104 protein-coding genes, 1 tRNA gene, 1 other RNA gene and 3 pseudogenes (2 of these 109 cut by a window edge) are annotated in these 115343 nt (G+C 68.2%); 39 read left to right on the forward strand and 70 right to left on the reverse strand.

The features are described from left to right. Nucleotides 1-747 carry the 5' end (the start) of an Asp-tRNA(Asn)/Glu-tRNA(Gln) amidotransferase subunit GatB gene (gene gatB / locus G6N14_RS10780; protein ID WP_085137602.1) on the reverse strand. It extends 756 nt beyond the left edge of the window, so only the first 747 of its 1503 coding nucleotides appear in the window; the start codon lies at nucleotides 745-747; its stop codon lies off the left edge, out of view. Between the two features lie 37 nt (nucleotides 748-784). After that, nucleotides 785-1450, reverse strand: a complete 666-nt coding sequence (locus G6N14_RS10785; RefSeq protein ID WP_085137600.1) for a TenA family protein — start codon at nucleotides 1448-1450, stop codon at nucleotides 785-787. 37 nt (nucleotides 1451-1487) lie between these two features. Here G6N14_RS10785 and G6N14_RS10790 point away from each other — a divergent pair, with 37 nt between their 5' ends. Beyond that, nucleotides 1488-1874, forward strand: coding sequence for a DUF2237 family protein (locus G6N14_RS10790; protein WP_085137599.1), 387 nt, complete (start codon nucleotides 1488-1490; stop codon nucleotides 1872-1874). A gap of 25 nt (nucleotides 1875-1899) precedes the next feature. Here G6N14_RS10790 and G6N14_RS10795 read toward each other — a convergent pair whose 3' ends face one another. From G6N14_RS10795 to gatC, 4 genes are all read right to left on the reverse strand, one after another. Further along, complete coding sequence (locus tag G6N14_RS10795) at nucleotides 1900-2229, reverse strand: hypothetical protein (protein ID WP_234809036.1); 330 nt, start codon at nucleotides 2227-2229, stop codon at nucleotides 1900-1902. Nucleotides 2230-2346: 117 nt separating this feature from the next. Continuing rightward, nucleotides 2347-3378 (reverse strand): ATP-dependent 6-phosphofructokinase, encoded by a 1032-nt coding sequence (locus tag G6N14_RS10800; protein WP_085137595.1) that lies wholly within the window; start codon nucleotides 3376-3378, stop codon nucleotides 2347-2349. A 76-nt stretch (nucleotides 3379-3454) separates the two neighbouring features. Continuing rightward, nucleotides 3455-4936, reverse strand: coding sequence for an Asp-tRNA(Asn)/Glu-tRNA(Gln) amidotransferase subunit GatA (gene gatA / locus G6N14_RS10805; protein WP_085137593.1), 1482 nt, complete (start codon nucleotides 4934-4936; stop codon nucleotides 3455-3457). Continuing rightward, nucleotides 4933-5232, reverse strand: coding sequence for an Asp-tRNA(Asn)/Glu-tRNA(Gln) amidotransferase subunit GatC (gene gatC, locus G6N14_RS10810; RefSeq protein ID WP_085137591.1), 300 nt, complete (start codon nucleotides 5230-5232; stop codon nucleotides 4933-4935). Before gatC ends, gatA begins: the two co-directional genes overlap by 4 nt. Before the next feature lie 87 nt (nucleotides 5233-5319). Between gatC and G6N14_RS10815 the strand changes: the two genes are divergently transcribed. Continuing rightward, the gene (locus G6N14_RS10815; RefSeq protein ID WP_085137869.1) at nucleotides 5320-5985 is read left to right on the forward strand and encodes an ACT domain-containing protein; all 666 of its coding nucleotides are present in this window, start codon (nucleotides 5320-5322) and stop codon (nucleotides 5983-5985) included. Between the two features lie 52 nt (nucleotides 5986-6037). Here G6N14_RS10815 and G6N14_RS10820 read toward each other — a convergent pair whose 3' ends face one another. Continuing rightward, nucleotides 6038-6634: a TetR/AcrR family transcriptional regulator gene (locus tag G6N14_RS10820; protein ID WP_085137589.1), complete on the reverse strand. Its 597-nt coding sequence runs from the start codon at nucleotides 6632-6634 to the stop codon at nucleotides 6038-6040. 126 nt (nucleotides 6635-6760) lie between these two features. Between G6N14_RS10820 and G6N14_RS10825 the strand changes: the two genes are divergently transcribed. After that, nucleotides 6761-8377 carry a flavin-containing monooxygenase gene (locus tag G6N14_RS10825; protein ID WP_085137587.1) on the forward strand — a complete coding sequence of 539 codons (1617 nt, stop codon included), beginning with the start codon at nucleotides 6761-6763 and terminating at the stop codon, nucleotides 8375-8377. A 50-nt stretch (nucleotides 8378-8427) separates the two neighbouring features. After that, nucleotides 8428-9573: a zinc-binding dehydrogenase gene (locus G6N14_RS10830; protein ID WP_085137585.1), complete on the forward strand. Its 1146-nt coding sequence runs from the start codon at nucleotides 8428-8430 to the stop codon at nucleotides 9571-9573. 32 nt (nucleotides 9574-9605) lie between these two features. Here G6N14_RS10830 and G6N14_RS21210 read toward each other — a convergent pair whose 3' ends face one another. The 3 genes from G6N14_RS21210 to ligA form a co-directional block, all read right to left on the reverse strand. Beyond that, nucleotides 9606-11957 (reverse strand): glycoside hydrolase family 5 protein, encoded by a 2352-nt coding sequence (locus G6N14_RS21210; RefSeq protein WP_085137583.1) that lies wholly within the window; start codon nucleotides 11955-11957, stop codon nucleotides 9606-9608. A gap of 42 nt (nucleotides 11958-11999) precedes the next feature. Beyond that, nucleotides 12000-14426, reverse strand: a complete 2427-nt coding sequence (locus G6N14_RS21215; protein WP_264079979.1) for a PGRS repeat-containing protein — start codon at nucleotides 14424-14426, stop codon at nucleotides 12000-12002. A 144-nt stretch (nucleotides 14427-14570) separates the two neighbouring features. After that, nucleotides 14571-16646, reverse strand: a complete 2076-nt coding sequence (gene ligA, locus G6N14_RS10845; protein ID WP_109559942.1) for an NAD-dependent DNA ligase LigA — start codon at nucleotides 16644-16646, stop codon at nucleotides 14571-14573. Between the two features lie 33 nt (nucleotides 16647-16679). Between ligA and G6N14_RS10850 the strand changes: the two genes are divergently transcribed. Further along, entirely contained in the window at nucleotides 16680-17075 is a 396-nt protein-coding gene (locus tag G6N14_RS10850) for an MmcQ/YjbR family DNA-binding protein (RefSeq protein WP_085137579.1), read from the forward strand. 36 nt (nucleotides 17076-17111) lie between these two features. Here the strand turns inward: G6N14_RS10850 and G6N14_RS10855 are convergent, their stop codons facing one another. Beyond that, a complete protein-coding gene (locus tag G6N14_RS10855) occupies nucleotides 17112-18125 on the reverse strand; it encodes a uroporphyrinogen decarboxylase/cobalamine-independent methonine synthase family protein (protein ID WP_085137577.1) in 1014 nt (337 codons plus the stop codon). 56 nt (nucleotides 18126-18181) lie between these two features. Between G6N14_RS10855 and G6N14_RS10860 the strand changes: the two genes are divergently transcribed. Beyond that, complete coding sequence (locus G6N14_RS10860) at nucleotides 18182-18811, forward strand: sensor domain-containing protein (RefSeq protein ID WP_085137575.1); 630 nt, start codon at nucleotides 18182-18184, stop codon at nucleotides 18809-18811. 34 nt (nucleotides 18812-18845) lie between these two features. Here the strand turns inward: G6N14_RS10860 and mnmA are convergent, their stop codons facing one another. The 9 genes from mnmA to G6N14_RS10905 form a co-directional block, all read right to left on the reverse strand. Further along, nucleotides 18846-19922 (reverse strand): tRNA 2-thiouridine(34) synthase MnmA, encoded by a 1077-nt coding sequence (gene mnmA / locus G6N14_RS10865; RefSeq protein WP_085137573.1) that lies wholly within the window; start codon nucleotides 19920-19922, stop codon nucleotides 18846-18848. Next, entirely contained in the window at nucleotides 19919-21103 is a 1185-nt protein-coding gene (locus G6N14_RS10870; protein WP_085137865.1) for a cysteine desulfurase family protein, read from the reverse strand. The genes mnmA and G6N14_RS10870 overlap by 4 nt, the downstream gene beginning before the upstream one ends. Before the next feature lie 62 nt (nucleotides 21104-21165). Next, nucleotides 21166-21981 carry a lysophospholipid acyltransferase family protein gene (locus tag G6N14_RS10875; RefSeq protein ID WP_085137571.1) on the reverse strand — a complete coding sequence of 272 codons (816 nt, stop codon included), beginning with the start codon at nucleotides 21979-21981 and terminating at the stop codon, nucleotides 21166-21168. Continuing rightward, the gene (locus G6N14_RS10880; protein WP_085137569.1) at nucleotides 21978-22844 is read right to left on the reverse strand and encodes a GNAT family N-acetyltransferase; all 867 of its coding nucleotides are present in this window, start codon (nucleotides 22842-22844) and stop codon (nucleotides 21978-21980) included. The genes G6N14_RS10875 and G6N14_RS10880 overlap by 4 nt, the downstream gene beginning before the upstream one ends. Nucleotides 22845-22926: 82 nt before the next feature. Continuing rightward, on the reverse strand, nucleotides 22927-23655 hold the full coding sequence (locus tag G6N14_RS10885; protein WP_235674200.1) for an SDR family NAD(P)-dependent oxidoreductase: 729 nt from the start codon (nucleotides 23653-23655) through the stop codon (nucleotides 22927-22929). Beyond that, nucleotides 23652-24395, reverse strand: a complete 744-nt coding sequence (locus tag G6N14_RS10890) for an SDR family oxidoreductase (RefSeq protein ID WP_085137565.1) — start codon at nucleotides 24393-24395, stop codon at nucleotides 23652-23654. The genes G6N14_RS10885 and G6N14_RS10890 overlap by 4 nt, the downstream gene beginning before the upstream one ends. 91 nt (nucleotides 24396-24486) lie before the next feature. Further along, a complete protein-coding gene (locus G6N14_RS10895; protein ID WP_264079980.1) occupies nucleotides 24487-27267 on the reverse strand; it encodes a helix-turn-helix transcriptional regulator in 2781 nt (926 codons plus the stop codon). A gap of 11 nt (nucleotides 27268-27278) precedes the next feature. Next, entirely contained in the window at nucleotides 27279-28235 is a 957-nt protein-coding gene (locus G6N14_RS10900) for an electron transfer flavoprotein subunit alpha/FixB family protein (RefSeq protein ID WP_085137563.1), read from the reverse strand. 38 nt (nucleotides 28236-28273) lie between these two features. Further along, nucleotides 28274-29065, reverse strand: a complete 792-nt coding sequence (locus tag G6N14_RS10905; protein ID WP_085130404.1) for an electron transfer flavoprotein subunit beta/FixA family protein — start codon at nucleotides 29063-29065, stop codon at nucleotides 28274-28276. A gap of 195 nt (nucleotides 29066-29260) precedes the next feature. Between G6N14_RS10905 and G6N14_RS10910 the strand changes: the two genes are divergently transcribed. From G6N14_RS10910 to G6N14_RS10920, 3 genes are all read left to right on the forward strand, one after another. Beyond that, nucleotides 29261-30058 carry a class I SAM-dependent methyltransferase gene (locus G6N14_RS10910; RefSeq protein ID WP_085137561.1) on the forward strand — a complete coding sequence of 266 codons (798 nt, stop codon included), beginning with the start codon at nucleotides 29261-29263 and terminating at the stop codon, nucleotides 30056-30058. 29 nt (nucleotides 30059-30087) lie between these two features. After that, nucleotides 30088-31590, forward strand: a complete 1503-nt coding sequence (locus tag G6N14_RS10915; protein ID WP_163787309.1) for a 1,4-alpha-glucan branching protein domain-containing protein — start codon at nucleotides 30088-30090, stop codon at nucleotides 31588-31590. A 100-nt stretch (nucleotides 31591-31690) separates the two neighbouring features. Then, nucleotides 31691-32935, forward strand: coding sequence for a glycosyltransferase family 4 protein (locus tag G6N14_RS10920; protein ID WP_085137557.1), 1245 nt, complete (start codon nucleotides 31691-31693; stop codon nucleotides 32933-32935). Between the two features lie 45 nt (nucleotides 32936-32980). Here the strand turns inward: G6N14_RS10920 and G6N14_RS10925 are convergent, their stop codons facing one another. Continuing rightward, a complete protein-coding gene (locus tag G6N14_RS10925; RefSeq protein WP_308214876.1) occupies nucleotides 32981-34018 on the reverse strand; it encodes an alpha/beta hydrolase in 1038 nt (345 codons plus the stop codon). 87 nt (nucleotides 34019-34105) lie between these two features. On the opposite strand from G6N14_RS10925, the gene G6N14_RS10930 reads away from it, so the two are divergent. Next, the gene (locus tag G6N14_RS10930) at nucleotides 34106-35083 is read left to right on the forward strand and encodes an LLM class flavin-dependent oxidoreductase (protein WP_085137861.1); all 978 of its coding nucleotides are present in this window, start codon (nucleotides 34106-34108) and stop codon (nucleotides 35081-35083) included. 36 nt (nucleotides 35084-35119) lie between these two features. Beyond that, nucleotides 35120-35962, forward strand: a complete 843-nt coding sequence (locus tag G6N14_RS10935) for a class I SAM-dependent methyltransferase (RefSeq protein WP_085137553.1) — start codon at nucleotides 35120-35122, stop codon at nucleotides 35960-35962. Nucleotides 35963-35977: 15 nt separating this feature from the next. Here G6N14_RS10935 and G6N14_RS10940 read toward each other — a convergent pair whose 3' ends face one another. Beyond that, complete coding sequence (locus G6N14_RS10940; protein WP_085137551.1) at nucleotides 35978-36376, reverse strand: PPOX class F420-dependent oxidoreductase; 399 nt, start codon at nucleotides 36374-36376, stop codon at nucleotides 35978-35980. Between the two features lie 52 nt (nucleotides 36377-36428). Next, nucleotides 36429-37169, reverse strand: coding sequence for an acyltransferase (locus G6N14_RS10945; RefSeq protein WP_085137549.1), 741 nt, complete (start codon nucleotides 37167-37169; stop codon nucleotides 36429-36431). A gap of 129 nt (nucleotides 37170-37298) precedes the next feature. Here G6N14_RS10945 and G6N14_RS10950 point away from each other — a divergent pair, with 129 nt between their 5' ends. After that, nucleotides 37299-38558, forward strand: a complete 1260-nt coding sequence (locus G6N14_RS10950; RefSeq protein WP_085137859.1) for an outer membrane protein assembly factor BamB — start codon at nucleotides 37299-37301, stop codon at nucleotides 38556-38558. Here G6N14_RS10950 and G6N14_RS10955 read toward each other — a convergent pair. From G6N14_RS10955 to G6N14_RS10990, 8 genes are all read right to left on the reverse strand, one after another. Beyond that, entirely contained in the window at nucleotides 38555-39253 is a 699-nt protein-coding gene (locus tag G6N14_RS10955; protein WP_085137547.1) for an esterase, read from the reverse strand. The genes G6N14_RS10950 and G6N14_RS10955 overlap by 4 nt on opposite strands. Nucleotides 39254-39330: 77 nt before the next feature. Beyond that, complete coding sequence (locus G6N14_RS10960; protein ID WP_163787311.1) at nucleotides 39331-40536, reverse strand: THUMP-like domain-containing protein; 1206 nt, start codon at nucleotides 40534-40536, stop codon at nucleotides 39331-39333. Then, a complete protein-coding gene (locus tag G6N14_RS10965; protein ID WP_085137545.1) occupies nucleotides 40533-41501 on the reverse strand; it encodes a class I SAM-dependent methyltransferase in 969 nt (322 codons plus the stop codon). Before G6N14_RS10965 ends, G6N14_RS10960 begins: the two co-directional genes overlap by 4 nt. A 34-nt stretch (nucleotides 41502-41535) precedes the next feature. After that, a complete protein-coding gene (locus tag G6N14_RS10970) occupies nucleotides 41536-42609 on the reverse strand; it encodes a histidine phosphatase family protein (RefSeq protein ID WP_085137543.1) in 1074 nt (357 codons plus the stop codon). A gap of 127 nt (nucleotides 42610-42736) precedes the next feature. After that, nucleotides 42737-43768, reverse strand: a complete 1032-nt coding sequence (locus tag G6N14_RS10975) for a histidine phosphatase family protein (protein ID WP_085137541.1) — start codon at nucleotides 43766-43768, stop codon at nucleotides 42737-42739. Between the two features lie 97 nt (nucleotides 43769-43865). Next, nucleotides 43866-44636, reverse strand: a complete 771-nt coding sequence (locus tag G6N14_RS10980) for an enoyl-CoA hydratase (protein WP_234809035.1) — start codon at nucleotides 44634-44636, stop codon at nucleotides 43866-43868. After that, nucleotides 44624-45448 carry an NUDIX hydrolase gene (locus tag G6N14_RS10985; RefSeq protein ID WP_085137539.1) on the reverse strand — a complete coding sequence of 275 codons (825 nt, stop codon included), beginning with the start codon at nucleotides 45446-45448 and terminating at the stop codon, nucleotides 44624-44626. Before G6N14_RS10985 ends, G6N14_RS10980 begins: the two co-directional genes overlap by 13 nt. Continuing rightward, entirely contained in the window at nucleotides 45445-46317 is an 873-nt protein-coding gene (locus tag G6N14_RS10990; RefSeq protein WP_109559940.1) for an ABC transporter ATP-binding protein, read from the reverse strand. Before G6N14_RS10990 ends, G6N14_RS10985 begins: the two co-directional genes overlap by 4 nt. A gap of 144 nt (nucleotides 46318-46461) precedes the next feature. On the opposite strand from G6N14_RS10990, the gene G6N14_RS10995 reads away from it, so the two are divergent. Then, nucleotides 46462-47847, forward strand: coding sequence for a PE-PPE domain-containing protein (locus tag G6N14_RS10995; protein WP_085137535.1), 1386 nt, complete (start codon nucleotides 46462-46464; stop codon nucleotides 47845-47847). Between the two features lie 4 nt (nucleotides 47848-47851). On the opposite strand, the gene serB is transcribed toward G6N14_RS10995, so the two are convergent. Then, on the reverse strand, nucleotides 47852-49084 hold the full coding sequence (gene serB, locus G6N14_RS11000) for a phosphoserine phosphatase SerB (RefSeq protein ID WP_085137533.1): 1233 nt from the start codon (nucleotides 49082-49084) through the stop codon (nucleotides 47852-47854). 49 nt (nucleotides 49085-49133) lie between these two features. Continuing rightward, the gene (ctaD, locus tag G6N14_RS11005; protein WP_085137853.1) at nucleotides 49134-50858 is read right to left on the reverse strand and encodes an aa3-type cytochrome oxidase subunit I; all 1725 of its coding nucleotides are present in this window, start codon (nucleotides 50856-50858) and stop codon (nucleotides 49134-49136) included. A gap of 138 nt (nucleotides 50859-50996) precedes the next feature. Here ctaD and G6N14_RS11010 point away from each other — a divergent pair, with 138 nt between their 5' ends. Together G6N14_RS11010 and G6N14_RS11015 are read left to right on the forward strand one after the other, a co-directional pair. Continuing rightward, complete coding sequence (locus G6N14_RS11010) at nucleotides 50997-52082, forward strand: ABC transporter substrate-binding protein (RefSeq protein ID WP_085137531.1); 1086 nt, start codon at nucleotides 50997-50999, stop codon at nucleotides 52080-52082. Nucleotides 52083-52220: 138 nt separating this feature from the next. Further along, on the forward strand, nucleotides 52221-53273 hold the full coding sequence (locus G6N14_RS11015) for an NAD(P)-dependent alcohol dehydrogenase (RefSeq protein WP_085137529.1): 1053 nt from the start codon (nucleotides 52221-52223) through the stop codon (nucleotides 53271-53273). An 85-nt stretch (nucleotides 53274-53358) separates the two neighbouring features. On the opposite strand, the gene G6N14_RS11020 is transcribed toward G6N14_RS11015, so the two are convergent. Then, on the reverse strand, nucleotides 53359-54519 hold the full coding sequence (locus G6N14_RS11020) for a CynX/NimT family MFS transporter (protein ID WP_308214878.1): 1161 nt from the start codon (nucleotides 54517-54519) through the stop codon (nucleotides 53359-53361). Between the two features lie 141 nt (nucleotides 54520-54660). Between G6N14_RS11020 and G6N14_RS11025 the strand changes: the two genes are divergently transcribed. Then, nucleotides 54661-55335: a FadR/GntR family transcriptional regulator gene (locus tag G6N14_RS11025; RefSeq protein ID WP_085137525.1), complete on the forward strand. Its 675-nt coding sequence runs from the start codon at nucleotides 54661-54663 to the stop codon at nucleotides 55333-55335. A 5-nt stretch (nucleotides 55336-55340) separates the two neighbouring features. Here G6N14_RS11025 and G6N14_RS11030 read toward each other — a convergent pair whose 3' ends face one another. Continuing rightward, on the reverse strand, nucleotides 55341-55748 hold the full coding sequence (locus tag G6N14_RS11030) for a DoxX family protein (protein WP_085137523.1): 408 nt from the start codon (nucleotides 55746-55748) through the stop codon (nucleotides 55341-55343). Between the two features lie 216 nt (nucleotides 55749-55964). Here G6N14_RS11030 and G6N14_RS11035 point away from each other — a divergent pair, with 216 nt between their 5' ends. Genes G6N14_RS11035 through G6N14_RS11045 form a run of 3 tightly spaced genes read left to right on the forward strand, consistent with a single transcriptional unit; the run spans nucleotide 55965 to nucleotide 58257 of the window. Beyond that, nucleotides 55965-56615: an HD domain-containing protein gene (locus G6N14_RS11035; RefSeq protein ID WP_085137521.1), complete on the forward strand. Its 651-nt coding sequence runs from the start codon at nucleotides 55965-55967 to the stop codon at nucleotides 56613-56615. Between the two features lie 17 nt (nucleotides 56616-56632). Continuing rightward, nucleotides 56633-57334 (forward strand): nitroreductase family protein, encoded by a 702-nt coding sequence (locus G6N14_RS11040; protein ID WP_085137520.1) that lies wholly within the window; start codon nucleotides 56633-56635, stop codon nucleotides 57332-57334. 8 nt (nucleotides 57335-57342) lie between these two features. Further along, on the forward strand, nucleotides 57343-58257 hold the full coding sequence (locus G6N14_RS11045) for an NADP-dependent oxidoreductase (protein WP_085137518.1): 915 nt from the start codon (nucleotides 57343-57345) through the stop codon (nucleotides 58255-58257). A 65-nt stretch (nucleotides 58258-58322) separates the two neighbouring features. Here G6N14_RS11045 and nrdF read toward each other — a convergent pair whose 3' ends face one another. Both nrdF and G6N14_RS11055 read right to left on the reverse strand, forming a co-directional pair. Further along, nucleotides 58323-59297, reverse strand: a complete 975-nt coding sequence (nrdF, locus tag G6N14_RS11050; protein ID WP_179960828.1) for a class 1b ribonucleoside-diphosphate reductase subunit beta — start codon at nucleotides 59295-59297, stop codon at nucleotides 58323-58325. 161 nt (nucleotides 59298-59458) lie between these two features. Continuing rightward, on the reverse strand, nucleotides 59459-60196 hold the full coding sequence (locus tag G6N14_RS11055) for a TetR/AcrR family transcriptional regulator (RefSeq protein WP_085137849.1): 738 nt from the start codon (nucleotides 60194-60196) through the stop codon (nucleotides 59459-59461). A 65-nt stretch (nucleotides 60197-60261) separates the two neighbouring features. On the opposite strand from G6N14_RS11055, the gene G6N14_RS11060 reads away from it, so the two are divergent. Then, nucleotides 60262-61443 carry an NAD(P)/FAD-dependent oxidoreductase gene (locus G6N14_RS11060; protein ID WP_085137516.1) on the forward strand — a complete coding sequence of 394 codons (1182 nt, stop codon included), beginning with the start codon at nucleotides 60262-60264 and terminating at the stop codon, nucleotides 61441-61443. Between the two features lie 25 nt (nucleotides 61444-61468). On the opposite strand, the gene G6N14_RS11065 is transcribed toward G6N14_RS11060, so the two are convergent. Continuing rightward, entirely contained in the window at nucleotides 61469-62182 is a 714-nt protein-coding gene (locus G6N14_RS11065; RefSeq protein ID WP_085137514.1) for a LysR family substrate-binding domain-containing protein, read from the reverse strand. 38 nt (nucleotides 62183-62220) lie between these two features. Here G6N14_RS11065 and G6N14_RS11070 point away from each other — a divergent pair. Both G6N14_RS11070 and G6N14_RS11075 read left to right on the forward strand, forming a co-directional pair. Beyond that, nucleotides 62221-62598: pseudogene (locus G6N14_RS11070) on the forward strand (DUF5997 family protein); the annotation flags it as partial. A 154-nt stretch (nucleotides 62599-62752) separates the two neighbouring features. Continuing rightward, complete coding sequence (locus tag G6N14_RS11075) at nucleotides 62753-66097, forward strand: ATP-binding protein (RefSeq protein WP_163787132.1); 3345 nt, start codon at nucleotides 62753-62755, stop codon at nucleotides 66095-66097. 66 nt (nucleotides 66098-66163) lie between these two features. On the opposite strand, the gene G6N14_RS11080 is transcribed toward G6N14_RS11075, so the two are convergent. Further along, complete coding sequence (locus G6N14_RS11080; RefSeq protein WP_133054959.1) at nucleotides 66164-66898, reverse strand: hemerythrin domain-containing protein; 735 nt, start codon at nucleotides 66896-66898, stop codon at nucleotides 66164-66166. A gap of 93 nt (nucleotides 66899-66991) precedes the next feature. Here G6N14_RS11080 and G6N14_RS21525 point away from each other — a divergent pair. Then, nucleotides 66992-67087: pseudogene (locus G6N14_RS21525) on the forward strand (DUF5997 family protein); the annotation flags it as partial. A gap of 33 nt (nucleotides 67088-67120) precedes the next feature. On the opposite strand, the gene G6N14_RS11085 reads toward G6N14_RS21525, so the two are convergent. Beyond that, a complete protein-coding gene (locus G6N14_RS11085; protein ID WP_085137506.1) occupies nucleotides 67121-67930 on the reverse strand; it encodes a class I SAM-dependent methyltransferase in 810 nt (269 codons plus the stop codon). Between the two features lie 153 nt (nucleotides 67931-68083). On the opposite strand from G6N14_RS11085, the gene G6N14_RS11090 reads away from it, so the two are divergent. Next, nucleotides 68084-68758 carry a winged helix-turn-helix transcriptional regulator gene (locus tag G6N14_RS11090; protein ID WP_085137504.1) on the forward strand — a complete coding sequence of 225 codons (675 nt, stop codon included), beginning with the start codon at nucleotides 68084-68086 and terminating at the stop codon, nucleotides 68756-68758. A 7-nt stretch (nucleotides 68759-68765) separates the two neighbouring features. Here the strand turns inward: G6N14_RS11090 and G6N14_RS11095 are convergent, their stop codons facing one another. The 4 genes from G6N14_RS11095 to G6N14_RS11110 all read right to left on the reverse strand — a co-directional run bounded on the left by G6N14_RS11095 (nucleotide 68766) and on the right by G6N14_RS11110 (nucleotide 72137). Further along, on the reverse strand, nucleotides 68766-69149 hold the full coding sequence (locus G6N14_RS11095; RefSeq protein ID WP_085137502.1) for a VOC family protein: 384 nt from the start codon (nucleotides 69147-69149) through the stop codon (nucleotides 68766-68768). A gap of 95 nt (nucleotides 69150-69244) precedes the next feature. Beyond that, on the reverse strand, nucleotides 69245-71416 hold the full coding sequence (gene nrdE / locus G6N14_RS11100; protein ID WP_085137500.1) for a class 1b ribonucleoside-diphosphate reductase subunit alpha: 2172 nt from the start codon (nucleotides 71414-71416) through the stop codon (nucleotides 69245-69247). After that, nucleotides 71383-71841 carry a class Ib ribonucleoside-diphosphate reductase assembly flavoprotein NrdI gene (gene nrdI, locus G6N14_RS11105; RefSeq protein WP_085137498.1) on the reverse strand — a complete coding sequence of 153 codons (459 nt, stop codon included), beginning with the start codon at nucleotides 71839-71841 and terminating at the stop codon, nucleotides 71383-71385. The genes nrdE and nrdI overlap by 34 nt, the downstream gene beginning before the upstream one ends. 56 nt (nucleotides 71842-71897) lie before the next feature. Continuing rightward, nucleotides 71898-72137: a redoxin NrdH gene (locus G6N14_RS11110; RefSeq protein WP_085130350.1), complete on the reverse strand. Its 240-nt coding sequence runs from the start codon at nucleotides 72135-72137 to the stop codon at nucleotides 71898-71900. Between the two features lie 402 nt (nucleotides 72138-72539). Here G6N14_RS11110 and G6N14_RS11115 point away from each other — a divergent pair, with 402 nt between their 5' ends. Then, nucleotides 72540-73715, forward strand: coding sequence for an AAA family ATPase (locus G6N14_RS11115; protein ID WP_085137496.1), 1176 nt, complete (start codon nucleotides 72540-72542; stop codon nucleotides 73713-73715). Between the two features lie 23 nt (nucleotides 73716-73738). Here G6N14_RS11115 and G6N14_RS11120 read toward each other — a convergent pair whose 3' ends face one another. Together G6N14_RS11120 and G6N14_RS11125 are read right to left on the reverse strand one after the other, a co-directional pair. Then, the gene (locus tag G6N14_RS11120) at nucleotides 73739-74614 is read right to left on the reverse strand and encodes an SDR family oxidoreductase (protein ID WP_085137494.1); all 876 of its coding nucleotides are present in this window, start codon (nucleotides 74612-74614) and stop codon (nucleotides 73739-73741) included. 80 nt (nucleotides 74615-74694) lie between these two features. Further along, the gene (locus G6N14_RS11125; RefSeq protein ID WP_234809042.1) at nucleotides 74695-75297 is read right to left on the reverse strand and encodes a TetR/AcrR family transcriptional regulator; all 603 of its coding nucleotides are present in this window, start codon (nucleotides 75295-75297) and stop codon (nucleotides 74695-74697) included. A 165-nt stretch (nucleotides 75298-75462) separates the two neighbouring features. Between G6N14_RS11125 and G6N14_RS11130 the strand changes: the two genes are divergently transcribed. Both G6N14_RS11130 and G6N14_RS11135 read left to right on the forward strand, forming a co-directional pair. Continuing rightward, a complete protein-coding gene (locus G6N14_RS11130) occupies nucleotides 75463-76938 on the forward strand; it encodes a cytochrome P450 (protein WP_085137490.1) in 1476 nt (491 codons plus the stop codon). Between the two features lie 164 nt (nucleotides 76939-77102). Then, nucleotides 77103-78581 carry a cytochrome P450 gene (locus tag G6N14_RS11135; RefSeq protein WP_085137489.1) on the forward strand — a complete coding sequence of 493 codons (1479 nt, stop codon included), beginning with the start codon at nucleotides 77103-77105 and terminating at the stop codon, nucleotides 78579-78581. Between the two features lie 31 nt (nucleotides 78582-78612). On the opposite strand, the gene G6N14_RS11140 is transcribed toward G6N14_RS11135, so the two are convergent. From G6N14_RS11140 to G6N14_RS11155, 4 genes are all read right to left on the reverse strand, one after another. Beyond that, nucleotides 78613-79080, reverse strand: coding sequence for a 2-isopropylmalate synthase (locus G6N14_RS11140; protein ID WP_085137487.1), 468 nt, complete (start codon nucleotides 79078-79080; stop codon nucleotides 78613-78615). A gap of 186 nt (nucleotides 79081-79266) precedes the next feature. After that, a complete protein-coding gene (gene poxB, locus G6N14_RS11145; RefSeq protein ID WP_085137485.1) occupies nucleotides 79267-81003 on the reverse strand; it encodes a ubiquinone-dependent pyruvate dehydrogenase in 1737 nt (578 codons plus the stop codon). A gap of 76 nt (nucleotides 81004-81079) precedes the next feature. Further along, nucleotides 81080-83245 (reverse strand): acyl-CoA dehydrogenase family protein, encoded by a 2166-nt coding sequence (locus G6N14_RS11150; RefSeq protein WP_085137483.1) that lies wholly within the window; start codon nucleotides 83243-83245, stop codon nucleotides 81080-81082. A gap of 21 nt (nucleotides 83246-83266) precedes the next feature. Further along, nucleotides 83267-84025: an SDR family NAD(P)-dependent oxidoreductase gene (locus tag G6N14_RS11155; protein ID WP_085137481.1), complete on the reverse strand. Its 759-nt coding sequence runs from the start codon at nucleotides 84023-84025 to the stop codon at nucleotides 83267-83269. A gap of 118 nt (nucleotides 84026-84143) precedes the next feature. Between G6N14_RS11155 and G6N14_RS11160 the strand changes: the two genes are divergently transcribed. The 3 genes from G6N14_RS11160 (at nucleotide 84144) to G6N14_RS11170 (ending at nucleotide 87505) form a co-directional block, all read left to right on the forward strand. Further along, entirely contained in the window at nucleotides 84144-86411 is a 2268-nt protein-coding gene (locus G6N14_RS11160; RefSeq protein WP_085137479.1) for a carbon starvation CstA family protein, read from the forward strand. Continuing rightward, nucleotides 86387-86581, forward strand: coding sequence for a CstA-like transporter-associated (seleno)protein (locus G6N14_RS11165; protein ID WP_085137477.1), 195 nt, complete (start codon nucleotides 86387-86389; stop codon nucleotides 86579-86581). The genes G6N14_RS11160 and G6N14_RS11165 overlap by 25 nt, the downstream gene beginning before the upstream one ends. A 129-nt stretch (nucleotides 86582-86710) precedes the next feature. After that, a complete protein-coding gene (locus tag G6N14_RS11170; RefSeq protein ID WP_109559939.1) occupies nucleotides 86711-87505 on the forward strand; it encodes a L,D-transpeptidase in 795 nt (264 codons plus the stop codon). A gap of 16 nt (nucleotides 87506-87521) precedes the next feature. Here the strand turns inward: G6N14_RS11170 and G6N14_RS11175 are convergent, their stop codons facing one another. Next, nucleotides 87522-88778: a cytochrome P450 gene (locus tag G6N14_RS11175; RefSeq protein ID WP_085137473.1), complete on the reverse strand. Its 1257-nt coding sequence runs from the start codon at nucleotides 88776-88778 to the stop codon at nucleotides 87522-87524. Between the two features lie 362 nt (nucleotides 88779-89140). Here G6N14_RS11175 and G6N14_RS11180 point away from each other — a divergent pair, with 362 nt between their 5' ends. Continuing rightward, nucleotides 89141-90121, forward strand: coding sequence for a D-2-hydroxyacid dehydrogenase family protein (locus G6N14_RS11180; protein ID WP_179960829.1), 981 nt, complete (start codon nucleotides 89141-89143; stop codon nucleotides 90119-90121). Between the two features lie 874 nt (nucleotides 90122-90995). Here the strand turns inward: G6N14_RS11180 and G6N14_RS11185 are convergent. The 9 genes from G6N14_RS11185 to ssrA form a co-directional block, all read right to left on the reverse strand. Next, nucleotides 90996-91068, reverse strand: a tRNA-Ala gene (locus tag G6N14_RS11185). A 72-nt stretch (nucleotides 91069-91140) separates the two neighbouring features. After that, on the reverse strand, nucleotides 91141-91590 hold the full coding sequence (locus G6N14_RS11190) for a GreA/GreB family elongation factor (protein WP_085137469.1): 450 nt from the start codon (nucleotides 91588-91590) through the stop codon (nucleotides 91141-91143). A 56-nt stretch (nucleotides 91591-91646) separates the two neighbouring features. Further along, complete coding sequence (locus G6N14_RS11195) at nucleotides 91647-92903, reverse strand: NAD(P)/FAD-dependent oxidoreductase (RefSeq protein WP_085137467.1); 1257 nt, start codon at nucleotides 92901-92903, stop codon at nucleotides 91647-91649. Nucleotides 92904-92962: 59 nt separating this feature from the next. Then, complete coding sequence (locus G6N14_RS11200; RefSeq protein WP_133054958.1) at nucleotides 92963-94513, reverse strand: PucR family transcriptional regulator; 1551 nt, start codon at nucleotides 94511-94513, stop codon at nucleotides 92963-92965. After that, nucleotides 94395-95747, reverse strand: coding sequence for an MFS transporter (locus G6N14_RS11205; protein ID WP_085137465.1), 1353 nt, complete (start codon nucleotides 95745-95747; stop codon nucleotides 94395-94397). Before G6N14_RS11205 ends, G6N14_RS11200 begins: the two co-directional genes overlap by 119 nt. Nucleotides 95748-95842: 95 nt before the next feature. Then, a complete protein-coding gene (locus G6N14_RS11210) occupies nucleotides 95843-96211 on the reverse strand; it encodes a DUF488 domain-containing protein (protein WP_085137463.1) in 369 nt (122 codons plus the stop codon). Between the two features lie 39 nt (nucleotides 96212-96250). Further along, on the reverse strand, nucleotides 96251-97774 hold the full coding sequence (locus G6N14_RS11215; RefSeq protein ID WP_085137461.1) for an aldehyde dehydrogenase family protein: 1524 nt from the start codon (nucleotides 97772-97774) through the stop codon (nucleotides 96251-96253). A gap of 127 nt (nucleotides 97775-97901) precedes the next feature. Beyond that, a complete protein-coding gene (locus G6N14_RS11220) occupies nucleotides 97902-98699 on the reverse strand; it encodes an SDR family NAD(P)-dependent oxidoreductase (RefSeq protein ID WP_085137459.1) in 798 nt (265 codons plus the stop codon). A gap of 239 nt (nucleotides 98700-98938) precedes the next feature. Next, nucleotides 98939-99326, reverse strand: a transfer-messenger RNA (tmRNA) gene (gene ssrA, locus G6N14_RS11225). 400 nt (nucleotides 99327-99726) lie between these two features. Between ssrA and G6N14_RS11230 the strand changes: the two genes are divergently transcribed. Then, nucleotides 99727-100428: a LuxR C-terminal-related transcriptional regulator gene (locus G6N14_RS11230; protein ID WP_234809033.1), complete on the forward strand. Its 702-nt coding sequence runs from the start codon at nucleotides 99727-99729 to the stop codon at nucleotides 100426-100428. Nucleotides 100429-100438: 10 nt separating this feature from the next. On the opposite strand, the gene G6N14_RS11235 is transcribed toward G6N14_RS11230, so the two are convergent. The 9 genes from G6N14_RS11235 to prfB form a co-directional block, all read right to left on the reverse strand. Continuing rightward, nucleotides 100439-101017 (reverse strand): hypothetical protein, encoded by a 579-nt coding sequence (locus tag G6N14_RS11235; protein WP_234809032.1) that lies wholly within the window; start codon nucleotides 101015-101017, stop codon nucleotides 100439-100441. A gap of 17 nt (nucleotides 101018-101034) precedes the next feature. After that, nucleotides 101035-101487, reverse strand: a complete 453-nt coding sequence (locus G6N14_RS11240; RefSeq protein ID WP_085137455.1) for a hypothetical protein — start codon at nucleotides 101485-101487, stop codon at nucleotides 101035-101037. Nucleotides 101488-101602: 115 nt separating this feature from the next. After that, on the reverse strand, nucleotides 101603-102448 hold the full coding sequence (locus tag G6N14_RS11245) for an EamA family transporter (protein WP_109559931.1): 846 nt from the start codon (nucleotides 102446-102448) through the stop codon (nucleotides 101603-101605). Continuing rightward, the gene (smpB, locus tag G6N14_RS11250) at nucleotides 102445-102945 is read right to left on the reverse strand and encodes an SsrA-binding protein SmpB (RefSeq protein WP_085137453.1); all 501 of its coding nucleotides are present in this window, start codon (nucleotides 102943-102945) and stop codon (nucleotides 102445-102447) included. The genes G6N14_RS11245 and smpB overlap by 4 nt, the downstream gene beginning before the upstream one ends. Before the next feature lie 2 nt (nucleotides 102946-102947). Continuing rightward, nucleotides 102948-103841: a permease-like cell division protein FtsX gene (gene ftsX, locus G6N14_RS11255; RefSeq protein ID WP_085137451.1), complete on the reverse strand. Its 894-nt coding sequence runs from the start codon at nucleotides 103839-103841 to the stop codon at nucleotides 102948-102950. Nucleotide 103842: 1 nt separating this feature from the next. Next, entirely contained in the window at nucleotides 103843-104532 is a 690-nt protein-coding gene (ftsE, locus tag G6N14_RS11260; protein ID WP_085137449.1) for a cell division ATP-binding protein FtsE, read from the reverse strand. Between the two features lie 13 nt (nucleotides 104533-104545). Then, nucleotides 104546-105088, reverse strand: coding sequence for an Rv3103c family proline-rich protein (locus G6N14_RS11265; RefSeq protein ID WP_163787134.1), 543 nt, complete (start codon nucleotides 105086-105088; stop codon nucleotides 104546-104548). Further along, on the reverse strand, nucleotides 105088-105990 hold the full coding sequence (locus G6N14_RS11270; protein WP_085133898.1) for a mechanosensitive ion channel family protein: 903 nt from the start codon (nucleotides 105988-105990) through the stop codon (nucleotides 105088-105090). The genes G6N14_RS11265 and G6N14_RS11270 overlap by 1 nt, the downstream gene beginning before the upstream one ends. Nucleotides 105991-105994: 4 nt before the next feature. Then, nucleotides 105995-107110, reverse strand: a complete 1116-nt coding sequence (gene prfB, locus G6N14_RS11275; RefSeq protein ID WP_046318236.1) for a peptide chain release factor 2 — start codon at nucleotides 107108-107110, stop codon at nucleotides 105995-105997. A gap of 97 nt (nucleotides 107111-107207) precedes the next feature. Here prfB and G6N14_RS11280 point away from each other — a divergent pair. Next, a pseudogene (locus G6N14_RS11280) lies at nucleotides 107208-108581 on the forward strand (FAD-dependent oxidoreductase); the annotation flags it as partial. 102 nt (nucleotides 108582-108683) lie between these two features. Here G6N14_RS11280 and G6N14_RS11285 read toward each other — a convergent pair. After that, entirely contained in the window at nucleotides 108684-109007 is a 324-nt protein-coding gene (locus tag G6N14_RS11285; protein ID WP_085133900.1) for a hypothetical protein, read from the reverse strand. A 23-nt stretch (nucleotides 109008-109030) separates the two neighbouring features. On the opposite strand from G6N14_RS11285, the gene hisN reads away from it, so the two are divergent. From hisN to G6N14_RS11315, 6 genes are all read left to right on the forward strand, one after another. Next, complete coding sequence (gene hisN, locus G6N14_RS11290) at nucleotides 109031-109831, forward strand: histidinol-phosphatase (RefSeq protein WP_085133901.1); 801 nt, start codon at nucleotides 109031-109033, stop codon at nucleotides 109829-109831. Between the two features lie 113 nt (nucleotides 109832-109944). After that, entirely contained in the window at nucleotides 109945-111360 is a 1416-nt protein-coding gene (locus G6N14_RS11295) for an acyl-CoA dehydrogenase family protein (protein ID WP_085133902.1), read from the forward strand. A 49-nt stretch (nucleotides 111361-111409) separates the two neighbouring features. Then, a complete protein-coding gene (locus tag G6N14_RS11300; RefSeq protein WP_085133903.1) occupies nucleotides 111410-112618 on the forward strand; it encodes an acyl-CoA dehydrogenase family protein in 1209 nt (402 codons plus the stop codon). A gap of 157 nt (nucleotides 112619-112775) precedes the next feature. Beyond that, a complete protein-coding gene (locus G6N14_RS11305) occupies nucleotides 112776-113870 on the forward strand; it encodes a homogentisate 1,2-dioxygenase (protein WP_085133904.1) in 1095 nt (364 codons plus the stop codon). Further along, complete coding sequence (locus tag G6N14_RS11310) at nucleotides 113867-115048, forward strand: alpha/beta hydrolase family protein (protein ID WP_046322190.1); 1182 nt, start codon at nucleotides 113867-113869, stop codon at nucleotides 115046-115048. Before G6N14_RS11305 ends, G6N14_RS11310 begins: the two co-directional genes overlap by 4 nt. A gap of 40 nt (nucleotides 115049-115088) precedes the next feature. Next, nucleotides 115089-115343, forward strand: partial view of a CaiB/BaiF CoA transferase family protein gene (locus G6N14_RS11315; protein ID WP_085133905.1) — the beginning only. The gene runs 972 nt beyond the window's last position; only the first 255 of its 1227 coding nucleotides appear in the window; it begins with the start codon at nucleotides 115089-115091; its stop codon lies beyond the right edge, outside the window.

Genomic DNA, 115343 nt, shown 5'->3' on the forward strand with positions numbered 1-115343 from the left:
GACGCTCTTGAGCGAGTTGACGTTCTTGGTCTCGGTGCGGGTCCCGAATTCGGCTGCGCCGCTGGGCTTGAGAGACACGTTCGCGTCGCAGCGCATCGAACCCTGGTCCATCCGCACGTCGGAGACATCCAACGCGCGCAGCAGATCCCGCAGCGCGGTCACATAGGCCCGGGCGATCTGCGGGGCACGCTCTCCGGCGCCGACTATCGGCTTGGTGACGATCTCGATCAGCGGCACTCCGGCCCGGTTGTAGTCGACCAGCGATTCGCTGGCGCCCTCGATGCGTCCGGTGTCGCTGCCCACGTGGGTGAGCTTGCCGGTGTCTTCCTCCATGTGGGCGCGCTCGATGTCCACCCGCCACACCGAGCCGTCCTCGAGCGGCACGTCGAGGTAGCCGTTGAAGGCGATCGGCTCGTCGTACTGGGAGATCTGGTAGTTCTTCGGCTGGTCGGGATAGAAGTAGTTCTTCCGGGCGAACCGGCACCACGAGGCGATTTCGCAGTTGAGCGCCAGCCCGATCCGAATCGCCGATTCGACGGCGGCGCCGTTGAGCACCGGCAGCGAACCGGGCAACCCCAGACACACCGGACACACCTGGGTGTTCGGTTCGGCACCGAACGCTGTCGCGCATCCGCAGAACATCTTGGTGGCCGTGGACAGCTCGACGTGCACTTCCAGGCCAAGAACCGGGTCGAAGCGGGAAATGACGTCGGCGTAGTCGAGCAGTTCGGCGACAGCAGCGGTCATGGCGCAAAGTCTAGGTGACCCGGCCTGGCCCGCCTCGTCACACCGGCCAGTCCTCCAAGCGGTAGGCGGCGTCGAAGAACATCCATTCATAGCGCGCGGCGGTCCGCAGATGCCGGCACATCAGATTCCACTCCGGACCCTGCGCTTGGGCGCCGATCCGTTCGGCAACGGCCAGCACCGCTTCGACCACCGCCGCGAAGTCCTGGCCCGCGTAGGTATCGATCCAGCGCTGGAACAGCGGCTCCGGTGACCCGTGACGCTGTAGGTGCTCACCCACCCGGGCGTAGATCCAGTAGCAGGGCAGCACGGCGGCGACGGCTTCGGCATAGGAGCCCGCCGCGGTGACGGCCAACAGGTAGCTGGCGTAGGCCTGCGTGGTGGGAGTGACCGGCAGCGCGGCAGCGGTCTCGATGTCGAGTCCAAGCTCCGCCAGCAGTCCCGCATGCAGCTCGGCTTCGGCCAACGCCGCGCCGGCGTGCTCGGCGAACATCGCCAGCTCCGCTTCGATCGGTGCCTTGGCCGCGCAGGCCGCCAAAGCCCGCGCATAGCTATGCAGGTAGTGCGCGTCCTGGACGAGGTAGTGGCGAAACCGGCTCGGCTCCAAGGAACCTTCGGTCAACCCGGTGACGAAGGGATGCTCGCAGATCCGCCGGTAGATGCCGTCGATATTGGCCCACAACCGCTCCCGGTTCCGCTCGGTCATACCTCACGGTAGGCGACGCCGCCCTAGACTGTCCCCCATGCCCGACCGCAACGTACTCGGCGGCCCGCTGGAGCCGTGCGGCAGCGACCCGATCACCGGCTTCTACCGCGACGGCTGTTGTTCCTCGGGCCCGGAGGACATTGGGCTGCACACGATTTGCGCCGTCGTCACCGGCGAGTTCCTGGACCACCAGCGCTCGATCGGCAACGATCTGACCACTCCGATTCCGGCTTACCGGTTTCCGGGCCTGACGCCCGGCGATCGCTGGTGTGTGACCGCGCCGAACTGGCTACGGGCCCACCGCGACGGCTGTGCCGCTCCGGTGGTGCTCGCCGCCACCGATGAACGCACCCTGGAAGTGGTCAGCCTGGAGATACTGGCCGACTACGCCGTCGACGTACCCGATGATCCGGGTGACCTGTGACCGCTGGCGGCGCCGACCGCGTGAATCAGGATCCGATCGCCCCGACACCGCCGCTGCTGTGCTGCCGGCGCTTCTCGTAATAGACGAATTCCTGGACCAGCAGCCCGTCTTCGGGGCAGTCCGCCATCACCGACCCGGCGAGCAGCCGACCGGTCTGGTCGGCGGGCAGGCCGCTGGTGGCCAGAATGTGCCCCACCGCGTTGCGGACACCGACCAGACTCGGCTGGTCCTGGATGAGCGCGCAGACATCGTGGCCGTGATCGGTGACGTAATCGCTGATCAGATCACCGGTAGCGTAGGCCGGAGCGGACAAGACCAGCCCCATCGGCAGTCCACACAGCACTGCGGCAGACACCGCTAACTTCCCCATACCCCACCCCCAGCCATAGACCGTCCGGTAACACAAGCCGCAACCTCACCATTGTGCGGCAACACACCTGCTGCTGTCACCTCAGCCCGGAGTAGCCCGGAGTTACCCGAAGAACGCCGCCGCGTCGTCGTAGCGGCTCTGCGGCACCACTTTGAGCTGTCGCACCGCGTCGGCCAAGGCCACCCGGCCGATCTCCTGACCCCGCAGCGACACCATCATGCCGTATTCGCCGGCGTGGGCCGCGTCGGCGGCATTGACGCCGAACCGGGTCGCGAGCACCCGGTCATAGGCGGTCGGGGTGCCGCCGCGCTGCACATGGCCCAACACGGTGGTCCGGACTTCCTTTTTGACGCGCCTTTCGATTTCCACGGCCAGCTGGGCGGCGACGCCGGTGAATCTCTCGTGGCCGAACTCGTCGACGCCGCCCGCCCGCAACTCCATCGAACCGGCCGCGGGCTTGGCCCCTTCGGCGACCACACAGATGAAATGCGAGGAACCATGCTGGAAGCGCTGCTTGACCAACCGGCACACCTCTTCGACGTCGAAGGGCTGCTCGGGGATCAGCGTCATGTGCGCCCCGGTGGCCAAGCCCGCGTTGAGCGCGATCCAGCCGGCGTGGCGGCCCATCACCTCCACCAGCATCACTCGCTGGTGAGATTCCGCGGTGGAGTGCAGCCGATCGATCGCGTCGGTGGCGACCTGCAAGGCGGTGTCGTGGCCGAAGGTGACATCCGTGCAGTCGATGTCGTTGTCGATGGTCTTGGGCACCCCGACCACCGGAACGTTCTCCTGCGACAGCCAGTGCGCCGCAGTCAAAGTGCCCTCCCCGCCGATGGGAATGAGCACGTCGATGCCGTTGTCGTCGAGAGTCTGCTTCACCTGATCCAGGCCGGCGCGCAGCTTGTCCGGATTCACCCGGGCGGTGCCGAGCATGGTTCCGCCCTTGCCGAGCAGGCGGTCGTTGCGGTCGTCGTTGGCCAACTGGACGCGCCGGTTCTCCAGCAGCCCCCGCCAGCCGTCCTGAAACCCGACCACCGTCGAGCCGTAGCGCGAGTCGCAGGTGCGCACCACCGCCCTGATCACCGCGTTCAATCCGGGGCAGTCACCGCCACCGGTCAGGAGTCCGATCCGCATGCGTCCATCTTGCCGGGTGCCGCGGGCCGTGGGGGCGCGGACGCCGAATCATGGCCGCCCGCCGGCTCGGCGCCGGCTAGATCGCGCTGGCCAGTTTCCCGCGGGCGGCTTCGTAGGCGGCACCCACCCGGTAGAGCCGGTCATCGGCCAGCGCGGGAGCCATGATCTGCAGGCCCACCGGCAGCCCGTCGTCGCCGGAAAGCCCGCAGGGCACCGACATGCCGCAGTGCCCGGCCAGGTTCAGCGGCAGCGTGCACAAGTCGAACAGATACATCGCCAGCGGGTCATCGACCTTCTCCCCCAACCGGAACGCCGTGGTGGGTGTCGTCGGCGAGATCAGTACGTCGACGGAGGTGTATGCCTCGTCCAGGTCGCGGGCGATCAGCGTGCGGACCTTCTGCGCCTGGTTGTAGTAGGCGTCGTAGTAGCCCGCCGACAGCGCGTAGGTGCCGAGCATGATGCGCCGCTTGACCTCCGGACCGAACCCGGCAGCGCGGCTGAGCGCCATCACCTCTTCGGCACTGTGGGTGCCGTCGTCGCCGACCCGCAATCCGAACCGCATCGCATCGAAGCGGGCCAGGTTGGACGAGACCTCGGACGGCAGAATCAGGTAGTAGGCGCTCAGCGAGTAGTCGAAGTGTGGACAGTCCACCTCGGAGATCTGCGCGCCCAGAGATTTCAACTGTTCGACCGCGGCGTTGAACGACGCCAGCACACCGGCCTGGTAGCCCTCCCCGCTGTGCAGCTGGCGCACCACGCCGATGCGCACGCCCGACAGGTCGCCGTCGTCGCCGGCGCGTGCGGCGCCGACCACGTCCGGCACCGGCACATCCAGCGAGGTGGAGTCGCGCGGGTCATGCCCGGCGATCACCGAGTGCAGCAGCGCGGTGTCGAGCACCGTGCGGGCGCACGGCCCGCCCTGGTCCAGCGACGACGCGCAGGCGACCAGCCCGTAGCGGCTCACCGTGCCGTAGGTGGGCTTGACGCCGACCGTGGCGGTCAGCGCGGCCGGCTGACGGATCGAGCCGCCGGTGTCGGTACCGATGGCCAGGGGCGCCTGGAACGCCGCCAGGGCTGCGGCGCTCCCCCCGCCGGAGCCGCCCGGAACCCGCTCGACATCCCAGGGATTGCGGGTCGGCCCGAAGGCGGAATTCTCCGTCGACGAGCCCATCGCGAACTCGTCCATGTTGGTCTTGCCCAGGATCGGGATGCCCGCCGCGCGGAGCCGTGCGGTGACCGTCGCATCGTAGGGCGCCCGCCACCCTTCCAGGATCTTGGATCCGCAGGTGGTGGGCGCATCGACGGTGGTGAACACGTCCTTGAGCGCCAGCGGCACACCGGCCAGGGCCGAGGGTGCGTCGCCGGCGGCGATGGCCTTGTCGGCGGCCTCCGCCGCGGCCAGCGCCGCGTCGGCGCCCACGTGCAGGAACGCCCCGTACCGGTCGTCGGTCGCCGCGATCTGCTCGAGGTGGGCACGGGTGACCTCGACCGAGGACACCTCGCGCGCGGCGATCTGGGCCGCCAGTGTGGCCGCGTCGGACCGGATGAGCTCGCTCACTGGCTCTCCCCCAGGATCTGCGGGACCGCGAAGCGGTTCTCGGCGGCGCGTGGGGCGGCGGCCAGGGCCTCGCCCTGGGACAGCCCGGCGACCACCGTGTCGGACCGCGTGACGTTGACGTCCTTGAGCGGGTTGTCGGTCGCCTCGACTCCGGTGACGTCAACCGCCTGAATCGCGCTGACATGGCTGAGGATCGCGTCGAGCTGGCCTGCGAAGCCGTCCAGTTCGGCGTCGGTGAGCGCCAACCGGGCCAGCCGCGCCAGGTGGGCTACGTCGTCACGGGAGATCTGGGACACGACTCGAAAGCCTAGTCGGCCCCTCGCGCCGACGGTAAAGGCAGCATCGCCTGCGGCAGCCCGGCAGGCACTGTGGGAAAGTTGCCCATGCCTTCCTATCTGCTGCGCGTCGAACTCGACGACCGCCCCGGCAGCCTGGGTTCGCTGGCCGTGGGTCTGGGCTCGGTGGGTGCTGACATCTTGTCGCTGGACGTCGTGGAACGCGGCAGCGGCTCGGCGATCGACGACTTGGTGGTCGAGCTGCCGCAGGGTTCGATGCCCGACGTGCTGATCACCGCCGCCGAGCGGCTACCCGGGGTGCGGGTGCACAGCGTCCGTCCGCACACCGGACTGCTGGACGCGCACCGCGAACTCGAACTCATCGATCACGTCGCAGCAGCCGGGGACCGCAGCGCCAAGTTGCAGAAGCTGGCCGACGAAGCGCCGCGGGTGCTTCGGGTGAGCTGGTGCACCGTGCTGCGCAGCGAGGGGTCCGATGGGGCGTTCCGCCGGCTCGCGGGCAGCCGTGGAACCCCGGAGACCGAGGTCGGGACGGTGCCGTGGTTGCCGATCGAGCGGGCCACCGCGTTGGACAACACCGCCGCCTGGGTGCCCGCGGTGTGGCGGGAGATGGACGTCGCGTTGGCGGCGGCACCGCTGGGCAGCCCGGACACCGCGGTTGTCCTGGGCCGGACCGGGGGTCCGGCGTTCCTGCCCGCCGAGGTGGTCCGGCTGGGTTATCTGGCCGGCATCGTGGCGACCCTGCTGCGTTGATCCATTAGCCGGGGGTGGCGACGTTCACCGCCACCGGCACGCCCGGCTCCATTCAATCGTTGGTCTCCGGCGCGGCCGTCAGCGCTTTGCGCAAGACGAGCCTGGTCTGCGCAATGGCGTCGGCAGGCGCGACACCGCCGCGGGCGATCAAGGTGGCAGCGGCAAGAATCTGGCTGCCGAAGGTGGTTGCCGCGACGATCGGCGATATCCGCCGGTCGACTTCGCCGGCCCGCTGCGCCCGGTGCACCGCCGCGGCGAGCACCTCCATCGACTGCGCCTCGGCGACCAACCGGCTGGGATCGGCGATCGGAGCCAAAATCAGCACCCGGTAGCGACTGGCGACTTCGACGGCGGGACCGACCAGTTCTATGAGGCTCGGCAACACCGGACCGGACTTCGGCAGTGATAGGTAGAGCTCGCGCATATTCGCCACCGCTGCCGCGTGAATGGCGACCACCAGTTGCTCCCGGTTCGGGAAGTGCCGGTAGAGGGTGCCTCGGTTGAGCGCCGCGGCGTCGGCGATCTCCTGCATCGAGGCGTTCGGGTCTCCTGCGAGGACGTCGGTTGCCGCCTCCAGGATTCGTTGCCGGTTCTCGATCACGTCGGATCGCATCCGGCTCGTGTCGACCGACGAAGTCCCACGCGCCATGGTTGACAGCGTAATCGACGCGTGCCAGACTTCGAGCACCTAAATGCGACATACTGTTGCACTTCAGCGTTCCCGGGGCCGCACGTCGGTCGTGCGTCATTCCCGAGCCGACACAGCGAGGAACTCATGGCCACAAGCGATCACGCCTTGTCAGCGCCGGGCAACGAGGCCGACGGCGCCGGGCCGGAGCAGCGCGGGATCCCCGACCACGAGATCGTGATCGTCGGCGCGGGCTTCTCGGGAATCGGCTCGGCGATCAAGCTCGTCGAGGCGGGGTTCAACGATTTCGTGATCCTCGACGATGGGGATGGCGTGGGCGGCACCTGGCATTGGAACCGCTACCCCGGGGTGGCGGTCGACATCCCGTCGTACAGCTATCAGTTCTCATTCGAGAAGCGGGCCACCTGGTCGCGCACCTACGCCAACGGTGCGGAACTGGCGGACTACGCCAGTCACTGCGTGGACAAGTACGGCCTTCGCGGCCGGCTGCGGCTGAACACGAACGTGCAGTCGGCCCGGTTCGACGAAGCCCATGCGCTGTGGCGCCTGAGCACCCAACAGGGCGACATCAGCGCCCGCTTTGTCATCAACGCGTCCGGGGCGCTGACAACACCCAAGATGCCCGACATCGAGGGCATCGAACTCTTCGCCGGATCGGTCATGCACAGCGCCCGCTGGGATGACTCGGTCGACTTCTCCGACGCCCGGGTCGGGATCATCGGAACGGGGGCCTCCGCCGTCCAAATCATTCCGGCCATTGCCCCGCGAACCCGGCACCTGACGGTATTCCAGCGCACCCCGATCTGGTGCATGCCGAAACTCGACCTCAAGATTCCCGGTGCCGTGCAGACCCTGATCGGCAGAATTCCCGCCCTGGAACTTGCGCTACGGGTCGCCAGTGAGGCGTTTGTCGAGATCACCTTCCCCATCGTGGCCCACTATCACAAGTTTTTCCCGGTCGGAAAGCTCGCGCAGCAGCAGGCGAAGCTCTATCTGTACAGCCAGGTGAAGGATCCCGCGCTGCGCGAAAAGCTGCTGCCCACCTACACGCTGGGCTGCAAACGCCCGAGTTTCCACAACAGCTACTACGCGGCCTACAACAGAGCGAACGTGCACCTGGAGACCAACGCCATCTCCCGCATCGATGAGCGCGGTGTCGTCACGGCCGACGGTGCGACCCACGAACTGGATGTCCTCATCCTGGCCACCGGTTTCAAAATCGCGGACCCCGATGCGAATCCGACCTACGAGCTGATCGGCAACTCCGGACAACGGTTGGCCGACTGGTGGGATGCGAACAGGCTGCAGGCCTACGAGGGAGTCAGCGTTCCCGGTTTCCCCAACCACTTCTCCGTATACGGGCCCTACGGCTATAACGGCTCCTCGTATTTCAACCTCATCGAAACGCAGGCCGGGCATATCGTGCGCTGCTTGAACCACGCGCGAGCCACCGCCAGCACGCTCGTCGAGATCAAACCCGAGGCCAATTCCCGCTTTTTCGAAGCCATGCTGTCTCGCCGTTACCGTCAGATCTTTTGGCAGAAGGGCTGCTGCTCCTCGAACAGCTACTACTTCGACAAGCACGGCGATGTCCCCATCCGGCCCACCACGACGTGGAATACCGCCCGCCGCGCCAAGCGTTTCCCGCTGGACGACTACCGGTTCACCACCGCTCACGCGTCCGGCAATGACCGGGCGGCCAGCCCGGACACCGCCGCTGCCGGGTCCGCCCGGCAAGGCTGACCGCCCTAGACTCTCCGACATCGACAAACCCGAGACAGGCTGGATACACCGTGAGAGCAGTTGTTTGCCACGACGGCACTTTGTCGGTTTCCGAACTTCCCACACCGCGTCCAGGCCGCGGTCAAGTCCGCCTGAAGGTGCTTCGGTGCGGCATCTGCGGTTCTGACCTGCACGCACGCCACCACAGCGACGATCTGGCCGACGTGGCCGCCGACATGGGATACCTGGAGGCGATGCGATCGACCGACTGCACCGTGTTCGGGCACGAGTTCTGCGGCGAGATCCTCGAATACGGTCCACGGTGCAAGAAGCGGGCTCCGATCGGAAGCCGCGTCGTGGCTTTTCCGTTGCGGCGCGCGGGCGAGGGCATACATCCGATCGGGCTTTCGGCGTCTGCGCCGGGCGGCTACGCCGAGGAACTGCTCGTCGAAGAATCCTTGATGGTGCCCGTCCCCGACGAACTCAGCACCGACATCGCCGCGCTGACCGAGCCCATGGCGGTCGGACTGCACACCGTGCGGCGGTCAAAGATCCGGCGAGGCCAGATCGCCGTCGTCATCGGCGCGGGCCCCATCGGGCTCGCGGTCGTGCTCATGCTCAAGGCGCGGGGTGTTCGCACGGTGATCGCCAGCGACTACAGCGCGGCACGACGCGCGTTGGCCAAGAAATGCGGGGCCGACATCGTCGTCGATCCGGCGACCGAATCTCCCATCGACTACGTCGAGAAACGGCCCGGGTACTTCACCAGCTCAGTAGCCGCGATGCGCCTGCTGCTACGCGCCACCGAAGCGGCGAACACCCTGCCGATCCCGCTGTGGCAGACCTGGAGGGCGCTCGAATCTGTGGGGGTTGGCCCCAAAGCCCCGGTGATCTTCGAATGCGTCGGCGTCCCTGGAGTCCTGAATTCGGTGATCACCTCCGCGCCGATCATGTCGCGCATCATCGTCGCCGGGGTGTGCATGGGCGAGGACCGGCTGCGGCTCGCGATGGCGATCAACAAAGAACTCGACATCCGTTTCGTCCTGGGATACACCCCGATTGAGTTCCGCCAGACCGTCAGAATGCTCGCCAAGAAGAAGATAGACCCGACACCGCTGATCACCGCCACCGTCTCACTGGCCGGGGTCGACGGGGCGTTCGAGGCGCTGGCCAGTCCCGACGACCACGCGAAGATTCTCATCGACCCTACTGTGTAGCGAGGCCCCCGGGTCGGGATCGGGCGCAGCGGTTATGCCCCGACTCGGGTGACCGTGACGTTGATGGTGGTGGCTCCGGGGTCGGAGGCGATGACCAGCACGGTGGCGTTGGGCGCCGAGATCACGTGGCCGCCGGTGACACTCACGTCGTAGCCGTTCGGGTAGATGACGGCCGGCACAGCGATGTTGGTCTGCGCACCGGCGGCGAAGACGCCCTGGCCGTCGGCCATCTGCGTGGAGTAGCTGAGCTGGAACGTGCCGTTGTCGAACGACCAGTTGTTCGGAATACCCGCGACCGCCTGCGGGTAGGGCTCGGCGAGCACCTCCAGCTTCGCGGCGTCGATATTGTCGCCGGTCGGCGGCAGGCTGGTGTTGTACACCAACGACGCCGCACGGGCTGGGACGGGGATGTCCATATTGTTGTTCTGGCCGGTGTAGGTCCACGTCGCCCAGCCGTACCGGTGCCCGACGGCGGCATCTGTAAATGCGGTGTGTACGCCAGGAATGTTGCTGTTGCCGAACCCACCGATGTGGGCCGGGATGTCGTGCTCGTCGGCGTACCGCGCGGCGGTGGCGAGTGCCATATCGGCGAAGACGTCGCAGAACAGGTTGATACCCAACAGGTCTGAAGTCGGGCAGAAGTTCTGGAACGAGTAGATGGCCTTGTCGTCGTCGATCGCGCCCAGCTGGGTGGGGACGCCCAGATTGAACAGCACGTTGGGCTGCACGAACACCGGGGTGTCCGGATCCACCGAGCGGATCGCCGCGATCGCTTGGTTGTAGAACGGAGTCAGTTGCTGCGAGTCGAAGTAGGGGTTGCCCAACAGAGTCGAGAGCCAGTGCGATCCTGAGTGCGGTTCGGCGATCACCCCGAAGGCGGCCACGCCCGGGTTGTCTTTGAAGTAGTGCGCCACCACCTGCAGCATCTGCGCGTAGTGATTCTCCAGCCCGATACCGTCCGGCGCCTTGGCGTTGTTCCAGAACGCATCCCAGGCGTGGTTCCCAGCGGGGTTGACGAAGTAGTTCCAGGGGAAGCCGAAGTCGGGGTTGGGCAGCCCGCCGGTCTGCACCGCCCACTCCGGCGCCCCCACCCCGCCGAACGCGGTGCCGTAGAGGTCCTGGTGCATGTAGATGTTGCTGGTGACGCCGTGATTGGCCAGCGTCTGCACGGTCTGGGCAACCGAGGCCAGATAGTCATAGTCGTAGACCCCGGGCTGCGGCTCGACCGCAGACCAGATCAGGCCCAGCTGAATATTGTTGAAGCCGTTGGTGGCCAGGAACGCCGCATCGTCGTCGCCGAATCCGTCGGCTGACAACTCGTAGGGCGCCACCTTGTTCACGTGGTCGAAGCCGTGCAGGATCACCACGCGACCGTCACTGTCGATCAGCCAGGAACCGGCCGTCGAGTACCCACCGGTCCCGCCCCCGCTCAGCGCAACACCGGTACCGAACTGGCCGACGTCACCATGGGATCCGAACATGAACAGGCTGCCGTCGCCGCCGGTACCGCCCAGTGCAGGCAACCGGGTGGCAACCCCACCCACACCACTGTTACCGGCATCGCCACCGTCACCACCGCTGCCGAACAGGCCGATAGCACTACCGCCGTCACCACCGTGCCCGCCGTCGACGCCATCACCACCGGCACCGCCGGCACCACCGATGCCGAACACCCAGCCACCGGCACCACCGGAGCCACCGATCCCGCCGATCTCTCCATCACCACCGGCACCACCGGCACCACCGATGCCCAGCAACCAACCACCGGCGCCACCAGCGCCTCCGGCGGCGCCCTCGCCCCCGGCCCCGCCGGCACCACCGTTGCCGAACCACCCCGCCGCGCCACCGGCGCCACCGGCCACACTGTCGACAGTGCTGGAATAACCGGCACCACCATCACCGAACAACCACCCACCGGCACCACCATCAGGATTCTCCGCAGTGCCGTCCGCGCCGTCGCCAATCGCATACGAACCCAACAGCTGGTTGACCCAACCGCCGACCTGAAGACCCAGATCGCTGTTGATGAAGTTGTCGACGCCGGTGTGGATCGGGGTGTAGAACCACTCATCGAACAACGCGGTCAAACCCACCGGCGACGCCAACGCCGCCAGCGGCTCGCCCACGCCGTCCAAATTGGCCCACGCGGCATCCCAATGCGCCGGGTCCAAAAACGTCTCCCACGCCGCCGAATCCAACAACGCACCCCAGTCGACGCCGCTGGTCGCCGCGTCCACAAACGGCGAGAACAACTCATCGAACACATCATCAAGATCCGCCCGCGCCGGCACCGCGGGAAGCAGCACCGCAATACCCACTCCGGTGCAGGCCGCGGCGGCGAGCCGCGCCTGGCCGTTGGTCCTCGTGCCGGGCCGCGCGCCCATGAAACCTCCTGCGAAAACAGCGAATCGGGTCTGGCGCAGCGGTTATGCCCCGACCCGGGTGACCGTGACGTTGATGGTGGTGGCTCCGGGGTCGGAGGCGATGACCAGCACGGTGGCGTTGGGCGCCGAGACCACTTGGCCGCCGGTGACATTGACCTCATAGCCGTTCGGGTAGATGACCGGCGGCACCGAGATGTTGGTCTGCGCACCGGCGGCGAAGACGCCCTGACCGTCGGCCATCTGCGTGGAGTAGCTGAGCTGGAACGTGCCGTTGTCGAACGACCACGCGTTGGGAATGCCCGACACCGCCTGCGGATACGGCTCGGCGAGCACCTCCAGCTTCGCGGCATCGACATTGTCGCCTGTCGGCGGCAGGTTGGTGTCATAGACCAGCGACTCGGCCTCGCGAGACGTGGCGGTGGTGGTGATGTCGTTCATACCGGTGTAGACCCACGTCGCCCAGCCGTATTGGTGCCGGGCGGCCGCATCCACTACCGCGGTGTGGGCGCCGAGAACGTTGCTGGCCCCGAAGCCGCCGATGTGTGCCGGGATGTTGTGCGCGTCTGGGTAAGTCGCCGCGTTATCGATCGCGATATCGGCGAACAGGTTGCAGAAGAAGTCGACGCCGAACAGGTCGACCGACGGGCAGAAGTGCTGGAACGAGTAGATGACCTTCTCGTCGTTCACCGTGCCCAATTGGGTCTGGACGCCCAAATTGAAGAGCACATTCGGCTGTACGAACACCGGTGTGTAAGGGTCGACCGACCGGATCGCCGCGACCGATTGGTTGTAGAAGGGGGTTAGCTGCTGAGAGTCGAAGTACGGGCTGCCCAACAGGCTGGAGAGCCATTGCGATCCGGAGTGCGGTTCGGCCACGATACCGAAGGCGGCCACGCCGGGGTTGTCCTTGAAGTAGTTGGCCACGACCTGCAGCATCTGCGCGTGGTGGGTCTCCAGTCCGACCCCGTCGGGCGCCTTGGCGTTGCCCCAGAACGCATCCCATGCGTGGTTCTGCGCCGGGTTGACGAAGTAACTCCAGGGGAAGCCGATGTCGATGTTAGGCAGTCCGCCGGTCTGTACCGCCCACTCCGGCGCCCCTTCGCCCCCGAACGGGGTGCTGTAGAGGTCCTGGTGCATGTAGATGTTGCTGGAAATGCCGTGCGCGGACAGCGTCTGTACCGTCTGGGCGACCGAGGCCAGATAGTCATAATCGAAGACCCCGGGCTCGGGTTCCACCGCGGCCCAGATCAGGCCCAGCTGAACGTTGTTGAAGCCGTTGGCGGCCAGGAATTCCGCGTCGTCGGCGCCGAACCCGTCGACCGACAGCTCATAGGGCGCCACCTTGTTCACGTGGTCCAAACCGTGCAGGATCACCACGCGACCGTCGGCGTCGATCAGCCAGGAACCCGCTGTCGAGAATCCGCCGGTGCCACCGCTCAGTGGAACACCGGTACCGAACTGGCCGACATCGCCGTGGGTTCCGAGCAACAGCAGGCTACCGTTGCCGCCGGTGCCGCCCAGGGCGGGCAACCGGGTGGCAACGCCACCGACGCCGCTGTTGCCGGCATCACCACCATCACCACCACTGCCGAACAGGCCGATAGCACTACCGCCGTCACCACCGTGCCCACCGTCGACGCCATCACCACCGGAACCACCGGCACCACCGATGCCGAACAGCCAACCCCCGGCACCACCTTCACCGCCGACGCCACCCAGCTCGCCATCACCGCCGGCACCACCGGCACCACCGACACCCAGCAGCCAGCCACCGGCGCCACCCGCGCCACCGGCGCCACCCGCGCCTCCGGCCCCACCGGCGCCACCGTCGCCGAACCACCCCGCCGCACCGCCGGCACCGCCGGCCACACCCTCGGCAGTGCTGGAATAACCGGCACCACCATCACCGAACAACCACCCACCTGCACCGCCGTCAGGGTTGTCGACGGTACCGTCCGCGCCGTCCCCGATCGCATATGAACCCAACAGCTGGTTGACCAGCCCACCGACCTGCAGACCCAGATCGCTGTTGATGAAGTTGTCGACGCCGGTGTGGATCGGGGTGTAGAACCACTCATCGAACAACGTGGTCAAACCGACCGGCGACGCCAACGCCGCCAACGGCTCACCCACACCATCCAGATTGGCCCACGCGGCTTCCCAATGCGCCGAATCGAAGAACGTCTCCCACGCCGCCGAATCCGACAACGCATCCCAGTCAACGGTGCTCGACGCCGCATCCACAAACGGCGAGAACAGCTGATCGAACACGTCCTCGAGGTCTGCGTGCGCTGCAGGCGCGGTGGCCAGCGGGAGCATACCGAAGCTCAGGAACGCCCCAATCGCGACATTGGCACCGAGCACCCGCTTGCGGGTGTCTCGCGCGATTCCGCGCGAACGGTGCGTGACGGAGGGCTGCGTGTCGGCGCTGCTTCCGGCGCCCCAGAAGGCGTTCTCACCAGTGGTCATCGTGTCCCCGCTCTTCCCGATCCGAGAAAGCTGACGGGTTCGCGTCAGCAGGCCCTCACCCAACCAACGAACTGCAACATCATGTCGCACTTCGATTTGGAGGCTGCCACACTTCGATGACGCTGTCAATAAGCTGAGAGTAGGCTAATTCGATCCGGGTGGCGGGCCCTCAGCCAGCAAGTTGACGAAACCGGCCTCGTCCAAGACCGGCACCCCGAGTTCGACGGCCTTGTCGTACTTCGAGCCCGGTGCATCACCCGCCACCAGGTAAGCGGTCTTCTTCGACACCGAACCGGCCGCGCGGCCCCCGCGGGCGATGATCGCCTCCTTGGCCTGGTCACGGGAGAACCCGGCCAGCGAGCCCGTCACCACGATGCTCACACCCTCCAGGGTGCGCGCAATGCTCTCGTCGCGTTCGTCGGCCATCCGCACCCCGGCCGCCCGCCACTTGTCGACGATCGCGCGATGCCAGTCGACGTCGAACCATTCCGTGACGGCGGCTGCGATGGTGGGTCCCACTCCCTCGACGGCGGCCAACTGATCGGTAGAGGCCGCGGTGATCGCGTCCAGGCTGCCGAACTCGGTGGCCAGGGCCCGGGCCGCGGTCGGCCCGACGTGCCGAATCGACAACGCCACCAACACCCGCCACAGGGGCTGGGATTTGGCCTTGTCCAGGTTGGCCAGCAGCTGCCGGCCGTTCTTGGACAGTGCCCCCCCTTTGGTGGTGAACAATGCGGTACGCAGCAGGTCGTCTTCGGTGAGGGTGAACAGATCGCCCTCGTCGGTGATGACACCGGCGCTCAACAACGCGGTCGCCGCTTCATACCCCAAGGCCTCGATGTCAAAAGCTCCGCGGCCGGCAACGTGGAAGACCCGCTCGCGCAACTGCGCCGGGCAGGACCGGGCATTGGGACAGCGGATGTCGACGTCGGCTTCCTTCGCCGGCGCCAGCAGCGTTCCGCATTCTGGGCAGTGGGTCGGCATCACGAACTCCCGCTCGGCGCCGTCGCGCAGCTCGACCACGGGTCCCAGCACCTCGGGAATCACGTCACCGGCCTTGCGGATCACCACCGTGTCGCCGATCAGCACACCCTTGCGCTTGACTTCCGAGGCGTTGTGCAAGGTGGCAAGGCTGACGGTGGAGCCGGCGACCTTGACCGGGGTCATGTAGGCGAACGGGGTGACCCGCCCGGTGCGCCCGACACTCACCCGAATGTCGACCAGCGTGGTCTGCGCCTCCTCGGGCGGGTATTTGTAGGCGACCGCCCAGCGCGGCACCCGGGAGGTGGCGCCGAGACGGCGCTGCAGTGCCCGGTCGTCCACTTTGACCACCACACCGTCGATTTCGTGTTCGACGTCGTGACGATGTTCGCCCCAGTAGCCGATGCGCTCGGCCACCGCATCCATACCCTCGACGCGGGCGGTGTGCGGGGAGACCGGCAGACCCCAGGCCCGCATCGCGGTGTAGGCGGCGTGCAGGGTCTCGGGGTTGAACCCCTCCGCGTAGCCGAGGCCGTGGCAGACCATCCGCAGGTTGCGCCGGGCGGTGACCGCCGGGTTCTTCTGCCGCAGTGATCCGGCCGCGCTGTTACGTGGGTTGGCGAACGGCGCCTTGCCCTCGGCGACGAGCCCGGCGTTGAGAGTCTCGAAGTCCTCGAGCCGGAAGTACACCTCGCCCCGTACCTCCAGCACGGCCGGAATGGGGAATTCCGGACTGTCGGTGAGGAATTCGGGGATGTCGGCGATGGTGCGCGCGTTCAGCGTCACGTCCTCACCGACCCTGCCGTCGCCACGGGTGGCCCCGCTGCTCAACCGACCGTTGCGGTAGACCAACCCGAGGGCCACGCCGTCGACCTTGAGCTCGCACAGATACGTGGTGTCGCCGCCGATCTCGGCGGTGACCCGTGCCGCCCAGGCGGTCAGCTCGTCGGGCGAGAACACGTCCTCCAGGGACAGCATCCGCTCCAAGTGCTCGGCGGGCGCAAAATCCGTGGTGAAACCCGCGCCGCCGACCAGCTGGGTCGGCGAGTCGGCGGTGCGCAGCTCCGGGTAGGCATCCTCCAGCGCGAGCAGTCGGTTGAACAGCTCGTCGAAGGCCGCGTCGGTGATGATCGGCGCGTCCTTGACGTAGTAGCGGAACTGGTGTTCGCGCACCTCTTCAGCCAGGTCGTGCCACTGCCGCCGGAGTTCCGGGGTCACGCTGTCGGCCTGTGGACTCACCACCGCAGGTTATCTGCTGGCTACCCTGGCGGCATGCCACACCCGATCATGTTCGCCGACGATGACCCCGGCCTGGCAGAGCTGCGCGGCATCGCGCTGGGCTTTCCCGAAGCGTTCGAGAAGGTCTCCTGGGGCCGCCCGGTGTTCTGCGCGCCCAAGATGTTCGCGATCTACGGGGGCTCCAGCAAGACCACCGGCACGGTCCTGGCTTATCCGCACGCGCTGCTGGTCAAGATCGACGAGTCGGAGCGGCGGGCGCTGGAGCAGGACGGGCGGTTCTTCTTTCCGATGTACCTGGGTCCGTTCGGCTGGCTGGGACTGGATCTCGACGCCGCCGCGGTGGATTGGGACGAAGTCCGCGAACTGGTCGACGCCTCGTTTCGGCTGACCGCGCCGCAACGATTGATCCGGTGTCTGGACGTGCCCTGACCGCGGCATGCGCCCAGCCGTTCGGGCCGGACGTTGCTACAGAGCCTCCGGGTCGTCGTGCAGCGCCTCGCCCGCCTTGCGCACCAGCCCGACCGCGGTGCGCGCCCACGCCGCGCTGGCGCCGGCCAGACCGCAGACCGGGCTGATCCCGACCCGCTCGGCCAGTATCGAGCGGCCGAATCCGACCCGGTCGGTGATCGCGGCCACCGCCGACGCCAGTTCCTCCACGGCGGGCAGTCGCGCCGGGGCGAGCCCGGGCACCATCCCCATGACCACCGTGCGGCCGGAGTCGATGAATGCGCCGATCTGGTCGTAGTCACCGGATTCCAGTGCTGTGCAGTCCAGCGCCAGCGCCGTAATCGCGCTGCGCTGCAACACATTCCATGCAAGATCGGATGCGCAACTGTGCACCAGCACCTCCGCTTTCAGGGCTTCTGCGCAGCCGTCGAGCAGCGCGGTGGCCACCGCTTCCTCGATGGCGGGCACCGAGCTCAGCGCGGTGACCCCGGCCAGCCGGCCGGCGACCGCTGCGGACAGGGAAGGCTCATCGAGCTGGACGAATACCTCGGTGTCGAGCCGGCGGACCAGCTCTGCCCGGTGCACCGCCAGACCCTCGGCCAGCGATGCGGCCAAGTCCCGCACCGCGCCGGGATCGGTGACCGCGCGGTGCCCGTTGGCCAGCTCCAGCTGCGCCGCCAGGGTCAGGGGACCCGCTGCCTGGACCTTGACGGGGTGCCCGCTGCCGCGCAGCCCGGCGAGCTCCCAGGCCTCTTCGAGGGCGTCGATGTCCTCTCCCAGCAGGCTCACCGCACGCCGGCTCGCCGCGCCGGGGCGCGCCACCAGCCGATAGCCGCGGGGCGCGGTGTCCAAAGCGATGTCGATCAGCAGCGCGCCGGTCCGGCCGATCAAATCGGCACCGACGCCGCGTTCCGGCAGCTCGACCAGGTGGGCCAGGCCGCCGCCCAACTCCCCGACCACCACCTCGGCCGCAGCGCGCGCCGAGGTGCCCGGCCACGACCCCAGTCCGGTACCGGTGGCGAAAGCACTCACTGGGCCACCGTATTGAAGTGCCGTGGCCCGGTCCACGGCGGGCTAGCCTTGACGGGGTGAAGACCTCGCGGTGGTTGCCGTTGTGCGCCGTTGCCGCCGTGCTGGTCGGCTGTACCCGGCTGGTGACCGGGACGGCGCTACCCCCGCTGGCCTTGCCGACGGTCGACGGCTCGGTGGACCTGAACCGGATCCTGCTCGACACGCCCCGGATCAGAGCACTCGTCGGCGTCGACGAGCAACTGACGGTCATCCCCACCATGGATTCGCGCACCCCGACCGACCTCGAGGGATTCGCCGAGTCCCTGCCTCCGCCGTGCCGGTTCATCTTCAACGAGACCAAGGTGTTCGGGCCCGCGCCGACCCGCTTCCACAAGACCACCTACCAATATCCGCCCCGGGCCGCGCTGCTCTCCGAGGGCGCGGCCGTCTACCCCGACGCCGAATCGGCCCGTCACGCTCTCGACGATCTGGTCGCCACGGTCGCCGAGTGCGCCGACAGTTCGGCCGGGCCGGGTTTGGTCAGAAACTGGGAAACCGACGGGCAGACCCTGCGAACCGGCGCCGGAGACTGCGGTCGGACTTACCGGATCAAGTCGGTGGTCTTGTTGGAGGTCACCTACTGCGGCTTTACGGAGTCCGACGCCGAACTGGTGGTGACGAACATGGCCTCCGGCATCCCGGGCTGACCGCGCCGGCGTGCGCCACGCCGGACCCCTGGTGCTATCCGCTGGTATCGGTGATGGTGGCGCTGGCGATCACCTCGTCGCCCGCGGGGTCTGGGCGATAGCAGGCCAGCGTCTGGCCGCGCGCGACACCACGTAGCGGCTCGCGCAGCCGCACCCGCAGGTCGTCGCCGACCAGTTCGGCGACCGCGCCGACGGCGGCGCCGTGGGAGCGCACCTGTACCTCGCATTCGACGGGGCCGTGCCACGGCTTGCCCGCGGTGAACACCGGCGCCCGGCCGGTCAACTCCACCACGTCCAGATCTGCGGCAGACCCCACGGTGACGGTTCCGGTCGCGGCGTCGATGCCGGTCACGTAGCGCGGCAGGCCGTCCGGCCCCGGCCCGGCGATGCCCAGGCCCTTGCGCTGGCCGATGGTGAAGCCGTGCACGCCGTCGTGTTCGGCCAGCACCGATCCCCGGGTGTCCACCACCGCGCCGGGCCGCACGCCGATGTGGCCGCCCAGGAAGGTGCGGGTGTCGCCGGTCGGAATGAAGCAGATGTCATGGCTGTCGGGCTTGCTCGCCACCGCCAGTCCGCGTTCGGCGGCTTCGGCCCGAATCTGCGGCTTGGGAGTGTCCCCGATGGGAAAGGCCGCGTGCCGGAGTTGTTCGGCGCTCAGCACCGCCAGCACATAAGACTGGTCCTTGTCGGGGTCCACCGCGCGCCGCAGCCGACCGTTGTCCAGCCGGGCGTAGTGACCGGTGGCCACCATGTCGAAACCGAGCGCGAGCGCTCGGGCGGCCACCGCGGAGAACTTGATCTTCTCGTTGCATCGCACGCAGGGGTTGGGGGTCTCGCCGCGGGCGTAGGAGTCGACGAAGTCGTCGATCACCTCGTCTTGGAACTGTTCGGAGAAATCCCATACATAGAACGGGATTCCCAGGACGTCGGCGACCCTGCGGGCGTCGTCGGAGTCTTCGCGCGAGCAGCAGCCTCGGGAACCTGTGCGCAGGGTGCCGGGGTTGCGCGACAGGGCCAGATGCACGCCGACCACCTCATGCCCGGCATCGACCATGCGCGCCGCCGCCACCGAGGAGTCCACGCCGCCGCTCATCGCGGCGACCACTTTCATCGTGGCGCTCCGCTGGCCGCGAGCATCGCCTGGCGGGCCCGCTCCACCGCGCCCGGCAGCACCTGCAGCACGGCGTCCACATCGCCGTCGACGCTGGTGTGCCCCAGCGACAGTCGCAGCGATCCGCGGGCGGCCACCGGGTCGGCGCCCATAGCGGTCAGCACGTGCGACGGCTGCGGGACTCCCGCGGTGCACGCCGATCCGGTGGAGCATTCGATGCCGTTGGCGTCCAGCAACATCAGCAGGGAGTCTCCTTCGCAGCCGGCGAAGGTGAAGTGCGCGTTGCCGGGCAGTCGCTGGGTCCGGGACCCGTTGAGGCGGGTGTTGTCGATGCGGGCGAGCACCCCGTCGATGAGCCGATCACGCAACGCGGCAAGCCGCACCGCGGTGGTCTCCAGCGAGCCGACGGCCACCTCGAGCGCCGCCGTCATGCCTACCGCTCCGGCGACATCGGGCGTGCCGGAACGGATGTCGCGTTCCTGTCCCCCGCCGTGTGTCAACGGGACGCAGCTCACGTCACGACGGATCAGCAATGCGCCGGTCCCACACGGTCCGCCGAACTTGTGGGCCGTCAGGCTCAGGGCGGCCAAGCCGCTGGCACCGAAATCGACCGGAAGCTGCCCGACGGCCTGCACCGCGTCGGAGTGCATCGGCACTCCGAACTCGCCTGCGACCGATGCCAGTTCGGCGATCGGCAGCACCGTTCCGACTTCGTTGTTGGCCCACATCACCGATACCAGGGCGACGTCGTCGGCCCCACCGGCGGCCAGTTCGGCGCGCAGCGCATCCGGCGACACCGACCCGTCGGGCTCAGTGGGCAAGCAGGTGATCTCGGCGCCTTCGTGCTCGGCGAGCCACCCGACCGAATCCAGCACCGCGTGATGCTCCACCTCGGTGGTGATGATGCGGCGCCGACGGGCGTCGGCATCGCGTCGGGCCCAGTAGATGCCCTTGACGGCCAGGTTGTCGCCGTCGGTGCCGCCGCCGGTGAACACCACCTCCGACGGGCGTGCGCCCAGCCGTGCGGCGACCGATTCGCGGGACTCCTCCATCCGGCGTCGCGCTGCGCGGCCCGCCGCGTGCAGCGAGGAGGCGTTGCCCACCGTTGCCAGCGCAGCCGTCATCGCCTCGATGGCTTGCGGATGCATCGGGGTGGTGGCGGCGTGATCCAGATAGACCATGACCTGGCCAGGATACCGGGCACCAGCAGCCGGCCCGGCGCTGCGGCGGGCGGCTGTGCCGTTCAGCACACGATGCGGGTTCGCCGGGGTTGCCGCACCGGCCAGTCCACCGCCGCCTGGCAACGGCCGGCCAGCTCACGCCGGTCGGTGCCCGGCAGTTGCAGGGCGGCCACGTGCACGCGGGCGACGGTGCGTCGTGCGGTGATCAACCGGCGCATCGAGGCCAGCAGGGTGTCGTCGCCGACGAAGGCCGGCACACTCGACGGCGAGCCGTCGCGATGGTGGTAGCTCAGCTGCAGGGGCTGTACGGGCCGGGCCGCGTCCACGGCGGCCTGGAACATCGCCGGATAGAACCGGCCGTGGGAGCGCCCACACCAGGTGGTGCCCTCGGGGAAGGCCACCACCGTGCGCCCGGCGCGCAGCCGGGCCGCCACCGCGGCGACCGCCACCGGTAACCGGCGCAGGTTGTCGCGCTCGATGGGGATGATTCGCATCAGCTGTGCCAGCGTCCCGATTCCGAGCCAGCCGATCAGGTCGGCGCGCGCGACGAAGTTCCCCGGCGACACCGCACCGATCACGAACACGTCCAGCCAGGACACGTGCGGGCTGACCACCAATATCCCGCGCAGGTTGCGTACCGGCCCACCGGTCGTGGTCACCCGCACCCCGAAGCAGCGCAACATCAACCGGCAGCAGCCCCGCTGCAGCCGGGCGCGCCCGGGGACCGGCAGCGCGGCCAGCGGCAGCAGTGGCACCAGCAGCACCGCCAGCACCAGCCGCAGGGCCACCACCGCCCGTGCTCGCCGCTCGCCCCCGCGGATGCAGCGCGGCGTGCAGACCGCCTGGGGAGCCCAGGCGTTTCCGGCCGGCCCGTTCACGCCGGGACGGCCGTGTCGGCCCCGGCCGGCGTCCCGGACATCACCGCTGCGGCGGACACCGACCTCAGCCGCCGCAGGTAGCGGATGTCGGCGTCGGTGCGGCGCAGCAGGGCCGGGAAGTCACCGACCCCGAAGGCCGGGTCGTGGGCCGGCTCACCGCAGATGCGCGCCCCCAGGCGCAGGTAGCCGCGCAGCAGCGGGGGCAGGGTCGGGCGCGCCGGCGGCGCGATCTCGTCGAGGCTGTTGCCGTCGACCGTCACCGGCCGATACGGGGTGAGCTGGTAGGGACAGGCGCGCCGCCGCCGGACGACGTCGCGCACACCGCGTATCTGAGATCCGGGGGCACCCTCGCCGCGCACCGGAACCGAGACGCAGCCGGTGATGTAGTCGTACTGGTAGCGGTCCAGGTAGGCCAGGATCCCGGCCCACATCAGCAGCACCACCGCGCCGCTGCGATGGCCCGGCCGGACTACGGCGCGCCCCATCTCGACCAGACCGGGACGTAGCGGATCCAGCGCTGAAATGTCGAATTCCATTGCGCTGTACAGGCCTCCAGCGGCGATTGCCCGGGTGGGCGGAAGCATCCGATAGCAGCCCACGAGCTCACCGGAATCATCGTCGCGTACCAGCAGGTGGTCGCAGTGCTCATCGAAGCGGTCGGCGTCGCGGCCGGGGTGGGGCTGCCCGGAATCGCTCAGACAGAAGCCGGGCTCGGTGCTGAACACCTCGTAGCGCAGCCGCTGCGCGGCGTCGATCATGTCGGGATCGGTGGACACCAGCAGCGAGTAACGCGGGCTTTTGGTACCAGAGGAAGGGGAATCGGTTGCGGGTTGGGGGGCGATGAGAACAGAACCAGTGCTCACACCGAGCACGGTCGCCTAGCCAAGCTGCGACCAGGCAATCACCGCATGACATCTCGGTGCACCCTTGGTGACGAATTGTGCGTCAGGCGGCGACTCCGCCGCCGTCGGCGTGAAGTGTCGATCCGGTGATGAAGCTGGACCGCGGCGAGGCGAGGAACAGCACGGCTTCGGCGATCTCCGCAGCGCGTGCGGTGCGCCCCAGGGGCAGCGCCCGACCCAGTTGGTCGTTGACGTCGCCCCACTGCGCGGCGACCCCCTCGGTGGCGGTGGGCCCCGGCGCAACGCTGTTGACCCGTACGCCGTGCGGGCCGAATTCGGCGGCCCAGGTGCGGGTCAGGGACTCCAACGCGGCTTTGGACGCGCTGTAGCTCGACGCACCGGGCACGCCCTTGTGGGCGACCATGCTGGTGACGTTGACGATGCTGCCGCGTCCGCGGCGCAACATGCCCGGCACCAGGGCGGCGACCAGAAAGTAGGCGCCGCGCACGTTGGTGTCGAACGTCGCGGTGAACGACGCCACGTCCTGCTGCACGGTCAGCGCACCGGGGAAGCTGGCGGCGTTGTTCACCACGATGTCGATGACATCGCCGCATTCCCGCACCAGGGAGGCCACCGAGTCGAGGTCAGAGAGATCGGCGGCCACGAATCGCACCGCGCCGGCGAGTTCTTCCACCGCGGCGGCACCACGAGCAGCCGAACGGCCGGTGATGATCACCTCGGCGCCGTGGCGCGCCAGCAGCCGCGCGGACTCCAGGCCGATGCCCGAGGTACCGCCGGTCACCAGCGCCGTCTGCCCCGCCAGTTCGCTCACTGGGACGCCTGCCATTCGACCAGCCGGGTGGGGGCCAGGGTGGCGCCGTCGCCGGTGACCAGGCCGGTGTCACCGACCTTGGTGCCGAAGTAGACCGCGGACGAGTCGACCACGATCGGGCGCTTTTCGCCGCGATGGTCCAGGACGAGGGCGGCCAGCTCGGCGAAGCTGAATTTCTCGGGACCGCCGATGTTGACGATCCCGTCCGTGGGCGCGGCTTGAGCGGCCCGGGCCACTTCGGCAGCCACGTCGGCACCGGCGATCGGCTGGATCAGGCCTTCGGGCGCCCGGATCTCGCCGTCCACCGTGATCGAGGCGACGATGCCGTCGGCGAACTCGTGGAACTGGGTGGCGCGAACAATGGTGTAGGGCAAGCCGGACTCGGCGACGATGCGTTCCTGGGCGACCTTGGCGCGCATGTAGCCGCTGCCGGGGAGGCCGTCGCAGTTGACGATCGACAGCACAACGTAGTGGCCGACGTCGGCCGCGGTGGCTGCACCGACCAGGTTGGTGGTGGAGGTGGTGAAGAACTCCAGCACCGGGCCGTCGGCGTAGTCCGGCGAGTTCAGCACGTCCACCAGCACGTCGGCGCCCGACAAGGCCTCGGCGAGGCCGTCTCCGGTGACGACGTCGACCCCGCCGCTGCGGGCCGCGGCCACCGTCTCGTGGCCGGCGGCGCGCAGCAGTTCGACGACTTTGGTGCCGATCTGCCCGCTGGCGCCCATCACAGTGATCTTCATCCCGACCACACCCCTTCCCGTACGGTTCGATACCTCGACCCTGACACCGCGGGGCGGGTGGGGGAACCCCGGAAAGTCCGTAGTCTTCCGCTCAGCCGTGCGTGGCGGTGTCTCGCAGTTCCCGGCGTGAGCGGATGCCCAGCTTCGCGAAGACCTTGCGCAGGTGCCATTCGACGGTGTGCGCACTGATGAACAACTGCGCGGCGATCTCGACGTTGGTCAGGCCCGCAGCCGCCAGGTCTGCAATCTGACGTTCCTGCGGCGTCAGGACCTCTCCGGCGGCCGCAGTCCGGGGGCCGGCTTTGTCCCCCAGCGCAAGCAGTTCGCGCCGGCTGCGCTGCGCGAAGGCCTGGGCACCGAACCCGCTGAACATATCGTGGGCGATCCGCAGCTGAGCGCGAGCGTCGGTGCGCCGCTTCTCCCGGCGAAGCCATTCCCCGTACAGCAGGTGCGCACGAGCCAGGTCCACGGCGATCCGGGTGCGCCCCAGCCGCTCGACGGCCTCGCGGTAATGCTCCTCGGCGGTCGGCCCGTCACGCATCAGCGCGCACGAGCGGGCCAGCACGCCCAGCCCCCAGTCCGTTCCGCTGACCGTGGCGCGGTCAGCCAACTGCGCCAGAGCCTGGGCCGCCAGCTCCGGCTCGCCCGCCCGGACTCCCGCCTCCACCAGCTCGGCCAGGTTCATCCCGTAAAGCCCCAGATCTTCGTATTCCAGGGCATGACGCAGCTTCTCGCACGCCGGCCGATAGCGGCCCAGCCCGTTGTAGAGCACCGCGGAGGCGTAGCCGATCAGCGCGATGATCCGGCCCTCCCCGCGCGCCGCCCCGCTGCGCGCCGCAGCCTCGATCAGCGCGGTGGCCTCCGCCTCGACACCCGTCCAGGCCGCCAGCACCAGCGCGTGATAGCGCACCGGCGTTTGGCCGGCGGCCGCCGAAAGTGCCTCGGCGTCGGCGATCAGTGCCCCCGCGGCAGCGAACTCACCGGCCAGCACATGCACTCCGGCCCGGGTGGCCAACGCGGTGGGCAGCATCGCCAGCGCGCCGGTGTCGGTGGCCACGCGCACGGCGTCGGTGGCGATCCGATACCAGGACTCGTCATCCCACAAGTCATGCACCGCGGCTTCGTAGCCGACCGGAAACGCCTGCCAGGACCAGGTTTGCGGGGTGAGCGCAGCGACCGCCGCATGCAGCGGCGCACGGCCTGCCTGGACACCCGCACTGATTCTGGTGGTCAGGGCCCGCAGCAACAGATCGGCAGGCCGGTGCGGGAGATTCTGCGATCCGGCGGCCAGCGCCGCCGCGGTGTGCCCGCGTACGTGGTCGCCAAAGGCCCGGCCGGCGTACATCGCCGCGCTGACCGCCTCCAGGAGGGCCTGCTGGGCCATCTCCGCGTCCAATGACTCCAAATGACTTGCCGCCCTGAAGAATTGATGCACAGAGTCCAAAATGGTGGGAGCGTGCCCGCTGCCCCGGCCCCGGGTGAACGCCAGTTGCGCGCGCATCCGCGCCAGCCGTGCACTGTGCAACTCGTCCAGCGGCGCCAGCTCGGCGACGGCCAGCAGTTCGCCGGCGACATCGAACTCGGCCACCGCGATCTTGGCTTCGGCGGCATCGAGTGCGCGGGAGCCGCGCCGGAGCGGGTCCGGGGTGAGTTCGGCGGCGCGGGCCAGGAAGGCCGCCGCGGCGGCCGCGCCGCCGCGCAGCGCGGCACGGTCGGCAGAGCGGCCCAGCTCCACGGCGACCGCTTCGTCGGGGCCGGCTGCCGCAAGGGCGCGATGCCAGGCCCGCCGGTCGGGGTCGTGCTCGGGGTCGGTGGCCTGCGCCAACGCGCGGTGGGCGTCTCGGCGGTCCTGCAGGCCTGCCGCACGGTAGATCGCCGAGCGCACCAAGGGATGCCGGAACCGCACCCGCGCACCCACCTCGATCAGGCCGGCTTCCTCGGCCGGGGCCATGGCCGTGGCAGCCAGGCCCAGCGCCCGGGCGGCCGCCGAAAGCAGGGTGGCGTCCCCCAGCGGTTCGGCGGCGGCGATCAACATCAGCCGTTGGGTGTCGTGGGGCAGCGCGCGAATCCGCGCCAGATAGTGGCTTTCGATCTGCCCGGCCACCGGCACCACGTCCGGGCGGTAGTACCCGCCGGCCAGCTCGGCGGCGGACAGTCCCCGTGGCAGTTCCACCAACGCCAGCGGGTTGCCGTGCGTCTCGGCGACCATGCGGTCGGCGACCCGGGCGTCGATCCGGCCCGGCAGTGCTGATTCCAGCAACGCACGGGCGTCGGAGTCGGCCAGGCCGCGCAACACCAGCTTGGGCAGCCCGGTCAGACCCTCGACGGGCTCCCGCAACGCGCACACCAGCACCACGGGTTCGGCCAACAGCCGGCGCGCCACGAAGCCCAGCGCCTGCACCGAGACGCGGTCGAGCCACTGGGCGTCGTCGACCAGGCACAGCAGCGGCTTGCTGCCGGCGACTCCGGCGAGCAGCCCCAGCACCGCGAGCCCTACCAGGAACCGGTCCGGTGCGGACCCACTGCTGGTGCCGAAGGCGACGGCCAGCGCCTCGCGCTGCGGTTCGGGCAGTAGGCCGGCCTGGTCGATCAGCGGGGCACACAGCTGCTGCAGCCCGGCGAACGCCAGCTCCATGTCGGACTCCACCCCGGCGGCGCGGATCACCTGGAAATCCGTCGCGGCGCCGGCCAGGTGGTCCATCAGGGCGGTCTTGCCGATCCCGGCCTCGCCCCGCAGGACCAGCACCTGGCTACGGCCGGCGCGCGCGGCACCGAGCATCTCGCGCAGCTGCCGGCACTGGGCGTCGCGCCCTCGCAGAAACGGCAAAGCCCCCGACACGCCAGGCGTGCGGGGGCTTTGCCGACTGCTCACACAGAGGAAATCTAACCCTTTCGGGCCTTGACCGCCTCGGTCAGCTGCGGAGCGACCTTGAACAGGTCGCCGACGATGCCGAAGTCGGCGATCTCGAAGATCGGCGCTTCCTCGTCCTTGTTGACCACGACAATGGTCTTGGACGTCTGCATACCGGCCCGGTGCTGGATGGCACCGGAGATACCCAGGGCGATGTAGAGCTGCGGCGAAACCGTCTTACCGGTCTGACCGATCTGGAACTGACCCGGGTAGTAGCCCGAGTCGACCGCGGCACGCGAGGCGCCGACGGCGGCCCCGAGCGAGTCGGCCAGCTCCTCGACCACCGAGAAGCTCTCCGCGCTGCCAACACCGCGACCACCGGCGACCACGAAGGGAGCCTCGGTGAGCTCCGGCCGGTCACCGGCCACGGCGGGCTCCCGCGAGGTGATCTTGGTGGCGTTCTCGGCCGGCGCGGGAACCTCGACATTGACCTGCTCGCCCGCGCCGTCGGCCGGCACCGGCTCGACGGCACCCGCCCGCACGGTGATGACCGGCAGTTCGCCGGTGGGCTCGGCGTCGACGGTGTAGGCACCACCGAAGATCGAGTGCACCACCTTGGCGCCGGGCTTGACGTCAACCACGTCGACCAGCAGAGCCGAACCGATCCGGGCCGCCAGCCGTCCGCCGACCTCCTTGCCCTCGGCGTTGGCGGCGATCAGCACCGCCGCGGGGGCGGCCGACTCCGCCAGCCCGGCGAGCACGTCGACGATCGGGGTGACCAGGTAGCCGGCCACCACGTCAGACTCGGCGACGTAGATCTTGGCGGCGCCCGCCGCCTTCAGGCCGTCCACCAGCGGGGCGGCAGTGCCGGGGGCACCGACGACGACGGCAGACGGTTCGCCGAGCTCACGCGCGGCGGTGATCAGTTCGGAGCTGACCTTCTTCAGCGCTCCATCAGCGTGCTCGACGAGCACAAGTACTTCAGCCATGTCTATTTCTTCCGTCTTCTTCCAGGTCCGGGGAGCGCTTAGATAATCTTCTGGCCGACCAGGTACTCGGCGATCTTGCTGCCGCCGTCGCCCTCGTCGGTCACCTTCTCGCCGGCGGTCTTCGGCGGCTTCGGGGTCGAAGCGGTCACCTTGCAACCGGCGTTGGCGAGACCGACCTCGTCGGCTTCGACGCCGATCTCGGCCAGGGTGAGCACGGTGACTTCCTTCTTCTTGGCGGCCATGATGCCCTTGAAGGAGGGGAAGCGCGGCTCGTTGATCTTCTCGTTGACGCTCACCACGGCCGGCAACGAGGCCTCCAGGGTGAACACGCCGTCGTCGGTCTCCCGCTCGCCGGTGATCTTGCCGCCCTCGACGGTCAGCTTGCGCAGGTGGGTCAGCTGGGGCAGGCCCAGGTACTCGGCGATGATCGCCGGAACCGCGCCACCGGCGCCGTCGGTCGACTCGTTACCGGCGATGACCAGCTCCGTGCCCTCGATGGCACCCAGGGCACGCGCCAGCGCCCAGCCGGTCTGGATGACGTCGGAACCCTTCATACCGTCGTCGAGGATGTGCACAGCCTTGTCGGCACCCATCGAGAGCGCCTTACGGATCGCCTCGGTCGCCCGCTCGGGGCCGGCCGTCAGGACCGTGACCGTGCCTTCGGCGCCTTCGGCCTCCCGGATCTGCAGCGCCTCTTCGACGGCGCGCTCGTTGATCTCGTCGAGTACGGCGTCGGCAGCCTCACGGTCCAGCGTGAAGTCACCGTCGCTGAGTTTGCGCTCCGACCAGGTGTCTGGGACCTGTTTGATCAGGACCACGATGTTCGTCATGAGTGTGGTTCGTCCTCCTCGAAGGGGTCCTGCGGCGGGCCACAAGACTTCGGTAGCGATTCACGCAGCCGCACGAGAAATGTTACTCACCGGTAACTTAATGCGGTTCGCGTGTACAGCGTAGCGGGTCGTGATAATGCCAGTGCGGGGTAGCCGGTTCGCGGACCGCGCCCTTCGCGTTAGCCTGCCTGTGCGATGAAATCTACGAATCCCCCCGGGGACCCCACCGAGACGCCGCCCGGCGCCGCCACGCTGACGCTGACCGGGGAGCGCACCATCCCCGGACTCGACGTCGAGAACTACTGGTTCCGGCGACACGAGGTGGTCTACCGGCAGCTCGCACCTCGCTGCAGCGGTCGCGACGTCCTCGAGGCCGGCTGCGGCGAAGGTTACGGCGCCGACCTGATCGCCGATGTCGCACGACGGGTGATCGGCCTCGACTACGACGACGCTGCGGTGGCCCACGTACAGGCGCGCTACCCGCGGGTGGAGGCCGTCCAGGGGAATCTGGCCGAGTTGCCGCTGCCTGATGCCGCCGTGGATGTCGTGGTCAACTTCCAGGTCATCGAGCACCTGTGGGATCAGGCGCAGTTCATCGCCGAATGCGCCCGGGTGCTGCGGCCCGGCGGCCTGCTGATGATCTCCACCCCCAACCGGATCACCTTCTCTCCCGGCCGCGACACCCCGATCAACCCCTTCCACACCCGCGAACTCAACGCCGGCGAGCTGACCGAGCTGCTGCGCGAGGGCGGCTTCGACATGGCGGGCATGTTCGGCGTCTTCCATGGTCCGGCGCTGCAGCGCATGGATGCCCGGCACGGCGGGTCGATCATCGACGCCCAGATCGCCCGGGCGGTCGCCGACGCGCCGTGGCCGCCGGAGTTGCTGGCCGATGTCGCCGCGGTCACCAGCGACGACTTCGACATCCTGGAAGCCGCCGAACGCAACATCGACGACAGCCTGGATCTGGTGGCGATCGCGGTGCGCCCGTGAGCGAGGAATCCGGCGGCTCGGTACCGGGCATGTTCACCCTGGTGCTGCACACCCATCTGCCTTGGCTGGCACACCACGGCCGCTGGCCGGTCGGCGAAGAATGGCTCTACCAGTCCTGGTCGGCGGCGTACCTGCCGTTGATCCGGGTACTGCGGAGCCTGGCCGCCGAAGGCCGGCGCAACCTCCTCACGCTCGGCGTGACACCGGTGGTCGCGGCCCAACTCGACGATCCCTACTGCCTGGACGGAATGCACCACTGGCTGGCGAATTGGCAGCTGCGCGCCACCCAGGCCACGACACTGCCCGACATCCGCCCGTTCGGGCTGCGGGAATGCGCCGTCGCCGAGCAGGCCCTCGAGGAGTTCGGGTTGCTGTGGCGCCACGGCGCCAGCCCGCTGTTGCGCGAACTGGCGCAGGCCGAAACGGTGGAATTGCTCGGCGGTCCGCTCGCCCACCCGTTCCAGCCGCTGCTGGCGCCCCGGCTGCGCCAGTTCGCACTGCGGGAGGGCCTGGCCGACGCCCAGGCGCGGCTGGCCAATACGCCCACCGGCATCTGGGCTCCGGAGTGCGCCTACACCCCCGGCTTGGAGACCGAGTACGCGGCTGCCGGCGTCACGCACTTCATGGTCGACGGACCGTCGCTGCACGGCGACACCACGCTGGGCCGGCCGGTGGGCGACTCCGGCGTGATCGCGTTCGGCCGTGACCTGTCGGTCAGCTACCGGGTGTGGTCGCCGAAGTCCGGTTATCCCGGGCATGAGGCCTACCGCGATTTCCACACCTATGACCACCGCACCGGGCTGAAGCCGTCACGCGTGACGGGCCGCAACGTCGCGCCCGAGCAGAAGGCACCGTATGACCCGCAGCGCGCCGACGCCGCGATCGACGCCCACGTCGCCGACTTCGTCTCGGTGGTCCGCAAGCGGCTGCAGGCGGAGTCGCAACGGATCGGGCGCCCGGCGCATGTGGTCGCGGCCTTCGACACCGAGCTGTTCGGCCACTGGTGGTATGAGGGACCGACCTGGCTGGGCCGGGTGCTGCGGGCCCTGCCGGAAGCGGGGATCCGCGTCGGCACCCTCTCGGACGCGATCAGCGCCGGCTTCGTCGGTCAGCCGGTGGAACTGCCGCCCAGTTCGTGGGGCTCGGGCAAGGATTGGCGGGTGTGGGCCGGCGAGAAGGTCGCCGACTTGGTGCAGCTCAACGCCGAGGTGACCGAGACGGCCCTGGGCGCCGTCGACAAGGCCCTGGCACAGTCGGCGACGCCGTCTGGTCCCACTCCGCGCGACCGGGTCGCCGATCAGATCCTGCGTGAGGCCCTGCTGACGGTGTCCAGCGACTGGCCGTTCATGGTCAGCAAGGACTCCGCGGCCGACTACGCCCGCTACCGCGCGCAGTTGCATGCGCACGCCACCCGGGAGATCGCCGACGCCCTGGCCGGCGGGCACCGGGACACCGCCGCACGCCTGGCCGACGGCTGGAATCGGGCCGACGGCCTGTTCGGCGCCCTCGATGCCCGTAGGCTGCCACGGTGAACCCCCGCGCCACCTACGGCGCGCGCATCTGCGCGCGCCCGAAACGCCGGGGCTACGACCGCCGCTGCCTCCGCCCGACCCATAAGAACGGACCCGCCACGTGAAGATCCTGATGGTGTCGTGGGAATACCCGCCGGTGGTGATCGGCGGACTGGGTCGCCATGTTCATCACCTGTCGACCGCGCTGGCCGCAGCCGGACACGACGTGGTCGTACTGTGCCGGCGCCCCGACGGCACCGACCCGAGCACGCACCCGTCCTCTGATGAGATCAGCGAGGGTGTGCGGGTGGTTGCCGCCGCGCAGGACCCCCACGAGTTCTCCTTCGGTACCGACATGATGGCCTGGACGCTGGCGATGGGCCATTCGATGGTCCGCCCCGGACTGGCGCTGAAGATCGATGGCGGCCAAAGCGTGTGGCGTCCCGATCTGGTGCACGCCCACGACTGGCTGGTGGCACATCCGGCGATCACCCTCGCCGAGTTCTATGACGTGCCGCTGGTTTCCACCATCCATGCCACGGAGGCCGGACGGCACTCCGGCTGGGTGTCGGGAGCGTTGAGCCGCCAGGTGCACGCGGTGGAGTCGTGGCTGGTCCGCGAATCCGATTCACTGATCACCTGTTCGGCGTCGATGCGTGATGAGATTACCGACCTGTTCGGTCCCGGGCTCGCCGAGACCACCGTGATCCGTAATGGAATCGACGCCGCGCGTTGGCCTTTCGCCCAACGACAGCCGCGCAGCGACCCCCCCGAGCTGTTGTTCGTCGGGCGTCTCGAATACGAGAAGGGCGTCCACGACATCATCGCGGCCCTGCCCCGGATCCGGCGCGCTCACCCGGGCACCACGTTGACCGTCGCGGGCGACGGTACCCAGCAGGACTGGCTGGTCGAGTGCGCCCGAAAGAACCGGGTGCTCAAGGCAACCCGGTTCATCGGCCGGGTCGACCATGACGAGTTGCTGAAACTGCTGCATCGGGCCGATGTGGCCGCGCTGCCCAGCCACTACGAGCCGTTCGGCCTGGCGGCACTCGAGGCCGCCGCCGCCGGCACTCCGCTGGTGGTGGCCGACGTCGGCGGACTGGGCGAGGCGGTCATCGACGGCGAGACCGGCGTGTCCTGCCCGCCGCGCGACGTGCCGGCCCTGGCCGCCGCGGTGTGCCGCGTGCTCGATGACCCCGCGGCGGCTCAACGTCGCGCCGTGGCGGCCAGGGAACGGCTCAGCTCCGACTTCGACTGGCACACCGTCGCCGAGGAGACGGCCCAGGTGTACCTGGCGGCCAAGCGCCGCGAGCGCGACCCGCAGCCCCGCCGGCCGATCATCGAACACGCGCTGCCCGACCGGTAGACCCACCAGCGCCGCAGCGTCGGCGTCACGGGCGGCGTCCCGCGACTACAGCGAACCCAGATACCTCAGCCGATGCGCGACAACGCGTTTCGACACGTCGGCATCGGGCGCCAGCAGGTCGAACGCGTGGGGGCAGCCGGGGTGGACATGCAATTCGACTCCGACGCCCGCGGCCAGCAGCCGGTGGGCGAAGGCGATGTCCTCGGCGGCGAAGATGTCCAGCCCGCCGACATCGATGTAGGTCGGCGGTAGGCCGCCCAGCTCGTCCGCACGGGCCGGTGCGGCATAGCCGTCGGCGGCGCGCTCGCCCAGCAGCGCCGCCCAGCCCGTGGCGTTGTCCTGGTAGCTCCAGGTGCACAGGGCTGGGCCCGGCGCGCCGCCATCACGGGTCCGGTCGTCGAGCATCGGGTAGATCAACAGCTGGGCGGCGATCGCCGGCCCGCCCCGGTCCCGGGCCAGCATGCTCACACCCGCGGCCAGTCCGCCGCCCGCGCTGTCACCCATCACCGCCAGCCGGGCCGGGTCGACGCCCAGCTCGCGGGCGTGTTCGCGCAGCCAGCACAGTGCCGCGTAGCAGTCCTGCAGCGGAGTCGGATGCGGGAATTCCGGGGCGACGCGGTAAGCCACCGCCAGCATCGGCACTCCGGAGGCAGCGACATAGCCGCGCACCGCCGCGTCGTACAACGCACCCACATGCGCCCAGTCCAGGATCATCCCGCCGCCGTGCAGGTACAGCACCGCGCTGCCGGGTCCGGCCGTACCGGCCCTGCGATACCAGCGCAAGGCAAGCCTGTCGGCGCCGTTGCCGCACGAGAACTCGTCGACCTCAACGCCGGTCACCGGCGGCCGCGTGGCCAGCACCTGCCGGAACGTGTGGCCCGCGTTTGCCCGGCGTGTCACGACGTCGCCCACCGCGGGCTGCGGCGCGCCGGCGGCGCCGTCTCGCGTCGCCAGCAGTGCGGCGGCCACCTGGGGGTCGGCTGCGCCGTGCAAAACCGTTCTGCTCGGCGGCGGTTCAGCTGCCCACGTCGCACCTGCCGCCAGCGCGCCGACGCCTCGGGGCTGCCTCACCGGACCGGTCACAGGCCCTAGGCTAACCGCGGGGCACCGCGTTGATCCCCGATTGATCGTTTCGTTGTGCCCGCACCCGAGGAGGTGACCGATCAGCCCATGCCGCTACTGAGTGCACTGCGCCTGAACATGACCAACGTTCCCGGTGCCGGCAATGCCGAACGCTACCGGGCGGCGCTGGACATGGCCGCCTACGCCGACGCCAACGGGGTGACCGCGATCGGTTGCGAAGAACATCATCTGGCCGCCACCGGCTGGCTGCCCGCGCCGCTGATGATGGCCGCCGCCGTCGCCGGGGCCACCCGCAACATCCGCATCAGCGTCAACGCGCTGTTGGTGCCGCTCTACCATCCGGTCCGCCTTGCCGAAGACATTGCGGTACTGGATCACCTGTCCGCGGGCCGGGTCAGCTACGTCGCCGGTATCGGTTACCGCCGGGTGGAGTACCACGCCGTCGGCAGAGACTTCCGGCGACGCGGCCGGGTGATGGACGAATGCCTCGAAGTGCTGCTCAAGGCTTGGGGCGACCAGCCGTTCGACTACCAGGGCCACCTGGTGGACGTGACGCCCAAGCCGTACACCAAACCCCATCCCGTGTTGTTTCTCGGTGGGATGAGCGCCGCGGCCGCCCGCCGCGCCGCCCGGTTCGGCTTGCCGTTCTCCCCGCCCATGCCGATGCCCCAGATCGAAGCGGTGTATCGGGATGAACTGGCACGCTTGGGCAAACAGGGGTTTGTGTTCAGTCCCGAGAACGGCAACACCGTGACGCATCTGACCACCGACCCGGAGTCGGCGTGGGCCCGGTGCGGCAGATACTTCCTGCACGAGGCGACCGAGTACAGCTCCTGGGCGGTGCCAGACGTGCCGCGTCCCAACGAGAGCCCGGCCGCCACCCTCGATGAGCTGCGCGCGTCGGCCAAGGTGGAGGTGCTGACCCCCGAACAGCTCATCGCGCAGTGTCGCGCCGGCCGGACCGGGGTGACCGTGCATCCGCTGATCGGCGGGCTGCCCCTGGATGAGGGCTGGGAGAGCCTGCGACTGCTGGCCGAACGGGTGCTGCCGGCACTGCAGCCTTAGATCGCCGCAGGCCGGCCCCACCGTTTCTCCGATACCATGGGCGCGGTGGACCGCCCAGAATCCAGAGTCGACGCCAGCGCGCTGAACGGGGTTTCCGAGACCGCCCTGATGACGCTCAGCGGGCGCGCCTATCAGGCCGCGCACGCCGAGGCCATCATCGACGACCCGGAGGCGATTCGACTCGTCGAGTCGATCGCATTCGACTTCGACAAATTCGGCCGTCGCGGCCAGGAGATGGCGTTGCGGTCGCTGGCCGTCGACCGATGCGCGACCACATACCTGCACCAACACCCCGACGCGACGGTTGTCGCGCTTGCCGAAGGCTTCCAAACCAGCTTCTGGCGGTTGAACGCTGCCCTACCCGATGCGGGATTCAAGTGGGTGTCAGTGGATCTGGAGCCGGTGATGCGGCTACGCGAACAGTTGCTGCCGCCGTCGCCGCGCATCACCAACCTGGCGCAGTCGGCACTGGACTACAGCTGGATGGACCAGGTCGACTCCAGCGCCGGTGTCTTCATCACCGCCGAAGGTCTGCTGATGTATCTGCAGCCGAGTCAGGCCATCGACCTGATCTCCGCGTGCGCCGCTCGCTTCCCCGGCGGTCAGATGTTCTTCGATCTGCCCCCGACCCTGGTCAAGCGACTCGCTCCGCGCGGGATGCGTTCATCACGGCACTATCGCGTGCCCCCGATGCCCTTCAGCCTGTCGGCGCGTCAGCTCGCCGGGCTGACCCGCACGGTGCCGGGCATCAGCGCCGTGCACGATGTGCCGATGCCGAAAGGCCGGGGCCTGTTCTTCGCCACCGTGTTTCCGGCGTTGTGGCAGTGGGGGCCCATGAAGAACCTGCGGGGCGCCTACACACTGCTGGAGTTCGGCTGAGAACTCCGGGCGACCTCAGCTGCTCGCGGGTGCCGGAGTGATTTCCAGCCCGATGTGCACCTTGTCGATCCCACCGCGCACCAGCGAGTGCGGGACGAACCACCAGGCGTGCCACCAGTACCGTTTGACGACGGCGTCATAGACCCGCCGGGTCTCGGACTTGGGCAGCACCCGGGCGACCGCCTCCACGGGTTCGCCCTTGGGTTTGCCCAGGGCCCCGCACTTTTGGATGGTGACCCGCGGCGTGTTGTTGATCCGCTTGGTTTTCCACGACCCGTCGTCGGTGATGACCCAGAGCCGGTCCCCGACGGGCGCGCCCCACACCGGGGTCGGTTTGGGCTTGCCGTCCTTGGTGAACGTCGTGAGCAGCAGGTACTTCTCTCGGTACACATCGGAGAATGCCGGTGTCGTCATGCCCGGATTCTCGCAGCTTTCCCCGGTCACGCCGCGCAGGCGGCGGGCAGGTTCAGCTCTGGGAGGCCTTCTTGCGTTCGATGTCGGCCAGCGCGGCGGCCAACTCGGCCCGCTCGGCCGCCGAGGTCTCCCAGGCCAGTTTGCGGTTCTTGACCACCTTCGCCGGTGCCCCCACTGCGATCGAGAAGTCGGGGATGACGCCTTTGACCACGGCATGGGCGCCCAGGACGCAACCACGGCCGACGCTGGTGTCACGCAGAATGGTGACCTTGGCGGCGATCCAGGTGTCCGGCCCTATTCGCACCGGACTCTTGATGATGCCCTGGTCCTTGATCGGTACGGTGATGTCGTCCATCTTGTGGTCGAAGTCGCAGACGTAGCACCAGTCGGCCATCAGCACCGAATCCCCGAGTTCGATGTCGAGGTAGGTGTTGATGACGTTGTCGCGGCCCAGCACCACCTTGTCGCCGAGCCGCAGCGACCCCTCGTGCGCCCGGATGGTGTTCTTGTCGCCGATGTGCACCCAGCGGCCGATCTCCATGTATGACATCTCCGGGGTGGCCTGGATCTCCACGCCCTTGCCCAGGAACACCATGCCGCGGGTGATGATGTGCGGGTTGGCCAGCTTGAACTTCAGCAGCCGCCAGTACCGCACCAGATACCACGGCGTGTAAGCCCGGTTGGCCAGTACCCAGCGCAGCGAGGCCAGGGTGAGGAATTTGGCCTGGCGCGGGTCCCGAAGCCGCGAACCCCGCCAGCGTTTGTGGATTGGAGCACCCCACATCGTCGTCATGGCCGGAAAGCCTACGCGAGCGAGTTCTCGCCACGCGCTACCCTCACCTGGACTCGTTCACTGACCGGCCGGGGATTGGGGTTTGCCACTGTGTTGCGGCGACGTGGTGTCCTGGCCGGAATCGCACTGCTGACGGTGGCGGCCGTGCTGGGGGGCTGCGCCAATACCGATTCCTGGGTACAGGCCGAGCCCGCACCGGGCTGGCCGGCTCAGTACGCCGACGCCGCCAACAGCAGCCATACCGCTGCCGCAGGAGCCGGTGACCTGCAGTTGGACTGGATCCGCTCGGTCAAGGGCGAGCTGGGTGCGCAGCCCGCACTGGGCGCGCACGGCTGGATGATGCTCAACGCTCAGACCGAGGCCGGGTGCTCGCTGATGCAGTGGGAGAACGCCGACCGCGGGCGGCAACGCTGGTGCACCCGGCTGCATCAGGGCGGCGGCTTCTTCGGCCCGCTCATCGACGGCTTCGACAACGTCTACGTCGGCCAGCCGGGTGCCATGCTGTCGTTCCCGCCGACGCAGTGGATTCGCTGGCGGGCACCGGTGATCGGCATGCCCTCGACACCGCGGATCCTCGGCGACGGCCTGTTGCTGGTGGTGACCCACCTGGGCCAGGTGCTGATTTTCGACGCGCACAGCGGCAACGTCGTGGGAACACCGCTGGACCTGGTGGACGGCATCGACCCCACCGATTTCCGGCGCGGTCTGTCCGACTGCGCGGGCGCGCGGCCGGACTGTCCGGTCGCGGCGGCGCCGGCCTTCTCGCCGGTGAGCAACATGGCGGTGGTGAGCGTGTGGCAGCCCGACGCCAGGGAGTCCGGGCTGGTCGGGCTGCGGTACCACCCCGGCGGCAGCCCGCTGCTCACGCAGGAGTGGAGCAGCGACGCCGTGGCGGCCGGGGTGCTGGCCAGCCCCGTCCTGTCCGCCGACGGTGCGACGGTGTACGTCAACGGGCGCGACCAGCGCCTGTGGGCGATCAACGCCGAGGACGGCAAGGCGAAATGGTCCGTCCCGCTGAAGTTCCTGGCCCAAACCCCGCCGGCGGTGACGCCCGGTGGGCTGATCGTCTCCGGCGGCGGGCCCGATACCCAGCTGGTCGCCTTCGCCGACCGCGGCGACTACGCCGAGCAGGTGTGGCGCCGCGAGGACACCGTGCCACTGTCCTCGTCGAGCCTGGCCACCGACGTGGCCTACACCGTGACCGCCGGTACCAGCCTCGGCCCGGCGGGGTTGTCGCTGCTGGTGTTCGCCCCGACCGACGGCCACACGATCAACAGTTACCCGCTTCCGGAAGCACGCGGCTTTCCGGTGGGCGTGGCGGTCGGCAATGACCGGCGGGTTGCGGTGGCCACCAGCGCCGGGCAGGTGTTCAGCTTCGCCCCCGCCTAGACGGCCAGTGGCGGGATGGCCGTGCGCGGCACCTTGACCGAGGTCGCGCCGGCGCTCATCGGCAACAGTTCGCCGGGCGAGAAGTAGAAGATCACCTCGTCGTTGGTGATGGCGAAATTCTGGTAGTGCGCCGGGTCCAGTCCCGATCCCGACGAGATCAGGATCGCCGGCACGCCGGTCTGGCGTTCGAGGTCGCGCTGCACGATGGGAAAGATCGTGTCCAGCGGCTTGCTGTTGGGCGCAAACAGGGTCTCGAAGGTGATCGGCCTGCGGGTCGTCAAATCGTAGTTGAAGGCCTGATACCAGGTCGATGCCTGCGGGCCGCCGAGGTCCTGGAAGATCTTCAGCACGACACTCTGGGTGCCTTTGGCACCTTGGCCCGAGCGGTGCTGTTCGGACGTGGCGTCCATCTCGTAGGGCATGTCCCGCGAGCCGGCCGACTTTGCCACGGTCAAGAACCCGTCGCGGTTCTGAACCAGGTAATCGGTCAGGGTCTGCTGGTCGGGATAGTCGACCGGGAACCGCATGTCCAGGGTGTAGCTGGCGGTGGAGGCGTGCACGTGGCACTGCCCGGAGTCCAGCGTGCCGCCCAGCTCGGCGCAGGGCGACACCGCTGCCGCCGAGGGAAAGTTCGTCATACCCAGCCAGCCGCCTACTGCACCGCCCGCCACCAGGGCGGCCACCAGAATGCGCATTGTCGGTTTGTCTCGCTTTGTCTCGCCTTGCCGCAGCAAGCTGGAATGGCCCCGAAGCCGTCAGCCTACCGGTCCGGTCACCTCGATGGGCGGCAGACGAACGCAATCGCCCGGGCGGCCGGCCCGGTCCCGATCCGGGTGATCACCACCGACAGCGGCACATCCCCGCGCAACTTCAAGCGGCGCCGCAGACCGTCCGGATCGGCTTGCACGTCACGCACACCGCGCACCAGGATCTCCAGCGCGCCGCAGCCGCGTGCGCCGAGCGCCTGCCGCAGCCGCTTCTCGCTGTAGGGCAACTCCTCGAGGACCTCGAATCCGCGCATGCCGTCCGGCAATTCGGCACCGGAGAGATAGGCGATGTCGGGGTCGAGCTGCCACAGCCGGTGGCGGGCGGCGTACTGGCGGACCAGGCCGGCCCGCACGACCGCGCCGTCGGGGTCGATGATCCAGCGTCCCGCCGGCCGCACGTCGCAGTCGGCTGCCTCGGCGTCGGTGATCTGCTCGCCCCGGTCGAGGAGCACGGCGCGGCGGCGAACGCCGGGTTCGGCCAGGCCGGGCGACCACAGGCAGGCTTCGCGTACCGACGCCCGCCACGAGGTGACTTCGATCTCGCCGTCGAATCCGAGTTGGTGGACCTGCGTGAAATCGATTCCGGGAGCAACCTTTACCACCAGGTGGCGCTCGCGGTAAACCTCGAGCAACCGGTCCAGCGCGGGCTGGTAGTCGGCCGGGTCGAAGCGGCGTCGCCCGCCGCCACGCCGGCCCGGGTCGGCCAGCACCACCGTGGCGCGGCTGACCGGCCGCAGTGCGTCGGCGCGCACCAGCCCGACCCCGCCCACGTTGTGACGCGCCATCGCCAGCCGTACCGGATCGAGGTCGCTGCCCAGTACCCGATCGGTGGCCTCGGCCAACGCTGCCAGTTCGGTGCCGACCGAACAGGTGACGTCGTGCACGAGGGCCCCTGGCGCCGCGGCGCCGATCCGTTGCGCGCGGTGCCGTGCGACCGGGGCGGCGCTGGCCTGCTGCAGCGCCTCGTCGGTGAACAGCCAGCGGGCGGTCTGCGGCAGCTCTGCCAGCTTGGCGGCGGCCCGGCGGCGCAGCAGGATGGTCTCGACCAGCGCGGGTGTCCGGTCGCCGTAGCGGCGGCGCAATGCGGTGATGTCGGCGATCCGGGTGGCGTCGCTGAGCTCGAGGCCCGCGATCTCGGCCTGGGCGGCGCTACCGGCCTCCGAGCACAGGTACCGGACGTCTTCCGGCGTAAAGCCGAAGCCGCCTGTCAGGACGGTTTGACCCCGGTGACCAGCAGGTTGTAGAACCAGCCCTTGGGCACCACCCGGCTGAGCACGTTGGCGTCCACCCAGCTCAGGGTGGTCCAACTGCCGAACGCGAACTTCGCCCACTTCCAGCCCAGCTTGCCCGGTGGGACGGTCGACTCGAAGGTGCGGACCGGCCACCCGAGCATGGCGGCGGTGAATTCCTCGCTCGCGGTGCGGACTTCGACGGCGCCGGCGTTGGTCGCCATGCGCTCGAGGTCACTCGGCTTGAAGGTGTGCAGGTCGACGATCCACTCCAGGGCAGCGGCCCGCGAGTTCTCGTCGAGCTCGGCCTGCGGCCGGCGCCACGAACCCATCCCGGGCAGCTTCATCGCCGCGACCGTGGTCTTCCATGTCAGGTCGGCGAGCCGGCGAGCGTATAAATTGCCGACCGTCGTGGGCTCGCCGGCGAATACGAAGCGCCCGCCGGGCTTGAGCACCCGCAGCACCTCGCGCAGCGACAACTCGACGTCGGGGATGTGGTGCAACACCGCATGGCCCACGACCAGGTCGAAGGTGTTGTCCTCGTAGGGGATGCCTTCGGCATCGGCGACCCGGCCGTCGACGTCCAGGCCCAGGTTCTTGCCGTTGCGGGTGGCGACCTTGACCATGCCGGGCGACAGGTCGGTGACCGAACCCTTGCGGGCCACCCCGGACTGCATGAGGTTGAGCAGGAAGAAACCCGTGCCGCAGCCCAGCTCCAGCGCCCGGTCGTAAGGCAGGGCCGCCCGCTCGGCTTCGGGCACGATCACATCGAAGCGGCCCCGCGCATAGTCGATGCAGCGTTCGTCGTAGGAGATCGACCACTTCTCGTCGTACTGCTCGGCTTCCCAGTCGTGGTAGAGCACCTGCGCGAGCTTGCTGTCGTGCCGAGCCGCCTCCACCTGTTCGGCGGTCGCGTGCGGGTTCGGCGTCGGGTCCGTACTCGTCATGGTCAGTCAGCCTAACGGCTGGCCGCTCCCCCGCTCAGATCGCTCCCATGAAGCTCGCGGAAAGCGCGTCGAGGGAGTCGCCGGCGACGCCGGTGTCGCCGCCCAGCGCGCCGGCGATGGTGTCGAGCACCGCCTGGGGGAACGCTTCGAACGCGGCGAGTACATCGGTGAAGCCGGTCTGTAGCGCCGCGGTGATGTCGGCGGGGTCGCCACCGTCGATGGCCTCCCAGATGTGCCAGGCGGCCACCTGCGGCGCGACGATCAGCTCACGGAAGTCGACAAACAGTCCGGTGAGCAGGTCGGGGGTGGCCGGTACGGGCGTCCCGTTCCAGCTGACCATCGTCCAGCCGTCGGCGGGGCTGCCCTGCAGGATGGCCTGGCCGGCGTTCGGGGGCGGCCCGAGTGTTTCGAGCAGCTGCTGAATCAACAGCAGAAATGGCGGGTTCTCGACGTTCATCAGTGCCCAGATCGCGATCGGGCCGCCGCTGGAGTAGGCCACGCTGGTCGGGGGGCCGTCGCCGGCGATGGTGTTCTGGTAGATGGTGTCGATGGCGCCGGTGACCCGCTCGTCGAACACCACCCCGTTCGGAGTGGCCGCAGAGCCCAGCTGTGGCACCAGCACCAACCCGAGCACCCACGCGGCCATGGGCGCGAAATAGCCGATCTGGGTCAGCAGATCGCGCGGCTGGCCTTCCCAGATGCCGGCGTCGATCTCGTTGAGCCCGCTGAGCACCTGCATCTGTATGCCCAGCGCCTCGGCCAGCGGCTCGGCGGTCTGCTGGGTACGCAGGAGCTCCGAGGCGTAGACCCCGCTGATGCCGTCGGGAAACCTCGCCAGGATGGCCTGGGCGACGGCGTCGGCCTGTTGTACGCCGGTCTCGGTGAGCCCGGCGCCGGGCGGCAGCGTGCCGAGAATGCCGTTGAGGTCGTCGGTGGACTGGCCGTGGCGCACCAGGTCCAGGGTGATCTGTTCGGCGGCCGCGGCGAGCGCGATACCGGTGGGGACGGCGGCGGCGGCCGGCGGCGGTGCCGTCGCCGGTGCGCATCCGACCAGCACAGCCCCGGCCAGCGCACCGGCTGACCACCGACGGGTTCCCCCTCGCCGCATGTCCGTCCTCCCCCAGTCAGGACGCCCGCTGTGTGACCCACCTCACACAGTGAATGCACACGCTATACATCGCCGGCCGGACCGGCAAGACCCCCGCGCCGGCCGGTCCGGGACGCAATCCGCCGGGTTAGCCGCCCAGCGCACCGGTGAGGGTGTCGAAGACATCCTGCGGGAACGCAATGAATGCGTTGACGACCTGATCGAACCCGGTCTGCAGGGCAGCAAGGATCTCAGCCTGATCCCCGCCCTGGAACGCCTCGATGATGTGCCAGGTCGCGATCTGACCGGCCGTGGTGAAATCGCGCCAGTCGACGAAGAGGCCGGTGAACAGATCCGGCGTGGCATCCACCTCGATCCCGTTCCAGCTGACCAGGGTCCAACCATCGGTCGGGTTACCGTCGATGACGACCTGACCGGTGTTGACCAACGGACTACGGGTGTCGAGCAGTTCGTCCAGTACCAGGCCGAAGTCGGGGTTCTGCACGTTCATCAACGTCCAGATGGCGATCGTTCCGGCGTGCGCGAAGGCGACATTGCTGCCCGAGCTTTCCGGATCGGAGATGGTGTCGTCGTAGATGGCCTGGAGAGCATCAGTCACACGGTCGTTGAACGCCACACCGTTGGGGTCGATCGTCGATCCCAACATAGGCACCCAGAAGCTGCCCATGGTCCACATCAGCGGCGCGAAGGCGTAGCCGACCTGGACGAGCAAGTTGCTGAGGTCGCCTCCCTCGAACCAGCCGGCGTTGATCTCGTTGAGGCCACCCAGGATCGTCACCGGGGTCTCCGGCGCACCCGCGGCCGTCAGCCAGTCCGCCGCGGTCTGCTGAGTACGCAAGAACTCCGAGGCATAGATGCCCGCGTAGAAGTCCGGGTCGGCGAGGTGCTGCGGGTTCGCGGGGTCGGCGAGATAGGCCGCCTCCTGCGCCCCGATTGCGGTGATCGGCGCCCCCGGCGGCAGGGTGCCCAGGACGTGCCCTGCGTTGTCCTCGGATTCGGCGTGCCGGATGAGGTCGATGGTGATGTCTTGGGCAGCCAGCAGAATGTCGACGGCGACGGCACTGGCCAGTGGCGTGGCCACCGGGCCCGCCGCGATCGCGCCGGCACCGATCAGTGCGACGGTGGCGGTGGTCCAGGATCGAAAAACAGTTCGCTGCATGGCCTATTCCTCACGGGGTCACACTGGTGCCGACGATGGCTTCGCCGCGTAACTGTACGTTAGCTGATAAGAGTATGAAAATCGGCCGTAATGGGCCTTATGGCTCCGGTGTCGGCCGCTGATCTTCGTCCGGCGAGCTGCCGGCGGCGGCGCCGAACACCTCGGCATACCGGCGCTGGTCCGCCAACGCCCGCTCCATCGGGGCTCCCAGCGCGTCGACCGAGGCCTTGACCGCGGCCAGCGCGAGTGCCGGAGCGCCCACGAACTGGCGCGCCCAGGCCATCGCCGCCTCGTAGACCCCGTCCGGGGCGACCATCTGCTCCACCAGCCCCAGGGCCAGCGCCTCTTCGGCGTCGAAGAACCGCCCGCTGTACGCCAGCTCCTTGGCACGGCTCGCCCCGATGGTGCCGGCCAGGCGCGCCAGGCCGCCACCGTCGGGCACCAGGCCGGCCAGAATCTCGGTCGCCCCGAACTTGACGTTGTCGCCACAGACGCGCCAATCCGCGGCCAGCGCCAGCGCCAGACCACTTCCCAGCGCATAGCCGGTGACGGCCGCCACCGTCGGCTTACCGATGGCCGCCACGGCCTGCACCGCATCGTGGCGCACCCGGGCGAACACCTCGGCCTCAGCGGCGACCAGCGTGCGCAGCTCCGGGACATCGTCGCCGGCGCAGAAGATCTCGTGGCCGCCGTAGAGCACCACCGCGGCAATGTCGTCGCGGTCGGACACCTCGGCTGCGGCCGCGGCGATCTCCCGGTAGACCTGCCGGGTCATGGCGTTGGTCGGCGCCCGGGAGACCAGCAGGGTGGCTACCCCGGGTTCGTCGGCGTCGCTGTGCACCGTGACGAATTCGCTCACCCGGTCCACCTCTTCCCACGTGCCGCGTTGTACCGCTCGGAATTGAAGAATTCGATCTCCCAGTTATCGCCGCGGCGAGCCAGGGCCGGCTGCACCACCACGATCTGACGCTCCACCGTCATCACCGCTTCGACGCTGCGGCCCACCAGCGAATCCAGCTGCGTCCAGGTCGGCGGCAGCAAAAAGCTGTTTCCCGCCGCGAAGTCTTCGATCGCCGCCTCCGGGGTGAGCCAGCCCGCCCGGTCGGCCTCGGTGTTCTCCCCGTCCGCGCGCTGACCCATTGGCAGCGCGCCCACGAAAAAGTACGTGTCGTAGCGGCGGGTGCGTTCCGCCTCCGGAGTCACCCAGTTCGCCCAGGGCCGCAGCAACTCGGCATGCAGGATCAGCTTCTCGGCGTTGAGGAAATCGGCGAACGAGAGCTCCCCGGCGGTCAGCGCTCGACGGGCGTCGGCGTAGACCGAAGCGTCGGAGACAACTCGCCCGGAATCATCGGCGGGACCGGCGAACAGCACCCCGGATTCCTCGAAGGTCTCGCGCGCGGCAGCACAGACCAGGGCGGCCGCCAGATCGGTGTCCACCCCGAAACGCTGCGCCCACCAGGTCGGATCCGGTCCGTGCCAGGCGGTCTCCGTACTGCGGTCGCGGTCGTCGACTCCCCCGCCGGGAAACACCATCACCCCGGCGGCAAACTGCATCGCGGCATGGCGACGCATCAGGAACACGTCGAGAGCGCTCCCGCCGGCGGCCGCCGCGCCCTCACGCACCAACATCACCGTCGCGGCAGGCCGCGCGGGTAACGGTGGTGGCGGATGTTGGGTCATGCGCGCCTCCGGTGGGCGGCTCGGGTACGGGTCCGGCGCGCGAAGTAACGCCCGTCGATGACGTCCAGCGAGATCGACTGCCCGTAAGTGGCCGACAGGTTTTCGGCGGTGAGCACCTCGTCGAGCAGACCGGATGCCACGGCGCGGCCCTCGGCCAGCAGCAGGCAGTGGGTGAAGCCGACCGGGATCTCCTCGACGTGGTGGGTTACCAGCACGATCGCGGGCGCATCGGGATCAGCGGCCAGATCCGCCAAGCGGGCGACCAGCTCTTCGCGACCACCCAGGTCCAGGCCCGCCGCGGGCTCGTCGAGCAGCAGCAGCTCCGGGTCGGTCATCAGCGCCCGGGCGATCAGCACCCGCTTGCGTTCGCCTTCGGACAGCGTGCCGTACGTGCGATCGGCCAGGTGCTCGGCGCCCAGGCTCTCCAGCATGTCGACCGCCCGCTCATGATCGACGGCGTCGTAGCGCTCCCGCCACCGCCCGAGCACCGCGTAGCCGGCCGAGATGACCAAGTCGCTGACCGTTTCCCCACCCGGTATCCGCTGTGCCAGGGCTGCCGAGCTCAGACCGACCCGGGCCCGCAGCTCGGTGGTGTCGACCCGGCCGAGCCGCTCACCCAACACGTAAGCCACACCCGCGGAGGGGTGCTCGCTGGCGGCGGCGATCCGCAGCAACGAGGTCTTGCCCGCCCCGTTGGGGCCGATGATCACCCAGCGCTCGTCGAGCTCGACCGACCAGTCCAGCGGGCCCACCAGGGTCCGTCCATCACGGCACAGCGATACGCCCTCGAACTGGATCAACAGATCCTGGTCGGCCCCGGCTGCGGGAGCGGAACATCCGGTATCGGGCACGGCCCTATCGTGCCGTATGCCGGCTGCGTGCCGACCGACCGGGGTACGACAGCCAGGGCGCATTTTCGATCGATCTTCTTGCCAGTAATCCGCGTGGCCCTGTTGTAACGTTTTGCACGGTTCGCACTCATCAATGCTTAGGGTTTATTCCGGGGGGCTTCGATGGTCCGTATTTCCAGTGCTGTCGCGGTCGGGCTTATCAGTGCCGGTTTCATCGTCTGCCCCTCCCCTGCGGACGCCGCGGCGCCGGCTGTCCAGCTCACCGGCGCCGGCTCGCCCCTGGGCGGCGGGACCGCGCTGATCATGGGCGGCAGCGGCATGCCCACGCCCGGCCCCGGCTACGCGGACCTGGTCAACGAGCTCTACCTGGCGCCCCTCGGCTTCACCGGCACCACCCAGATCCTGACCACCCCCGAAACGCTGTACCCGTTCCTGGGTGCGTTCACCGGGACTTTCGACAGTTCGGTGGAAGTAGGCAGCCAGATCCTGGAGGCCGCGATCCTCGACCAGATCGCCGGCGGTCAGGTCGACGCCGACAACCCCGTCGTGGTGTTCGGGTGGTCGCAAAGCGCGGTGATCTCGTCGCTGCTGATGGAACAACTCGCCGACCAGGGTGTGCCCAGCGACTACGTGCACTTCGTGCTGATCGGCAACGAGAGCCTTCCCAACGGCGGCATGCTGTCCCGCTTCGACATTCCGACCGGGACGTATCCGGTAATACCCAGCCTCGGAATGACATTCAGTGGCGCAGCGCCCGCCAATCTCTTCCCCACCACCGTCTACACCAACGAGTACGACGGTTTCGCCAATTTTCCGCAGTATACGATCAACTTCTTGTCCACGATCAACGCCGTGATGGGCATCATCTTCGCGCACACGACCTATCTGGGGCTCAGTCCCGAGGACATCGCAAACGCGGTACCGCTTCCGACGTCGGACCCGGATCTCTTGACCGACTACTACATAATCCCCTCCAGCACGTTGCCGCTGCTGGCTCCGCTGCAGCTGCTGCCCTACATCGGCAACCCGCTGGTCGATCTACTTGATCCGGCACTGCGAGTGCTGGTGAACCTGGGATACGGCAACATCGAGCACGGCTGGAGCCCGGAATTCGCCGACACCCCCACCGGCATCGGAGTCCTGCCCGACTTCAGTGTCCTGCAGCAGGTTCCGCAAGCACTGTTCGACGGCGTGCAAAAGGGCATCACCGACGCCTTCAACACCTTGATGGATCCCGCCAACTACGTCTATTCACTGCCGGAGTGGGCCGAACAGTTGACGAGCCTGGGCGTCATCATGGACGGCGGAGAGACCTCTTTCGGAGTTCCGGTGCCCACCACGTGGGACGACCTCTTCGGATCGTTCCCGCCGCATACGGGCTACCCGCCGCTGGACGTGCTCAGCGCCTTGGTGTTCACGCTGCCCGAGTACAGCTACAACGTCTTCATGTCCGAGCTCGCCGACGGCGACCTCCTCGACGCCATCGGGTTACCGCTGGCCGCCACCGCCGGGCTCCTGCCGCTGGCGTTGATCGGGGCGCTGCTGTAACGCGCTAAGCCGGCGGAATCTCGACTCGGCGCAGCAAGCCGTCGTGGGCGTCGGCGGCTTCGATCTCTGCCCGGGTGACCCCGAGCAGGAACAGCACGGTGTCCAGGTACGGGTAACTCAGGGAGGCGTCGGCGATCTCACGCAACGCCGGCTTGGCGTTGAAGGCCACGCCCAGCCCCGCCGTGGACAGCATGTCGATGTCATTGGCGCCGTCGCCGACGGCCACGGTCTGTTCCAGCGGCACGCCCATCTGGGCGGCGAACTCGCGCAGCGCCTCGGCTTTGCCGGCCCGGTCCACCACGGCACCGGTGACCCGTCCGGTGAGTTTGCCGTCCACGATCTCCAGCTCGTTGGCCGCCACAAAGTCCAGCTGCAGGTCGGCGGCCAGCGGCTCGATCACCTGGCGGAAACCACCGGAGACCACCCCGCATTTGAAGCCGAGCCGGCGCAGGGTGCGCACGGTTGTCCGCGCCCCGGGGGTCAGCTCGATCTGCTCGGCCACCTCGTCGACGACACTGGCGGGCAGGCCGGCCAGCGTGGACACCCGGTGGTGCAGCGACTCGGCGAAGTCGAGCTCGCCGCGCATGGCGGCCTCGGTGATCGCGGCCACCGCGTCCCCGGCGCCGGCCCGCTCGGCCAGCATCTCGATGACCTCGCCCTGGATCAGGGTGGAGTCGACGTCGAACACGATCAGCCGCTTGGTCCGGCGCGACAGGCTGGCGTCTTGGAACGCCACGTCGACCTGCTGTTGGGCGGCGACTTTGCTCAGCGCGGTCTGCAACCGCCCGGCGCTGCCGTCGGGAACCGAGATCCGCAGTTCCAGCCCGGTCACCGGGTAGTCGGAAACGCCCCGGATCATGTCGATGTTCGCATCGACCTCGGCGATCTCGTGGGCCAGCGCCCCCAGCGCGGTGGCAGCCACCGGCCGCCCCAGCACGACGATGCGATGGGTGGACGGCGCGGCGATGATCGGCGCGTCGTCGCCGCGCTGGATCGTGACGTCGAGGCCGACGCCGTGAATCGCGGCGGTGACCTCGTCGGCCAGGGCCGTCCCGTCCGCCACTTCCGGCGTCACCGAGACCAGCACGCCCAGGGTCAGCCGACCGCGGACCACCACTTGCTCGACGTTGAGCAACTCCACCTGGTAACGCGACAGCACCTCGAAGAGGGCCGATGTCACGCCAGGTTGATCGACACCGGTGACGGTGATCAGCACCGGCACCTTGGGCGCGCTCACCCCTGGCGGGCGCCCGGCTGGGCCGGGCGCCGCCTCTGCCCGAGGATCATCAAGCGTTCGCGGGTTCGTACACTTCGTCGCCGGGGTGACGGCCGACGTGTGCCTCGGCCCGCAGCCGATCGATCATGTGCGGGTAGTGCAGCTCGAAAGCGGGACGCTCCGAACGGATCCGGGGCAGCTCGGTGAAGTTGTGCCGAGGCGGCGGGCAACTGGTCGCCCACTCCAGGGAGTTGCCGTAGCCCCACGGGTCGTCGACGGTGACAACCTCACCGTAACGCCAGCTCTTGAACACGTTCCAGGTGAAGGCGATCATCGACGAGCCCAGGATGAACGCGCCGACGGTCGACACGATGTTCAGCGAGGTGAAGCCGTCGGTGGGCAGGTAGTCCGCGTAGCGGCGCGGCATGCCCATGTTGCCCAGCCAGTGCTGGATCAGGAACGTGGTGTGGAAGCCGATGAAGGTCAGCCAGAAGTGCAGCTTCCCGAGCCGTTCGTCGAGCAGCCGGCCGGTCATCTTCGGGAACCAGAAGTAGATACCGGAGAAGGTCGCGAACACGATGGTGCCGAACAGCACGTAGTGGAAGTGCGCGATCAGGAAGTAGCTGTCGCTGACGTGGAAGTCCAGCGGCGGGCTGGCGAGCATCACGCCGGTCAGACCACCGGCCATGAACGTGATGATGAAGCCCAGCGCGAACAGCATCGGCGTCTCGAAGGTCAACTGGCCCCGCCACATGGTGCCGATCCAGTTGAAGAACTTCAGGCCGGTCGGGATGGCGATCATCAGGGTCAGCAGCGAGAAGAACGGCAGCAGCACCGCGCCGGTGGCGTACATGTGGTGCGCCCACACCGCGGTCGACAGCCCGGCGATGGCCAGCGTCGCGTACACCAGGGTGACGTAACCGAAGATCGGCTTGCGGGAGAAGACCGGGAACACTTCACTGACGATGCCGAAGAACGGCAGCGCGATGATGTACACCTCGGGGTGGCCGAAGAACCAGAACAGGTGCTGCCACAACAGCACACCGCCGTTCGCGGAGTCATAGACGTGCCCGCCCAGGTGACGGTCCACCGCCAGGCCCAGCAGCGCGGCGGTCAGCAGCGGGAACACGATCAGCACCAGGATCGAGGTGACCAGGATGTTCCAGGTGAAGATCGGCAGCCGGAACATCGTCATGCCCGGGGCGCGCATGCACGCCACCGTGGTGATCATGTTCACCGCACCCAGGATGGTGCCCAGACCACCGACGGCCAGGCCCATGATCCACAGGTCGCCGCCGGCGCCCGGCGAGTGCACCGCGTCGCTCAGCGGGGTGTAGGCCGTCCAGCCGAAGTCAGCGGCACCGCCCGGGGTGATGAAGCCGGCCAGGGCGATGGTGGCGCCGAACAGGAACAGCCAGAACGAGAACGCGTTCAACCGCGGGAAGGCCACGTCCGGGGCACCGATCTGCAGCGGCAGGACCAGGTTGGCGAACCCGAACACGATCGGGGTGGCGTAGAACAGCAGCATCACCGTGCCGTGCATGGTGAACAGCTGGTTGAACTGCTCGTTGGACAGGAACTGCAGGCCCGGCACCGCCAACTCGGTACGCATCAGCAACGCGAGCAGGCCGCCGATGAAGAAGAAGGCCATACAGGCGACGACATACATGATGCCGATCAGCTTGTGATCGGTGGTGGTGATCAGCTTGTAGATCAGACTGCCCTTGGGGCCCATCCGCGCAGGGAAGGGCCGACTGGCCTCGAGTTCTGCGCGTGGGGGTGCTTCGGCGGTCAAGATTCCTCCAAACATGGGCAACCCGGGAAACTTGTTCGAATCCTAACCCCGGTCGCCTTCGGGCCGGTATAGGCCTCCTACAAACTGTCGTATTCGTCTGCCCTGGGGGAGCCGCGCCCTGGGTGTTAACGTCACCGCGTGACCAGGGTGGACCGGCGGGCGACGTCCGCATCAGCACTCATCGTGACCTTGCTCACGGCCTCCGGCTGCGGAGGCGACGGGGCGCAAACCGCACCGAGCTCGACGGCGACCACCACCACGATGGTCGCCGGGGCCGGCGTGCTCGGCAACGATCGCCGTCCCGACGAGGCCTGCGCGCCAGATCCGGCCCGCCCCGACCCCGGGCCGTCGATGCGCTGGGTCCACAACGCGGCCGGGGTGGAACGGTCCAACGTCGAAGTTCCCGAGGACGCGGAGCGCATCGTGGTGCTCGCCGGGGGCCAGCTCGACACGCTGTGCGCGCTGGGTCTGCAGTCCCGGGTCGTCGGCGCAGCCGTGGCGGACGGCGCGGACGGCCAGCCCTCCTATTTGGGTGCACTGCTGCACGCCGTGCCGGCGGTGGGCTCGGACAGCAAGCCCGACACCGATGCGATCGCCGCTCTGCGCCCGGATCTGATCCTGGGCGCCGATGGCCGCACGCCCGGCTACGCCGAACTCGCCGCCATCGCCCCCACTGTGTTCACCGCGGCGCCGGGCGCGGCCTGGGAGGACGATGTCCGCGGTGTCGGCGCTGCGACCGCGCGCGCCGGCGCCGCCGAGGACGTGCTCGAGCGGTTTGGCGCGGACGCCGCCGAGACCCGCGAGGTCAGCGACGCGAACCACTTCCAGGTCTCGGTGGTTGCGCTCACCGACGACAGCGTGCGGGTCTACGGGGCGTCGGGTTTCGCCGCCAGCGTGCTCAAGGCCGTCGGAGTGGATCGGCCGCCGCTGCAGCGGTTCACCGACCGTCCCTACCTCGACCTCTCCGCCGGCGAGGGCGATCTGGCCGGCCGGGCAGACTTCTCCGCGGCAGACGGCGACATCGTCTACGTGTCGTTCACCTCACCGGCCGCCAAGGCCCGCGCCGCCACGGTCTTCGAAAGTGTCGCCTGGCGGCGGCTGGGCGCCACCCGCGACAGCCGGGTGTTCGTGGTCAACAACGAGGTGTGGCAGACCGGGCAGGGACCGATCGCCGCGCGTGGCGTGGTCGAGGACCTGCGTTGGGTGAACGCGCCGATCAACTAGAAGCCGCTGCGGCGGCGGGCACGCGGATGACCCCCGCGGCCCGGGCGGGCGGTGACCGGACTCACCCCGGCGCGCCCAGAAAACTTTGTTAGACTATCTTTTTCGATACCCGCACAGATGTGAGAGAGTTTTTCGGCCATGTCCACCGTTTCCGCCTACGCCGCCACCGCGCCGGATGCACCGCTGACCAGGACCACCATCACCCGCCGGGATCCCGGACCGCACGACGTGGTGTTCGACATCGCCTTCGCCGGCATCTGCCACTCCGACATCCACACCGTCAAAGCCGAGTGGGGCCTCCCGCAATATCCGGTGGTTCCGGGCCACGAGATCGCCGGGATCGTCACCGCCGTCGGGCCGGAAGTCACGAAGTTCCGGGTGGGCGACCGCGTCGGCGTCGGCTGCTTCGTCGACTCCTGCCGCGAGTGCGCCAACTGCCAAGCCGGACTTGAGCAATACTGCACCGGCGGGGGGATGATCGGCACCTATGCCGGCGTCGGCCGCGATGGTCAGCCCACGCAGGGCGGCTACAGCGGCGCGATCGTCGTCGACGAGAACTACGTGTTGAGCATCCCCGACGAGATTCCGCTGGATGCCGCCGCCCCGCTGCTTTGCGCGGGAGTGACCACGTATTCGCCGCTGCGGCACTGGAATGTGGGGCCCGGCAAGCGAATCGCGGTCATCGGACTCGGCGGGCTCGGGCACATGGCCGTCAAACTCGGCGCCGCGATGGGAGCCGAGGTCACCGTGCTGTCGCAGTCGCTGAAGAAGATGGAGGACGGCCTGAGATTGGGCGCGCGGCACTACCACGCCACGAGCGACCGGCAGACGTTCAAGGACCTGCGCAACCGGTTCGACGTCATCTTGAACACCGTCTCGGCCAGCCTCGACCTGGGCGCCTACCTGAATCTGCTGACCCTGGACGGCACCCTGGTCGAACTGGGCATGCCCGAGCAGGCGCTGACGGTGCCGCCCAGTCCGCTGGTCAGAATGCGGCGCAGCGTGACGGGGTCGTTGATCGGCGGCATTGCCGAGACCCAGGAAATGCTGAACTTCTGCGCCCAGCACGGCGTGCAACCCGAGATCGAGGTCATCGAACCGGACTACATCAACACCGCTTACGAGCGGGTGCTGGCGTCCGACGTGCGCTACCGCTTCGTCATCGACACGGCGTCGTTACGGCAGTCCTGAGCGCATCCAACGTTTCGCCGAGCGTGTACTCAGACCGAAAAGTTCGCAGAATCCTCAGGCTCAGTGCACGTTCGGCGGGGGCTGCTCAGACATAGCGATTGCGGCCGGACAGCGCGCCCGCCACGGTCTGCACCAGGTAGACAGCCAGCATCATCAGCCACGGCACGGTCCAGCCGCCGCTCACCTGGTGCAGCAGCCCGAACAGAAACGGGCCGGCGCCGGCGAGCAGGTAGCCGAAACCCTGGGCCATGCCCGACAGGCGCACCGTGTCGGCGGCGTTGCGGGCGCGCAGCGCGATCACCGTGAGCGCCAGCGAGAACACGCTCATCCCCAGGCCCACCAACACGCACCACAGCACGGGCACCGCTGCCGGCGCGACTAACAGGCCGAGCATTCCTGCGATACCGAGCGCACCGAGTCCGACGATCCATCCGCTCTGGCTGGCCTGACGAGCCGCGAGCGGAGTGACGACCAGGCTGATCGGCACGGCGATCAACGAGATCATGCCGAGCAGGAGGCCCGCACTCGCCTCTCCCATTCCGTTGTCGATCAGCACCTCGGGCAACCAACCCATCACCACGTAGGCGAGAAACGCCTGAGTGCCAAAGAACAGGGTGACGGTCCAGGCCAGCTTGCTGCGATACAGCGACCGGCCGGGGGGCACCGCCGCCGGCGCGGCCGAATCAGCCCGGTCGAAGCCACGGGCGCCCAGCACCCAGGCCGCCAGCGCCAGCAGCGCCAGCGCGCTCCACGCCCCCAGCGCGCCACGCCAGCCGCCCAGCGCGTCGTCGAGCACCGGGGTGACCGCGGAGCCCAGCGCTCCCCCACCCTGCAGCGCGGCGGTGTATATCCCGGTCATCAACCCAATCCGCGCCGGGAACGACCCTGTGATGACCACCGGGATCAGCACGTTGATCAAGGCGATTCCGGCGGTGGCCACCAGCGTGCCGCCCAGCACGACGGAGGACCCGTCGCACACCCGGATCAGCAGTCCCGCAACGAGGGTCAGCAGGGCCACCGAGATCGTGCGCCCCAATCCGATTCGCCGCGACAACCACGGCGCGGCCAGTCCGGCCCCGGCGAAGCACAAGCCCGGCAGGGTGGTCAGGACGCCGGCCCAGGTGTCGGAGGCCCCGAGGGCTCCGCGCATCTCCGGCAGCAACGGCCCCACGCTGGTGATCGCCGGGCGCAGGTTCAGCGCCGTCAGCACCACCGCCACGGTGAGCAATACCCCGCCGGCGGCCATGGCCGTCGGGCGCAGGCCGGCGGCGCCCTCGAGCTCGGGCTCTCGATCGGGCTCGTGCCGGCCGCGTGTCGTGGTGCGGACTTCGGGGTTCACCTGTCGTAGGATTCCATACATCCGATGATTGGATGACAGGAGGAAGCTGTGCCGTTGATCACCGCGCGCCGCACAGGCCTGGTGGATCAGGTGATCGAGCAGATTCGCGCCTCGGTGGCCGGCGGGGAATGGCCGGTCGATTCGCGGATTCCCCCAGAACCGGAGCTGGCCGAGGCGCTCGGCGTGGGCCGCAATACGGTGCGGGAGGCGGTCCGGGCGCTCGCCCACAGCGGCATCCTGGAGGTCCGCCAGGGCGACGGAACCTATGTGCGCGCCACCAGCGAGGTGTCCGGTGCGCTGCGCCGGCTGTGCGGGTCCGAGCTGCGCGACGTACTGCAGGTGCGGCGGTGCCTGGAGGTCGAAGGGGCACGGCTGGCAGCGGCCGCCCGGACCGAGGAGGATGTCGCCGAACTGCGCACCCTGCTGGATCGCCGCGACAGCCTCCAAGAACAGGGCCGCGATGACGATTTCGTGCGGGCCGACACCGATTTCCACCTCGCGGTGGTCCGTTGCTCACACAACCCGGTGTTGACCGAGCTGTACTGCGGGCTGACCGAAGTGGTGATGGCCAGCGTGGCGACGACGAGCACCAAACCGGTGCAGGCAGACCAGATCCGGCACCGCGGCCTCCTGGAGGCAATTGCCGCCGCCGACGTCGAAGGTGCCGCACGCGAGGCCGGCGGATTCCTCGACGAGCTGCTGGATGGGCTGTCGGCCCGATAAGCCGATCAGGCGCGCCGAATCCCCAGCACCCGCAACAGTTCCGGTCGGCGCGCAATGAGCCCGATCCACATCAGCACCCCGACATACACCCCGGACAACACGAACCCGGCCAGCGGCTTGTCGGCATGCAGGTTCACCGTGACTGCCCCACCCAGGTATGCGGTCAGCCCGAGTGCGCCCAGCACCGCGGTGCGCGGGATCAGGAAGACGACCAGGCATACCAACAGGACCCAGCCGATCACGGCGGTCTTGTCCGGGGAGAACCCGAGGGCCTCGGTGCCTTCGCGGGCAAACGACATTCCGAGGATCTTCGGGATGGCGTCAAAGGCGAAGAACACCCCCAGCAGGGCCGTGATGGCGGCACCGAGGTACCACGCCCGAGAGCGTGCAGTGCGGTCGGTGTCTGTGGTCATCGGTCACTCCCTCGGCTGGACGGTACGGCTACAGCGATCACGCTCCTCACGGGTTCATGCAAACATCCGCGCGGGCGATCGGCTCGTCATTGGCCGAATAGGGTCCCGGCGGACCGATCGTGTCTCGATCTGAGGTTTCGACGGCGCAAATGCCATACGCCGAAGGGCAGCGCCGGGCGCAGGATGGTCACCAGTCGAGCAGCCAAGGAGCCAGCCATGGCCATTCAGGGGATCGAGAGAATCGCAGACGTCGTTGTGCCTGACACGCCGTTGGCGCGCGAGGCGACCGAGTTGATCCGCAGCGCCGAAGACGCCGTGCTGTTTCACCACTCCCGGCGCGTGTTCCTCTTCGGCGCGCTGCACGGTCGCCGGCTGGGGACTCACGTCGACCTGGAGCTGCTCTACGTGGCGGCGATGTTCCACGATCTCGGTCTGACGGCGCACTACCGGAGTTCGGCGCAGCGCTTCGAATTGGACGGCGCCGACGCGGCGCGAGAGTTCCTGGTGAGCCGCGGTGTCGATCCGTCCGACGCCGACAAGGTCTGGCTGGGCATCGCTTTGCATACGACGCCGGAGATCACCGCACGGCTCGACACCGAAACCGCTGTGCTCGCAGCCGGTGTGCAGACCGACGTGGTGGGTGTCGGTCGAGCCGACCTGGCCGCGGCCGACATTGACGCGGTGGTCGCCGCCCATCCGCGCCCGGACTTCAAGAATCGCATTCTGGCCGCCTTCTACCACGGCATGCAGCATCGTCCGGAAACGACGTTCGGAACGATGAACGCCGATGTGTTGGCTCACTTCGACCCGACCTTCACCCGCGGCGACCTCGTCGACGCCGTCATCAACAGCCCATGGCCGGACTAGCAGGAAGGAGCAGGCACATGGATATCCACGAGGCGCTGTACACCACCAGAATGATGCGGCGGTTGCGGCCCGATCCGATCCCGCTGGCCACGCAGGCCCGCATCCTCGATGCCGCCGTGCGCGCGCCCAACGGCGGCAACACGCAACGCTGGCATTTCCTGGCCGTCGACGATCCGGAACTCAAGGGCGAACTGGCGCAGCTCTTCCGCCGAGCCCGCGCCCTGGAATACCAGAAGTTCACGGCCGGGACTGGGCCGATGGCGGCGCCCGCACCGGGCGCCGATTCGACCCAGCACGCCGAGACGATGCGCCGAACGCGGAGCTCCGGCGACTATCTGGCCGACCATTTCGAAGAAGTACCGCTGCTGCTGTTCGTGTTCGCCGTCGACGACCTCGGCGGCGCGAACATCTACCCGGCGATCTGGAGCGCCCTGCTGGCCGCCCGTGCCGAAGGGGTCGGCGGCGTGATGACCCTGGTCCTCCGCAATTTCCAAGACCGCGTCAACGAGCTGCTGGGCGTACCCGTGGCGGAAGGGTGGACCATGTCGGCCATGCTGGCACTGGGCTATCCCCGCGGTAAGTGGGGTATCGCCGCCAATCGCCGCCCGGTGCAGGATGTTTCGTCCCGCAACCGATGGGGGGAACCGCTGGGCATCGATGTCGTTGAGCCACTGTGGCCGCATGACTACCTCGTTCCGGGCCTGGCCACGGTGGGCTGAGGACTCGCGTGGAGGCGATTGTTGCGACGGAACGCGCAGCGGGGCCGCAGCGGCTTGTGCTCGCCGACGTCCCCTACCCACACGCCGCCGAGAACGACGTCGTCGTCGAAGTCCATGCCGCCTGCTTCACCCCCGGCGAGCTGGACTGGCCGGCGACGTGGACCGACCGCGCGGGGCGCGATCGCTCCCCCACCATCCCCGGACACGCCGTCTCCGGCGTGGTCGCCCAGTTGGGTTATGGCACCACGGGATTGACTCTGGGTCAGCGGGTCTTCGGCATCACCGACTGGGCCCGCAACGGCACGCTGGCCGAGTATGTCGCCGTGGAGGCCCGCAACCTTGCGCCGTTATCGGCCGCAATAGGCCACACGGCCGCAGCTGGCGTGCCGATATCGGGCCTGACCGCGCTCCAGGGGCTGTTCACGCATGCGCATCTGGTCGCCGGTCAGTCGGTACTGATTCACGGCGCAGCGGGCGCGGTCGGCTCCCTGGCCGTACAGCTGGCCCACGAGGCCGGCGCCTACGTGATCGGCACCGGCCGCACTGAACATCGGGACACCATCGTGGGCCTCGGTGCCCATAGATTTGTGGATCTGCAACACGATCATCTCTCCAATGTCGGACAGGTGGACGTGGTCTTCGACGTGATCGGAGGTGAAATACTCGACCGCTCAGTATCTTTGGTGCGTCCCGGCGGGACCCTGGTCTCGGTCTCGGAACCGCCGCGCGTTCAACCCGACCAAGCACGCGCCGTCTTCTTCGTCGTGGAGCCCGACCGGTCAGGACTGGTCGACCTTGAAAGCCGACTACGCGACGGTCGGCTGCGTCCAGTGCCCGGGTCGACGTGTTCCCTGGCCGAAGCCCCCTCGGCCTTCGGGGCCGGCCGCGGAAAGACCGTCGTCACGATAACCGGCGCGGAGTAGCGAGCCCCGCAGCCCTGTCACCGTCTCGAGAGAGCCGGGCCTGCCGCGCCCGGCCACTGGACGCCTCAGAAGTCCCAGTCGTCGTCTTCGGTGATGACGGCCTTGCCGATCACATACGACGAACCCGACCCGGAGAAGAAGTCGTGGTTCTCGTCGCCGTTGGGGCTCAGCGCCGACAGGATGGCGGGATTGACATCGGTCTCGTCGCGCGGGAACAACGCCTCGTAACCGAGGTTCATCAGCGCCTTGTTGGCGTTGTAGCGCAAGAACTTCTTGACGTCCTCACTCAGGCCCACCCCGTCGTAGAGATCCTGGGTGTACTCGACCTCGTTGTCGTAGAGCTCGAAGAGCAGCTCGTAGGTGTAGTCCTTGAGCTCTTGGCGCTTCGCCTCGTCGACCAGGGCCAGACCGCGCTGGTACTTGTACCCGATGAAGTAGCCGTGCACGGCCTCATCGCGGATGATCAGCCGGATCACGTCGGCGGTGTTGGTCAGCTTGCCCCGGCTCGACCAGTACATCGGCAGGTAGAAGCCGGAGTAGAACAAGAAGCTCTCCAGCAGGGTGGAGGCCACCTTGCGCTTGAGCGGCTCGTCACCGCGGTAGTACTGCATCACGATGGAGGCTTTGCGCTGCAGGTTGACGTTCTCCTCCGACCAGCGGAACGCCTCGTCGATCTCGCTGGTCGAGCACAGCGTGGAGAAGATCTGGCTGTAGCTCTTGGCGTGCACCGACTCCATGAACGCGATGTTGGTGTAGACCGCTTGCTCGTGCGGGGTCAGCGCGTCGGGGATCAGGCTGACCGCGCCGACGGTGCCCTGGATGGTGTCCAGCAGCGTCAGGCCGGTGAAGACCCGCATCGTGAGCTGCTTCTCCTCATCGGTGAGAGTCCCCCACGACGGCAGGTCATTGGAGACCGGCACCTTTTCCGGCAACCAGAAGTTGCCGGTCAGACGGTCCCAGACCTCGAGGTCCTTCTCGTCTTGCACACGGTTCCAGTTGATCGCCGAAGTGCGGTCGATCAGCTTCACTTGTTCGCCCACCAGAACCCCATTTCACCTACGCCAAAGCTAGACCTTCGACACTACCCCTGGGGGCCGACAACCCACGGCAACACAAGAAGTTGTGTTCGTCGTGTCGTATCGGCCGCCCCGGAAAGCCGAATACTGCCAGGCGATCCCGCACTGGGCGGCACCGGCCGGCTTCAGGCGGGTTGCTCCTTTGCGGCCACCGCGCGAATGGGCTGATCCGGGTCCATCTCGATACCCAGGTTCTGGGCGGTGCCGCTGACGACACTGATCATGATCGTCGTCAGGTAGTCCACGAACGTGTCGCGGGGCATCCGCCGCGGGCTGTCCAGCTCCGGCCCCAGCCACCAGTCGGTGGCCGAGGTCGCCGTGCCGAAGGCCGCAAACGCGGCCAGTTCCATGGCGCCCCGGTTGAGGTCCAGGTCCTGCAGTTCGTTACTGAACATGTCGGCCATCGCCAAGGTGATGGTCCGCCCTTCGTTGAGGGCCCGAACCCGTGACTCGGACTGTGCGCGCGCCCGGCCCTGGATGAAGAACCGCAGCACATTGGGATGCTCATCGACCAAGGTCACGTACTCTTCGACGCTGCGCCGGACGACGTCACGCAACGAATTGGTGGCGACATCGATGGAGGCGAAAATCGCCGCCCACAGGTCATCGCGCAGCCGCGCGCCGACCGCCTCGAACAGATCGTCCTTGTCGGCGAAATGCCGGTAGATCTTGGGCTTGGCGGTACCGGCTTCCGCGGCGATCTCCCGCACACTCACCTCGGGCCCGAGCCGGTCGATGGAGCGGAAGGCGGCGTCGACGATCTCTCTGCGCACCTTCTTGCGGTGTTCGCGCCAACGCTCACTGCGCGCGTCCACCTTCGGCCCGCCATTTTCGGCAGCCGTGGTTTTAGTCGTTCCGCGCACGTCAAGCACCTTACAGCGTCGCCGCCGTGACCTGGGGAGACCGGCCGTCGGCTACCATCGCCGCTGTGGTGCAGCGATTCGACCTTGCAGTTGTCGGCGGAGGTCCAGCAGGGTCAGCGGCGGCCTGGCAGGCAAGGCAGGCCGGCGCGAGTGTCGTCGTCGTGGACAAGGCCGAGTTCCCGCGGGACAAGCCGTGCGGCGACGGCCTGACCGCGCGGGCGGTCAGCTACCTGCAGAAAATGGGGCTGGCCGAGCAGGTGGCGAAATTTCACCGCGTCAACCGGGTGAAGGTCTTCAGCCCCAGCGAATGGGAGCTGTCGTTTCCGCGCCGGCCCGGGATGCCCGACCACGGCCATGTCGCGCGCCGCCCGGAACTGGACACGTTGCTGCTCAAGCACGCCGAGTCCGCCGGCGCGGTGGTACGGCAGTCCGCGGAGGCCACCGGCCCGGTCCTCGACGACACGGGCCGCGTGACCGGCGTGCTGCTCAAGGGCGGCGAGAAGATCCTGGCGGATGCGGTGATCGCCGCCGACGGTGCCTACTCTCCGATCAAGCGGGCACTCAAGCTGGACTCGGCCTACAACGGCTACTCCGCGATCGCGATCCGGGCGGAGATGCCCGCCGTGCGACCGGACGTCGATTCCCTGGACATCTATTTGAAGCTGCTGTTCCAGGGCGACCAGCTGCCCGGTTACGGCTGGGTGTTCCCGCTGGGCGGCGGCCGGGTCAACATCGGTTTGGGCTATGTCAACAGCTACAAGAATTGGCAGGCCATCAACGCCACCAATTTCCTGGGCGATTTCCTTGAGACGCTGCCCCGGGAATGGGAATTGCCGTCGATCACCGAACTCAAGCAGTCGAAGACCGTCCGGGCCTGGCGCCTGCCGATGGGCTTCACGGCGTGGCCGCCGTGGCGGCCCGGAGTGCTGTTCGCCGGGGACTCGCTGGGCGCGGGCCGACCGACCTCGGGGGCCGGCATCTCCAAGGCGCTGGAATCGGGGCTGGCCGCCGGCGAGTGCGCAGTCGCTGCGCTGACCAACGGCGGACCCGACGACTTCACCAACTACGGCCAGCGGATGGAAGCCGCCTGGGGCCGCGAGTACCGGCGCGGCCGGTTCTTTCACAAGCTGGCCGGCAGGCCCCGGGTGGCCGAAGCCGGGCTCAAAATGCTCGACAACGCGCGATTCCGCAACATGCTGCTCACGCGGCTCTACAAGGGACAGGAGGGGCCGGCGCACAGCTACTGAAAGCGCCGATCCCCCGCCGTTGAGCTCAGCGTCGGCCGCGCTGGGCTCGGCCCGGCTTGCGTGCGACCTTGCCGGCGGCGGCTCGGGCGGCCTGCTTGGCAAGGGCCTTCTCCCGCGCGGTTCGCTTCGGCGCGGGCTCGGACTGGCCACGCGACGAACCGGGTCTGCGGCCGCGCACAATGCCGACGAACTCTTCCACCAGCTCCGACTGCAGGCCTTCGGCGAAGGCGAGCGACACCGGGCAGGTGGGCGCATCGCTGATCCGGCGGTACGTCAGGTCTTTGCGGTGATACAGCCGCGCCAATGACTGCGGAACGATCAGCCCACCCAGCCCGGCGGCGACGAGTTCTATTGCGTCCTTTGTGGTTTCCGGGCGATGGTCGATCGGGTTGCCCGGCGCATCTGCCCAGGCGACGACGTCGTCGAGTGGGAGCAGTAACGGCTCGCCGACGAAGTCCGCCGAGGTGATCTCATCAACGGCGCTGAAGACGTGGTCTTTGGGCACCACGACCACCGTCGTCTCCTCGTAGAGCGGGATAACAGCCAGCCCCTCGGTGTCGGGCCACGGCCGCAGCAGCGCCACATCGACGACGCCCTCCCGCACCGCGGCGGCCGCGTCGGCGGCTTCCACAGTGTGCAGCAGCAACGGAACGTCCGGACGGCGCTCCGCCCAGACTCGTACCCACTTCGCGGGCGTCCCGCCGGGGACGTACCCGAGGGTGAGGGAAGTCGGGTTCACCGCCTCAGGCTACCGAGGGGCTGACGCTATGAGCAGGCCCGAACGCACAGTCCACGAAACCCGCCACGGCGGCCAAGAAGCTGGACGTGTACCTGCTCGCGACACCCGCGGAGTTCCAGGAGAAATCGATCACCCGCACCGAGCTCGCCGCCTTGCAGGCCGAACCGCCGCAGTGGCTCAAGGACCTGCGCAAGAACGGGCCGCACCCGAAGAATCTGGTGGCGCCCAAGCTGGGCATCTCGATCTCCGGTCTCACCCGCAGCGCCGTGGACAATGCGCTGACCACCGAGCAGATCGTCGCGCTGCTCGAGGAGAAGCCGGAGTGGCTGGTCGCCGAACGTGAGAGCCACCAGGAAGTCCTGCGCGAGCAGCGGCGTATCAAGGCGCTGCATGCCGACCAAGCTCGCGAGGACTGATCCAGCACTTCGACGCAGTCAGCAGCAGATACTCCCAATCCATCGAGTTTCGAGACACGTTGTGGCGCCGCGGCCTTCCGCGCATAGGCGAGGAGAACAGTGATTGGACATCACTGAGACCAAGCAAACCGATCCCGCCGGTAGCATCATCGGCGTGAATTTGGCTGTCCTCGGCCCGATCCGCGTCCTGCGGGACGACGCGCCGGTTGACCTGGGGACGCCCCGGCAGCATGCCGTGATCGGAGCGCTCGCCCTGGCACAGGGCAAGCGGGTCTCGGTCGAGACACTCGCCAATCGGGTGTGGGGCGAGTCACCGCCCGCCTCTGCGACGGCCACCCTGCACAGCTACATCGGCAAGTTGCGCCGCATCCTGGAACCCGGGCGCGGTCCTCGCCAGACGGCGACGGTACTGGTTCGGGAGCACGCCGGCTACGCGCTGCGCATCCCGGCGAACGAACGTGACGATGTCGCCCTGCAGCAGACGGTGACCGATGCGCGCGCCACGTTGACCCAACTCATCGACTTCGATCGTCCGGCCGCGGCTGGGCATGCCGTCGACCGGATCGCACGGGTTGCGATGGCGCTCGACGACAGACTGTCGTGCTGGCGCGGCGAACCTTATCCGGAACTCGGCGACGACCCGGACGCGGTCGCAGAGCGGGTGCGGCTCGCCGACTTACGGGCCGCCGCCCGGGAACTGCGGATCGTCGCCGGTCTGGCGATCGGCGAACACGACGAGGTGGTGGGTGAACTCGCTGCCCTGTGCGCCGAGAATCCGCTGCACGAACGTTGGTGGTCGCTTTGGGCGGTCGCCCTCTTCCGCTGCGGGCGACTGCCCGACTCGCTCGCCGCACTGCAAACCCTGCGGGCCGAACTGGCCGATGAGCTGGGACTCGATCCCAGCGAGGCGGTCCGTACGTTACAGAGCGCGATCCTGCGCCGTGATCCTGCACTCGGGTGGCCGGCGCCGTCGACCGGCTCGCCGGCTTCCGTCATCACAACGCTCAGCGCCGAGGACACACCACTCCCGGCCCCCTTCGCACGACCACGCTGGCCGCTGGTGGGACGCGACCCGGAACGGCGCCGACTCCAGGCCGAGGCAGAAGCCGCCGCGGCGGGCGCGCCCGGCGTCACCGTCGTGGTGGGCGAAGCCGGCGCGGGCAAGACGCGACTGCTGGCCGCGTTCGCACAGGACGCGGCCGCGCTCGGCTTCCGGATCGGAGTAGGGCGTTGCCGGGACACCGACCAACCGGAACTGTGGCCGCTGGCGGAGGCGCTGGCCGGGATTTCGGGCCGCCCGACCACGATGCTCTACGAGGAGCTGACGTCCGGTTCCGAATTCGCGCTGCGCGATGTGGTCGTGCAACTGGCCGCGGAATCCGCATCGACGGTGGCGACGGCCCTGGTCGTGGAGGATCTGCACTGGGCCGGTCCGGTGGTGATCCGGGCGCTGACGGCGCTGATCGAGCGGCTCACCGATCAACGGGTCCTGGTGATCACCACCACCCGGCCGGACCCTCCGGAAGGCTCCGAACTGCAACGATTCCTGCGCGCCACCGCCCGCGGGGAGGGTAACCGGATCGAGTTGGGCCCGCTTCCGGTCGACGCGGTGGAGCCGCTGGCAGAAGCGGTGGCCGGATCCGCCATCGGCGATGAACGTGCGCACGCTCTGTGGAACCGCACCGGCGGGAACACGCTGTATCTGGTGGAACTGCTGCAGAGTGCGGGCGCGCCCAGCGGCACCCTCGCGGACGTGGTGCTGGAGCGAGTCGGCGCTCTCCCCGCCGAGACGGTCGAGGCGTTGCGCGCGGCCAGCGTGCTCGGAACTTCGTTTCAGATTGCGGATCTCGCCGGGACGACGGACACGGACCCCGGGCGCACGATCGAACTCCTGGAGCCCGCGCGCCGGGCCGGGATCGTGGCCGACACCGGTGCTGGATTCCGGTTCGGTCACGTGATCGTGCAGGAGGTGATCTATCGGTCGTTAGCCGGGGATGTGCGCGCGGACTTGCACCGACGCGCCGCGGAGGTCGCCGCCAGCGGCGACCTGAATCGGGCTGACGTGCGGGCATCGGTGCAGCACCACCTGCGCGGCGCCGCGCCGGCGGACTCCGGTACCGGCTGGCGCATGCTGGTCGAGACCGCGCAGTACGCGCGGGCCGGCGCCCACTACGACGAAGAGGCAGCGCATCTGGTCCTGGCGCTGGACCTGCAACGGAACCACCGCGCCGCGTCGGCCCGGGAACGCTACGAACTGCTCATGCTGGCCACCGACGCGCACCGGTGGTCAGGCGATTGGCAGGGAGTCTCGGACTGCGTGGATGCCGCGACGCTGCTGGTCGGCCGGCTCGGCGATCCGGCCGACCGGAGCGCCACCGCGGAGTTGGCGGCACGAACCCTGTCCGCCAACCTCGACGGTGCGCTGTGGCAGGTCAGGTCCTACGGCGAGGTGCACGCCCCGGTGGTCGACGCCCTCACCGAGATACTGCCGCAGCTGCCGCCCCACCGGACCGCGGTGCGCAGTCGGGCGCTGCTGACGCTGGCTATGGAGCTGTTCTATTCCGGAGACGTGAATCGGATCGACGCGCTGGTCGCCGAGGCCCTGGACGTGGCGCGCCCGATCGACGATCCGCGGGTCCGGGTGTCGGTGCAGCTGGGCGCGTACGTAGCGCGGTTCCGCCCGGATGCGGCGACGCACCGGGCCGAGTACCTGCGGCTCGCCCGGGCCGACGTCGACCTGCTCGGTGATCCGCGATTGGAGATGATGGTCGCGACGCTGGCCACCGGCTTGGCCAACGAGTTCGGCGACGCCGACGCGGTGTGGTCCGGTATCCGGGCGCTCACCAGCCGGCTGCGCTCGGCCGGGCTCGGTACCGCCGAGGTGGTACTGCACACCGTCGCCGCGCCCTGGCACGCGATGGCCGGCGACGACGACGCCGCGGTCGCATCGGTGCTGCGGCTGCACGAGCTGGCGGTCGAAGTGCGGACCCCCAACGTCTTCGAGGCGGCCCAGGTGGCGGCCGCACTGGCGTGCCTGCACGCGGACCGCGCGGCCGAGTTGTTGCCGACCCTGGACGGGTTCCTCCAGGACAGCAGGATTCCGGCCGCGTCGACGGTGGCGTTGCTGCTGCTGCGCGCCGGCGAGCGGGAACGCGCGGCGGCCTTCGTCGAGACTCATCCGCTGCCCGCCGAACGTCACACCTTCCTCGGATCCGTGTTTGCCGCGATGAGTTGCGAGATCGGGTTGGAACTCGACCGCCCGGATCTCGCTGTGGACGCGTTCCGTTACCTGCAGGGCTACTCCGGGCGGATGGCGAGCGCGGGGACCGCAGCGGCGATCGGCCCGGTAGACCTGTTCCTGGCCTACGGGGCCGCGGTCACCGGGGATACCGCGGCGGCCGCCGCGTATGCGAACGCGGCGGCCGACCAGGCCGGCCGCTGGCGGTTGCCGCGCATCGGGGCGCGGATCGCCGAAATGCGGCGCCGGCACGGCTTCTGATCGACGGGGCTTATATGGCGGTCGCAGCCTTGCCTCGCCTACGGCGAGCCTCGCTGAACCGCCGGTTCAGCGCACCAAGCTCGTGCCCACGGTCGTGCCCGCCGGCACCGCGACGAACGCGGCGTCGTCGAGCCGCTGGAAACGACGCCGCCCGATCCGCAGCATCGCCCGGAGCGGGAGCGGAGCCTCGGCGAGCAGCTCGGAGGCCATCGGATCCGGGAGATCCTTGAAGGCCCAGGGCAGCATCTGCGTGAGCTCGCGGGCGCTCATGCCGCCCCGCAACTTCGTCCGCTCGAGATGGTCCCACTCCTCGCCCCCGATCCGTGCCTGCAGCACCACATTCGCATCGCGTTCCTCGTGCGAGAGATGACCGGTGAGGCCGGCGTAGGCCTCGTCGACAGCCAAGGTCAGCGTCTCCCGATCGGGCGTGCCGGCGCCGATCGTCATCGCCTCGAGACCGGCTCGCACCCGGAGCAGCAGCGGGTCGATCTGATCGTGTTCGGTGTCCATGGCGTCCAGGACGGCGAGTGCGTGGGCGTCGCCATCGGCCTCGGCGCGCATCCGCAGCAGCGGCCAGAGCACCACGTCCTCCTTGTGATGGTGATCGTGCAGCACGGTGGACACCAGGTCCCACCGCGCCAACAGGGCGCGCCAGGTGCGTCCGTCGGAGAACGGTGTGCGGCGCACGGCGATGCAGAAGTGCGTGAGGTCACGCCGGAACCCGTGGTGCATCACATACATCATCCGCAGGTCAGCGGGCCCTTCGGGGGCGGCGGCCTGGCCAGGCAACAACACGGTCACAAAGACTCCTCTGCCTCAGGGAAGCCCATTCGGGCGTCCTCGTCGCGAACGATGGCAGAGCGCACTGGTAGTCCACTGGTGGATGACTTGCGCCAGGATGCGCTGACCACCGAGCAGATCGTCCAGCTGCTCGATGGCAAACCGCGGCGCATCAAGGCGCTGCATGCCGACCAAGCTCGCGAGGACTGATACAGGAAGCCGCAGGGTTACCACCGGCAAGAATCAGCATTTCCGCGCAGTCAGCAGCAGATACTCCCACCCCATCGACCCGCTCCGCAGCGCGCGATCGCCCAACGCCGCGATGTCGGCGTCGAGTGCAGCCACGCGATCCGGGTTGCCGGCGATTCCCTGGTAGGCCGCGATGGTCGGTCCGTAGTTCGCCTTGAAATAGTCACGAAAAGCGGCACCGTCGGAGAAGGCGGAGACCGTCAGTTCGCGACGTTGCGTCGCCACATCGGCAACCTGCTCCCCGAGCAGGGCGCGCGCGTAGGGTTCGCTGCCCCACAGCGGCGGCGCAGCGGCCCCCGCCGGGGGCGCAGGCACGTACGGCTTCATGGTGGCGAACAATTGTCCGATGAAACCCTCGGGCGTCCAACTGATCACACCGATGCGGCCACCGGTGCGGCAGACGCGGATCAGCTCGTCGGCAGCCGACTGATGGTGTGGTGCGAACATCACGCCGATACAGGACATCACCACGTCGAACTCATCGTCGTCGAACGGCAGCGCCTCGGCGTTGGCCTCGCGCCAGTCCAGCACGACACCGCGTTCCGCGGCCGTCTCGCGCCCGCGTTGCACCAATTGCGGGCAGAGATCGCTGGCCAGGACGTGGGCGCCGGTGGCCGCGGCGGGGATCGCCGCATTGCCGGTTCCCGCGGCGACGTCGAGCACGCGGTCGCGCGGCCCGATCCCGCAGGCGCTCACCAGTTCCGGACCCAACGGCGCCACAACTTCGGTGGCTATCGCCGCATAGTCGCCTAACGCCCACAGCGCACGGTGCTTGGCCTCAATGTCGTTCACTACAGCTTTCATCGATTCTGCTTCCTCTCGTACCCGGTGAACCCATCGTCGGTCCGCCCGGCGCACGCCTCCAGTTCCAGATCTGTACCGACCGCGCTACAGAATCTGTACTGGGCAGGCCGGCTGCGAGACCATAGATTCGGGTGATTCACGAAAGGTACGCAGATGTCGGGATACAACCAGTTCTGCCCCATGGCCAAGGCCATGGAGCTGCTCGACGAACGCTGGACACTGCTGGTGGTCCGCGAACTGCTGCTCGGCAGCACCCACTTCAACGATCTGCGCCGTGGCGTCCCCAAGATGTCGCCGGCGCTGCTCTCCAAGAGGCTCAAGTCGCTGGTCCGCGCCGGTGTCGTCGAGCGCACCGAAATCGACGGCCGCGCAACGTATTCCCTCACCGCGTGCGGCAAAGATCTGGCGGGCACGGTGGAGGCGCTCACCGCGTGGGGGATACGTTGGATCGGTGACCTCGGCGACGCCGACCTCGACCCGCACCTGCTGTTCTGGGATATCCGCCGCACCATCCCGATCGGTGACTGGCCGCGGTCACGCACCACGCTCGAATTCACGCTCGGCGGGGTGGCGGCCAAGGCGTCGCGATGGTGGCTGGTGGTCGCGAACGGCGAAGCCGAGGTGTGCGACTTCGACCCCGGTTACGAGGTGACCGGCACCGTCGAGACCAGCCTGCCGGTCCTGACCCGGATCTGGCGAGGCGATCTCGGTTGGTCAGATGCCATGCGTGACGGCAGTGTCGCACTGTCGGGATCCACCGATGTGCGTCGAGCCATCCCCACCTGGATCGGGCAGGGCCGAGCTGCCTCGGTGCCCCGGCCGGCCTGAATATCACTCAGGGCAGGTTGAGCTGCCAGGACACTCCGAATCGGTCGTTGATCCAGGCAAACGCGGTGGAGAAGCCGTACTCACCAAGCGGCATCAACGTGGCACCGCCCTCCCCCAGCGCGGCCACCAGCCGTTCCAACTCCGCACGGTCGGCGACGTCCACGAACAGCGAGCTGGACGGGGTGAAGTCGAAGCCATGCGTGACCGCGCTGTCGCTGACCAGCACCCGCAGCCCGGCCAGGTCGAGCTCGGCCAGCATGATGCCGGCGGCTGGGTCTGGGTGCGGCGTCGAGGAGATCACCGTGGCTCCCGGGAACGCGGCCAGGTACAGCTCGATCGCGGCGGTGGCGGTTCCGCCCTGGAACATGAGAAAGGGGCTGATCCGGGTCACGCCGCCACCATATCCACGCCACTACCACGGCGTCTCTGAACAAAGAAGCAGGCCAGGGGCAATAACCCCCGGCCTGCGACTCGTCTCGAACGGCCCTACAGCATGCAGGACACGCAGCCCTCGACCTCGGTGCCTTCCAGCGCCATCTGGCGCAGACGGATGTAGTACAGCGTCTTGATTCCCTTGCGCCAGGCGTAGATCTGCGCCTTGTTCACGTCGCGGGTGGACGCAGTGTCCTTGAAGAACAGCGTCAAGCTCAGCCCCTGGTCCACGTGCTGGGTGGCCGCGGCGTAGGTGTCGATGATCTTCTCGTAGCCGATCTCGTAGGCGTCCTGGTAGTACTCCAGGTTGTCGTTGGTCATATACGGCGCCGGGTAGTAGACGCGGCCGATCTTGCCTTCCTTGCGGATCTCGACGCGGGCCACGATCGGGTGGATCGATGACGTCGAGTGGTTGATGTAGGAGATCGACCCGGTCGGCGGAACGGCCTGCAGGTTCTGGTTGTAGATGCCGTGGGTTTGCACCGACTCTTTGAGCCGGCGCCAATCATCCTGGTTGGGAATCCGGATTCCCGCGTCGGCGAACAGCTCGCGCACCCGCGCCGTCTTGGGCTCCCACACCCCCTCGGTGTACTTGTCGAAGAATTCGCCGGTGGCGTACTTGGACTGCTCAAAGCCGGCAAAAGCCTTACCCCGCTCCAGCGCAAGGCGATTCGACGCGCGCAGAGCGTGATAGAGCACGGTGTAGAAGTAGATGTTGGTGAAGTCGATGCCCTCATCGGACCCGTAGAAGATCCGTTCCCGGGCCAGGTAGCCATGCAGGTTCATCTGGCCCAAACCGATGGCATGCGACTCGTTGTTGCCGTGCTCGATCGAGGGCACCGACCAGATGTGGGTCTGGTCCGACACCGCGGTCAGCGCCCGGATGGCCACCTCGATGGTCTGGCCGAAGTCGGGCGAGTCCATCGCCTTGGCGATGTTGAGCGAGCCCAGGTTGCAGGAGATGTCCTTGCCCACCTTGGCATACGACAGGTCGTCGTTGTACTCCGACGCGGTGGACACCTGCAGGATCTCCGAGCACAGGTTCGAGTGGGTGATCTTGCCGGCGATCGGGTTCGCCCGGTTCACCGTGTCCTCGAACATGATGTAGGGGTAGCCGGACTCGAACTGCAACTCGGCCAGCGTCTGGAAGAACTCGCGGGCCTTGATCTTGGTCTTGCGGATCGCCGAGTTGTCGACCATCTCGTAGTACTTCTCGCTGACGGAGATATCGGCGAAGGGAACGCCGTAGAACTTCTCGACGTCGTAGGGCGAGAACAGGTACATGTCCTCGTTCTTCTTCGCCAGCTCGAAGGTGATGTCGGGGATCACCACGCCCAGGCTCAGCGTCTTGATCCGGATCTTCTCGTCGGCGTTCTCCCGCTTGGTGTCCAGGAAGCGGTAGATGTCGGGGTGGTGGGCGTGCAGGTACACCGCCCCGGCGCCCTGGCGGGCCCCGAGCTGGTTGGCGTAGGAGAACGAGTCCTCCAGCAGCTTCATGATCGGGATGACCCCGGAAGACTGGTTCTCGATGTTTTTGATCGGGGCGCCGTGCTCACGAATGTTGGTCAGCAGCAGCGCCACTCCCCCGCCGCGCTTGGACAGCTGCAGGGCGGAGTTGATCGACCGGCCGATCGATTCCATGTTGTCTTCGATGCGCAGCAGAAAGCAGCTGACCGCCTCGCCACGCTGCTTCTTGCCGGAGTTCAGGAACGTCGGAGTGGCGGGCTGGAAGCGTCCGTCGATGATCTCGTCGACGAGTTGTTCGGCCAGCCTGGTGTCACCGGCGGCCAACGTCAACGCCACCATGCACACGCGGTCCTCGAAGCGCTCCAGGTAGCGCTTGCCGTCGAAGGTCTTCAGCGTGTAGGAGGTGTAGTACTTGAACGCCCCGAGGAACGTCGGGAAGCGAAACTTCTTGGCGTAGGCCCGGTCCAGCAGCGACTTGACGAAGTTGCGGGAGTACTGGTCGAGCACCTCGCGCTCGTAGTACTCCTTCTGGATCAGGTAGTCGAGCTTCTCGTCCTGATTGTGGAAGAACACCGTGTTCTGGTTGACGTGCTCCAGGAAGTACTGACGGGCGGCCAGCACGTCCTTGTCGAACTGGATCTTGCCGTCGCTGTCGTACAGGTTGAGCATCGCGTTGAGCGCGTGGAAGTCCAGCTCGCCCACCGGAGCGCTGCGGGGGGTAGTGGTTACCTGCTCTGCAGTTGCAGCGGTCGGTGACATGCCTCGTCCTTCCAGAAGTCGTCCAAGCCCGCGCGGACGGCTTGGACGTCCTCGTCGGTTCCCATCAATTCGAATCGGTACAGGTACGGCACGCCGCACTTGCGGGAGATCACGTTGCCCGCGTAGCAGAATTCCGCACCGAAGTTGGTGTTGCCGGCCGCGATCACGCCGCGTATCAGCCGCCGGTTGTGTTCGTTGTTCAAAAACGCGATGACCTGCTTGGGTACGTAGCCGCCCTCATTGCCCTCGGGCTGCTGACGTCCGCCGCCGTAGGTCGGCAGGACCAACACATAGGGGTGGTCCACCTCGATGCGTCCGTGCAGCGGGATCCGGATGGCCGGCAGGTGCAGCTTCTGCACAAAGCGGTGGGTGTTCTCCGACACCGAGGAGAAATACACCAGGCTGCATGGTGAATCCGCAGGCATGGCGCCCCCCTTCAGCTCTCAGTCAGACTCCACCCGCACCAGACCCGGCAACCGGGCTACGCGCTGAGCGCGGTCTGGGCCAGCGCCTTGATGCGGTCCGGGCGGAAGCCCGACCAGTGCTCGCCACCGGCCACCACCACCGGGGCCTGCAGGTAGCCCAGCGCCATCACGTAGTCGCGGGCGTCGGAGTCCAGCGAGATGTCGACCTTCTCGTAGGCGAGGCCCTGGTTGTCCAACGCCTTGTACGTCGCGTTGCACTGCACGCAAGCGGGCTTGGTGTAGACGGTGATGCTCATGGGCGACAGGCTCCTCAGCGAATTGTCGACGACAAACGGATGACGGGTCAGGTACTACGCTCGGTAGGCCGCCAAGGCCTTGGACTTTCGGCTTCCGCCGCAGCTCGGGACACCGATTCGGTGCCTGTGGCCGCGGTTCGGACAGCCGTGCGATCCGGGGTCTGTCGGTGCTTGAAACACTACACCTAGTGGCTCCCCATGAGAAGCAATACTAGATGTTCCGAACGACATTCTTGAAATTCGCTGGTTGTAAGCCTGCGACAGGCCGCGCCCCGGCGTGTCGAACATCACAAAACGGTCTTTGATCTCTCATGCCGACAGGTCTATCAGCACCCACCGACAACAACGCCCGGCCGCAGCACCGCCTCCGCCTGCCCAGCAAATGCCGGTAGCCTCCCAGCCATGCTGTCCACCGTCGCGGTCCGCGGTTACCGCTCGCTTCGCGAGGTGGTCCTGCCGCTGCGTCGACTCACCGTCGTCACCGGAGCCAACGGCACCGGCAAATCATCGCTCTACCGCTCGCTGCGGCTACTGGCCGATAGCGGCCGGGGCGAGGTGATCGGCTCCCTGGCCCGCGAGGGCGGCCTGGAGTCGGTGCTGTGGGCCGGCCCGGAGCAACTCGGCGAAACGCGTCGCAGCGGAGTCGAGCAGGGCACCCGTCGAACCCGGCCTGTCTCGTTGGAGCTGGGCTTTGCCTCCGACGACTTCGGCTACCTGCTCGATCTGGGTCTACCGCAGTCCGGTGGCGATTCGGCGTTCGCCCACGATCCGGAGATCAAGCGTGAAGTGGTCTTCGCCGGTCCGGTGCCCCGGCGCGGCGCCACGTTGGTGAACCGTACCCGGGCCTATGCCCACGCCAGCACCGACTCCGGTGACCGGGAACTCTCCCGGACCCTGCCCGCCTATCGCAGCGTGCTCGCCGAATTCGCCCACCCCGCGGCACATCCGGAGCTGGCCGCGGTCCGCGACCGCCTGCGGGATTGGCGCTTTTATGACGGCTTCCGGGTGGACGCCGGCGCACCGGTGCGCCGGCCACAGGTGGGGACCCGCACCCCGGTCCTGGCCGGCGACGGCGTCGACCTGGCCGCGGCGGTGCAGACCATCATCGAATCCGGCGACGACACGTTGGCTCGCGCGGTGGCGGCGGCCTTCGACGGCGCGACGCTCGCGGTGAGCTCGCACGACGGCCTGTTCGACCTGCAGCTGCGGCAACGGGGCATGCTGCGGCCGCTGCGGGCCGCCGAGCTCTCCGACGGCACCCTGCGCTTCCTGTTGTGGGCCGCCGCGCTGCTGAGCCCGCAGCCACCGTCGCTGATGGTGCTCAACGAGCCGGAGACCTCCCTGCATCCCGACCTGGTGGCACCGCTGACCGAGCTCATCCGGGCCGCAGCAGGCCGAACCCAGGTTGTGGTGGTCACCCACGCGCGGACCATGCCCGAACTGCTCGGGGCGGTGCCCGTAGCCGAGGCCGACCGCCACGACACCGCCGAGATCGAGGTGTACAAGGACTTCGGCGAGACGCGGGTCGCCGGGTTGGGCCTGCTCAACACCCCGGCGTGGGACTGGGGCCGCCGCTGAGGTTCCTGGCGCAGGTGCGCGGATCAGGAACCGGGCAGGGCCGACCGCGACGGCCGCAGTGCCCGGCTGAACAGGGCGTTCGCCTGGCGCATGGCCACGCTGTAGGGCAGCCAGGCCAGCCGTTTGAAGGCATACAGCGCCCGGATGTCGCCGGAGGTGTAGACCAGGTAGCGGTTGCGGGCCACGCCGGCCAGGATCTTGTCCGCCGCCTTCTCCGGCGACACGGCGTGACCGGCAAAGCGGCCCACCCATTTCTCCACGTGCGGGTCCTCGCGGTCCACGCCGGCGATCTCGACGGTGTTGACCAGCCCGGTCTTGACCGCGCCCGGAACCACCACCGACACCCCGATCTTGTGACGGGCCAGATCGAAGCGCAGTACCTCCGACACGCCGCGCAGGCCGTACTTGCTGGCGGAATAGGCGGCGTGCCAGGGCAAGGCCACGATTCCGGCCGCCGAGGACACATTGACCAGGTGGCCGCCGCGGCCGCCGGCCACCATCTGCGGCAGGAACGATTCGATGACGTGGATCGGGCCCATCAGGTTGATGTCGACCATCTTTCGCCACTGCTGGTGGGTCAACCGGTCGACGGTCCCCCACGCCGACACCCCGGCGATGTTCATCACGACATCCATGGCGGGGTGCCGCGCATGAATGTCTTCGGCGAAGGCGGCGACAGCGTCGTAGTCGGCGACGTCGATCGCCCGGTGCTCGGGCACCAGCGCGCCCAGAGCGCGTGCGTCGGCGACCGTTTCGGCCAGGCCCTCGGCATTGCGGTCGGTCAGGTACAGCTCGGCACCATACTCAGCCAACCGCAACGCGGTGGCCCGTCCGATCCCGCTCGCCGCTCCGGTGATGAAGCACCGCTTTCCCCGGTAGTACTGCCCTAGGCGTGTCATGGCTGCAGACGATACCGGCGGTATCGCGCACCGATGCCCCGATCCCCCGGGACACGGCGGCACGCGCGGGGCCGCCGCGCCTAATCCACGCGGCCGCCCCACAGGGCGTTGCGCCACAGTGCCTCGAGCACCTCCACCCCACGACCCACATCCCCGGAGGAACCCAGGAACGCGCTGTCGCCGGAGAGCATGTAGGCGGTGGTGGCCGCCAGGGTACGCACCAGCGCCGGAAGGTCCGTACTGATCGGATTCGCCGTCCCGGCGGCCATCTCGTCGGTGATCACAGCGACGACCTGGTCGATCACCGCGTCGATCTGGGCGTCGAGCAACTCGCGGATCTCGGCGTCGCTGTTGCGCGCGATGTTGCACGCCGACATCACCGGGTCGTTGTGGGCGTAGACCGCTGCCGCACTGCCCACCATGCGCCGCGCGAACTCCGCCGGCGACTCGTCAGCGCCCCGCGGCGCGAAGTACTGCGTCAGCTCTTCGAGCTCATGTGTGGCCTCGGCGAGGATCTGCGCCAGTACCGCGTACTTGGAGTCGAAGTAGAAGTAGAACCCCGAGCGGGCCACCCCGGCCCGGTCGCTGATGGTGCTCACAGACAGTTCCGCGAAGGGTTTTTCCTCCAGCAGTTCCCGTACCGCCTGAACTATCGCCTGACGTTGCTTGTCACCCCGCCGCATCGGCTGATCGTCGGAAGACCGCCCGCCCACGTCATCCTCAGTGTTCACCTTTGCACCTTGCATCACGCCGCACCGGATTCAAACTTGACAGGCGTCAATTTTAATCCAAAGATGAGGGCCAAGTGACGGTTGCCACAATTCCGTCCGGGCTGTTAAGGAGCGTTTGTGACCACGATCAGCACGCCGCGTTACCTGCTGGACCAGGCTAAGCGCCGCTTCGTCCCCACAGTCAACACCATCCCCGGGATGGGGTTGCTGGAAAAGCGGCTGATGAGCGTCGACTGGCCGCAGAAGACGTTGGCGGCTCCCCCGGCGGGCAGCGGCCTCAAGCCCATCGTCGGCGACTCCGGTCTGCCGCTGCTGGGGCACATCGTCGAGATGTTCCGCCAGGGCCCGGACTTCCCGCTGCACCTGTACAACACGCGCGGACCGATCACCTTCGCCGACTCGCCCATCCTGCCGTCGATCGTCGCGCTGGGACCGGACGCCACCCAGACGATCTTCACGAACAAGAACAAGGACTTTTCGCAGAAGGGCTGGCTCCCGGTGATCGGGCCGTTCTTCAACCGCGGCCTGATGATGCTGGAGTTCGACGAGCACATGGCGCACCGGCGGATCATGCAGTCCGCCTTCACCCGGCCCCGGCTGGCCAGCTACGTCGAGGACATCGACCGGGTGGCGTCGGCGATCGTGGCCGGCTGGCCCACCGACGACAACCGCTTCCTGGTGTACCCGGCCATGAAGGAACTGACCCTCGACGTCGCATCGGTGGTGTTCATGGGCCACGAGCCGGGCAGCGATCACCAGCTGGTCACCAAGGTCAACCGCGCCTTCGAGCAGACCACCCGGGCCGGCGGCGCGATCATCCGCACCGGGGTGCCGCCGTTCAAATGGTGGCAGGGTCTGCAGGGCCGGAAGCTGCTCGAGGAGTACTTCGTCGAGCGGGTCAAGGAGCGCCGTAACGCCGAGGGCAACGACATGCTGACAGTGCTCTGTCACACCGCGGATGACGACGGCAACAGCTTCTCCGACGAAGACATCGTCAACCACATGATCTTCCTGATGATGGCTGCTCACGACACCACCACCTCGACCGTGACCACCATGATCTACCACCTGGCCGCCCACCAGGACTGGCAGGACCGGGCCCGGGACGAATCGGCCCGGCATGGCGACGCGCCGCTGGACATCGAGGCCCTGGAAAAGCTGGAGACCCTCGACCTGGTGATGGACGAGTCGCTGCGGCTGGTGACCCCGCTGCCGTTCAACATGCGCCAAACCGTGCGCGACACCGACCTGCTGGGCTACTACGTGCCGGCCGGCACCAACGTGGTCACCTGGCCCGGGATGAACCACTGGCTGCCCGAGCTCTACACCAACCCGCGGCAGTTCGACCCCGAGCGGTTCCTCGAGCCGCGCTCGGAGCACAAGAAGCACCGCTACGCCTGGGCCCCGTTCGGCGGCGGTGCCCACAAGTGCATCGGAATGGTGTTCGGCCGCCTCGAGATCAAGACGGTGCTGCACCGGTTGCTGCGCCAGTACCGGATCGAGCTGGCCCACCCGGGCTACCAGCCGCGCTGGGACTACGGCGGCATGCCCATCCCGATGGACGGGATGCCGATCGTGCTGCGCCGGCTCTAGTTCCCGCACCTGGCACATCAGCTCCTGACACGCCCGCGCCACGCGGCTCGGGACTTCGCGCGTCGCCACGCTGCGATCAGCCTTGACAGTCGTCAAGTTTGATCCAAGGATTGGCGATCAAGTGACGGGCGCCACAGCCCGTCGGGCGCGTCAAAGGAGCGTCAGTGACGACGATCAGCACGCCGCAGTATCTGATCGACCAGGCCAAGCGCCGGTTCACGCCGTCGTTCAACAACTTTCCCGGTATGGGGGCGCTGGAAAAGCGGCTGTTGAACATGGAGTTCCCGGAGAAGAAGCTCGCCGAGCCGCCCCCAGGCAGTGGCCTCAAGCCGGTCCTCGGCGACTCCGGGCTGCCCATCCTGGGGCACATGATCGAGTGGCTGCGCGGCGGCCCGGACTACCTGATGCGCCAGTACCACACTCACGGCCCACTGTTGTTCGGTGATTCGCCTGTGTTGCCCACCGTTGCAGCGCTGGGACCCGATGCGACGCAGGCCATCTACTCCAACCGCAACAAGGACTATTCGCAACAGGGATGGGTCCCGGTGATCGGGCCGTTTTTCAACCGGGGGCTGATGCTGCTGGATTTCGAGGAACACCTGTTCCATCGCAGGATCATGCAGGAGGCGTTCGTCCGACCCCGCCTCGTCAGCTACGTCGAACAGATCGACCGGGTCGCCTCCCAGGTGATCGCCGACGACTGGGTCACCGATGACCCCCGCTTCCTGCTCCACCCAGCGATGAAGGAACTCACCCTCGACATCGCCGCGCTGGTGTTCATGGGACATGAGCCCGGCACCGACCATGAGCTGGTCACGAAGGTCAACAAGGCGTTCACCACGACCACCCGCTCCGGCAACGCAGTGATCCGAACCAGCGTGCCGCCCTTCGCATGGTGGCGTGGCCTCAAGGCCCGTGCGCTCCTGGAGGACTACTTCACCGCCCGGGTCCAGGAACACCGCGGCAAAGAGGGCGACGACCTCCTCACGGCGCTGTGCTATGCCGAAGACGAGGACGGCAACCGATTCTCCGACACCGACATCGTCAACCACATGATTTTTCTGATGATGGCAGCCCACGACACGTCGACGTCGGCAGCCACCTCCATGGTCTATAACCTGGCCCGCAACCCGGAATGGCAGCAACGCTGCCGTGACGAATCGGATCGCCTGGGCGATGGACCGCTCGACATCGAGTCCCTGGAGAAGCTGGAATCGCTGGATTTGGTGATGGACGAATCAATCCGCCTGGTAACGCCGGTGCAGTGGGCGATGCGCCAGACCGTCCGCGACACCGAACTCCTGGGCTACTTCCTGCCTGAGGGCACCAATGTCATCGCCTACCCGGGAGTGAACCACCGTCTTCCTGAGTTGTGGACGGAACCAATGAAATTCGACCCAGACAGGTTCACCGAACCGCGTAGCGAGCACAAGCGGCACCGCTACGCGTTCAGTCCGTTCGGCGGCGGTGCGCACAAGTGCATCGGCATGACCTTCGGTCGGCTTGAGGTCAAGGCGATCGTGCACCGGTTGCTACGACGGTACCGGCTGGAGTTGCCGCGTCCCGACTATCAGACACGCTGGGACTACGGCGGCATGCCCATTCCGGCGGACGGGATGCCGATCGTCTTGCGCCGGCTTTAGTTTCCGCCGCCGCTCGCCACGCTGACGTCGCTCACCCTGCCGTCAACAGCCGATTGACGCACGTGACGACGGCATCCACAGCCGATGCCCCGGCGTCGGGCGCGAAGCCCACCGCCCAGGCCGCCGTCCGGCCATTGGACCCGTGGATGAAGGTTGCTATCTCGTTGCCGCAACCAAGCTGATGAAACCCCAGAATTTCCACTGTGATTCCGCGCTCGTACAGCATCTCGGTGAGCGCTGCCAGCGGGCCGTGCGCCGCCGCGGTGCAGGTGCCGGTTCGGTCTCCCAGGGCGATCGTCGCCTGGTAGGTGCGGCCCCGTAGCCCCAGCCGTGCCGCGGGCCGGTCGGCGTCCAGGCAGCGCCACCGGCCCAGCCGCAGGGGCCCGGCGCAGCGGCCATAGGCCGCCACGAAACCGTCCCAGCTGAGCTGGGCGGCCGGATCCTGCAGTTCGCGCGGGAGCCGGGTCTGGAATTGGTCCGCAAAGGATGTGCTGCTCATGGTGCGGTCTTTTCTTCTCGGGAGAGCGACCGACGGGTAGTAGCTTCCGACCCACAGCGGGGGTCGGTCTTGGATCAGACCCCGCTGCGGGTGCCGGCTACTACGAGAAGATGACGCATGATCACACCAGGCTAGTGGCCGCTGCGACCGGTGTGCAAGAGATTTATGGCCGACGCCCGTATCGGCTCAACTCAAGATGCGACGCGCCACGTTGGTGCTCACCAAATCCAGCAGTTCGTCGCCGCGACCGGCCAGGACGGTGCGGATCGCGTAGAGCGAGAACCCTTTGGCCTGTTCGGCGGTGATGGCCGGGGGGATCGTCAGTTCCTGGCGGGCGGTCACCACGTCAACGACAGCCGGACCGTCGTAGGCGAAGGCCTCGGTCAGTGCCGCCTCGAGGTGCCCCGGCTGCTCCACCCGCCGCCCGAACATGCCCAGGGCCGCGGCGACGGCGCTGAAATCCGGATTGGTCAACTCGGTGCCGAAGGTGACGATGCCGGCGGCCTTCATCTCCAGCTCGACGAAGTTCAGCGACGAGTTGTTGAACACGATCACCTTGACCGGCAAGCGATTCTGCATCAGCGTGAGCAGCTCACCGAACCCCATGGCCAGTCCCCCATCGCCGGCCAACGCGACAACCTGACGCTGTTTGTCCACCGACTGGGCGCCGATCGCATGCGGTAGCGCGCACGCCATGGTGCCGTGGTTGAACGACCCGATAAGCCGTCGTGGCCCGTTCATGGTGAGGTAGCGCGCCGCCCACACCACCGGCGAGCCGACGTCGACGGTGAACACCGCGTCGTCGGCGGCAAGCCGATCAGCCACCGCGGCAACGTATTCCGGACGTATCGGGGTGCGGTCCCGATCGTTGGACGCCAGCGCGTCGAGTCCCCGGCGGGTCTTGCGGTAGTGCTTGAGCGATTTCTCCAGGTGAGCGGAGTCGGTCTTGTCCACCAGCAGCGGCCGTAACGCGCCCACGGTGTCGGCGACCCGACCGCGTAACCCGAGGTCGATCGGAGTGCGCCGGCCGAGGTTGCGGCCACGGATATCGACTTGGATGATCTGCGCACGGTCGGGATAGAACTGCTGGTAGGGGAAGTCGGTGCCGAGCATCAGCAGCACATCGGCTTCCCGGATCGCCTTGTAGCCGGAGGCGAATCCGAGCAGCCCGGTCATGCCGACGTCGTAGGGATTGTCGTATTCGATGTACTCCTTGCCCCGCAGGGCGTGCACTATCGGGGCCTGCAGGGTGCGCGCCAGCTCGATCACCTGGTCGTGGGCGCCGGCTACCCCGGCGCCGGCCAGGATGGTCACGTTGCCGGCCGCGTTGAGCATCGCAGCGGCTGCGCGCAGCGCGTGCGCGTCGGGGTGGCACACCGATGCGGTGGGCAGCACCGGGCGCACTCCCCAGGCGGTCTGGTCGAGCCGGTGGCCGAGGATCTCACCCGGTACCACCACGACGGCGACGTCGTTCTCCTCGACCGCCGCCCGCATCGCCAGGTCCAGGATGCGCGGCGCCTGCTGGGGCCCGCCGATCAGCTCGCAGTAGACGCTGCATTCCCGGAACAGGTCCTGCGGGTGGGTTTCCTGGAAGTAGTCGGAGCCGATCTCGGCCAGCGGAATGTGGGCGGCGATCGCCAGCACCGGCACCCTGCTGCGATGCGCGTCGAACAGGCCGTTGATCAGGTGCAGGTTGCCCGGTCCGCAACTGCCGGCGCATACCGACAGCCGACCGCGAAGCGCCGCCTCCGCGGCTGCGGCGAAAGCAGCGGACTCCTCGTGGCGCACCTGTTCCCAGGCGACGTCGCCGGCCCGGCGGATCGCGTCGGTGAGCCCGTTGAGGCTGTCGCCGGGAATCCCGAAGATGCGCTGCACCCCGCTGCGGTGGAGGGTGGCGACGACATGATCTGCGACGGTAGCCATGTCCGTCCTCCTCAAGCGAGGCTGCAACGGTGTGCGTGCCGAAGGGTGATACCCCCGGCACGCACACCGGCAAACGCTACTTGATCAGCGGATCGCGGGGCATGCCCAGAATTCGCTCCGCGATCTGGTTGCGCGTCACCTCCGAGGTGCCGCCGGCGATCGCGATACCGCGCGCTCCCATCACCATCCGGCCGGCCAGCGCACCCGGGCCGTCGTCCAGGGCCACATCGGGACCGAGCAACGCCGCTCCGATCGCCGCCCCGTCCCCCATGTGCTCGGCCAGCTTCAGCTTGGTCACGTTGCCCTCCGGGCCCGGCCCTGCGCCGGCGATGCTGCGCGCCACCCGGCGCAGGTTCAGCAACCGCAGCGCGTGCTCGTCGGCGACGAACCGGCCGATCCGCACTTCCGCGTCGGCCACTGCGTGGCGGTGTTGCTGGGCCAGGGCGATCAGCTGCTGGTCGATCCCCGCGGTGAAGCCGCCGCCCCCACCGATGCTCACCCGCTCGTTGCCCAACGTGGCCCGGGCCACCTTCCAGCCTTCATTGACCTGTCCCACGACGTCCTCATCGGGAACGAAGACGTCGTTGAAGAACACCTCGTTGAACTCTGAGCCGCCGGTGATCTGACGCAGCGGCCGCACCTCGACACCGGGGGCGTGCATGTCGACGATCACCATGGTGATTCCGGCGTGCTTGGGCACCTCGAAGTCGGTACGCACGGTGGCCAGGCCGCGCCGGCACAGGTGCGCCCCGGAGGTCCACACCTTCTGGCCGGTGATCTTCCAGCCGCCCTCGACCCGGGTTGCCTTGGCCTTGACCGCGGCGGCATCCGAGCCGGCGCCGGGCTCGGAGAACAGCTGGCACCAGATCTCCTCCTGGCGCAGCGCCTTCTCCACGAATCGCTCGATCTGCCAGTCGGTGCCCTGCTGGATCAGGGTCAGGATCACCCAACCGGTGATCGAGTAGTCAGGCCGCGTGATACCGGCGGCGCTGAACTCCTGCTCGATCACCAGCTGCTCGATGGCGTCCGCTGCCCTGCCCCACGGCTTGGGCCAGTGCGGCATCACGTAGCCGGTCGCGATCAGCCGATCCAGCTGTTCGTCGGCGCTCAGCGCTGCGATCTCGGCGGCGTCGGCCTGGATGCGGGTGCGCAGCTCCTCTGCCTCGGGCGGCAGGTCCAGGCTGTTGGACCGGGTGATGCCGGCTGCGGCGCTGTCGAAGACCGCCTGGGCCGGGGCATCGCCGCCGAACAGCGCCTGCACCGTCAGGGCGCGGCGCAGCTGCAGGTGGGCGTCGTGCTCCCAGGTGTATCCGATACCGCCGTGCACCTGGATGTTGAGTTCGGCGTTGCGCACGTAGGCGGGGAACGCCAGCGTGGCGGCGACCGCGGCGGCCAACCGGAAAGCGAACTCGTCCTCGCCGTCGGCGCGTGCGGCGTCCCAGACCGCGGCGGTCGCAGACTCTGCGGCGACCAGCATGTTGGCGCAATGGTGCTTGATCGCCTGGAAGGTGGCGATGGTGCGACCGAACTGCTCGCGCACCTTGGCGTACTCGACGGCCGAGTCGGTGCAGTCGCCGGCGCCGCCGACCGCCTCAGCCGCCAACACCAGCCGGGCGCGCGCGAGCGCAGACTCGCGCCCGCCGGAGAGCGTGTCATCGGCACTGACCCCCACACCGGTCAGCGTCACCCGCCCGGACCGGCGGGTCGGGTCCAGGTTGCCCGGCACGTCGACGTTGACTCCCGCCCGATCCCGCTCGAGCACCAGCACGTCCTCGCCGGCGGCGACCAGCAACAGGTCGGCCAGGCCCGCGCCCAGCACCAACCCCGCGTCACCGGAGGCCACCCCGCCGTCCAGGACGACGTCACCGGCCAGCCCCACCCCGGCGGTGACGGAGCCGTCGATCAGCCCCGGGAGCAGACGCGCCTGCTGCTCGGGGGTGCCGGCCGCGGCGATCACCGCCGACGCGATGACGGTCGGGACGAATGGTCCCGGGGCCACCGCGCGGCCGAGCTCCTCGATCACCACCACCAATTCGGGCAGCCCGAAGCCCGAGCCGCCGTACTCCTCACCGATGTGCAGGCCCAGCCAGCCCAGCGCGGCAAGTTCGCTCCAGAACGACGGCAGTGCCTCGTCGTCGGCGTCCAGCAGCGCACGCGCGGCCGCGCGGGCCTTCTGCGCGGTCAAGAAACCGCGGGCCACGTCGGCCAGTTCGCGGTGGTCGTCGGTTATTCCAATTCCCATGGGAAATCTCCTGGTCTTCGTTTACTTGGGGGCGAAGCGCTGGCCGGCGTCCAGGCGCAGGCACTGGCCGTTGAGCATCGGGTTGTCGACGACAGCGGCAACCAGCTTCGCGAACTCCTCCGGCCGGCCCAGGCGCTTGGGGAACGCCGCGTCCTTGGTCAGGGCCGTGGCGAACTCCTCCGGGATGCCCTTGGTCAGGCCGGTGGCGAACAGGCTCGGCGCGATCGCGAGTGCCCGAATGCCCACCGAACCGAGGTCACGTGCCATGGTCAGGGCCATACCGGCGACGCCCGCCTTGGCGGCGGTGTAGGCGACCTGGCCGATCTGCCCCTCGAAGGCGGCGATGGAGGCCGTGTTGATGATGACGCCGCGCTCGTCGTCTTCGGGTTCGTTGGTACTCATGTGTGCCGCGGCCAGCCGGTTGATGTTGAAGGTGGCGATCAAGTTCAGGTCGATCACCGCGCGGAAGGACTCCAGGTCGTGCGGGCCGGACTTGGACAAGGTGCGCTTGGCGATACCGCCGCCGGCGGTGGTGACGATGACGTGCAGCCCGCCCAGGCCCTCGACCGCCGCGGCCAGGGTCTGCTCGGTGCCGTCGAAGTCGGTGATGTCCACCGGGTAGAAGGTCCCGCCGAACCCGTCCGCGACCTGTTTACCCTCCGAGCCCTCGCGGTCGAGGATCGCCACGTCGGCTCCCCGGGAGGCCAACAGCTCCGCGGAGGCACGCCCCATGCCGGAGGCGCCGCCGACGATGATGACCTTCTTGCCGTTGATGTCCATGTACACCCCTTCGCCACCGTTACGGAAAATCTAGTAGTTGAGAATCTAGGACAAGCTATCGTTCCGCTCGGAAACCGCTGCCCCTCGGGCATCGCTAGAAGGCCCCCAGGAGGTACACGTGGCCGCACCGACCGCGCCGGAGATTGTGGAACGACGCGACGGGTCGGTCACCTATGTGCATACCGACCCGGAGCTGCCCCCGGTAGCGGTCATCGACCGCTCACCGATCTCCGCACGCCACAAACTGGTGTTCGGCGGGCTCGCCGTCGCAGGAGCCGTGGCGTGGGCATCGATAGCGTTCGCCCGGGGCGAGCAGGTGAACGCCGTGTGGTTCGTGGTCGCCGCGGTGTGCACCTATATCATCGGATTCCGTTTCTACGCAAGGCTTATCGAACATCGCATCGTGCGCCCGCGCGATGACCACGCCACCCCCGCAGAGATCTTCGAGGACGGCACCGACTATCTGCCGACCGACCGCCGGGTGCTCTTCGGCCACCATTTCGCCGCAATCGCCGGTGCGGGCCCACTGGTGGGCCCGGTGCTGGCCACCCAGATGGGCTACCTTCCGGGCGCCATCTGGATCGTGATCGGCGCGGTGGTGGCCGGCTGCGTGCAGGACTACCTGGTGTTGTGGTGCTCGGTACGCAGACGGGGCCGGTCGCTGGGCCAGATGGCCCGCGAGGAACTCGGCCCGATCGGCGGTGCCGCCGCAATCATCGGGGTGCTGGTCATCATGGTGATCCTGATCGCGGTGCTGGCCCTGATCGTGGTCCGGGCATTGGCGGTCAGTCCCTGGGGCGTGTTCTCCATCGCGATGACAATTCCCATCGCCCTGTTCATGGGGTTCTACCTGCGGTTCCTGCGGCCAGGCCGGGTTTCCGAGGTCTCCGTGATCGGGGTCGTCGCCCTGCTCGGCGCTGTCGCCGCGGGCAAGTGGGTCGCCGACACCTCCTGGGGCACAGCATGGTTCACGCTGTCTCCGGTGACGTTGTCCTGGTGCATCATCGGCTACGGCTTCGCCGCCTCGGTGCTGCCGGTGTGGCTGCTGCTCGCCCCGCGCGACTACCTGTCGACCTTCATGAAGGTCGGCACGATCGCGCTGCTGGCGGTCGGCATCGTGATCGCCCACCCGGTGATGGCCGCTCCGGCCATCTCCGAGTTCGCCCGCACCGGCGACGGGCCGGTGTTCGCCGGTTCGCTGTTTCCGTTCCTGTTCATCACCATCGCCTGCGGCGCGTTGTCCGGATTCCACTCGCTGATCGCCTCCGGCACCACCCCCAAGCTGCTGGAAAAAGAGAGCCAGATGCGCCTGATCGGCTACGGCGGCATGCTCACCGAGTCTTTCGTGGCGGTGATGGCGCTGATCACCGCGTCGGTTCTGGACCAGCATCTGTTCTTCACGCTCAACGCACCGGTCGCCGCAACCGGCGGTACCGCCTCGAGCGCCGCCGCCTACGTCAACGGGCTGGGTCTCAGCGGTGCGCCGGTGACCGGCGAACAGATCGCCGATGCGGCCGCCGCCGTCGGCGAACAGTCCATCGTCTCGCGCACCGGCGGTGCCCCGACCCTGGCCCTGGGGATGGCCGACGTGCTGGGTCAGGTGTTCGGCGGGCCGGGACTCAAGGCCTTCTGGTACCACTTCGCGATCATGTTCGAGGCCCTGTTCATCCTGACCACCGTCGACGCCGGCACCCGGGTGGCACGGTTCATGCTCGCCGACGCGCTGAGCAACCTGGGCGGCCCCCTGCGCCGGCTGGCGAACCCGAGTTGGCGGGTCGGGGCGTGGGCGTGCAGCCTGGCCGTGGTAGCCGGCTGGGGTTCGATTCTGCTGATGGGCGTTACCGACCCGCTCGGCGGGATCAACACCCTGTTCCCGCTGTTCGGTATCGCCAATCAGTTGCTGGCGGCCATCGCGCTGACCGTGGTCACCGTGATCGTGATCAAGAAGAGCCGGGGCAGCTTTGGTCTGAAATGGGCTCTGGTGCCAGGCATTCCACTGCTGTGGGATCTGACGGTCACCATGACGGCATCGTGGCAGAAGATCTTCTCCGGAGACCCCCGAGTGGGTTACTGGACGCAGCACTTCGCCTACCGGGCCGCCGAGCGGGCCGGCGAGACATCGTTCGGATCGGCGGCCAACGCCGAACAACTGCATGACGTAGTGCGCAACACCTTCGTCCAGGGCACGTTGTCGATTCTGTTCGCCGTCCTGGTGGCAGTGGTGGTGATCGCTGCAATCGTGGTGTCACTGCGGGCGATTCGTGGTGCAGCGTCGACCGCCGAACCGCCACCGGTGCCGTCGCGCCGGTTCGCCCCGGCCGGACTGATCCCCACGGCCGCCGAGCGGGAGGTGCAGGCGCAATGGGACGCCCGTTCCGCGGGTTAGGGCGGGCCGCCCGCCACATCGGCTGGTACTGGTCATCGCTGTTGGGCGACAACCATTACCGTCGTTACCTGGAGTACCGGCACCGCGCGCATCCCGGCGAACCGGTGCTCTCCGAGCGCGACTACTGGCGGCGCCGCCATGACGCCACTCCCGGGGCGCGCTGCTGCTGATCCCACCGTGTCCAAACCTTAATGAAGCCTTGACCGTCTCGTGGGCATGTGCTCACGGACTATCGGCACGAACCTCCCTAGCATCAACGGCGATAACCCAAGTCAGAAGATGGGGAAGGTATGCCGACGATGTGGACATCCGTGCGATCTGCAATGGTGGTGATCGGTGTCGCGGTCACAACGCTCGTGACGCCCGGACTGAGTTCCGCCGCCGCCACGCAGCCCCCAGTGACCGGGATCGCCTCGATCCAGCCGGCGTCGGGCGCTGTCGTCGGCGTCGCGCACCCGGTCGTGGTGACGTTCTCCGCACCGGTGAGCGACCGAAGCGCCGCAGAGCGCAGCATCGCGGTGCGTTCCAACCCGCCGATGACCGGAAGCTTCGACTGGGTCGATGACACCGAGGTGCAGTGGATCCCCGACCGATACTGGCCGGCGCACAGCACCGTGGCACTGTCGGTGGGCAAGCGATCCGTCGACTTCAGCACGCGCGCAAAGGTGGTGGGGGTGGCCAGCATCTCGGCACACACCTTCACCGTGACCGTCGACGGCGAGGACGCCGGCCCGCTGCCCACCCCGCACCACCGCCCGCACTGGGGCGAGGACGGGGTGCTGCCCGCCACCATGGGCAAGACCGAATACGAGACGCCGACCGGCAACTACACCGTGCTGGCCAAGGACCGCAAGGTCGTGATGGACTCCAGCAGCGTCGGCGTCCCGATCGACTCCGCCGAGGGCTACCGCTTCGAGGTCGAGCACGCGGTACGCATCACCCGGCGGGGGCTCTATGTCCACTCCGCGCCCTGGGCACTGCGTTCGTTGGGACTGGAGAACGTCAGCCACGGCTGCATCGGACTGAGCCCCACCGACGCGGAGTGGTACTTCGACCGGGTCAACATCGGCGACCCGGTGATCATCACGGAGTGATTGCGTGTCGCTGCCTCTAGGACGCCGACGCGCCGCCGAATTCCACCGGCATGGCATCGATCCCGTTGATCCACGGCAAAACCGACCGGGACGGGCGACCAAGCCGGCGAATGTCGGGAACGATGTCGGCCAGGGCGCCGAAGATCAGGTCGATCTGCATCCGGGCGAGGTTGGCCCCAATACAGTAGTGCGCGCCCGGTGCCCCAAAACCCAAGTGGGGGTTGGGGCTCCGCAGGATGTCGAACGTGAACGGGTGGTCGAAGACCTCCTCGTCGTAGTTGGCCGAGCCGTAGAACATACCGACCCGCTGGCCCTTGCCGATGAGCACCCCGCCGAGTTCGGCATCGCGCAGGGCGGTGCGTTGAAAGGAGATGACGGGCGTCGCCCAGCGGACCACCTCGTCGGCCATGGTGGCGGGCCGCTGCTCCACGAACAGCCGCCATTGATCCGGGTGGTCGAAGAATGCCAGCATCCCCTGCGAGGTGGCGTTGCGGGTGGTCTCGTTGCCGGCCACCATCAGCATCATCACGTAATAGCCGAATTCCAGCGGGGTCAGCTGTTCACCGTCGATGGTCGCGGTCACCAGGGCGGTCGCGATGTCGTCCCGCGGGCGGGCCTTGCGGTCTTCGGCCATCTGGTAGGCGTATCCCAAAAGTTCGGCGGAGGCCTGGATTCCGTCGGCCCCGGCGTCCGCGTCGCCGTTGCCGCCTCCCACCAGACGATTGCTCCAGTCGAAGACCTGGCGGCGTTCGGCGGCTGGAACGCCGATCAGCTCGCAGATGGTCGCCAGTGGCAGTTGCGAGGCGACGTCGGTGACGAAGTCGCCGGTGTTGCGCTCAGCGGCCGCCGAAACGATTTCGCGGGCTTGCCGGTCCAGTGCGGACCGCATATCGGCGACCACCCGGGGCGTGAATCCGCGTGAGACGATCCTGCGCAGCTTGGCGTGCTTGGGGCCGTCCAGGAACAACATGATGTTGTCGCGGCTGGCGTCGTGGAGTTCTTGATTGGTGGTGGTGTTGGTGCGGATCAGGGAGCTGTTCTCGTGCGAGGAGAAGACCTCGTCCTGCAGCGATACCGCCCGAACATCGGCGTGCCTGGTGACCACCCAGTAGCCCTCGTCGGGGTAGCCGGAGACGCCGAACGGCTGCGCGTTCCACCAGATCGGTTCGCAACGGCGCAGCAGCGCGAACTCCTCATGCGGAACCCGCTCGCCGATGAGGCCGGGATCGGTGAAGTCGAACCCCTCCGGTAACAGGCGCTGGGTCTCGGTCATCGCGCTCCCTTTCGCTCTCGCCTACCGGCGTCTGCCGGCCCGAACGTTCACCGCCGATGACGCAGACCGGTGCGGGGACACCGAAAAAGGCCGGCGCACAGTGCCCGTCGCTCGGGCCGGATCCGGTGGCAGCCGCCGCTCAGCGGCGCGCGCGCACAGAAGCGTGGCGCACAGACGCGCTCACGCGACAGCCCGGTGGGCGGGACCGGGATGACGCCCTGCAGCGCAATGCCAACGCCGCCGACGGTCGGGTGCTGCACGCCATGGCCCCCTTCTCGCAGAGGCGATCGTATGCCACCGATCCTGGGGACGTAGCTGATTCAGGCAAGCCGTGGCATGGCTGCTCTGGCACACTCAAGGCGATGCGTTCTGACTTGCCCGCCGGGACACCGCGGCTGCGCATCGCGGTGCTCGATGACTACCAGGGCATCGCCGAAACGGTGGACTGGTCGACCATCCCGCGTCCCGTCACGCTGCTGGCGATCCGGGAGCACATCAGCTCCGATGCCGAACTCGCCGTCCGCCTGGCCGACTGCGAAGTGGTGGTGGCGATGCGAGAACGAACGCCGATCGGAGCCGGGCTGCTGGCCCGGCTGCCCGCGTTGAAATTGCTGATGACCACTGGCGCGTTCAACGCCGCCATCGACGTGGCCGCCGCCCACCGCCTGGGGGTCACCGTGTGCGGAACCGACGGCACCATCGCGCCGACAGTCGAACTCACCTGGGCCTTGATCCACGCCCTGCAGCGTCATCTGATCGTCGAGGACACGGCGCTGCGGGCCGGGCGGTGGCAGCAGACCGTCGGCGCCGATCTCGCCGGCGCGACGCTGGGGCTGGTGGGACTGGGCCGTATCGGCCGGCGGGTCGCGGCGGTGGGCCGCGCCTACGGCATGCGCGTGATCGCGTGGAGCCCGCACCTGACCCCCGAGCGCGCCGCCGCGGCCCAGGTGGAGCTGGTCAGCCGGCGCACGCTGTTCGAGACCGCCGATGTGGTGTCGCTGCACCTGGTGCTCTCCGATTCGACCCGCCGGCTGGTCGGCCGGATGGAGCTGGCCGCGATGAAACCCAGCGCAATCCTGATCAACACGTCACGGGGCGGGTTGGTCGATGAGGATGCGCTGATCGACGCGCTGCGCACGGCCGGCATTCGCGGTGCGGGGCTCGACGTCTACGACCGGGAGCCGCTGCCGGCCGATCACCCGCTGACCGCGCTGCGCAACACCGTGCTGACCCCGCATCTGGGTTACGTGACCGAGAACTGCATGAACATCTTCTATCGCGATATCGTCGACGGAATCGCCGGTTATTGCCTAGGCGAACCGCGGCGGCTGATAAATCCGTGACGTCCGCCCGCGCCAAATTCAATTAAGACATTCTGTAACAATTCAGCGGCACTCAGATAACTTTTGCACAAAGAGCGGCGCCGCGTCCGCTTCGACCTTTTTCGCTAAATGAAAAAAGGTCCGCGAGCAGTTGCTCGCGGACCTTTATCCAGCCGTGCTATTTCGTGCCGCCCGCCAAACCGATGGGAGCGCTGATGGCGTCCGTCATCAGACCCGCGATGGGACTGGCCGCGGCCGCTCCAACGGGCCCCGGCGCCACCAGCGGCACGGGCGCAGGCAATCCGGGCACCACCGGTATCGGGGCGATCGGAATGGGAGCGACCGGCCCGGGCAGACCCATCGGCACAGGCCCGGCCAGATGGGCCAGGTCGGCCGCAGCCGGCCCACAGGGAGCCTCCGTGCCAGACACCAGCGTCGCATCCGCGGGCCCGGGCGCCGCGCCGACCGGGCCGGCGATGGGAACCGCGCCCGCGACCGGGGCCGCAACGGGGGCCGCGCCGTCAGCCGAAGACAGAGCGACGACACCGCCCGCACACACCGGTCCCCCCAGAGGCAGGGACCTGACGGGAACAGCCCCCGCCTGACCACTGACAATTACTGCGCCCGCATAAAAGCCAATTCCGGCGAATATCGCCTTACTAAGTCTCCCGAGGCTCTTCACGCAAAACTCCGATGATTAGTATCCAGCCCCCCCGGACACGCAATCTGATGACTGCAAAAAGAACCGTATCACACGCGTGTAAGTAGCCGGCCCGGCCAATGAATTCGTTACCGATCCGATGCGGAGCGACCACCGGGACTCTCGTTTGCCGGATATGGCGTCGCAATTTCTGTGCGATCGGCGCACAGCGGCCGGAAAAACCCTCAAAATGAGTGGAGCTAAGGGGACTCGAACCCCTGACCCCCACACTGCCAGTGTGGTGCGCTACCAGCTGCGCCATAGCCCCGCGTTGTCGTGCTCATCGAAGCTACACCACAGCCGCACCAAGGTTCAAAACGCCCACCCTTCCGGCCTGATTTCAGGCCGGATGCTGGGTCTGATGCAGCCCGTAGGGCACCGCGTCGAGCAGCGTCACCGTCACGCTGGCGCCGCTGGGCACCTGATAGGTGCGCTGCTCCCCCGGCCGGGCGCCGGTGATCGCCATGCCCAGCGGCGACTGCGGCGAATAGACCTCAAGCCCACCCTGGTCGTCGTCGCGCACCCCCAGCAGGAAAGTCTCGGTTTCGCCGTCGCTGTAGCGGACCGTGAGCACCATGCCCGGCTCGGCGACCCCGTCGTCGGGCGGGTCCTCACCGACCACCGCCACCGCCAGCAGGTCGTGGATCTGATGAATCCGGGCCTGGCGGGCCTGCTGTTCGTCGATGTCGACGTTGCCCGAATCCCCTTGTGGGGCGGACAGTTCCGCCAACTCGGCCAGCAGCCTTTCCTTGGTCTGCGGTGTCATCCAGACACCGTTCGAATCAGTCATCGACAGTTCTCCTTTGCCACAGCATTTGATTACCCAGCCCGCCAACCCCGGCCGGGTCAGCGCAACGGATCCAGGTCACGCAACACGGCGGACTGTTTGCCGGTTGTGATCTGCTCGGCCAACAGCCGGCCCGTCACCGGGCCGTGCGTCATGCCCCACATACCGTGCCCGCCGGCGACGTAGACGCTGCGCGGGCACACCTCCCCGACCAGTGGCCGCCCGTCCGGGCTGACGGGCCGTGGCCCCACCCACACGTCGGTGCGTTCGTCCCAGCGGACACCGTCGAGCAGAGGTCTGGCGGCAGCGACGATCGCTTCGACGCGGACCGGCACGACCGGGGAGTCGGGATCGCCGAACTCCATGGTGCCGGCGACCCGAAGACGGGCGTTCAACGGCGTGCAGGCCACCCGGGCCTCGGGCAGATAGATCGGCCCGGTGACCGGCTTGTCCACGGGCACGGAAAACGAGTAGCCGCGTCCAGCCCGCACCGGCACCCGGACCCAGCGCGCCGCCAGCCGTGACAGCCACGCGCCGCTGGCAATCACCGCGGCCGCCGCCGTCAGGGTCGTCCCGTCACGGGCGGTCACGGTCACGGCGTCACCGCTGGGCGACACATCGGTGACGTCGAGCACGTGCAGGGCAGCGCCGCGTTCGACCACCGCGCGGCCCAGAGCGGACACGAATCGCCCCGGGTCGAGGAAGCGCTGACCGTCGATCTGCACCCCGGCGGCGACCGCCGCGGAGGCCAGCGGCACCCGTTCAGCCAGTGCCGCACCGGTCAGTTCGGTGCTGAACACCGGCTGACCGGCCTCGGAGAACCGGCGCAGTCCCTCCAGCCACCGCTCGGCATCTGCCGAGGTACGGAATATCGCGGTGAACGGCGCATTGGTGACCGGCGCGTCGACCCCGTTGGCCAGCAGGACGTCGTAGGCCTCGATGCACTCCGCGCTCAGCGGCGCGTTCGCCCGCACCGCTCGGCGCCACGCCGCCGGGCGGCTGTTCGTGGCGAAGCGCGCCAAAAACGCCCACAGTGCCGGTCCGGATTTCAGCGGTACCTGCAGCGCCGCGGTCCGGCTGAACAGCGACCGCAGCCCGAAGCGCAGGTTGGCCGGTTCGTTGAGCGGAATGGCCAGTGCCGGGGAGATCCAGCCGGCGTTGCCCCACGAGGAGCCGGCCGCAACGCCGACCCGGTCCACCAGGGTGACCTCGACGCCGCGCTCCTGCAGAAACCAGGCGACGGACAACCCGACGATGCCGGCACCCACCACGATCACCGACCGTGGCGCACCGTCGATCCGGTTGGCCGCATCCATTACTCCATGATGCGACGGCCATCACCCGCACGGTTTGACCGATTCGCACAACAGCGGTCTTAGAGTTTGTCGAGTTCCGACATGCCACCGGCTGCGAGCTCGATCATCGCCGCGAACCGGGTGCGGGGATCCTCCAGACCCAGCGGCGTGACTTCCGCCATCTTCCGCAGCCGGTAGCGCACCGTGTTTTCGTGCACGCCGAGCTGGTCAGCGGCCCGCGTCGAATCACCCTGGGCATCCAGCCAGGCCCGCAGCGTTGCCACGTACGGCGTGTTGTGGGTGGCGTCGTGCTGACCCAGCGCCGCGACCGGCCCGCGGGTCGGCACCCGCCCGGCCCGTGCCGCGGTATGCAGGCGGCGCAGCACGATCTCGTCCCAGGATTCGTCGTAGGCCGGCGGCACGCCCTGCGGCGGCCCCGCTTCGTGCAGCGCCAGGCACTCCTGCGCCTCGCGGCGCGCAGCGGCCAGCTCGGCGGCCGTGGCGACCGCACTGATCCCGGCCAGCACCCTGGCATTGGGCGGCAGCACCCCGGCCAGGCCACGCACCCACTGCCGGGCCACCTCGGCGTCTGCGGCCGGCAACAGCGTGTAGACGGTGTCGGCGGCCAGTGCGCTGCGCCCGGGACGCGACCAGCCGAATCCGGTGGTGACCGCCTCGAACGCCAAGAGCAGCCCGGCGTGGGGTTGCGTGGCGAGGCGCGTGTGCACGGCGATCACCCGCAGCGGCGCCTGCGGCAGCCCCAGTCTGGCCACCAGGGCAACTGCATCGGCGGGGTCGGTCCCGCCGTCGAGGAGCCGGGACACCCAGTCCGATTCGACCTGCCGTTCCAGATCCGCGCTGGCGCGCGACCGCAGCAGGTGCAGGGCGACGGTGCGGGCGCCGTCGGACAGGGCGATCAGGCGCTCACCGCACAAGGCAGCCGGAGTGGCCACCCAGACCGCACCCAGCAGTTCCCGGCCGGCGCGCACCGCCACCACCATCCGGCCGGTCAAGCCGTGCGAGGAATCGGCAGCGACGAACAGTGGGTCGTCGTGCAGTTCCAGATGCGTCAGGACGCCGCGCTGCGCGAACAACGCGCGCACCGCCTCGGACTCCTGGCGATTCAGGATGGTCGCCGAGCGCGCGGGGTCGGCATGCCGCTGGCCGCTGGAGTACGCCAGCAGCCGGCCCGATTCGTCCTCGATGGTGACGGCACCAGCCACCGCTTCGGCGAGGCTGTCGGCCACGGCGAACAGGTCGGTGGGGCCGCGACCCGATTCGGTCTCCCGGCCTTCGAGCACCAGCCCATAGACCACCGCGGCCAGCTCGCTCCAGGACACCGCCGCGTCGACCACCAGCACCGCCAGCGCCTCGCCCTCCGCGACGAAGGCGGTCTTGTCGTCGTCGTCGCGCACCAGCACCGCGGAGGATTTCGCCGCCACCGCCCAGCGCACCGCCTCTTTTACCGAGCGGGCACCGACCGCCAGCAGGACGTCGCCGACAACGACCCGCTCACCGCTCACCTCGTGCATCACCACACTGCTCAGCGATGTCGTCCTCGGAATGGAGCAGAACCTCAGCCGAACCCCGTAGCTGCCCACCACGTTGACCAGCCGGTCCAGTGTCACCATCATCCGAGCCTAGCCACGCCGCGTCCGCGACCCCGCCGATCGGCTCGCTGTCCCGGGTCTCGGGCGCCCACACCCACGTGACCGCCGCCACCAGCAGCACCCCACCGCTGATTGCGAAACCCCATTCGAAGGACAGCCGCTCGGCGATCTGGCCGACCGCGACCGAACCCACGATCGAGCCGAAGTCGGCCATCATCTGATAGGTCGCCACCGCGGTGCCCGCCCGGGCCTGGTTGCCGACGAGGTCGGAGATGACCGCCTGCTGCGGGGAGCCGTAGATGCCCGACGCCACCCCGGTCAGGTATGCCACCACCAGGAACACCGCCAGCGACGTGCTGGCGCCCAGCAGGACGGTCGTCACGCCACACGCCGCCAGCCCGACCATGAGCAGGCCCCGGCGCCCGATCCGGTCGGAGAGCTGACCGCTGGGAAGCACCGCACAAACGTTGCCGACTCCCACCGTGGCCAGCGCCAAACCTGCAAAGGCCGGTCCCCGGTCCAAGACCTCGGTGATGAACAACGGCAGCAGGGCGACCCGTAAGCCGAACACCGACCAGCCGGTGGCGAAGTTCGACAACAGCGCGGAACGGTAGGCACGATTGCCCAACGCCTCCCGCACCGACACCGTGGGCCCGCTGGACTCCGCCGGTGCGGCCAGATGCGAGTGACGCAGGCTGACGAACACGCCGGTGGCCGTCACCAGCAGCACCGACCCGTAGAACAGGAACGGGGCGTTGAGGCCGAATCCCGCGGTCAGGCTCCCCAGAATCGGCCCGCCCACGGTGCCGAGCAGAAACGCCGTGGCGAACATGCCCGCGACCCGGCCGCGCGCGTCCTCGGGACTGATCCGGATCATCAGACCCACCGCCGCGATGAAGAACATGGTCGATCCGACACCGCCGAGCGCGCGGAAGAAGAGCAGCTGCCAGTAGGTCTGGACGAAGGCGCAGGCCATGGTGGACACCGAGACGATCAGCAGGCCGGCGACGTAGACCTCGCGCTCGCCGCGGCGTTGCACCAAGAGACCGCTGACCGGGGCGAACAGCAGGCGCGTCAGCGCGAAGGCCGTGATGAGGAAGGTCGTCGCGGAGATGCTCACCCCGAAATGACGCGCGTAGACCGGCAATACCGGCGACACCACCCCGTAGCCCAGCGCGATCAGCACGTTGGCGCCGAGCAGCACCCAGATCTCCCGCTGCAGCCGCGCAGGGGCGGCCGGAGAGTCGGAAGTCACCCGATAACTTTAGACAGCCTCGGTAATCTCTGCCTCGGGAGGCTTGATGATCGACAACGGCCGCAAGAGCGAGCCCCCTGGTCGTTGGGCCGGCATCACTGCCGCGACAACATCTTGGCCAGCACGGCGGCCTGACTGCCGTCGAGGTCTCGGGTAGCCGTCACCAGGGTCGCGGTCTTGTGCCCGCGGGCCAGCACGCGCAGGCCGGCCAGCGCGGTGGCGCCGGCCTCGGTCTGCAGTTCGGCCTCATAACGGGTGACGAACTCATCGAAGCGCTCGGGCCGGTGGTCGTACCACTTGCGCAACGCGGTTGACGGCGCGACGTCTTTGAACCAGTGCCCCACCCGCGGATCGTCCCTGCGCAGCCCGCGGGGCCACACCCGGTCCACGAGAATCCGTTGACCGTCCTGCGCGCGGACGTCGTCGTAGACGCGGGCCACCCGGAATGTGGTTGCAGGGCTCATGCCCCAGGCTATCGCCGCCCCGGCCGGCGCTGACCGACCCTAGCCGTTGCGCGGCCGCATTCCGAACCGCCGCCGCCCACGCGCCGAGAACGCACGCATGACGGCCAGCGCAATCCCCATCCGGCGCTTGGAAGCCGGGTACCACAACAGTTCGGACTTCTGAGTGGGAACCCGTGGCGCCGTAATCGCCTGCTGCCGGCAGTATTTGATGATCCCGGCTGCGCCTCCAGCCCGGTAGCCGATACCGGACTGTTTCCAGCCGCCCATCGGCAGCCCGGGGCAGAACACATTGACCAAGGCATCGTTGATGTTGACCGCGCCCACTTCCAGCCGGCGCGCCAACCGCTGCCCGCGGCGTTTGTCTGCCGTCCACACCGTGGCCGACAGTCCGTACGGCGAGTCATTGGCCAACCGGACGGCCTCGTTCTCGTCGGCGACCTTGATCACCGGCAGGGTCGGGCCGAACGTCTCCTCGGCCATGCACGACATCTCCGGCTCCACGTCGGCGAGCACGGTCGGGGCGAAGTAGGTGCCCACTCCGGTGGGCTTGCCGCCGGCGAGCACCCGCGCGCCGGCCGCGGTCGCCTCCTCGACGTGGCGCGACACGATGTCGCGCTGCGCCGCGGTGGCCATGGCACCGGTGTCGCCGTCGTGGCCCTGCTGCATCCCGCCGACCCGGGCGGCCAGCTTCGCGACGAACTCGTCATAGACGGGTGCTTCGACGTACACCCGCTCCACCGATACGCACACCTGTCCGGAGTTGAACATGCCGCCCCAGGCAATGCCGTTGGCAGCGCGTTCGAGATCGGCGTCGGCCAGCACGATCGCCGGATCCTTGCCGCCGAGCTCGAGGCCGTAGGGAATCAGCCGCTCGGCGCATGCCACCGCTACCTTGCGACCGGTGGCCGTCGACCCGGTGAACTGCAGGAAGTCGGCATGCTCGATCAGCGCCTGGCCGGTCTCCCCGTAACCGGTGGCCAGGCCCAGCACCGGCGGGGCACCGATCTCGGTCCAGCCGCGCACGAACTCGACTGCCGACAGCGGTGTCACCTCGGACGGCTTGAGCAGCACCGCCGCGCCGGCGGCAAGCGCAGGCGGTACGTCAAGGCCGGGCATGGCGAACGGGAAGTTCCACGGCGTGATGACGCCGACCAACGGATACGGGCGGTAGGCGGTGGTGAAGCGCTTCACCTGATAGACCGGGCTGTGCGCCTTGGGATGCCGGTCGGCGAGAAACTCCTTGGCGTGGGTGGCCCAGTAGTTGATGGCGTCGCTGGTGGCCACCGCCTCCAGACTGGCGTCGACGTACGACTTTCCGGTCTCCGAAATCAACACCTCGGTGATGTGGTCGGCGTGGTCGAGGATCCATTCCTGCCACGCCAGCATCCAGCGCTTGCGGCCCGCCGGACCGAGCTCCTCCCATTCCGGTTGCGCGGAAACGAGTTGGGCGGCCTTGGCCGCCACCATCTCGGAGCCATCGACAGGCACCGTGCCCGCTACCGCGCCGGTGGCGGGGTTGTGCACGGTGATCAGCGACTCAGTCCTGGGCTGCACAGCGGTCATATGGGGCTCCCGGTCTCGGTCCTGCGAGGAAGCTGTGACCTCGCCGTAGGTGATGGTCAGATGCTGCCTGGGAATTGTCAAGGTCAACCAGGGGCGGACATTGCCCGAGGGCCGGCGGGCATTGTCGCTATTGCGCGAGGTATCCCCCGTCGACGGGCAGCACGGCGCCGGTGATGAAGGAGGCGTCGTCGGAAGCGAGGAAGACGATGGCACTGGCAACTTCGGCCGGTTCGCCGATACGGCCCATCGGGTGCATGCGTTCGACGGCCGCCAAATAGGCTGAGCCACCCGGCTCCTCCGGGAAGCGCCTGACCCGTTCGGTGCGAATCGTCCCGGGGGCAACGGCGTTGACTCTGATCCCCCGGTCGGCCCACTCGACCGCCAAGTGCTTGGTCAACCCGCTGGCGATGAACTTGGCGGGTCCGTAGGCCGCCTGCCGCTTCTGCCCGGCGAGCCCCGAGATCGACGAGAGACAGACGATCGCGCCACCGCCGGTTGGCAGCATCGCCTCGATTGCGAATTTGCACGTGAGGAACATGCCGCGGCCATCGATGGCCATGACACTGTCCCAGTCAGCGGCGGTCACCTCTTGCGCATCGCCGAGCGGGATGATGCCGGCGTTGGCGACCAGCACGTCGAGCCGTCCGAAGCGGTCGACCGCCGCCCTGATCATTGCCTCCGCGTCGGTCTGGACCGAGACGTCGCCGATGACTGTCTCAACCTCCGCGCCGGATTGCCGCAGTTCATCGGCGAGCGCCAGCAGCGGCTCGGCTTGAATGTCAGTCAGGACCAGACGCGCACCTTCACGGGCGAAGAGCACAGCGGTGGCCCGGCCGATACCAAAGGCTGCCCCGGTGATCACAGCCGACTTTCCGGGGAGACGTCCTTGGGATCCTTGTGGTCCTTGGGCTCCGCATTTCGTCATCTGCGCATCATCTGCGGTCGCCCCTACCCCTACTTGTCTGTGCGCCGCGCATGTCAACGCGACAGCTCGCGATCGAGGTCTCGCCACCGGGCGGGACGCGAACAGGATATGTCCGAGCGGGTGATTTCCCGACGCATTCGCCACCGTGGCGCAGGAAGCAAGGGCCCGGTTCCCCAGGTTGCGGTCCAGCTGAAACGGCAGCGGGCCAGGACTTGTCGTCCTGGCCCGTTCCGTTTCAGTTGTGGAGCTGCCGGGAATCGAACCCGGGTCCTACGGCATTCCCTCAAGACTTCTCCGTGCGCAGTTCGCTATGTCTCTACTTGGATCTCCCGGTCACGCGAACAAGCCGAGATGACGATCCCAGTCGCTGTTGGTGTCCCGATACATCCCGCGACCGGACGTATCGGTGGATCCCTCTAGTCGATGCCAGGGTCCGGGCCGAGGGAGGTCCCGGTCTGACAGGCCCGCCTCGCTTAGGCAGCGAGGGCGAAGTCGCTCTGAAGAGCGACCTTAGCCGGCGTAAGTGCCTTGGCGCTTACTTGTTTACAGCGACGCTTACGGTGGTCTCCTGCCTGCACCGGCACGCTTCCCTTGATTCGACACACGCAGTCGAAACCTTTCAGCCCCCTGTCCTTATTCTCTGTCGCCCCACCACTTCAGTGGGACAACCCATCGTACCGGCCTACAACGACACGACACGACCATTTCTTCCCGTCCGCCGGGGGTGGTGCCGCGACGCAGGCCCCTTGGGAGCGGCCGACCACCTGGGGCCGAACGGGCCCATGGGTCCATCGGACGAGGGCTCGCCGGCAGTGGGTGGCACTACCGGAACCCTCGCCGACCCCGTACAACGGTGCACGCCGGTAGACAACATTTGAACTTTTGACCTGGATCGTCAAAACTTGTCAACCAGAAAGTTGATGACTATTCTCGGAGCGGCGACGCGTGAAGCGGATGCGCGTCCACTGAAGTGTTCATCAGCTCGCCCGGTGGGCCAGCTCGGAGATACCAGGGGGGCCAGGCAGGCTTGACCGGGGAACTCGAGGCCAACGCAACCGATTCCTGCGTCGGCTCATCCGCTATCACGGTCGCCGTCATCGATAGCCACGATGTCGTCCACGCCGGCATCGGTGCGTGGTGCGCACAGGCCGATCCGGCGATCGACATCCTGGGTAGTTTTCACAGCACCACGGAGATGCTCGCGCGCTACCCCAACATTCCCAACGAGATCGCCGTCGTGATTTTCGACGTGTTCATCGACGGCGATCGGCCGGCCTTCGATGCCCTGCGCGCCATGTGCCAGGCGGGACAGCGGGTCATCGTCTACTCCCAGCTGTCGACCGATGAAGTGATCCTGACCTGCCTGGAGGTCGGCGCGGTCACTTATCTGGTGAAGACCGAGGGGCAGCGGCACCTCATCGACGCCATCCAGGCGGCGCACACTTCCGAGCCCTACGTCGGGCCGCAGATGGCCAAGGCGCTGGCGAGCGACCAGACGTCGGGACGCGCCAACCTCTCCGACCGCGAGAAGGAGGTGCTGATCACCTGGTTCCAGACCGAGAGCAAGGAACTGGTCGCCGGCCGGCTGCACATCGCTCCGACCACGGTCCGCACCCACCTCCAGCGGGCCCGGGCCAAGTACGCGGCGGTGGGCAGGCCCGCGCCCACCAAAGCGGCGTTGCTCGCCCGAGCCATCGAAGACGGCGTCTTGAGCCTGGGCGACTTGTGATCCGGCCGGCTCAGGCGCCCGCGGCGGCCAGCGCCCGGGTCAGCGGGCCGCGGTCCCACGATTCGCGATCGGTGCTGTTCGCCAGCACCACGGTTTGCTGATCCGTCCCGTCTCCGTAGACGATCACGCATGCATACGACGATGGGTCGTCGATGCCGGACAGCAGGCGCCCGTCACACGTCTGTTCGGCGAGCTCGGTGATGGTCCCGAGCACATCGTCGCCCTCAGCCTGCCGGAATCCGTGCACGCCATCGGCTGTCGCCGAGTCGATCCACCAGATCCCCGCCACCGGCACCGCCGTGATCGACGCCCCGGCCATGGTCTGGACCGCCTCAACCGGGGCCAGATAGGCGCCGATCCGGCGAGGTGCACGCAGAAACGTCTGGATGACGGCGGCCACGCCCGGATGGGCCCGGTAACCCCCCTCGGGGTCTGCGGCAATGATTCCGCGGGCGGCCAGCGACCGAAGCCCCCGTACCGCGGCCTTGGTGAGTTCGTCGGACGTCGCGGCCACGGTGGCCAGTCCAGTCGGCCAGGCCCGCCCCAGCATGGCGGCCAGCGCGACTACCTCGTCGTCAGTGAGCATCATTGCCTGCGCGGCCAGCATCAGCTGCCCGTCGCGGGGAAACAGAATTTCGAGATCAATTTGGGCAGGTAGCGCCGCCGGCTCCCATCGCCGGAGACCGGGAACGCGGCGTCGGTCGCGGCGGCGGCAAGAATGAAGTCGGCTTTGGCGAAATCGCTGACAACGCCGCCCCACCGAGTGGCCGCCTCACGGTCGAGGTAGTTGCTCGTGGTACCGAATGCCGCCGTACCGATCGCCGTACCGATGCCGATCGGCCACAGCGACGTCTGCCCACCGGGATCCTGATACGCATCAAACGGGCTCGGGAACTCCCCGGGCGCTGGGGCACCGCCGCGGCCACTACACAGTGTCGGCGCCCCGCCGGACTTAGGGCCCGGGGCGCGCTGGCCAAGGATCGGCGGAGCGCCCGGCGTCGTGATTCGGCGCCGCAACGCACGCAGCTGATCGACGCCTGCGCCGACGGGCCCGAGCATACGTCTCCTCCGGTCATCCGCTCCATGCTCGCCGCAGTTGGCGATCACGTCTGACGCTAACAACCCAAGCCGATCTGGCCCGTCACCCGAACGTATGAATCTGCGCGCGCTTTCGCTATCGGGCCGTGATCATCGCTATCGAAACCACTGCTGCTGCCATGCCCAGCAGCTGGCCGTAGTGCACCCGCTCGCGCAGCACCACAATGGCCAGCACCACAGTCACGGCCGGGAACAGCGCTATCAGCACGCTGACCGACGACAGCTCCGATCCCCGCAGCGCCAGCAGCATCGCGATATTGGCCGCCGCGTCCGACAGACCCGCCAGCAGCGCCAGCCGCAGCGGCCTGCCGGTGGGCAATCCCCGTTCGCCCGCTCCGCCCGCCGCGGTGAGCACCAGCACCGCGGCCGCCACCCGCGCAAACGCCAGCGGCCACAGGCCGGAATCCGCTGGAGCCTGGTGGATGAACACGAAGTCCAGTCCGAACATCACGCCGGCGCCAACGGTCAGCCACGCCACCTTGCGGGTGAACCGGTGCAGCCGGATGTCCTCATCGGTGGCCTGCCGGCTCACCAGGGCCACCGCCACCAGCGCCAGCGCGATACCGCCGTAGGCCACCGGCCCGGGCCGCTCCCCCAGCGTCAAGCCGACCACGACCGGAACCGCGGCGGTGAGCACCGCCGAGATCGGCGACACCACTGAGATGGGCCCCGCGCCCAAAGCGGCGTAGAACCACCATCCGCCCAGCCCCAGCGCGATGCCCGAAGCCGTGCCCCAGCCGACCGCGCCCGGGGGAATCGGGCCGCCCACCGCGACGGCGAGCGTGCCCAGGACCACCAGCGCCACCGGGTAGGACACCAGGACCACCCGCAGGGCGGGGACGCGACGTGCGGCGAGGCCGCCGGCGAAATCGCTGACCCCGAAACCGGCCGCTGACATCAGCGCCAGGACGGCGCCGGTCACATGCCCTTGGCCCGCCGGCCCAGCGCCCGGGTGACCTCGCGTTGCGCATCACGACGGGCGAGGTCCTGGCGCTTGTCGTGGGCCTGCTTACCGCGGGCCAGCGCCAGTTCGACCTTGACCTTGCCCTCGTTGAAGTACACCGACAAGGGCACCAGGGTGAGATTGCCGTCGCGGATCTTGCCGATCAGCATGTCGATCTGACGCCGGTGCAGCAGCAGTTTGCGGGTGCGGCGCGGATCGTGGTTGGTCCAGGTGCCGTGCTGGTACTCGGGAATGTGCATATTGCGCAGCCACACCTCGCCGTCGTCGACGGTGGCGAACGCGTCGACCAGGGAGGCCTGACCGGCCCGTAGGCTCTTCACCTCCGTGCCGACCAGCGCTACTCCGGCCTCGTACACGTCGAGGATCGCGTAGTTGTGCCGCGCCTTGCGATTCGACGCGACAATCTGCTTCCCCGACTGCTTCTTGCGGCCCTTGTCCGCCGACTTCTTCGCCACCGCTACCGCCGGACGTACAGTCGAAGCGTCACGTATGCCGTCGCTCCGGCCATCGCCGCGCCCAGTAACAACAGAATCGGCGAGATGTAAAGGATGTCGGCGTAGTCGATACGCGCGATCAGATGCGCTTGATAGAACTGGCTCAGCGCGTTGTCGAGGAACAGTGCGCGCACCACGATCAGGCCCCCGATCGCAATGATAACGCCCACCGTGGCAGCCAATACCGCCTCGACAAGGAACGGCAGCTGGGTGTACCAGCGGCTGGCACCGACCAGGCGCATGATGGAAACCTCGGTGCGGCGGGTGTAGGCGGCCACTTGAACCATGTTGGCGATCAACAACACGGCCCCGACCGCCTGCACCAGGGCAACCGCAAACGCGACACTGCTCAGGCCGTCGAGCACGGCAAACAGTCGATCGATCAGTTTCTTCTGGTTCAGGACGCTGAGCACACCCGGCTGGCCCAGCATCGCGGCGTCGAAATCCTTGCTCTGCTCCGGGTTTTCGAGCTTGACGATGAACGAGGCCGGGAAGGAGTCCTTGCTGGCCACGTCCTTGAATTCGGGAAACTTGCGGATCGCGTCGGCGTAGGCGTCGTCGGAGTTCAGATACCGCACCGACTTCACGTCGTCGCGTTGCTCGATCTGCTCCCGCAGCGCCTTGCATGCCTGGCCGTCGCAATTGGGGTCGTCGGCAGCGACGTCGGGGTCGAGGAACACCTGCGATTCCACCCGGTCGAGGTAGATGGCGCGCGACTGGTCGGCCAGGCGCACCACCAGCAGACCGCCCCCGAACAGGCCGATCGAGATCGCGGTGGTGAGGATCATCGCCGCCGTCATGGTGATATTGCGGCGCAGGCCGGTGACGACCTCGTTGAACAGAAAGCCGAAGCGCACGTCAGCGGTCCATCCCGTAGACGCCGCGCTGTTCGTCGCGCACCAGACGCCCCAGCGACAGCTCGACCACCCGCTGGCGCATCGAGTCGACGATGTGGTGGTCGTGAGTCGCCATCAGCACCGTCGTTCCCGTGCGGTTGATCCGCTCCAGCAGGTCCATGATGTCCTCACTTGTCTCCGGGTCCAGGTTCCCCGTCGGCTCGTCGGCCAGCAGCACCAGTGGCCGGTTGACGAAGGCCCGCGCGATCGCGACGCGCTGCTGCTCGCCGCCGGACAACTCGCCGGGCAACCGGTTGGCCTTTCCGGACAGCCCGACCATCTCCAAGACCTCCGGGACGACCCGATTGATCGTCTCCGGCTTCTTGCCGATGACCTCCAGCGCGAACGCGACGTTTTCGAAGACCGTCTTCTGCTGCAACAACCGGAAGTCCTGGAAAACGCATCCGAGTACCTGGCGCAGGCTGGGGATATGGCGGCCGGCCAGTTTGTTGACGTGAAACTTCGACACCTGAATGTCGCCCGACGTGGGCGTCTCCTCGGCGAGCAGCAGTCGCATGAACGTGGACTTGCCCGAGCCGGACGGGCCGATCAGGAACACGAACTCGCCCTTGTCGATCTTGACGTTGATGTCGTCGAGCGCCGGACGGGCCGACGCTTTGTACTGCTTGGTGACATGGTCGAGCGTGATCATCACGGCACGCAGTTTAGCCCTGCGGGGCGACTGGACCGGGCGGGGACGCGGGTATCGCCGGGCCGGGCGGGGCGGGATTCTCCGGGGCGACGGGCGGCGCGGTGGACGGGGGCACCGGCGGGCCGGGCTCGGCTGGCTCCGGCGCGACCGGGGCCGGCGGGCACAGCGGCGGACAGAACGGGAACCCCGGAACCGGGGTCGGCGCCGGCGGCTCGGTGGGCGGCTGTTCGGCCGGGACCGGCGCCTCGGTGGTGGTGGGCGTGGGTGTCACGGTCTTGGTGATGGTCACCGGCGGCTGCTGGAGCCGGGTGCGCGGCACCCAGGTATAGGCCGGGTCGGGGATGAAGCCCGGCGGCACCACCTGGGGTGCGGGCGGCGGCGCCTGCTCCTCGCGGTAGCCGTCGTAGAGCCACCACACCGCCACGAAGGCGACGACGAGCACCAATGTGGAGGTGCGGACCCGGCCCCCGAACAGGTGCGAGGGCCAGCGCCATCGCCGGCGGTCGGAGGTGTCCGACGGCTGCGGCGCCTCAGCGGGCTGTGCCGCGCTGCTCATCACAGCGCCTCCACCGGCTTGACGTCACCGGCGGTGACGACGCCGGCCGACGCCAGTGCCCGGACCACCTGGATGCGCAACCGCCGGCCCACCTCGAACTGCTTGCCGGGCAGGGTGCGAGCCACCATGCGCAGGTTGACCACACCGAGCTCGATGCTTTCGACCCCCATGATCGACGGTTCGTCCAGCAGCAGGTCCCGCAGCGGGGCGTCGGCCTCGCGGGCGGTCACACACACCTGGTGCAGCACCTCGTTGACCCGGGTCAGGTCGGCGCTGGTGGGCACCGGGATGTCGACGACGGCGCGAGCCCAGTCCTTGGACAGGTTCAGCGACCGGACGATATTGCCGTTGGGAACGGTGAACACCTCCCCGTTGGGGGTGCGCAGCTTGGTCACCCGCAATGTCACGTCCTCGACGGTTCCCAGCGCCTCCACCGATGCCCCGATCATGCTCAGCTGCACCAGATCGCCGAAGCCGTATTGCTTTTCGGTAATGATGAAGAACCCGCTGAGCAGGTCCTGCACCAGTTTCTGGGCGCCGAAGCCGATCGCGCCGCCGATCACCGCGGCCGGTCCCACCAGCGACCCGATCGGGATGTCGAGAATGCTGGTGATCTGGACGGCAACCATCACACACAGCAACACCACCGAGAGCCAGGAGATCACCGAGGCGACTGCCTGGCGGTGTTTGGAGGCCTCCGACCGCACCAGCGCGTCACTGGCCTGGAATCCCAGTTCCAGCCTCCGGGTGACGCGATGCGCCGCCCAGTTGATGAACCTGGATGCCAGCACCGCCGCGATGAGCAGCAGGACGATCTGCAGGCCCTTGGTCATGACCCACTCGCCGATCTGACCGCGCCACAGGTCGTGCCAGCGCAGTCCCGGGGAGAACGCCAAGACCATGCGCTCAGTCTCCCTCGGGCCTGTTGCGCCAGCGGATGCCGGCCTCCAGGAATCCGTCGATGTCCCCATCGAGCACCGCGGCGGGATTGCCGACTTCATACTCGGTGCGCAGGTCTTTGACCATCTGGTACGGGTGCAGCACATAGGAGCGCATCTGGTTGCCCCATGAGCTGCCCCCGTCACCTTTGAGCGCATCCATCTCGGCGCGCTCCTCGGATCGCTTGCGCTCCATGAGCTTGGCCTGCAGCACCCGCATCGCCGAAACCTTGTTCTGCAACTGCGACTTCTCGTTCTGACAGGTGACGACGATCCCGGTGGGGATGTGGGTGAGCCGGACCGCCGAGTCGGTGGTGTTCACCGACTGTCCGCCGGGCCCGCTGGAGCGGTACACATCAACTCGGACATCTCCTTCGGGGATGTCGATGTGATCGGTGGTCTCCACCACCGGCAGCACCTCGACCTCGGCGAACGACGTCTGCCGGCGGCCTTGGTTGTCGAACGGGCTGATCCGCACCAGTCGGTGGGTGCCCTGCTCCACAGACAGGGTTCCGTAGGCGAAGGGCGCGTGCACCGCGAAGGTGGTGCTTTTGATCCCGGCCTCTTCGGCATAGGAGGTGTCGAACACCTCGACGCTGTAGTTGTGCTGCTCGGCCCAGCGGATATACATCCGCATCAACATCTCGGCCCAGTCCGCGGCATCCACACCGCCCGCACCCGAGCGGATCGTGACCAGCGCCTCGCGCTCGTCGTACTCGCCGGACAACAGGGTGCGGACCTCCATGGCCTCGACGTCGGCGCGCAGCGACGCGAGCTCGGCGTCGGCATCGGCCAGCGCCTCGGCGGCGGCCGCGCCCTCCTCCTCGGCCGCCAGCTCGTAGAGCACCGGCAGGTCGTCGAGGCGGCGCCGGAGTTCCTCCACGCGGCGCAGCTCTCCCTGAGCGTGGGACAACTCGCTGGTCACGCGCTGCGCGCGGGCCTGGTCGTCCCACAGGTTCGGATCGGACGCCTCGTGTTCAAGCTTTTCGATGCGGCTACGCAGGCCGTCGACGTCGACCACCCGCTCCACCGTGGTCATGGTGGTGTCGAGGGCGGCAATCTCAGGCTGGCGGTCTGTTTCCACGTTTATCGAGGTTACCGGCGGCCATTGGCACGCGACCTCTAGCATCGGGGTTGCACGGTGCGTGAACGACTTCCGATGAGGAAAGAAGGTTCCATTGATGCGGCCCTACCACGTCGCGATCGTCGGCTCCGGTCCGTCCGGCTACTTCGCCGCGGCGGCCCTGCTCAAGCTGGCCGGGGGCGGCGAGGTTGACGTGCACGTCGACATGCTGGAGATGCTGCCGACACCGTGGGGGCTGGTGCGTTCGGGCGTGGCGCCGGATCACCCGAAGATCAAGTCGATCAGCGCTCAGTTCGAGAAGACCGCCGCCGATCCCCGATTCCGGTTCTTCGGCAACATCACCGTCGGCGAGCACGTGCTGCCCGAGGAACTGGCCGAACGCTACGACGCGGTGATCTACGCGATCGGTGCGCAGTCGAATCGCCAACTGGGCATCCCCGGCGAGGACCTGCCCGGCAGCGTCGCCGCCGTGGATTTCGTCGGCTGGTACAACGCGCATCCGCACTTCACCGACCACGCACCCGACCTGTCGTGCACACGCGCCATCGTGGTCGGCAACGGCAACGTGGCGCTTGACGTGGCCCGCATCCTGGTCAGCCAGCCCGACGAGCTTCGCCACACCGACATCGCCAACCACGCCCTGGATCTGCTCGGTTCGCGCGGCGTGGAAGAGGTGGTGATCGTGGGCCGGCGCGGCCCGCTGCAGGCCACGTTCACCAGCCCGGAACTGCGCGAACTCGGACACCTCAAAGGCCTCGACGACGTCGACGTGGTGATCGACCCCGCCGAATTCGCCGGCATCACCGATGCGGACATCGACGCGGCCGGCAAGCATGCCCGGCAGAACATCAAGGTGCTGCAGACCTATGTCGGGCGCCCGACCCGCCCGGGGCATCGCCGGATCGTGTTCCGGTTCTGCACGTCGCCGATCGAAATCCGCGGCAACGGCCGGGTCGAGGAGATCGTGCTGGGCCGCAATGCGTTGACGACCGACGAGCAGGGCCGGGTCAGCGCGCGCGACACCGGCGAGCGCGAGGTGCTGCCGGCCCAGCTGGTGGTGCGCTCGGTCGGCTATCGCGGCGTGCCGATGCCGGGGCTGCCGTTCGACGAACGCAGTTGCACCATTCCCCACACCGGCGGCCGGATCGAAGGCACCAACGATCAATACGTGGTGGGCTGGATCAAGCGGGGGCCCTCCGGGGTCATCGGCTCCAACAAGAGCGACTCGCAGGCCACCGTCGACACGCTCGCCGCAGACCTGGCCGCCCGCGCGGCAGCGGGTGCTCTGCCCGACCGCGGCGCCGACTACGAGACGACCCTGCAGCAGTGGCTGCTGTCACGACGGCCGGAGCTGGTCACCACCGACCACTGGCAGCTGATCGACGCCCACGAGCGGTCCACCGGTGAGCCGCATGGCCGGCCCCGGGTCAAGCTGGCCAGCGTCGACGAAATGCTGCGGGTCGCGCACGGGTCGGACGCCACCGAGTCCTGCCCGGAGTGCGATTGCGCGGGGCCGACGTCGTTGACGGTGCCATTACCGGAGTCGCAGTCGCCGTAGCCGTAGCCGCGAAGGTCACTCCCCCGGCGGCCCGGTCAGCATCCAGTTGTCCGGATTGCGCGGTGAGTACTTCACCGTCAACAGGTCGCCCACGCTGGGCCAGTTGCTGACGTCGACCGCGTATCTCTGATAGACCTCGTGCTCGGCCACCGTCGGACCGTGCAGGACACCGGTGATGGTGACGTATTGCGCACCGGTGGCTTCGGGCCGCGGGCTGACACCGGTGACCAGCACGGTGCCCTCCTGGGCTTCCCCACGCGGCCCCGATCGGAGGAATCGCGGCGCCAGGAACACCGCCAGAATCGCCACCAGCAACAGCAGTGCCCCGAACTCCCACATGCGGCCATGGTAGGACTTTCGCCATGGCGCAGATCAACGACAATCTCGATGACGACCTCACGCTCGCCCTGGCCCTGGCCGATCGGGCGGATGAAATCACCCTGGCGCGCTTCGGTGCACTCGACCTGCGGGTCGACACCAAACCGGATCTGACCCCGGTGACCGACGCCGACCAGGCCGTCGAAACCGCCCTGCGCGAGGTGCTGGTGGCGCAGCGCCCGCACGACGAGATTCTGGGCGAGGAATTCGGTGGCACCGCCACGTTCACCGGGCGCCAATGGATCATCGACCCCATCGACGGCACCAAGAACTTCGTGCGGGGTGTCCCGGTGTGGGCCACTCTGATCGCCCTGCTGGAGGACGGCGTGCCGATCCTCGGGGTGGTCAGCGCCCCGGCGTTGCACCGGCGCTGGTGGGCAACCCGAGGTCAGGGCGCGTTCGGCTCGGTCGCCGGTGCGCCGGCGCGGCGGTTGTCGGTGTCCTCGGTGGCCGACGTGGGCTCGTCGAGCCTGACCTTCGCCGGGCTGAACTATTGGGGTCCGCGCGGCCTGCGCGAGCAGTTCCTGGGGCTGACCGAGGCGGTGTGGCGAGCCCGTTCCTACGGCGATTTCTGGGCGTACTGCCTGGTCGCCGAGGGCGCGGTGGACGCGGCCATCGAGCCCGCGGTGTCGGTGTGGGATCTGGCCGCCGTCGACATCTTGGTGCGCGAGGCGGGCGGGGTGTTCACCGACCTGTCCGGTAACCCCGGCCCGCACGGCAACTGCGCGGTGGCCGCCAATCCCGCCCTGCACCCGCAGGTGCTGGCGGCGCTCACGCCACGGTAGCCGGCAGCCGGCGCGGGCGGCGGCTGCGGGCTTCGTCACACCTTACTTACGAGTCACCTTACTTCAGAGTAAGGTGACTGCCATCGGCACCTTCCATCGAGTGAGGCTCTGACATGACTGATATCGCCCCCGCCACCAACGGCTCAACGGTCGGGCTGAACAGCCGCGCCAGCGGCGTCGGGTCGGTTCCGCACAAGCGCAGCCCGATCGCGGCAGCATTGGCACTGGTCACCCCGCTGGTCAGCCAGGACTTCCTGGACCGCTACCGCCTGCGCCAGCCACTCAACAAAGGCCTGCACTACGGGGTCAAGACGGTATTCTCCGTCGCCGGCGCCTCCACCCGCCAGTTCAAGAAGGTCCAGGGCCTGGGCAAGGCGCCGACCCGGCTCAGCGCCCCCGGCAAAGGGGGCGAAGGCGCCAAAGGCGCAGACTACTTCGACCTGACCCCCGACGACGACCAGCAGATGATCATCGACACCGTCAAGGAGTTCGCCGCCGAGTTGCTGCGGCCGGCGGCGCACGATGCCGACGAGGCCCTCGACTACCCGCGCGAACTGCTCGGCAAGGCAGCCGAACTGGGCGTCACGGCCATCAACATCCCGGAGGACTTCGACGGAATCGCCGCGCACCGCGCCGCGGTGACCAATGTGCTGGTCGCCGAGGCGCTGGGGTACGGCGACATGGGCCTGGCGCTGCCGATCCTGGCGCCCGGCGGGGTGGCCGCGGCGTTGACCCACTGGGGCAGCGGCGATCAACAGGCCACCTATCTGCCCGAGTTCGCCGGCGAGAGCGTCCCGCAGGCCTGCGTCGCGATCACCGAGCCGCACCCGCTGTTCGACCCGACCAGCCTCAAGACGACCGCGGTGCGCACGCCCAGCGGCTACCGCCTCGACGGCGTGAAGTCGTTGGTGCCGGCCGCCGCCGACGCGGAACTGTTCATCGTGGCGGCCCAGCTGAACGGCAAGCCCGCCCTGTTCCTCGTCGAGTCCTCGACACCGGGCCTGACCGTCAAGGCAGACCCCAGCATGGGCCTGCGGGCGGCCGCCCTGGGGCAGATCGAGCTGGACAAGGTGACGGTTCCGCTGAGCGCCCGCCTGGGCGAGGACGCCGCGACCGATTCCGATTACTCGCAGGCCCTCGCGCTGTCCCGGTTGGGCTGGGCCGCCCTGGCGGTGGGCACCTGCCACGCAGTCCTCGACCACGTCATGCCCTACATCAAGGAGCGCGAGGCGTTCGGCGAGCCGATCGCCCACCGTCAGTCGGTGGCATTCATGTGCGCCAACATCGCCATCGAGCTCGACGGCCTGCGCCTGGTGACCTGGCGCGGCGCGTCGCGGTGCGACCAGGGACTGCCGTTCATCCGGGAAGCCGCTCTGGCCAAGCGGCTGGCGACCGACAAGGGCATGCAGATCGGCCTGGACGGGGTGCAGCTGCTCGGCGGCCACGGCTACACCAAGGAGCACCCGGTGGAGCGCTGGTACCGCGATCTGCGGGCACTCGGCGTCGCCGAGGGCGTTCTGGTCATCTGAGCCGGCCACCACACCAAGCAAACTCCGCTGCGAACACGAAAGTCTGATCATGGCAATCAATCTGGAACTGCCCCGCAAGCTGCAGGAAGTCATCGAGATGACCCATGCCGGGGCGGCCGAGATGCTGCGACCCATCTCGCGCAAGTACGACGCACGTGAGCACGCCTACCCCGTCGAGCTGGACACTTTGGAAACCCTGTTCGAAGGCGTCTCGGGGGCCGGCGGTAACGCGATGGCCGGCGCCGAGGCCTTCCGGTCCTCCGGCGAGCAGACCGGGAACCGCAACGGCGCCAACATGGCGGCGCTGCTGCAGGTGCTCGAGATGAGCTGGGGCGACGTCGCGTTGATGCTGTCGGTGCCCTACCAGGGCCTGGGCAACGCGGCGATCTCCGGCGTGGCGACCGACGAACAGCTCGAGCGGCTGGGCAAGGTGTGGGCCGCGATGGCCATCACCGAGCCCAGCTTCGGCTCCGACTCGGCTGCGGTGAGCACCACGGCGACCCTGGACGGGGACGAATACGTCATCAACGGCGAGAAGATCTTCGTCACCGCCGGCTCGCGGGCCACCCACATCGTGGTGTGGGCGACGCTGGACAAGTCGTTGGGCCGCGCGGCGATCAAGTCATTCATCGTGCCGCGCGAACACCCGGGCGTGATCGTGGAGCGACTGGAGCACAAGCTCGGCATCAAGGGCTCCGACACCGCGGTGATCCGGTTCGACAATGCCCGCATCCCTAAGGGCAACCTGCTGGGCAGCCCGGAGATCAACACCGAGAAGAGCTTCTCGGGGGTGATGGAGACCTTCGACAACACCCGCCCGATCGTGGCGGCCATGGCGGTCGGGGTGGCGCGCGCCGCGCTCGAAGAGCTGCGCACGATGCTCACCGCTGCCGGCATCGAGATCTCCTACGACAAGCCGGCGCACGCCCAAAGCGCCCCGGCCGCGGAATTTTTGCGGATGGAGGCGGACTGGGAGTCGGCCAACCTGCTGACACTGCGCTCGGCGTGGCAGGCCGACAACAGCATCCCCAACTCCAAAGAGGCGTCGATGGGCAAGGCCAAAGCGGGCCGGGTCGCCAGCGACATCACTCTCAAGGCCGTCGAAATGGCCGGCACCCTGGGCTATTCCGAGCAGACCCTGCTGGAGAAGTGGAGCCGCGACTCCAAGATCCTCGACATCTTCGAGGGCACCCAGCAGATCCAACTGCTGGTGGTGGCCCGCCGGCTGCTGGGCCTGTCCTCCGCCGAGCTCAAGTAGGCCCGGCCGGTACTGCCGTACGACCGAATCGCACCCGCGGCCCCGCGGGTGCGATTCGTGCGTAGCGCTGCCCCCGCCCGGTGCGACCCCTTGCCCACGCCCAAAAGAAAAAGTAATGTTGCTTTTACTTATTGAGGCCGATCTCCGGGAGTCGCCCATGGAATCCTTCGTCCACCTGCGCAAAGGCACGACCCCGCGTCGTGTGCACGCCGACCTCGACGGACTCAAAGACGACGAGCTGGGCCGTGGCGGCTTCACCGGCCGCACGGCCAACATGTACCGCCGCAACGACCCCACCGCCTACCGCGCTGAGGGCCCGCTGCGGCCGGTCGACGTGCTGGGCGCACTCCTGCAGCCGACCGACGCCTCCGACGCCGCCGGCGACCCGCTGCTGTTGTTCAGCAATGCCGACTGCCGCATCCGGCTCTCGCGGCGCACCGCCGAGATGCCGTTTCACGTCCGCTATGTCGACGGCGACCTGCTCTGCTTCGTCCATGCCGGGTCGGGCCAGCTGGAGACCGAATTCGGCCCGCTGGACTACCGCGAGGGCGATTGGCTCTACCTGCCCAAGGCGACCACCTGGCGACAGCTGCCCGCGGCCGAGACCACGCTGCTGATGATCGAGGCCACCGACGAGTTCCGGGTCCCGTCACCCGGGCCGCTGGGCCGGCACTTCCCGTTCGACCCCTCCCTGGTGGTCATCCCCGAGCCGGCACCCATCGACGACGACGGCCGCGAGAACTACGAGGTCCGGCTGATCCACGACGGCGGGCCCACGACGCTGCACTACCAGCACCATCCGATCGACGTCGAAGGCTGGCGCGGCGACAACTTCCCGTTCTCGTTCAACATCGCCGACTACAACGTGGTGACCTCCGACAGCGTGCACCTGCCGCCCACGGTGCATCTGTTCATGGAGGCAACCGGGGTCTACGTGATGAACTTCCTGCCCAAACCCGCCGAACAGGTGGCCGGAACCGAACGCACCCCGTGGTATCACCGCAACGTCGACTTCGACGAGATCGCGTTCTTCCACGGCGGTTCGCTCTACGGCGTCCCGATGCCGCCCGGCCTGATCAGCCACGCCCCGCAAGGCGTGCATCACGGCGCCCCGGAGAAGGCCCGGGAGCGGGCACGCCGCAAATTCGACGACTACGACCGGGTGGACTGGCAGGTCATCGCCATCGACACCCGCCGCCGCCTCATCCCCTCCCCCGAAGTACTGGCCGCCGACTTAGGACAACACGCATGACCGCCAAGCACGACTACGAACGAATCCCCTATCTGATCGCCTATCAGAACAATTCGGGCGTTCGCGATGTCTACGGCGGGGTCGCCGAACTCGTGGTGCTGGAGAGCTACCTGCTGCGCCCGGACACCCCGAGCGACACCGTGCTGGTGTTCATGCACCCGATCGGCGGCGGGGCCTACCTGCCGATGGTCAACGCCCTGGCCCGCGCCGGCAACCACGTCATCTACTGCAACAGCCGATTCCGCGGCACCGACTCCGCACTGCTGATGGAGAAGGTGGTCGAGGACCTCGGCGAATGCATCAAAGACGCCAAGAACCGGCTCGGTTACCGCAAGGTGGTGTTGGCCGGCTGGAGCGGCGGTGGATCGCTGTCGATGTTCTACCAACAGCAGGCGCAGCGCCCGACGGTGACGTCGAGCCCGTCGGGCGACGGGCCCGACCTGACCAAGCTGAACCTTATCCCGGCCGACGGCGTGATGCTGCTGGCCGCGCACATCAGCCGCCACGGCACCCTGACCGAGTGGCTGGACGCCTCGATCCTCGACGAGTCCGACCCGACCAAGCGCGATCCCGAACTCGACCTCTACAACCCGGACAACCCCAACCAGCCGCCGTACACCGCGGAGTTCCTGGAGCGTTACCGGGCCGCCCAGATCGACCGCAACCGCCGGATCACCGCCTGGGTCAAGGCGAAGCTGGCCGAGTTCAAACAAGCCGGCCTGCCCGATCAGGAGTTCGGGTTCGTGGTGCACGGCACCATGGCCGACCCGCGCTGGCTTGACCCGACGGTCGATCCCAACGAACGCACCCCCGGCAGCTGCTATCTGGGCGACCCCGCGGTGGTCAACATGAGTCCGGTCGGGTTGGCGCGGTTCTGCACCCTGCGCAGCTGGCTGTCACAGTGGAGCTATGACGACGCGCACGGCGACGGTGTCGACTGCGGACGCGACATCACGGTGCCCGCACTGGTGATCGGGAACATGGCCGACGACGCCTGCACTCCCAGCCACACCCGCCGGCTGTTCGAGGCGATCGGCACCGAGGACAAGGAGATGCACGAAATCCCCGGCGCCAACCACTATTACGCCGGACCGGACCAGCGTGACGCGCTGCGACAGGCCGTGCAGATCGTCAGCGATTGGCTGGGCCGACATGATTTCGTAGGCTCGTCGGCATGACGACCGCCGCCGACGATGCAGAACGGAGCGCAGCGCAGTGATGGGGAGGAGCGGCGGCAATAGCCCCGCCACCGGCGCGCTCGACGGCATCCGGGTGCTGGAACTGGGCACCCTGATCTCCGGGCCCTTTGCCGGACGCCTGCTCGGCGACATGGGCGCCGAGGTCATCAAGATCGAACTGCCCGGCAAACCCGACCCGCTGCGCACCTGGGGACAGGCCGAGCTCGACGGACACCACTTCTTCTGGACCGTGCACGCCCGGAATAAGAAGGCCGTCACGCTGGACCTGCGCACC

This window comes from Mycolicibacter hiberniae (assembly GCF_010729485.1).
Classification (GTDB): domain Bacteria; phylum Actinomycetota; class Actinomycetes; order Mycobacteriales; family Mycobacteriaceae; genus Mycobacterium; species Mycobacterium hiberniae.

Bases quoted from the DNA above. Each gene is read 5' to 3' on its own strand.
- G6N14_RS11195 (WP_085137467.1), bottom strand. From the start codon at position 92,903: ATGGATGCGGCCAACCGGATCGACGGTGCGCCACGGTCGGTGATCGTG.
- G6N14_RS11030 (WP_085137523.1), bottom strand. From the start codon at position 55,748: ATGACCACAGACACCGACCGCACTGCACGCTCTCGGGCGTGGTACCTC.
- G6N14_RS10940 (WP_085137551.1), bottom strand. From the start codon at position 36,376: ATGACGACACCGGCATTCTCCGATGTGTACCGAGAGAAGTACCTGCTG.
- G6N14_RS11090 (WP_085137504.1), top strand. From the start codon at position 68,084: ATGTCGGGATACAACCAGTTCTGCCCCATGGCCAAGGCCATGGAGCTG.
- G6N14_RS21210 (WP_085137583.1), bottom strand. From the start codon at position 11,957: ATGGGCGCGCGGCCCGGCACGAGGACCAACGGCCAGGCGCGGCTCGCC.
- G6N14_RS11200 (WP_133054958.1), bottom strand. From the start codon at position 94,513: ATGGTGACACTGGACCGGCTGGTCAACGTGGTGGGCAGCTACGGGGTT.
- G6N14_RS11240 (WP_085137455.1), bottom strand. From the start codon at position 101,487: ATGCTCGGGCCCGTCGGCGCAGGCGTCGATCAGCTGCGTGCGTTGCGG.
- G6N14_RS10985 (WP_085137539.1), bottom strand. From the start codon at position 45,448: ATGACCCAACATCCGCCACCACCGTTACCCGCGCGGCCTGCCGCGACG.
- G6N14_RS10930 (WP_085137861.1), top strand. From the start codon at position 34,106: ATGCCGCTACTGAGTGCACTGCGCCTGAACATGACCAACGTTCCCGGT.
- G6N14_RS10785 (WP_085137600.1), bottom strand. From the start codon at position 1,450: ATGACCGAGCGGAACCGGGAGCGGTTGTGGGCCAATATCGACGGCATC.
- mnmA (WP_085137573.1), bottom strand. From the start codon at position 19,922: ATGAAAGTGGTCGCCGCGATGAGCGGCGGCGTGGACTCCTCGGTGGCG.
- G6N14_RS11235 (WP_234809032.1), bottom strand. From the start codon at position 101,017: ATGATGCTCACTGACGACGAGGTAGTCGCGCTGGCCGCCATGCTGGGG.
- G6N14_RS11305 (WP_085133904.1), top strand. From the start codon at position 112,776: ATGGAATCCTTCGTCCACCTGCGCAAAGGCACGACCCCGCGTCGTGTG.
- G6N14_RS11265 (WP_163787134.1), bottom strand. From the start codon at position 105,088: ATGAGCAGCGCGGCACAGCCCGCTGAGGCGCCGCAGCCGTCGGACACC.
- G6N14_RS11285 (WP_085133900.1), bottom strand. From the start codon at position 109,007: ATGTGGGAGTTCGGGGCACTGCTGTTGCTGGTGGCGATTCTGGCGGTG.
- G6N14_RS11295 (WP_085133902.1), top strand. From the start codon at position 109,945: ATGACTGATATCGCCCCCGCCACCAACGGCTCAACGGTCGGGCTGAAC.
- G6N14_RS11220 (WP_085137459.1), bottom strand. From the start codon at position 98,699: ATGACGAAATGCGGAGCCCAAGGACCACAAGGATCCCAAGGACGTCTC.
- G6N14_RS11040 (WP_085137520.1), top strand. From the start codon at position 56,633: ATGGATATCCACGAGGCGCTGTACACCACCAGAATGATGCGGCGGTTG.
- G6N14_RS10935 (WP_085137553.1), top strand. From the start codon at position 35,120: ATGGGCGCGGTGGACCGCCCAGAATCCAGAGTCGACGCCAGCGCGCTG.
- G6N14_RS10890 (WP_085137565.1), bottom strand. From the start codon at position 24,395: ATGAAGATCACTGTGATGGGCGCCAGCGGGCAGATCGGCACCAAAGTC.
- G6N14_RS10790 (WP_085137599.1), top strand. From the start codon at position 1,488: ATGCCCGACCGCAACGTACTCGGCGGCCCGCTGGAGCCGTGCGGCAGC.
- G6N14_RS11310 (WP_046322190.1), top strand. From the start codon at position 113,867: ATGACCGCCAAGCACGACTACGAACGAATCCCCTATCTGATCGCCTAT.
- G6N14_RS10945 (WP_085137549.1), bottom strand. From the start codon at position 37,169: ATGACGACGATGTGGGGTGCTCCAATCCACAAACGCTGGCGGGGTTCG.
- G6N14_RS10975 (WP_085137541.1), bottom strand. From the start codon at position 43,768: ATGCAGCGAACTGTTTTTCGATCCTGGACCACCGCCACCGTCGCACTG.
- G6N14_RS10905 (WP_085130404.1), bottom strand. From the start codon at position 29,065: ATGACGAACATCGTGGTCCTGATCAAACAGGTCCCAGACACCTGGTCG.
- G6N14_RS10915 (WP_163787309.1), top strand. From the start codon at position 30,088: ATGTTCACCCTGGTGCTGCACACCCATCTGCCTTGGCTGGCACACCAC.
- G6N14_RS11215 (WP_085137461.1), bottom strand. From the start codon at position 97,774: ATGACCGCTGTGCAGCCCAGGACTGAGTCGCTGATCACCGTGCACAAC.
- nrdE (WP_085137500.1), bottom strand. From the start codon at position 71,416: ATGTCACCGACCGCTGCAACTGCAGAGCAGGTAACCACTACCCCCCGC.
- G6N14_RS10800 (WP_085137595.1), bottom strand. From the start codon at position 3,378: ATGCGGATCGGACTCCTGACCGGTGGCGGTGACTGCCCCGGATTGAAC.
- G6N14_RS10820 (WP_085137589.1), bottom strand. From the start codon at position 6,634: ATGGCGCGTGGGACTTCGTCGGTCGACACGAGCCGGATGCGATCCGAC.
- G6N14_RS11120 (WP_085137494.1), bottom strand. From the start codon at position 74,614: ATGACACGCCTAGGGCAGTACTACCGGGGAAAGCGGTGCTTCATCACC.
- G6N14_RS11015 (WP_085137529.1), top strand. From the start codon at position 52,221: ATGTCCACCGTTTCCGCCTACGCCGCCACCGCGCCGGATGCACCGCTG.
- G6N14_RS11180 (WP_179960829.1), top strand. From the start codon at position 89,141: ATGCGTTCTGACTTGCCCGCCGGGACACCGCGGCTGCGCATCGCGGTG.
- G6N14_RS10825 (WP_085137587.1), top strand. From the start codon at position 6,761: ATGGCCACAAGCGATCACGCCTTGTCAGCGCCGGGCAACGAGGCCGAC.
- G6N14_RS10900 (WP_085137563.1), bottom strand. From the start codon at position 28,235: ATGGCTGAAGTACTTGTGCTCGTCGAGCACGCTGATGGAGCGCTGAAG.
- G6N14_RS11170 (WP_109559939.1), top strand. From the start codon at position 86,711: ATGTGGACATCCGTGCGATCTGCAATGGTGGTGATCGGTGTCGCGGTC.
- G6N14_RS10955 (WP_085137547.1), bottom strand. From the start codon at position 39,253: ATGCGCATTCTGGTGGCCGCCCTGGTGGCGGGCGGTGCAGTAGGCGGC.
- G6N14_RS11300 (WP_085133903.1), top strand. From the start codon at position 111,410: ATGGCAATCAATCTGGAACTGCCCCGCAAGCTGCAGGAAGTCATCGAG.
- G6N14_RS21215 (WP_264079979.1), bottom strand. From the start codon at position 14,426: ATGACCACTGGTGAGAACGCCTTCTGGGGCGCCGGAAGCAGCGCCGAC.
- G6N14_RS10965 (WP_085137545.1), bottom strand. From the start codon at position 41,501: ATGACGAGTACGGACCCGACGCCGAACCCGCACGCGACCGCCGAACAG.
- G6N14_RS11210 (WP_085137463.1), bottom strand. From the start codon at position 96,211: ATGAGCCCTGCAACCACATTCCGGGTGGCCCGCGTCTACGACGACGTC.
- G6N14_RS11140 (WP_085137487.1), bottom strand. From the start codon at position 79,080: ATGAGCAGCACATCCTTTGCGGACCAATTCCAGACCCGGCTCCCGCGC.
- G6N14_RS11270 (WP_085133898.1), bottom strand. From the start codon at position 105,990: ATGGTCTTGGCGTTCTCCCCGGGACTGCGCTGGCACGACCTGTGGCGC.
- poxB (WP_085137485.1), bottom strand. From the start codon at position 81,003: ATGGCTACCGTCGCAGATCATGTCGTCGCCACCCTCCACCGCAGCGGG.
- G6N14_RS11190 (WP_085137469.1), bottom strand. From the start codon at position 91,590: ATGACTGATTCGAACGGTGTCTGGATGACACCGCAGACCAAGGAAAGG.
- G6N14_RS10850 (WP_085137579.1), top strand. From the start codon at position 16,680: ATGCCACACCCGATCATGTTCGCCGACGATGACCCCGGCCTGGCAGAG.
- G6N14_RS10995 (WP_085137535.1), top strand. From the start codon at position 46,462: ATGGTCCGTATTTCCAGTGCTGTCGCGGTCGGGCTTATCAGTGCCGGT.
- G6N14_RS10815 (WP_085137869.1), top strand. From the start codon at position 5,320: ATGCCTTCCTATCTGCTGCGCGTCGAACTCGACGACCGCCCCGGCAGC.
- G6N14_RS11150 (WP_085137483.1), bottom strand. From the start codon at position 83,245: ATGGGAATTGGAATAACCGACGACCACCGCGAACTGGCCGACGTGGCC.
- G6N14_RS11085 (WP_085137506.1), bottom strand. From the start codon at position 67,930: ATGAAAGCTGTAGTGAACGACATTGAGGCCAAGCACCGTGCGCTGTGG.
- G6N14_RS10970 (WP_085137543.1), bottom strand. From the start codon at position 42,609: ATGCGGCGAGGGGGAACCCGTCGGTGGTCAGCCGGTGCGCTGGCCGGG.
- G6N14_RS11175 (WP_085137473.1), bottom strand. From the start codon at position 88,778: ATGACCGAGACCCAGCGCCTGTTACCGGAGGGGTTCGACTTCACCGAT.
- G6N14_RS11020 (WP_308214878.1), bottom strand. From the start codon at position 54,519: ATGGCCGCCGGCGGGGTATTGCTCACCGTGGCGGTGGTGCTGACGGCG.
- G6N14_RS10910 (WP_085137561.1), top strand. From the start codon at position 29,261: ATGAAATCTACGAATCCCCCCGGGGACCCCACCGAGACGCCGCCCGGC.
- G6N14_RS11110 (WP_085130350.1), bottom strand. From the start codon at position 72,137: ATGAGCATCACCGTCTACACCAAGCCCGCTTGCGTGCAGTGCAACGCG.
- G6N14_RS11035 (WP_085137521.1), top strand. From the start codon at position 55,965: ATGGCCATTCAGGGGATCGAGAGAATCGCAGACGTCGTTGTGCCTGAC.
- ftsE (WP_085137449.1), bottom strand. From the start codon at position 104,532: ATGATCACGCTCGACCATGTCACCAAGCAGTACAAAGCGTCGGCCCGT.
- G6N14_RS10870 (WP_085137865.1), bottom strand. From the start codon at position 21,103: ATGGTCTATCTGGATCACGCCGCCACCACCCCGATGCATCCGCAAGCC.
- G6N14_RS11165 (WP_085137477.1), top strand. From the start codon at position 86,387: ATGGGACGCCCGTTCCGCGGGTTAGGGCGGGCCGCCCGCCACATCGGC.
- G6N14_RS11125 (WP_234809042.1), bottom strand. From the start codon at position 75,297: ATGCGGCGGGGTGACAAGCAACGTCAGGCGATAGTTCAGGCGGTACGG.
- hisN (WP_085133901.1), top strand. From the start codon at position 109,031: ATGGCGCAGATCAACGACAATCTCGATGACGACCTCACGCTCGCCCTG.
- G6N14_RS11115 (WP_085137496.1), top strand. From the start codon at position 72,540: ATGCTGTCCACCGTCGCGGTCCGCGGTTACCGCTCGCTTCGCGAGGTG.
- nrdI (WP_085137498.1), bottom strand. From the start codon at position 71,841: ATGCCTGCGGATTCACCATGCAGCCTGGTGTATTTCTCCTCGGTGTCG.
- G6N14_RS11155 (WP_085137481.1), bottom strand. From the start codon at position 84,025: ATGGACATCAACGGCAAGAAGGTCATCATCGTCGGCGGCGCCTCCGGC.